The sequence below is a fragment of the Ruegeria sp. K5 genome, from assembly GCF_056531805.1.
The window spans coordinates 1-112,476 of the sequence record NZ_JBQFML010000001.1 but is presented as its reverse complement, the minus strand read 5'-3'; the positions used below and the strand labels follow the sequence as shown (position 1 = coordinate 112,476).

General features: G+C 59.9%; 109 protein-coding genes, 3 pseudogenes and 1 riboswitch (1 of these 113 only partly in view). Of the genes and pseudogenes, 64 read left to right on the top strand and 48 right to left on the bottom strand.

Translation table 11 applies throughout. From position 1 onward, the window contains the following. From ACR0MO_RS00560 to ACR0MO_RS00550, 3 genes and pseudogenes are all read left to right on the top strand, one after another. Positions 1-52 carry the end of a citryl-CoA lyase gene (locus ACR0MO_RS00560; RefSeq protein WP_170449515.1) on the top strand. 776 nt of this gene lie to the left of the window's left edge, so the window shows 52 of its 828 coding nt (coding positions 777-828); its start codon lies beyond the left edge, outside the window; the stop codon is at positions 50-52. 149 nt (positions 53-201) lie between these two features. Then, positions 202-462, top strand: a pseudogene (locus ACR0MO_RS00555) (hypothetical protein); the annotation flags it as partial. Positions 463-471: 9 nt separating this feature from the next. Further along, positions 472-1,539 carry an AbrB family transcriptional regulator gene (locus ACR0MO_RS00550; RefSeq protein WP_170449511.1) on the top strand — a complete coding sequence of 356 codons (1,068 nt, stop codon included), beginning with the start codon at positions 472-474 and terminating at the stop codon, positions 1,537-1,539. Here ACR0MO_RS00550 and ACR0MO_RS00545 read toward each other — a convergent pair. Next, positions 1,536-1,794 (bottom strand): annotated as a pseudogene (locus tag ACR0MO_RS00545) (integrase core domain-containing protein); the annotation flags it as partial. The gene ACR0MO_RS00550 and the pseudogene ACR0MO_RS00545 sit on opposite strands and share 4 nt — an antisense overlap. A 10-nt stretch (positions 1,795-1,804) precedes the next feature. Between ACR0MO_RS00545 and ACR0MO_RS00540 the strand changes: the two are divergent. Next, a pseudogene (locus tag ACR0MO_RS00540) lies at positions 1,805-1,900 on the top strand (IS630-like element ISSpo6 family transposase); the annotation flags it as partial. Positions 1,901-2,659: 759 nt separating this feature from the next. Here the strand turns inward: ACR0MO_RS00540 and ACR0MO_RS00535 are convergent. Next, positions 2,660-2,917, bottom strand: coding sequence for a hypothetical protein (locus ACR0MO_RS00535; protein ID WP_170449509.1), 258 nt, complete (start codon positions 2,915-2,917; stop codon positions 2,660-2,662). A gap of 193 nt (positions 2,918-3,110) precedes the next feature. On the opposite strand from ACR0MO_RS00535, the gene ACR0MO_RS00530 reads away from it, so the two are divergent. The 14 genes from ACR0MO_RS00530 to ACR0MO_RS00465 all read left to right on the top strand — a co-directional run bounded on the left by ACR0MO_RS00530 (position 3,111) and on the right by ACR0MO_RS00465 (position 16,179). Next, positions 3,111-3,437, top strand: a complete 327-nt coding sequence (locus tag ACR0MO_RS00530; protein ID WP_058243064.1) for a hypothetical protein — start codon at positions 3,111-3,113, stop codon at positions 3,435-3,437. A gap of 64 nt (positions 3,438-3,501) precedes the next feature. Continuing rightward, on the top strand, positions 3,502-4,080 hold the full coding sequence (locus ACR0MO_RS00525; RefSeq protein ID WP_170449507.1) for a lytic transglycosylase domain-containing protein: 579 nt from the start codon (positions 3,502-3,504) through the stop codon (positions 4,078-4,080). Then, positions 4,080-4,370 carry a TrbC/VirB2 family type IV secretion system protein gene (locus ACR0MO_RS00520; RefSeq protein ID WP_170449505.1) on the top strand — a complete coding sequence of 97 codons (291 nt, stop codon included), beginning with the start codon at positions 4,080-4,082 and terminating at the stop codon, positions 4,368-4,370. Before ACR0MO_RS00525 ends, ACR0MO_RS00520 begins: the two co-directional genes overlap by 1 nt. 7 nt (positions 4,371-4,377) lie before the next feature. Beyond that, a complete protein-coding gene (locus ACR0MO_RS00515) occupies positions 4,378-4,656 on the top strand; it encodes a VirB3 family type IV secretion system protein (protein WP_024096577.1) in 279 nt (92 codons plus the stop codon). Next, the gene (locus tag ACR0MO_RS00510; protein WP_170449503.1) at positions 4,646-7,012 is read left to right on the top strand and encodes a VirB4 family type IV secretion/conjugal transfer ATPase; all 2,367 of its coding nucleotides are present in this window, start codon (positions 4,646-4,648) and stop codon (positions 7,010-7,012) included. The genes ACR0MO_RS00515 and ACR0MO_RS00510 overlap by 11 nt, the downstream gene beginning before the upstream one ends. 143 nt (positions 7,013-7,155) lie before the next feature. Beyond that, entirely contained in the window at positions 7,156-8,304 is a 1,149-nt protein-coding gene (locus ACR0MO_RS00505; protein WP_170449501.1) for a lytic transglycosylase domain-containing protein, read from the top strand. Further along, positions 8,301-9,080 carry a type IV secretion system protein gene (locus tag ACR0MO_RS00500; protein WP_170449499.1) on the top strand — a complete coding sequence of 260 codons (780 nt, stop codon included), beginning with the start codon at positions 8,301-8,303 and terminating at the stop codon, positions 9,078-9,080. The genes ACR0MO_RS00505 and ACR0MO_RS00500 overlap by 4 nt, the downstream gene beginning before the upstream one ends. Positions 9,081-9,083: 3 nt before the next feature. Beyond that, entirely contained in the window at positions 9,084-9,734 is a 651-nt protein-coding gene (locus ACR0MO_RS00495) for a VirB8 family type IV secretion system protein (protein WP_170449497.1), read from the top strand. A 3-nt stretch (positions 9,735-9,737) separates the two neighbouring features. Further along, positions 9,738-10,433 carry a TrbG/VirB9 family P-type conjugative transfer protein gene (locus ACR0MO_RS00490; RefSeq protein ID WP_170449495.1) on the top strand — a complete coding sequence of 232 codons (696 nt, stop codon included), beginning with the start codon at positions 9,738-9,740 and terminating at the stop codon, positions 10,431-10,433. Then, entirely contained in the window at positions 10,426-11,739 is a 1,314-nt protein-coding gene (locus tag ACR0MO_RS00485; protein WP_170449493.1) for a TrbI/VirB10 family protein, read from the top strand. The genes ACR0MO_RS00490 and ACR0MO_RS00485 overlap by 8 nt, the downstream gene beginning before the upstream one ends. Positions 11,740-11,741: 2 nt before the next feature. Continuing rightward, the gene (locus tag ACR0MO_RS00480; RefSeq protein WP_170449491.1) at positions 11,742-12,737 is read left to right on the top strand and encodes an ATPase, T2SS/T4P/T4SS family; all 996 of its coding nucleotides are present in this window, start codon (positions 11,742-11,744) and stop codon (positions 12,735-12,737) included. After that, entirely contained in the window at positions 12,730-12,906 is a 177-nt protein-coding gene (locus ACR0MO_RS00475) for a DUF4177 domain-containing protein (RefSeq protein ID WP_170449489.1), read from the top strand. The genes ACR0MO_RS00480 and ACR0MO_RS00475 overlap by 8 nt, the downstream gene beginning before the upstream one ends. A 20-nt stretch (positions 12,907-12,926) precedes the next feature. After that, positions 12,927-13,925, top strand: a complete 999-nt coding sequence (locus ACR0MO_RS00470) for a TrbL/VirB6 family protein (protein WP_170449488.1) — start codon at positions 12,927-12,929, stop codon at positions 13,923-13,925. 226 nt (positions 13,926-14,151) lie between these two features. Continuing rightward, entirely contained in the window at positions 14,152-16,179 is a 2,028-nt protein-coding gene (locus ACR0MO_RS00465) for an ATP-binding protein (RefSeq protein ID WP_170449486.1), read from the top strand. Between the two features lie 96 nt (positions 16,180-16,275). Here ACR0MO_RS00465 and ACR0MO_RS00460 read toward each other — a convergent pair whose 3' ends face one another. The 7 genes from ACR0MO_RS00460 to ACR0MO_RS00430 all read right to left on the bottom strand — a co-directional run bounded on the left by ACR0MO_RS00460 (position 16,276) and on the right by ACR0MO_RS00430 (position 22,289). Then, positions 16,276-18,168 (bottom strand): type IV secretory system conjugative DNA transfer family protein, encoded by a 1,893-nt coding sequence (locus ACR0MO_RS00460; RefSeq protein WP_170449484.1) that lies wholly within the window; start codon positions 18,166-18,168, stop codon positions 16,276-16,278. Next, complete coding sequence (locus tag ACR0MO_RS00455; protein WP_170449483.1) at positions 18,161-19,969, bottom strand: relaxase/mobilization nuclease domain-containing protein; 1,809 nt, start codon at positions 19,967-19,969, stop codon at positions 18,161-18,163. The genes ACR0MO_RS00460 and ACR0MO_RS00455 overlap by 8 nt, the downstream gene beginning before the upstream one ends. Beyond that, complete coding sequence (locus ACR0MO_RS00450; RefSeq protein WP_170449481.1) at positions 19,956-20,546, bottom strand: hypothetical protein; 591 nt, start codon at positions 20,544-20,546, stop codon at positions 19,956-19,958. The genes ACR0MO_RS00455 and ACR0MO_RS00450 overlap by 14 nt, the downstream gene beginning before the upstream one ends. 175 nt (positions 20,547-20,721) lie before the next feature. Further along, positions 20,722-21,003, bottom strand: coding sequence for a hypothetical protein (locus tag ACR0MO_RS00445; RefSeq protein ID WP_170449479.1), 282 nt, complete (start codon positions 21,001-21,003; stop codon positions 20,722-20,724). After that, positions 20,990-21,214 carry a hypothetical protein gene (locus ACR0MO_RS00440; RefSeq protein WP_170449477.1) on the bottom strand — a complete coding sequence of 75 codons (225 nt, stop codon included), beginning with the start codon at positions 21,212-21,214 and terminating at the stop codon, positions 20,990-20,992. Before ACR0MO_RS00440 ends, ACR0MO_RS00445 begins: the two co-directional genes overlap by 14 nt. Next, positions 21,211-21,414 carry a hypothetical protein gene (locus ACR0MO_RS00435; RefSeq protein ID WP_050673793.1) on the bottom strand — a complete coding sequence of 68 codons (204 nt, stop codon included), beginning with the start codon at positions 21,412-21,414 and terminating at the stop codon, positions 21,211-21,213. The genes ACR0MO_RS00440 and ACR0MO_RS00435 overlap by 4 nt, the downstream gene beginning before the upstream one ends. Then, positions 21,411-22,289, bottom strand: a complete 879-nt coding sequence (locus ACR0MO_RS00430; RefSeq protein WP_170449475.1) for a zincin-like metallopeptidase domain-containing protein — start codon at positions 22,287-22,289, stop codon at positions 21,411-21,413. Before ACR0MO_RS00430 ends, ACR0MO_RS00435 begins: the two co-directional genes overlap by 4 nt. A 1,130-nt stretch (positions 22,290-23,419) precedes the next feature. Here ACR0MO_RS00430 and ACR0MO_RS00425 point away from each other — a divergent pair. Next, on the top strand, positions 23,420-23,584 hold the full coding sequence (locus tag ACR0MO_RS00425; RefSeq protein WP_170449472.1) for a hypothetical protein: 165 nt from the start codon (positions 23,420-23,422) through the stop codon (positions 23,582-23,584). Here ACR0MO_RS00425 and eno read toward each other — a convergent pair whose 3' ends face one another. The 19 genes from eno to ACR0MO_RS00330 form a co-directional block, all read right to left on the bottom strand. Further along, positions 23,585-24,862 carry a phosphopyruvate hydratase gene (gene eno, locus ACR0MO_RS00420; RefSeq protein WP_170449470.1) on the bottom strand — a complete coding sequence of 426 codons (1,278 nt, stop codon included), beginning with the start codon at positions 24,860-24,862 and terminating at the stop codon, positions 23,585-23,587. Positions 24,863-24,872: 10 nt separating this feature from the next. Beyond that, the gene (pyk, locus tag ACR0MO_RS00415; protein ID WP_170449468.1) at positions 24,873-26,300 is read right to left on the bottom strand and encodes a pyruvate kinase; all 1,428 of its coding nucleotides are present in this window, start codon (positions 26,298-26,300) and stop codon (positions 24,873-24,875) included. Beyond that, the gene (locus ACR0MO_RS00410) at positions 26,297-27,445 is read right to left on the bottom strand and encodes a DUF4147 domain-containing protein (RefSeq protein WP_170756581.1); all 1,149 of its coding nucleotides are present in this window, start codon (positions 27,443-27,445) and stop codon (positions 26,297-26,299) included. The genes pyk and ACR0MO_RS00410 overlap by 4 nt, the downstream gene beginning before the upstream one ends. A 22-nt stretch (positions 27,446-27,467) precedes the next feature. Next, positions 27,468-27,983 carry a gamma carbonic anhydrase family protein gene (locus ACR0MO_RS00405; protein ID WP_170449463.1) on the bottom strand — a complete coding sequence of 172 codons (516 nt, stop codon included), beginning with the start codon at positions 27,981-27,983 and terminating at the stop codon, positions 27,468-27,470. Between the two features lie 76 nt (positions 27,984-28,059). Continuing rightward, positions 28,060-29,586, bottom strand: coding sequence for an altronate dehydratase family protein (locus tag ACR0MO_RS00400; protein WP_170449461.1), 1,527 nt, complete (start codon positions 29,584-29,586; stop codon positions 28,060-28,062). Between the two features lie 69 nt (positions 29,587-29,655). Further along, positions 29,656-30,648 carry a 3-hydroxyacyl-CoA dehydrogenase gene (locus tag ACR0MO_RS00395; RefSeq protein ID WP_480889231.1) on the bottom strand — a complete coding sequence of 331 codons (993 nt, stop codon included), beginning with the start codon at positions 30,646-30,648 and terminating at the stop codon, positions 29,656-29,658. A 57-nt stretch (positions 30,649-30,705) separates the two neighbouring features. Further along, complete coding sequence (locus ACR0MO_RS00390) at positions 30,706-31,383, bottom strand: 3-oxoacid CoA-transferase subunit B (protein ID WP_170449457.1); 678 nt, start codon at positions 31,381-31,383, stop codon at positions 30,706-30,708. Beyond that, entirely contained in the window at positions 31,384-32,037 is a 654-nt protein-coding gene (locus ACR0MO_RS00385) for a 3-oxoacid CoA-transferase subunit A (protein ID WP_170449455.1), read from the bottom strand. A 79-nt stretch (positions 32,038-32,116) separates the two neighbouring features. Further along, entirely contained in the window at positions 32,117-33,058 is a 942-nt protein-coding gene (gene kce / locus ACR0MO_RS00380) for a 3,5-dioxohexanoate:acetyl-CoA acetone transferase (RefSeq protein ID WP_170452987.1), read from the bottom strand. Between the two features lie 19 nt (positions 33,059-33,077). Then, positions 33,078-33,896, bottom strand: coding sequence for an SDR family oxidoreductase (locus ACR0MO_RS00375; RefSeq protein WP_480470252.1), 819 nt, complete (start codon positions 33,894-33,896; stop codon positions 33,078-33,080). Positions 33,897-33,906: 10 nt separating this feature from the next. After that, positions 33,907-35,250, bottom strand: coding sequence for a TRAP transporter large permease subunit (locus tag ACR0MO_RS00370; RefSeq protein WP_170449453.1), 1,344 nt, complete (start codon positions 35,248-35,250; stop codon positions 33,907-33,909). Further along, positions 35,243-35,830 carry a TRAP transporter small permease subunit gene (locus ACR0MO_RS00365; RefSeq protein ID WP_480470253.1) on the bottom strand — a complete coding sequence of 196 codons (588 nt, stop codon included), beginning with the start codon at positions 35,828-35,830 and terminating at the stop codon, positions 35,243-35,245. Before ACR0MO_RS00365 ends, ACR0MO_RS00370 begins: the two co-directional genes overlap by 8 nt. Before the next feature lie 18 nt (positions 35,831-35,848). Continuing rightward, positions 35,849-36,886 carry a TRAP transporter substrate-binding protein gene (locus ACR0MO_RS00360; protein WP_170449449.1) on the bottom strand — a complete coding sequence of 346 codons (1,038 nt, stop codon included), beginning with the start codon at positions 36,884-36,886 and terminating at the stop codon, positions 35,849-35,851. A 290-nt stretch (positions 36,887-37,176) separates the two neighbouring features. Beyond that, positions 37,177-37,851 carry a GntR family transcriptional regulator gene (locus tag ACR0MO_RS00355; RefSeq protein ID WP_170449447.1) on the bottom strand — a complete coding sequence of 225 codons (675 nt, stop codon included), beginning with the start codon at positions 37,849-37,851 and terminating at the stop codon, positions 37,177-37,179. 672 nt (positions 37,852-38,523) lie between these two features. Beyond that, a complete protein-coding gene (locus ACR0MO_RS00350) occupies positions 38,524-38,721 on the bottom strand; it encodes a hypothetical protein (protein ID WP_170449443.1) in 198 nt (65 codons plus the stop codon). A 321-nt stretch (positions 38,722-39,042) separates the two neighbouring features. Next, entirely contained in the window at positions 39,043-40,308 is a 1,266-nt protein-coding gene (locus ACR0MO_RS00345) for a type II toxin-antitoxin system HipA family toxin (RefSeq protein WP_480890865.1), read from the bottom strand. Between the two features lie 26 nt (positions 40,309-40,334). Continuing rightward, on the bottom strand, positions 40,335-40,580 hold the full coding sequence (locus ACR0MO_RS00340) for a helix-turn-helix domain-containing protein (RefSeq protein ID WP_170449439.1): 246 nt from the start codon (positions 40,578-40,580) through the stop codon (positions 40,335-40,337). Positions 40,581-40,677: 97 nt separating this feature from the next. Further along, positions 40,678-41,541, bottom strand: a complete 864-nt coding sequence (locus tag ACR0MO_RS00335; protein ID WP_170449437.1) for a hypothetical protein — start codon at positions 41,539-41,541, stop codon at positions 40,678-40,680. Between the two features lie 347 nt (positions 41,542-41,888). Then, complete coding sequence (locus ACR0MO_RS00330; protein WP_480889224.1) at positions 41,889-42,881, bottom strand: NAD(P)-dependent oxidoreductase; 993 nt, start codon at positions 42,879-42,881, stop codon at positions 41,889-41,891. Between the two features lie 103 nt (positions 42,882-42,984). Beyond that, a riboswitch (cobalamin riboswitch) is annotated at positions 42,985-43,203 on the top strand. 93 nt (positions 43,204-43,296) lie between these two features. Here ACR0MO_RS00330 and ACR0MO_RS00325 point away from each other — a divergent pair. The 7 genes from ACR0MO_RS00325 to cobJ are packed head-to-tail and all read left to right on the top strand — an operon-like array spanning position 43,297 to position 51,259. Next, on the top strand, positions 43,297-43,677 hold the full coding sequence (locus tag ACR0MO_RS00325; protein ID WP_170735228.1) for a DUF1636 domain-containing protein: 381 nt from the start codon (positions 43,297-43,299) through the stop codon (positions 43,675-43,677). Next, on the top strand, positions 43,674-44,729 hold the full coding sequence (gene cobW / locus ACR0MO_RS00320) for a cobalamin biosynthesis protein CobW (protein ID WP_480580539.1): 1,056 nt from the start codon (positions 43,674-43,676) through the stop codon (positions 44,727-44,729). Before ACR0MO_RS00325 ends, cobW begins: the two co-directional genes overlap by 4 nt. A gap of 3 nt (positions 44,730-44,732) precedes the next feature. Beyond that, complete coding sequence (gene cobN / locus ACR0MO_RS00315; RefSeq protein WP_480889221.1) at positions 44,733-48,026, top strand: cobaltochelatase subunit CobN; 3,294 nt, start codon at positions 44,733-44,735, stop codon at positions 48,024-48,026. After that, positions 48,023-49,144 (top strand): cobalamin biosynthesis protein CobG, encoded by a 1,122-nt coding sequence (locus tag ACR0MO_RS00310; RefSeq protein ID WP_480889218.1) that lies wholly within the window; start codon positions 48,023-48,025, stop codon positions 49,142-49,144. Before cobN ends, ACR0MO_RS00310 begins: the two co-directional genes overlap by 4 nt. After that, positions 49,144-49,773 carry a precorrin-8X methylmutase gene (locus ACR0MO_RS00305; RefSeq protein ID WP_170449426.1) on the top strand — a complete coding sequence of 210 codons (630 nt, stop codon included), beginning with the start codon at positions 49,144-49,146 and terminating at the stop codon, positions 49,771-49,773. Before ACR0MO_RS00310 ends, ACR0MO_RS00305 begins: the two co-directional genes overlap by 1 nt. After that, the gene (locus ACR0MO_RS00300) at positions 49,770-50,498 is read left to right on the top strand and encodes a precorrin-2 C(20)-methyltransferase (RefSeq protein WP_170449424.1); all 729 of its coding nucleotides are present in this window, start codon (positions 49,770-49,772) and stop codon (positions 50,496-50,498) included. The genes ACR0MO_RS00305 and ACR0MO_RS00300 overlap by 4 nt, the downstream gene beginning before the upstream one ends. Continuing rightward, on the top strand, positions 50,495-51,259 hold the full coding sequence (gene cobJ / locus ACR0MO_RS00295; RefSeq protein ID WP_170449422.1) for a precorrin-3B C(17)-methyltransferase: 765 nt from the start codon (positions 50,495-50,497) through the stop codon (positions 51,257-51,259). Before ACR0MO_RS00300 ends, cobJ begins: the two co-directional genes overlap by 4 nt. On the opposite strand, the gene ACR0MO_RS00290 is transcribed toward cobJ, so the two are convergent. Next, entirely contained in the window at positions 51,250-51,981 is a 732-nt protein-coding gene (locus tag ACR0MO_RS00290; RefSeq protein WP_170449420.1) for a cobalt-precorrin-6A reductase, read from the bottom strand. The genes cobJ and ACR0MO_RS00290 overlap by 10 nt on opposite strands. On the opposite strand from ACR0MO_RS00290, the gene cbiE reads away from it, so the two are divergent. The 13 genes from cbiE to mdoH all read left to right on the top strand — a co-directional run bounded on the left by cbiE (position 51,980) and on the right by mdoH (position 66,673). Continuing rightward, complete coding sequence (gene cbiE / locus ACR0MO_RS00285; protein WP_480781112.1) at positions 51,980-53,179, top strand: precorrin-6y C5,15-methyltransferase (decarboxylating) subunit CbiE; 1,200 nt, start codon at positions 51,980-51,982, stop codon at positions 53,177-53,179. The two genes, ACR0MO_RS00290 and cbiE, sit on opposite strands and share 2 nt — an antisense overlap. Further along, the gene (locus ACR0MO_RS00280; protein ID WP_170452982.1) at positions 53,176-53,544 is read left to right on the top strand and encodes a cobalamin biosynthesis protein; all 369 of its coding nucleotides are present in this window, start codon (positions 53,176-53,178) and stop codon (positions 53,542-53,544) included. The genes cbiE and ACR0MO_RS00280 overlap by 4 nt, the downstream gene beginning before the upstream one ends. After that, a complete protein-coding gene (gene cobM / locus ACR0MO_RS00275) occupies positions 53,541-54,335 on the top strand; it encodes a precorrin-4 C(11)-methyltransferase (protein WP_480708380.1) in 795 nt (264 codons plus the stop codon). Before ACR0MO_RS00280 ends, cobM begins: the two co-directional genes overlap by 4 nt. Further along, the gene (locus ACR0MO_RS00270; protein WP_480889215.1) at positions 54,328-55,644 is read left to right on the top strand and encodes a cobyrinic acid a,c-diamide synthase CobB; all 1,317 of its coding nucleotides are present in this window, start codon (positions 54,328-54,330) and stop codon (positions 55,642-55,644) included. Before cobM ends, ACR0MO_RS00270 begins: the two co-directional genes overlap by 8 nt. Further along, the gene (cobA, locus tag ACR0MO_RS00265; RefSeq protein ID WP_170524781.1) at positions 55,641-56,369 is read left to right on the top strand and encodes a uroporphyrinogen-III C-methyltransferase; all 729 of its coding nucleotides are present in this window, start codon (positions 55,641-55,643) and stop codon (positions 56,367-56,369) included. The genes ACR0MO_RS00270 and cobA overlap by 4 nt, the downstream gene beginning before the upstream one ends. Continuing rightward, positions 56,362-57,105, top strand: a complete 744-nt coding sequence (gene cobF / locus ACR0MO_RS00260) for a precorrin-6A synthase (deacetylating) (RefSeq protein WP_480889212.1) — start codon at positions 56,362-56,364, stop codon at positions 57,103-57,105. The genes cobA and cobF overlap by 8 nt, the downstream gene beginning before the upstream one ends. Before the next feature lie 82 nt (positions 57,106-57,187). Further along, entirely contained in the window at positions 57,188-57,646 is a 459-nt protein-coding gene (locus ACR0MO_RS00255; RefSeq protein WP_480889210.1) for a DUF302 domain-containing protein, read from the top strand. A 79-nt stretch (positions 57,647-57,725) separates the two neighbouring features. Continuing rightward, positions 57,726-59,345 (top strand): thiamine pyrophosphate-binding protein, encoded by a 1,620-nt coding sequence (locus tag ACR0MO_RS00250; protein ID WP_170449405.1) that lies wholly within the window; start codon positions 57,726-57,728, stop codon positions 59,343-59,345. Beyond that, positions 59,332-60,516, top strand: a complete 1,185-nt coding sequence (locus ACR0MO_RS00245) for a CaiB/BaiF CoA transferase family protein (protein ID WP_480889207.1) — start codon at positions 59,332-59,334, stop codon at positions 60,514-60,516. Before ACR0MO_RS00250 ends, ACR0MO_RS00245 begins: the two co-directional genes overlap by 14 nt. A gap of 179 nt (positions 60,517-60,695) precedes the next feature. Further along, positions 60,696-62,066 carry a tetratricopeptide repeat protein gene (locus tag ACR0MO_RS00240; RefSeq protein ID WP_170524795.1) on the top strand — a complete coding sequence of 457 codons (1,371 nt, stop codon included), beginning with the start codon at positions 60,696-60,698 and terminating at the stop codon, positions 62,064-62,066. Between the two features lie 28 nt (positions 62,067-62,094). Next, the gene (locus ACR0MO_RS00235) at positions 62,095-63,312 is read left to right on the top strand and encodes an OpgC family protein (RefSeq protein ID WP_480889205.1); all 1,218 of its coding nucleotides are present in this window, start codon (positions 62,095-62,097) and stop codon (positions 63,310-63,312) included. Then, positions 63,309-64,808 (top strand): OpgD/OpgG family glucan biosynthesis protein, encoded by a 1,500-nt coding sequence (locus ACR0MO_RS00230; RefSeq protein ID WP_480889202.1) that lies wholly within the window; start codon positions 63,309-63,311, stop codon positions 64,806-64,808. The genes ACR0MO_RS00235 and ACR0MO_RS00230 overlap by 4 nt, the downstream gene beginning before the upstream one ends. Further along, a complete protein-coding gene (gene mdoH, locus ACR0MO_RS00225; RefSeq protein ID WP_480889199.1) occupies positions 64,805-66,673 on the top strand; it encodes a glucans biosynthesis glucosyltransferase MdoH in 1,869 nt (622 codons plus the stop codon). The genes ACR0MO_RS00230 and mdoH overlap by 4 nt, the downstream gene beginning before the upstream one ends. On the opposite strand, the gene ACR0MO_RS00220 is transcribed toward mdoH, so the two are convergent. Both ACR0MO_RS00220 and ACR0MO_RS00215 read right to left on the bottom strand, forming a co-directional pair. Then, a complete protein-coding gene (locus ACR0MO_RS00220; protein WP_480889197.1) occupies positions 66,674-67,498 on the bottom strand; it encodes a CE1 family esterase in 825 nt (274 codons plus the stop codon). Continuing rightward, the gene (locus ACR0MO_RS00215; protein WP_480889194.1) at positions 67,498-67,968 is read right to left on the bottom strand and encodes a rhodanese-like domain-containing protein; all 471 of its coding nucleotides are present in this window, start codon (positions 67,966-67,968) and stop codon (positions 67,498-67,500) included. Before ACR0MO_RS00215 ends, ACR0MO_RS00220 begins: the two co-directional genes overlap by 1 nt. A 220-nt stretch (positions 67,969-68,188) precedes the next feature. On the opposite strand from ACR0MO_RS00215, the gene ACR0MO_RS00210 reads away from it, so the two are divergent. The 7 genes from ACR0MO_RS00210 to selD are packed head-to-tail and all read left to right on the top strand — an operon-like array spanning position 68,189 to position 76,260. Beyond that, positions 68,189-71,059, top strand: a complete 2,871-nt coding sequence (locus ACR0MO_RS00210; protein ID WP_480889191.1) for a monovalent cation/H+ antiporter subunit A — start codon at positions 68,189-68,191, stop codon at positions 71,057-71,059. Continuing rightward, complete coding sequence (locus tag ACR0MO_RS00205) at positions 71,059-71,418, top strand: Na+/H+ antiporter subunit C (RefSeq protein WP_170449386.1); 360 nt, start codon at positions 71,059-71,061, stop codon at positions 71,416-71,418. The genes ACR0MO_RS00210 and ACR0MO_RS00205 overlap by 1 nt, the downstream gene beginning before the upstream one ends. Beyond that, positions 71,415-72,938: a monovalent cation/H+ antiporter subunit D gene (locus ACR0MO_RS00200; RefSeq protein ID WP_170449384.1), complete on the top strand. Its 1,524-nt coding sequence runs from the start codon at positions 71,415-71,417 to the stop codon at positions 72,936-72,938. The genes ACR0MO_RS00205 and ACR0MO_RS00200 overlap by 4 nt, the downstream gene beginning before the upstream one ends. Then, positions 72,938-73,435 (top strand): Na+/H+ antiporter subunit E, encoded by a 498-nt coding sequence (locus tag ACR0MO_RS00195; RefSeq protein ID WP_170452980.1) that lies wholly within the window; start codon positions 72,938-72,940, stop codon positions 73,433-73,435. The genes ACR0MO_RS00200 and ACR0MO_RS00195 overlap by 1 nt, the downstream gene beginning before the upstream one ends. Then, positions 73,432-73,701, top strand: coding sequence for a K+/H+ antiporter subunit F (locus ACR0MO_RS00190; protein WP_170524812.1), 270 nt, complete (start codon positions 73,432-73,434; stop codon positions 73,699-73,701). The genes ACR0MO_RS00195 and ACR0MO_RS00190 overlap by 4 nt, the downstream gene beginning before the upstream one ends. A gap of 7 nt (positions 73,702-73,708) precedes the next feature. Then, positions 73,709-74,095 (top strand): Na+/H+ antiporter subunit G, encoded by a 387-nt coding sequence (locus ACR0MO_RS00185; RefSeq protein WP_170449380.1) that lies wholly within the window; start codon positions 73,709-73,711, stop codon positions 74,093-74,095. Positions 74,096-74,100: 5 nt separating this feature from the next. Next, positions 74,101-76,260 carry a selenide, water dikinase SelD gene (gene selD / locus ACR0MO_RS00180; RefSeq protein WP_170449378.1) on the top strand — a complete coding sequence of 720 codons (2,160 nt, stop codon included), beginning with the start codon at positions 74,101-74,103 and terminating at the stop codon, positions 76,258-76,260. On the opposite strand, the gene mnmH is transcribed toward selD, so the two are convergent. Next, positions 76,251-77,303 (bottom strand): tRNA 2-selenouridine(34) synthase MnmH, encoded by a 1,053-nt coding sequence (mnmH, locus tag ACR0MO_RS00175; protein WP_480781124.1) that lies wholly within the window; start codon positions 77,301-77,303, stop codon positions 76,251-76,253. The genes selD and mnmH overlap by 10 nt on opposite strands. 47 nt (positions 77,304-77,350) lie before the next feature. Next, on the bottom strand, positions 77,351-78,016 hold the full coding sequence (locus ACR0MO_RS00170; protein ID WP_170622073.1) for an SOS response-associated peptidase: 666 nt from the start codon (positions 78,014-78,016) through the stop codon (positions 77,351-77,353). A gap of 54 nt (positions 78,017-78,070) precedes the next feature. On the opposite strand from ACR0MO_RS00170, the gene ACR0MO_RS00165 reads away from it, so the two are divergent. Continuing rightward, complete coding sequence (locus tag ACR0MO_RS00165; RefSeq protein WP_480889188.1) at positions 78,071-79,723, top strand: tetratricopeptide repeat-containing sulfotransferase family protein; 1,653 nt, start codon at positions 78,071-78,073, stop codon at positions 79,721-79,723. Between the two features lie 56 nt (positions 79,724-79,779). On the opposite strand, the gene ACR0MO_RS00160 is transcribed toward ACR0MO_RS00165, so the two are convergent. Next, entirely contained in the window at positions 79,780-81,363 is a 1,584-nt protein-coding gene (locus ACR0MO_RS00160; protein WP_480626246.1) for a bifunctional metallophosphatase/5'-nucleotidase, read from the bottom strand. Positions 81,364-81,472: 109 nt separating this feature from the next. On the opposite strand from ACR0MO_RS00160, the gene ACR0MO_RS00155 reads away from it, so the two are divergent. From ACR0MO_RS00155 to arsC, 4 genes are read left to right on the top strand one after another with little or no spacing between them, the layout of a single operon-like run. Then, positions 81,473-81,811 carry a DUF952 domain-containing protein gene (locus ACR0MO_RS00155; protein WP_480626247.1) on the top strand — a complete coding sequence of 113 codons (339 nt, stop codon included), beginning with the start codon at positions 81,473-81,475 and terminating at the stop codon, positions 81,809-81,811. Further along, positions 81,808-82,239: a DUF1330 domain-containing protein gene (locus ACR0MO_RS00150; RefSeq protein WP_480889185.1), complete on the top strand. Its 432-nt coding sequence runs from the start codon at positions 81,808-81,810 to the stop codon at positions 82,237-82,239. The genes ACR0MO_RS00155 and ACR0MO_RS00150 overlap by 4 nt, the downstream gene beginning before the upstream one ends. After that, positions 82,236-83,294 carry a quinone-dependent dihydroorotate dehydrogenase gene (locus ACR0MO_RS00145; RefSeq protein WP_480889184.1) on the top strand — a complete coding sequence of 353 codons (1,059 nt, stop codon included), beginning with the start codon at positions 82,236-82,238 and terminating at the stop codon, positions 83,292-83,294. The genes ACR0MO_RS00150 and ACR0MO_RS00145 overlap by 4 nt, the downstream gene beginning before the upstream one ends. Further along, positions 83,291-83,632 (top strand): arsenate reductase (glutaredoxin), encoded by a 342-nt coding sequence (arsC, locus tag ACR0MO_RS00140; RefSeq protein ID WP_170449363.1) that lies wholly within the window; start codon positions 83,291-83,293, stop codon positions 83,630-83,632. The genes ACR0MO_RS00145 and arsC overlap by 4 nt, the downstream gene beginning before the upstream one ends. Here the strand turns inward: arsC and ACR0MO_RS00135 are convergent. The 3 genes from ACR0MO_RS00135 to ACR0MO_RS00125 are packed head-to-tail and all read right to left on the bottom strand — an operon-like array spanning position 83,629 to position 85,887. Next, positions 83,629-84,945 (bottom strand): MATE family efflux transporter, encoded by a 1,317-nt coding sequence (locus tag ACR0MO_RS00135; protein WP_480889181.1) that lies wholly within the window; start codon positions 84,943-84,945, stop codon positions 83,629-83,631. The two genes, arsC and ACR0MO_RS00135, sit on opposite strands and share 4 nt — an antisense overlap. Positions 84,946-84,948: 3 nt before the next feature. Further along, the gene (locus tag ACR0MO_RS00130) at positions 84,949-85,467 is read right to left on the bottom strand and encodes a PaaI family thioesterase (protein ID WP_170449359.1); all 519 of its coding nucleotides are present in this window, start codon (positions 85,465-85,467) and stop codon (positions 84,949-84,951) included. Next, positions 85,468-85,887: a PaaI family thioesterase gene (locus ACR0MO_RS00125; protein WP_480872246.1), complete on the bottom strand. Its 420-nt coding sequence runs from the start codon at positions 85,885-85,887 to the stop codon at positions 85,468-85,470. It abuts the gene before it with no gap. A gap of 116 nt (positions 85,888-86,003) precedes the next feature. On the opposite strand from ACR0MO_RS00125, the gene ACR0MO_RS00120 reads away from it, so the two are divergent. The 8 genes from ACR0MO_RS00120 (at position 86,004) to ACR0MO_RS00085 (ending at position 93,933) form a co-directional block, all read left to right on the top strand. Continuing rightward, positions 86,004-86,372, top strand: a complete 369-nt coding sequence (locus ACR0MO_RS00120; RefSeq protein WP_170449355.1) for a MerR family transcriptional regulator — start codon at positions 86,004-86,006, stop codon at positions 86,370-86,372. 247 nt (positions 86,373-86,619) lie between these two features. After that, complete coding sequence (locus ACR0MO_RS00115) at positions 86,620-87,021, top strand: MerR family transcriptional regulator (protein WP_170449353.1); 402 nt, start codon at positions 86,620-86,622, stop codon at positions 87,019-87,021. 42 nt (positions 87,022-87,063) lie between these two features. Next, positions 87,064-88,845 carry an acyl-CoA dehydrogenase C-terminal domain-containing protein gene (locus ACR0MO_RS00110; RefSeq protein ID WP_170449351.1) on the top strand — a complete coding sequence of 594 codons (1,782 nt, stop codon included), beginning with the start codon at positions 87,064-87,066 and terminating at the stop codon, positions 88,843-88,845. Between the two features lie 55 nt (positions 88,846-88,900). Further along, positions 88,901-89,113 (top strand): hypothetical protein, encoded by a 213-nt coding sequence (locus ACR0MO_RS00105; protein WP_005981899.1) that lies wholly within the window; start codon positions 88,901-88,903, stop codon positions 89,111-89,113. Between the two features lie 276 nt (positions 89,114-89,389). Next, on the top strand, positions 89,390-90,028 hold the full coding sequence (locus ACR0MO_RS00100; protein ID WP_170449349.1) for a glutathione S-transferase: 639 nt from the start codon (positions 89,390-89,392) through the stop codon (positions 90,026-90,028). A gap of 11 nt (positions 90,029-90,039) precedes the next feature. Continuing rightward, positions 90,040-91,251 carry an acetyl-CoA C-acetyltransferase gene (locus tag ACR0MO_RS00095; RefSeq protein ID WP_170449347.1) on the top strand — a complete coding sequence of 404 codons (1,212 nt, stop codon included), beginning with the start codon at positions 90,040-90,042 and terminating at the stop codon, positions 91,249-91,251. Further along, on the top strand, positions 91,251-91,739 hold the full coding sequence (locus ACR0MO_RS00090; protein WP_170449345.1) for a cupin domain-containing protein: 489 nt from the start codon (positions 91,251-91,253) through the stop codon (positions 91,737-91,739). Before ACR0MO_RS00095 ends, ACR0MO_RS00090 begins: the two co-directional genes overlap by 1 nt. Next, positions 91,732-93,933 carry a 3-hydroxyacyl-CoA dehydrogenase NAD-binding domain-containing protein gene (locus ACR0MO_RS00085; protein WP_170449343.1) on the top strand — a complete coding sequence of 734 codons (2,202 nt, stop codon included), beginning with the start codon at positions 91,732-91,734 and terminating at the stop codon, positions 93,931-93,933. The genes ACR0MO_RS00090 and ACR0MO_RS00085 overlap by 8 nt, the downstream gene beginning before the upstream one ends. Before the next feature lie 55 nt (positions 93,934-93,988). Here the strand turns inward: ACR0MO_RS00085 and ACR0MO_RS00080 are convergent, their stop codons facing one another. The 3 genes from ACR0MO_RS00080 to ACR0MO_RS00070 all read right to left on the bottom strand — a co-directional run bounded on the left by ACR0MO_RS00080 (position 93,989) and on the right by ACR0MO_RS00070 (position 96,529). Beyond that, positions 93,989-94,762, bottom strand: a complete 774-nt coding sequence (locus ACR0MO_RS00080; protein ID WP_480781131.1) for a Hint domain-containing protein — start codon at positions 94,760-94,762, stop codon at positions 93,989-93,991. Between the two features lie 175 nt (positions 94,763-94,937). Continuing rightward, positions 94,938-95,597 carry a sulfotransferase family 2 domain-containing protein gene (locus ACR0MO_RS00075; RefSeq protein ID WP_480582188.1) on the bottom strand — a complete coding sequence of 220 codons (660 nt, stop codon included), beginning with the start codon at positions 95,595-95,597 and terminating at the stop codon, positions 94,938-94,940. Then, entirely contained in the window at positions 95,594-96,529 is a 936-nt protein-coding gene (locus ACR0MO_RS00070; protein ID WP_170622083.1) for a DMT family transporter, read from the bottom strand. Before ACR0MO_RS00070 ends, ACR0MO_RS00075 begins: the two co-directional genes overlap by 4 nt. Before the next feature lie 126 nt (positions 96,530-96,655). Here ACR0MO_RS00070 and ACR0MO_RS00065 point away from each other — a divergent pair, with 126 nt between their 5' ends. Next, a complete protein-coding gene (locus ACR0MO_RS00065) occupies positions 96,656-97,669 on the top strand; it encodes a hypothetical protein (protein WP_170449339.1) in 1,014 nt (337 codons plus the stop codon). A gap of 6 nt (positions 97,670-97,675) precedes the next feature. Here the strand turns inward: ACR0MO_RS00065 and upp are convergent, their stop codons facing one another. The 7 genes from upp to ACR0MO_RS00030 all read right to left on the bottom strand — a co-directional run bounded on the left by upp (position 97,676) and on the right by ACR0MO_RS00030 (position 104,063). Further along, entirely contained in the window at positions 97,676-98,308 is a 633-nt protein-coding gene (gene upp / locus ACR0MO_RS00060; RefSeq protein WP_170449337.1) for a uracil phosphoribosyltransferase, read from the bottom strand. Continuing rightward, complete coding sequence (locus ACR0MO_RS00055) at positions 98,305-99,291, bottom strand: adenosine deaminase (protein ID WP_480889177.1); 987 nt, start codon at positions 99,289-99,291, stop codon at positions 98,305-98,307. The genes upp and ACR0MO_RS00055 overlap by 4 nt, the downstream gene beginning before the upstream one ends. After that, entirely contained in the window at positions 99,288-100,499 is a 1,212-nt protein-coding gene (locus ACR0MO_RS00050; protein WP_170449333.1) for a phosphopentomutase, read from the bottom strand. The genes ACR0MO_RS00055 and ACR0MO_RS00050 overlap by 4 nt, the downstream gene beginning before the upstream one ends. Continuing rightward, positions 100,496-101,803, bottom strand: a complete 1,308-nt coding sequence (locus tag ACR0MO_RS00045; protein WP_170449330.1) for a thymidine phosphorylase — start codon at positions 101,801-101,803, stop codon at positions 100,496-100,498. Before ACR0MO_RS00045 ends, ACR0MO_RS00050 begins: the two co-directional genes overlap by 4 nt. A 4-nt stretch (positions 101,804-101,807) precedes the next feature. Further along, positions 101,808-102,200 carry a cytidine deaminase gene (locus ACR0MO_RS00040; RefSeq protein WP_170449329.1) on the bottom strand — a complete coding sequence of 131 codons (393 nt, stop codon included), beginning with the start codon at positions 102,198-102,200 and terminating at the stop codon, positions 101,808-101,810. Between the two features lie 92 nt (positions 102,201-102,292). Further along, positions 102,293-103,393, bottom strand: a complete 1,101-nt coding sequence (locus ACR0MO_RS00035) for a cupin domain-containing protein (protein WP_170622087.1) — start codon at positions 103,391-103,393, stop codon at positions 102,293-102,295. Continuing rightward, positions 103,338-104,063 carry a hypothetical protein gene (locus ACR0MO_RS00030; RefSeq protein WP_170449325.1) on the bottom strand — a complete coding sequence of 242 codons (726 nt, stop codon included), beginning with the start codon at positions 104,061-104,063 and terminating at the stop codon, positions 103,338-103,340. The genes ACR0MO_RS00035 and ACR0MO_RS00030 overlap by 56 nt, the downstream gene beginning before the upstream one ends. Before the next feature lie 186 nt (positions 104,064-104,249). Here ACR0MO_RS00030 and ACR0MO_RS00025 point away from each other — a divergent pair, with 186 nt between their 5' ends. The 3 genes from ACR0MO_RS00025 to ACR0MO_RS00015 all read left to right on the top strand — a co-directional run bounded on the left by ACR0MO_RS00025 (position 104,250) and on the right by ACR0MO_RS00015 (position 110,189). Continuing rightward, a complete protein-coding gene (locus ACR0MO_RS00025; protein WP_170449323.1) occupies positions 104,250-106,523 on the top strand; it encodes an NADP-dependent malic enzyme in 2,274 nt (757 codons plus the stop codon). A 263-nt stretch (positions 106,524-106,786) separates the two neighbouring features. After that, on the top strand, positions 106,787-108,676 hold the full coding sequence (prpE, locus tag ACR0MO_RS00020) for a propionate-CoA ligase PrpE (protein ID WP_170449321.1): 1,890 nt from the start codon (positions 106,787-106,789) through the stop codon (positions 108,674-108,676). A gap of 76 nt (positions 108,677-108,752) precedes the next feature. Continuing rightward, positions 108,753-110,189, top strand: coding sequence for an amidase family protein (locus ACR0MO_RS00015; protein ID WP_480889174.1), 1,437 nt, complete (start codon positions 108,753-108,755; stop codon positions 110,187-110,189). A 257-nt stretch (positions 110,190-110,446) separates the two neighbouring features. Here ACR0MO_RS00015 and ACR0MO_RS00010 read toward each other — a convergent pair whose 3' ends face one another. Beyond that, positions 110,447-111,208 (bottom strand): NAD kinase, encoded by a 762-nt coding sequence (locus ACR0MO_RS00010; RefSeq protein ID WP_480889172.1) that lies wholly within the window; start codon positions 111,206-111,208, stop codon positions 110,447-110,449. Between the two features lie 167 nt (positions 111,209-111,375). On the opposite strand from ACR0MO_RS00010, the gene glyA reads away from it, so the two are divergent. Continuing rightward, positions 111,376-112,476, top strand: a 1,101-nt coding sequence (gene glyA / locus ACR0MO_RS00005; RefSeq protein ID WP_480889169.1) for a serine hydroxymethyltransferase, incomplete at its 3' end; no start/stop codon positions are given.

Here is a 112,476-nt window from a genome sequence, read left to right as displayed (position 1 = left end):
AATGCCCCCGCGGTATCTGCCGGAATACATTGGTGTCAAATCGGAGAGCTAAACCGATGAAACCTCTGAAGACCGCAGTTATCGTTTGCGGTCGGATCAGCGACATCTATTTTAAAACACTGGCAAAATATGACGCGGTTGAAGTTGTGGCCTGTGCCAGGCTGCGCACCGCAGATCGAGGGGCACCTGTCAGGTATCAAAGGTCGCGTAATCGCTATGAACATCGATGGCGCGACCGCCGCAATTTACGCCGAGCTTGGCTTTAAAGCCCAACTCGCGCGTGGGCTGTTCTGCCAGTCTCGGTCAGTGGGCATCCTGGTACACGCCTGGGAGAAGACCCAGCAAGGCAGTCGGAACAAAGGCCCGTTGCCCACGGGGACCCTTGGACCTACTTCAAACCCGACATGCGCCGACGCAGCTGGCAGGCTTTCCACTTTCCAAAAGAAGTGGAAAAATAGATAGGGACACGCCATGCTAACACTGCCAACATTGCCAGCCCTCGGGCTCTCGGTTCTATCGCTTGCGGTTGGTGCTGCCGGAGCTTTGGTTGGCTACTTGGTTAATCTCCCGCTCTATATGCTGACGGGACCAGCGGTGCTGGTCTCGGTCCTGTCGCTGTTCGGGATGCGCCTTGGTATTGCGCCGCTGCTGCGCGACATCGCATTCCTGTTTATAGGAATTGGTATTGGGGCCGGCGTGAATGCAGAGGCGGCAGCTGCGATGCTGAGTTGGCCGCTTGCCTTTGTGGCATTGGCAATCATGCTGGTTCTGGCCATGATCTTGTGCCGCACCTTGTTGGTGAATGGATTCGGATTTGATCAGCGCAGTGCGGTTTTGGCGTCTGCACCGGGCCACCTAAGTTTCGTGATAGCCTTGGGCGAGACTCACGGCGTAAATCTGACGCAGGTAACTGTTGTACAATCAGTACGGGTACTGCTGCTAACACTAGCAGTTCCGGCGCTCGCAGCGCTGATGGGGTTGGACCTGTCTCAGGGCATGACCCCGGATGGGGATACTCTGAGCGCAGGCTATATCGCGGCGTTGGTCGTTCTGTCTCTAATCGCAGGTTGGGTGCTGGAGCGATTCCGCGTCCCTGCGCCGCTCCTCATCGGCGCAATGCTAGTTTCCTCTGTGGGGCATTTGTCAGATCTCTCTCCCGGTATTCTTGAGCCAAGAATTACTATGGCTTGTTTGGTGCTGATGGGCACACTAATTGGCTGCCGCTTTGGCGGCACAAGACCTGTGATGCTGTTTCGATATGCGGGCGGCGGGGTGGCGATCACGGTGTTGACCACGGCGCTTTCTGTCGGGTTCGCGGTCCCAGTGTCGATGTTTTTGAATATGCCCTTGCCCCATGTTTTGGTCGCTTTTGCACCCGGGGGGCTCGAGACCATGATAGTCATGGGGGCGGTGCTTGGCGCCAACCCGGGCTTTGTCGCAGCCTGCCATGTGGGCCGACTGCTGGTTCTGAGCGTGCTCATCCCGTTCATGGCCGCGCGGGTGCGGGATGAGCCTGCCCCCGTTTCACCGAACACCTAAGCGGTTTCGGTTTTGGCCCTGAAGAACTCGTGAGGCGATTTCCATTTCAGGCCGCTGTGTGGATGGTTTTCGTTATAGTCTTCGATCCAGTCTCCTATCAATTTCTAAGTGGTTTCTGCATCAGGCAAGGGTTCACACGGACGTAGTCGCGCTTGAGCGTCTTCACAAGCCGTTGGACTGCGGACTGGCCACCGGCGTGAAGCAGGGCTTCAACCCTAGCTGGCGGGCAAAGATGCGGGTGTCCTTGGCCGTGAACCCGATCTAGATGGCCTTCTCAAAGCTCAAAGCACACCTGCGTAGGATCGGGGCGCGGACCTTCACCGTGATGTTCGACGCAGTCGCTGAAATTTGCGACCTCTACGGCACACATTCGATGCGCCGTACAAAAAGCTGCGGAGATCTACCGCAAAACGGGGAACCTCCGCGCAGTCCAGCTTTTGCTTGGTCATACGAGGGTCGACAGCACAGTTCTATACTTGGGCGTCGAGCACGAAGATGCCCTTAGCATCGCGGAGAAGATTGACATCAAACCAATCGGCGAACGGCCTTTGCCGTTCGCCTCGGGGCGGAGACGACAACCAGGAAAATGCGATCCGGTTCGGGTTGGCAATCTTCTCCATCGTCCATGTCGGTCTGAATGAACTTCTTCGGCGTCATCCAGCCTATGGGTTTAATAATCAGAGCCCATGGGGTTTGATCTTGCTGACAGGTGTCCTCTGCGTGGCAAATCTTCTCGCCTTTACGGACTTATGAAATGGGCGATTGTTTGCAACATTTCATCCTAATCCCATGCACCAGATATCGGAACTAACCACCAAAGAAGCCCTCGATTGGATTCCGCAAAAACAGCCATCGCAAAGACAGCAACGAAAATCTAGTTTGTCCACGCCTCGCTGATTCCGGCTCCGTGCTGCGAAGGGGTTTTTCTTGATTTGGCGTCTCAAGACGAGATTGAGCGGCTGCTTTGGTGAAACGGGCTGCATCGCAGCGACGTGTACGTCGCATGCGCGAAGCAATGCTGCAACAGCGAAGGCCGAAAACGGAATGTCGGCAAAGTCCGCGTTGGCGACCTTCGCGGCAGCCTTATTGAACGGCAGCTTTCTCTACGTGAGGACGGGTATCATTTCCTCAGGTCGTCCAGGAACTCCAGAACGCGCGCATAGTCTCCACTGACCTCGCGCGCTTGTTCGAAGACCTCACGCCGCTGCTGATCTAGGCATCGGAAGTACTGCTCAACATCGGTGAAATACGTCTCCGCATCCCGCCTCAAAAGGTCCGCAAAGGCCCTAACATGATCGGCATTGGTCGGCATCCAGGGCGGCGCAGGCGGCAGGCAACTGCCCGCGATCGCGGCAGACCCCCAGCTCAGAACGGCCATAACCGCCCATGTTTGTTTCAAAAGCCCCATATTATCTTGGCTAAGCCACTCCGTTGCAGTAAATTTGTTTCAACGCATGAAGGGCGCAATAACTCAAATTGCACCTATTGATTGCAAGATTATAATATTGTATCGGTTCGGTAGTCCATGAGGGACTGCCGGGCTAATGCACAATTCTGCAAGGCTCGATCCTATGAATTTGATGCAAGACGCCCCTAATGTTGTCAGTGAAGACGGGCTGCGCACACTACTTGCCGAGGGTCATTCGGCGGATGTTGTGTGCCGGGTTACGCCCAAACGTACAGGTGCTCAGTGGTCCGGAGTTTGGACCGTGCATTGCGTCTCGCCAGATGGCGAGACGCGTCGCCTGCTCGTCACCGCGCGTAACAACATGGCGGCCCGAGAGTTTAAGACAATCAACGGCTTATCCAGCTTCCTCGCCGGGCTTGGTGTTTCGATCGTCTCGATCCCCATGTTCGAAGGCAAGATCGCCTCTCACAAGTTGGACGACGCGGGCTAAGCCACTTGCCGTCTTCGCAGCATTCCTAGCTGCCCCGGCCTATTCCGAAGGCTTCGTGCTTTCCATGCGAGCCGATGGCCAGCTGGAGACCAAATCCCCCCAATCAGGTTTTGCGCAAAGCTATGTCGACGGGATTGGAGCAAACCCATCAGAGCTGATCGTGTTCGCAGCGCCTCAGCCTGAAGATCCGCCTCCTGCATCCACCCGCGCGGTTCCCCGCCCCGAGATCCTCACAGCCCTTGAAAGCACCGCGCAACGCTATGGCGGACACCCCGCACTACGCCGCGCTGGCCTGTCCGTGACGGAGTGGCAGGTGCTCTTCCAAGCCAATATTGAGATTGAAAGCGCCTATCGCCCGAATGCGCGCAGCTCCGCAGGTGCTATCGGCCTCGGACAGCTGATGCCAGCGACGGCCGCGCAGCTCGGCGTCGATCCGCATGACTGGCAGGCCAATCTGGATGGCTCCGCCCGTTACCTTCTGATGATGCTGGCGCAGTTCGGCACGCCCGAACTCGCGCTCGCTGCCTATAACGCCGGACCAGACGCGGTCGCGCGCTATGGCGGCATCCCTCCTTACCGAGAAACCCAAAACCACGTGCGCCGGGTCATGGCTGTGCGTGACCGACTGACTGGAGCCTCCTGATGCACATTCAATTCCGCACGATCCTGTCGCTGGCTCTGGTCAGCTTGATGTTTGCCAACCCCGCCTTTGCGCAAAGCATCGACCTCTCCCCGGTGCAAAACCTGCTGCAAGGCATTGTCGACACGATCACCGGCCCCTTGGGCATAGTCATCGGCACCTTGGCCCTGATCGGTGTGTTCCTCTCCTGGCTCTTCGGCATTCTGGATTTCCGCCAGGCTCTTTGGGTGCTGGTCGCCATTGCGGGGATCGCGGCTGCACCGACCATCGTGACCGCGATCTGGGGCGCGTAAATCTGACATGGCAACGCAAACCCGCCTCTTCCTGGGCCTGATCCGGCCGCCAAAGCTCATCGGCTTGCCGATCATGTATGCCATGGTTTGGCTCTTCGGGTTTGTGTTGCTGTTTCTTTGGGTTCAGAGCTGGCCGGTGATCATCATCGCCGCTCTGGCCTATCCCGCGCTTTGGAAAGCGGCGGATTGGGATCCGGCCTTTCTTGAGGTGATGGTCACTGCCCTGCAAGAAACGCCCCCGACGCCAAATCGAAAGATCCATTCGGGGGACAGCTATGCTCCGTGATCCTTCGGATGATCTTGCAACGCTGCCAGACTGGGCGCGCAAAGAGCGCCCGATGGCCAGCATGCTGCCCTATGTCAGCCTGGTGAATGACGTGACGATCCGCACGCGCGGCAATGCTTTGTTCCAATGCCTCCGCCTCGATGGGGTCAACAGCATGACCAGCGATGACGCGCATCTGGAGAAGATCCGCGCGCTTTTCGCGGCGATCATCGCGCAGATCGGACCAGAGTACAGTTTCTACATTCACAAGGTCTCAAAAGCGATCGAGACCGCCTTGCCACCGGTTCGCGAGGAAGGGTTTGCGCAAGCGCTGGATACCCGCTGGCAAACGGCGATGGCGCGGGCGGGTCTGCGGGACAAGACCCTCACGCTCACGGTGCTGAAACGTCCTCCCCTCGGTGCACGGCTGCGCCTGAAGCGATCAGACTCAATCACACAAATTAAAGACCGGACAGCCAAGCAGATGCGTAAGCTCGAGGAGGTCGTCGGGTTTCTGCTGTCGTCTTTTGCAGAAATGAACCCGCATCTGCTTGGGGCCGAAAGCGGCGAGCTACTCGGGTTCCTTGGGGCGCTCAATATTGGCCAGGAACGACCGCTCTTCGCAAAATCCCGCTTTGGCATCATCGCTGAGGATGTGGCCAACACCCGCGTCACGTTTCAGGGGCGAGGCTTCACGTTGGACGATGGGACGGCAGGTAAGCGGTTCGGCACCAGCTTTGCCATCAAGACCTACCCGGCCAAAACCAGCTGCACGATGTTCGATGAGCTGAACCTGCCTGTCGACATGGTGGTTTCGCATTCTTTCACACCTATCAACAGCAACATCATGGCCAGCCGGATCAAGCGCCAACAGCGCCTAATGAAGGCCAGCGATGACGGCGCGATTTCCCTCGCCGAAGAACTGGTCGACGCGCTGGACGACTTGGAATCCAGGCGCCTCAGCTTTGGCGATCATCACATGACAGTGACGGTTTTCGCCGAGACCGAGGAAAAACTGGAAGCCATTGCAGCCGAGGTGCGCAACATCGCGGCCAGTGAAGGCGTCAATCTGGTGAATGAGAGCTTTGCGGCTCGGACGCATTATTTCGCGCAGCATCCGGGCAATGGGCAGATGCGAAGCCGTAAGGCCGCCATCACCAACACGAACTTTGCCGACCTCGCGGCACTACATCGCGGTCAACTGGGCAAGCCGGGTGATAGAGTGCCTTGGGGTAAGCCGATTACCCTGTTTCCAACACCTGAACGCTCGGGCTTCCTGTTCAACTACCATGAGATGGGTCAGCCAGACAAAGAGCCGACGGGCGGGCACACCTTGATCCTCGGCCGTCCTGGCTCAGGCAAGTCAGTGCTGTCGGCCTTCCTCATGACCCAAGCCCGTCGCTGCGACGCACGCGTCTTTGTCTTTGACTATCGCGCGGGCATGGAAATGGCCGTGCGGGCCAATGGCGGGCGCTACAGCGCCATCAAGGCGGGTGAAGCGACCGGCCTCAACCCACTGCGCACTGAAATCGACGGGCGCGGGCAAGCCTGGCTGTCCGATTGGCTCGCCACGCTGATGCATCGCGCCGACAAGCCCTTGAGCCCGGTTCAGATCAACCGCGTCCAAGAGGTAGTGCGCCAGAACGCCGGGGCGAGCGATGCCGCCCTTCGTAACTGGCAGGATTTGGCGTCGCTATTTGTAGCGGGAGCTGACGAAGGGGATCTGTTCGAGCGGATACAGGAATGGACCGCAGATGGTCGCTATGGCTGGATCTTCGGTCAAAGCGCTGAGGATACCTTCTCGCTCGACGGAGATGTCGTGGGGTTCGACCTGACCGGCATTCTCGACAGCGAAAGCGAGAAGGAACGCATGGCGGTCCTCTCTTACCTGTTTCGGCGGGTCGAACGAGTGATCGAGGACCGCAAGCCGACACTGATCATCATTGATGAAGCCTGGAAAGCGCTCGACAACCCGTATTTTGCCGACCGGCTGAGCAACTGGCTGGTCACGGCACGGAAACAGAATGCCGTCGTCGTGATGATGACCCAATACGCAAGCCAGCTTGAGAAAACCCGCACCGGCAAAACGATCGTCGAGGCTGTGCCGACGCAGCTTCTGCTACCCAACATTCGGGCCTCGGCCAGCGATTACACCATGCTGGGACTTTCTGAGAAAGAGCTCAGCGTTTTGCTTGGCACGGGCAGCAACTCACGCTTGGCTCTGGTGCGCGATGACCTGGGCTCGGTGGTGATCGACGCTGATCTCAGCGCCCTTGGCCCCTACCTCACGATCCTTGGCGGCATGGAAAAAGGCGAAGCGCTGGTCGGCGCGGATTACCGCCAAAACCCCGATTTTTGGAGACAGATTGATGCGTAGACTGTGCGTTCTAACCCTCACCCTTTTGACCCTGACAGCCTGCGCGGAATACCGGCCGTCAGAAGCTGAATGCTTCAACTCCTTTGCCGAGGTCAGCCGCAGTAACTGCAATTTCGAGTTGCTCGGGCCGATTGGTTCGCTGCATGAATAGCCTCCGCCCGCATATCCTTGCGGGTTTGGTGTGGCTCAACGCGCCAATGGCCTGTGCCCAAGGTGTGCCCACCTTTGATGCAGGCATGTTCTTTCAGCGCGAGCGCGTGTTGCAGCAGGGCGAACAAGATCTGGCACTGCAGCGGGATCGTTTGACCAAAGAGGAAGAGCTTGAAGAGCTCGAGCAGGAACAACTCCAGGTGCTGGAAGACATCCTTGATGCCACGACGTTGGCCAGCGGGAACTCAGGCGCACTGGTCGCAAGCCTAGAAGCTGGTTCAACACCTGAAAGCGCCGCAGGCACGCTCTATGGTTCGGTCGATCCGAACCCCGGCGCAGCCCAGATGTTCGGCGATGCCTCCGGTTCGATTGAGCAGCTGATCATTCGTGCCGCCCAAGAAACGCACCATATGTCCGGCGTGCGCGCTGCCGGTCTGTCGCCCAAGCAATGGCGCTGTCTGTTGCAGGCGCTGATCTGGCAAGAAAGCCGCTTCACCATCGGCGCGCGCTCGCCTGTTGGTGCATTTGGCCTGACCCAGATCATGCCCGGTACGGCGCAGGATCTCGGGATTTACCCGGCCTACTACGAAAACCCGTACATCCAGGTCACCGGCGGCGCGCGCTATCTGGCGCAGATGCTGGCCATGTTTGATGGCAACATCATTCACGGGCTGGCCGCCTACAATGCCGGTCCCGGCAATGTGCAGCGCTACGGCGGTGTTCCGCCCTTCGCTGAAACCCAACACTACGTTCAGGTGATCCCCGAGCGTTTTAATCTCTACCTTGCCCGCGTGGGCGGCGTCGACGCGCTTGGCACCATTGATCCAGTTTTGCTCGCCAACTCCACAATGAACCTGACCTCATTCGGCGCAGGGGTCTATGGCGATTACTCCTTGGTCTCCGTGCAAGCGGCCGCGTTGCGCGTGCAGGACATCATCAGGCGCATTGGCGAGACAGATGACATTCACGCGGCGATGTCGCTCAACACCTACGCGCGGGCCGAACTCGCCCGCCTGATCGCCATCCGCACGCGCCTCAAGGCCGCCCACACCCGCCCGCTCAGCGCAGCAGGGCTGGCCATGGCGGCCGCGCAGGCCCGCGAACAAGACTTCATGCAATTCGATCTGGAGGTACTCCGATGATCCGCTTTCTTTCTGCCGTAGCCACCTGCGCGTTGCTGGTTGCCTCACCCCTATTTGCCCAAGGTGTCCCCACGGTCGACACGCGCAACATCGCGCAGGAAATTCGTCAACTGCAGCAGATGCTGGAGGATTTCGGGATCCAGACCGACCAGCTCGACACGCTTCTCGAGCAGCTCGATCTGGTGCAGCAGCAACTCGACACGCTTAACGAGACCTACGCAGCCCTGACCGGCGCGACGGATATCATCGAGATGGCCATGGGCGGTGATCTGGATGGTCTCTTAGACCAAGAATTCGGCGATCTTCTTGGCACCATACGGCAAATCCAGAGCGGCGATTTCAGCGGCCTCATCGGCAACGCGGCCCCTCAGATGGAAGGCCGCATGACGCAAGCCCTGGAAGACGCAGGCTTTGACCAAGACAGCCTGTCTGACATGGCCAGCAGCGGCAATCCGGGCGCGGAACGCATTGCCAGCCAGGCGGGCACCGGGGCAGTGATGTCCGCAGCCGCTGAGAACAGCTATGACGAGGCCGCGCAATCCCTTGAACGGGTCGAGCAACTGGTCTCACTGATCCCCGACATGGAAACGCTCAAGGAAGCGGTCGACCACAACACCCGCGTCACCGCTGAGCTGGCCATCGCCATGACCCGCATGTGGGAACTTGAAGCCATACAGACCGTTGGCGCGGGACAATCCGGGGTGGTGGATGCCGCCACCCTGGCCGAAGAGCGGCGCTATATGGACTTCACCCTGCCAGATCTGCGCGCGGACTGATCCATGAGCAGCGAGGCAGAAATCATCGAAGAAGAGCTCGTCTACGGCGCCCGAAGACGCGAGCTCTTGTGGCAGAAGCTGGGGCTGACAGGCATGGCGTTTGGCATGGCAGGTTGCCTCTCCGCTGCTCTTGTCGCCCTGCTCGACGTGGACCCGCCGCCCATGATCGTGCCCTTTGATAGCGAAACCGGCATGGCCCTCCCCAATGCCGTGGTTGAAGCGGTCTCACTCACGGAACGCCCCGCTATCATCGAGGCGCAGGTCTACCGCTATGTCATCGATCGAGAGACATACAATCAGCTCGACAATGACGTACGCGTGCGGCGGGTCCTGGACCAGTCGGACGGCGCGGCCGTTGCAGGGCTGCGCGCTCTTTGGACCAGCGGCCATGAGGCCTATCCACCGGACAGCTACGGCACAGATGCGCGGCTTGATGTTGAGGTTCTGTCGATCACTCATATCAGCGCCAACCGTGCCCAGGTGCGTCTGCGTAAGCGGCTAAATTCACCGCGCGGCAGTCAAAACGGGCTCTTCACCGCAACCCTGATGTTTGAGTTTCGGCCTGAGAACAGCCGGTCGATCGACGATGTCTGGCAGAATCCTTTCGGCTTCACTGTCACTGAATATGCGATCCGCTCGGATCGATTGGAGTAGCCAATGCGCCGCCTGTTCCTGACCCTCGCCTTCCTAATTTCACTTGCTGGCACCGCCTATGCAGAAATCCAGCCTCGCCAAGGCCCCTATGATGCCCGCGTCAGGCTGGCTACCTATCAGGATGGGCAGGTCTATCGCATCCGCACCAGCCTGACCCATGTCACCAGCATCGAATTTGGCCAAGGCGAAACAATCCGCTCAATCATTGCAGGTGACACAGAAGGGTTCCTTCTCGACGGCGTGCCCGGAGGCCAGGCCTTTGCAATCAAGCCCGTTACACGCGGCGCACATACCAACATCACCGTCTATACCAACCGACGCAGCTACTACTTCAATGTCACTGAGGCGAGTTCACCGACGTTCTATGTCATCCGCTTCACCTATCCCGAAGCGGCTCCTCGGCAAACGCGTGTGGCTGCCACTGCGCCAGCAAACCATGCCTACGGCGTCAGCGCACGATCCGAGATCACCCCGCGCGAAATCTGGGACGACGGAACCTTCACCTACTTCCGCTTTGCTGCGAACGCGCCGTTGCCCGCAATCTTTCGCTGGTCCGGCGGCAATGAGCGCAGCGTGAATGCGCTCGCGCGGCCGGACGGCGTGATCCGCGTGTCAGGTGTCAGCGATCGATGGGTTTTAAGACTTGGTGAGATCGAGATCTGCGTCCAAGAGATGAGCGAGGCAGATCACAATGAGTGAAACAGCTGAGCTTAAGAAACGCCTCGAAGCGCTTGAAGGAAAACCACAAAACCGAAAATCGTGGCCGTCCGCTGTCACTATTGCCCTTGGCATTGGGGCGATCGTGGCCCTTGGCGGCCTCTTGATTTTGTTCTCTGGCGGCGCTGAACCCGACAGCCTCGAGACCGCCTCACCAGATGAATTTCAGGCGGCTGGACCGGGTTTTGGCGCGCTAGATCCCACGCCAGCACCGAACGACACATCCCCACCCCCGGAGCCGGAACCAGACAGCGAAACAGTAGAGTTGCGCGCGCAAATGGACGCCATGCGGTCCGAGCTTGAAGCCCTACGCAACGCACCAGCACCTGAAGCCCCAACCATCGACACTGAAGCGCTGAATAACTTGGGCGCAGAGATTGACGCTCTGCGCAGCGAGGCAGCCGCAACGCAAGCCGCGTTGCGCGAGGAGTTGGAGGAACGCGCACGGCAAATCCAGCGGCTACAGAACGATCTAGAGCTTGCACGCCTGGAAACCCCGCGCACGCCCGCACCAACCGGCCCCACGGCCGATAAACTGCGTCTTCAGGAGCTCGAGCGGCGGCGGCAAGCCGAACTTGAGGAACTGCAAGCCCGTATTGCTAGCCCAATTATCGCCTTTGGCGGTTCGGGCACCGGCAATGCAGAGACCGCCGCCCAGCAGCGGCGGCTTGATGGCGACACAGACTTTGTCCGCAATGGCGCTGAACCCGCTGAGGTGACGCAGGCCCAGTTGATCGTGAACCCGTCAAACACAGTTGTTCAGGGCACGATGATCCAGGCCGTGCTTGAGACCGCAATCGACAGCTCGCTCGCCGGTCAGGTCCGTGCGATGGTATCGGAAGATGTCCACGCTTATGACGGCTCAAGGATCCTTATCCCACGCGGCGCGCGTCTGATCGGGAGGTATCATTCTGGCCTCGATATTGCGCAGCAACGCGTGACCATCGCTTGGGACCGGATCATTCTGCCCAGCAACCAGACCGTTGAAATCAGCGCTTTCGGTGGTGATGAACTGGGGCGGTCTGGCACGACCGGCTTTGTCGACAGCCGCTTTGGCACGCGGTTTGGGTCAGCCGCCCTGATATCTCTGATCGGAGCATTGCCCGCCGTGGCAGCCCAGAACACCGAAGATGAGATCACTTCTGATGTTCTGGAAGGCATTGGCGAAGACCTTCAGGACAGCGCGCAAAGCGTGATTGGCGAATACCTCTCCGTCTCGCCTGTGATCTATGTCGACCAAGGAGCCCGCGTCACAGTGATGGTCGACCGCGATCTGGAGATCTTCTGATCATGGCGGCCAGCTATCTACAAAGTTCAATGGACAAGATTGCCGAGGCGCGTGATGCAAAGCTGATCGAGCTTTGCATCAACCCCGACGGCTCGCTGTGGGCTGAGTTTCAAGGGGATCACTTCATGCGGCGCGTCAATCGACGACTCTCGCCCAATGAGATCAAAGACTTGGGCAATCAGATTGCCTCCGCCGCGAACACCACGCTCAGCCGAACGAAGCCCATCGTCTCGGTCAGCATTACCTACCGAGACCGCCCAATCCGGGCGCAAGTCATCCAGCCCCCCGCCGTTGATGGCGGTTACGCGATTTCCCTGCGGTTCTTCGCCGACCTGCCATTGGAGCGGATCAAGCTGTCCTTTCTCTTCGGCAAAGAGCGCAGCAACGAAGGTGCAAGACGCAAGCGCAATGCCGAGCTGCGGGATGTCGTGACCACCGGTGACATCGATGCCGCAATCAAGTTTTGCGTCACGCACAAGCTCAACATGATCGTGTCTGGCGGGACTTCGACCGGCAAGACCGTTACGGCGCGCAAGATTCTCTCCTTCGTGCCCGCCGACGAGCGCATCATTACCATCGAAGAGGCCGCCGAGTTGCGTCCGATGCAGCCCAATGTCGTCACGTTGATGTCTGACCGCGATGAGGCCACGCGCAGCGCTGATGTCTTGCTAACCTCTACGCTCCGCATGCGACCGGACCGTATCGTCCTGGGCGAAGTGCGCGGCAAAGAGGCCATGACCTTCCTTGAGGCTATCAACACCGGCCATGGTGGCTCACTCACCACCCTGCACGCCGAAACACCTCAGCTGGCGGTTCAGCGTCTCGCCATCGCCGCCCTAAAAACCGATGTGCCCATGACTTACCAGGACATTAACGATTACATCACCCGCTCGATCGATGTGATCATCCAGGCCGGTCGTCATGAAGGCGCGCGCGGCATCACCGAATTCTACCTGCCGGTTAATCCGGCCCATTCAAAGGAAACAACCCATGTTTGAATACAAAATTGAACAGATCAACACCGCCAAGACAAAGCCACCGAAGATCGAAGCGCAGCTGACCGCTCTTGGCCAAGACGGCTGGGAGCTGGTCTCAGTCGTGCCGGATTTCGACGGCGAGCACATCTTGAAGGCATTCCTGAAACGTCGCACTGGTGACAGCGCCTAAATCCAACCGAGGAGGAACTGATGGGCGTTGTCACCTGGATGGTTGAGACAACCGACAACTTTTTGGACGACGCGGCCCAAACCACTTTTGGCAACGTCGCCGGGCAGCTCGGGGGTGTCATCGCTGTGGCCTCGACGCTCGCGGTGATCGGCATCTTCCTCAACATAGTGTTTCAGTACAAATCCATGGATGGGCGGACCGCCTTCTGGTTCGCCCTCAAGCTCATGCTGATCTCCCTCTTTGCAATGAATTGGGTCCAATTCAACGCAGTAGCCAGCGCTCTCATAGACGGGCTCGACCAACTCGCGGGCGGCATGGTGGCGGGGCTTGGCGGTGGCGGTGCAGGCGCATCTTACTTTGCTGAGGCCTTCGACGATCTCATCGAGGAATTTGGCGACTACCTGAACGCGGCCGGTGACAACATGCATTGGATGGCCGGAGCCCTGATCGGCGCGATTGGTGCATTCCTTCTGGGTGTCATCGGCGCGCTCTGCGGCCTTGTCTTGATCTTCGCGAAGATCATGCTGGCCTTCATGATTGGCATCGCCCCAATCATGATCGCGCTTTCCCTGTTTGATGTCAGCAAGGACTATTTCCACCGCTGGCTGTCCAGCACGGTATCCTATGCGCTCTATCCCCTCGTGATCGCCGGGGTGTTTTCCACCGTCGTCGGGATGTCGCGCTCGCTGATGACCGAACTCGGAGATCCGTCCGGAGCAAGCAACATCGGTGCACTTGTGCCCTTCTTTATGATGATGTTCCTCGCAGGCGGCATGATCATCGCCACCCCGCTGATCGTGCGCTCCATCTCGGGCAATTTCATGATGGCCGGACCGCCAAGCATTCCGGGTCCCGGCGGTTTCGCCAAAGGCTTAATCGGCACCAAGGGGTCACGAGCGCGGGCGCGGTTTGGGACCAGGTCAAATGCTGAGATCGCAGGTGCTGGAATACGGCAGGCAGGCGGTGCGACTGTTTCTATGGTTCAGCGGGTGGCAGAACGAGCGAAGCGGTTGGAGTAAAAAATTGGCCCAAAACCACTTTGCGTCGAGAAGGTCGGAGACCTCAACACGGCCTTTCGAAGCAGACAACCTTTGCAACTGCAGCCCATGAAAGCAGCCTCGAAATCCGTGGAGGTGATATCTGGTCTTAGCTTCAACTCGGGGTTGCTTGAAAAGTTGTGCTATCCGCAAAGGACAGGTTAGGATAATCGAGATTTAAGAAAGAACTATGAGGCCAGATAATTTCATGGCGGACGCCCATTTCAGAGTGCAGGTCGAAAAGGACCACCTTAAAAAGCTGGCAAGCGCAGACGCCGTCAAGGCTTTGTCGGAATTGATATGGAACTCAGTCGATGCTGACGCCTCTCGCGTGGACATTGAAATTGAGAATGATGATATCAGCATGCGCTCAATCACTGTCCGGGACAACGGCCACGGCATTCCACACGAGGAAATCAAACAACTCTTCGGTAGCATCGGCGGGTCTTGGAAGCGCCACGGAAGCCGCTCTAGGGGTAAGAAGCGAATCCTGCATGGCAAGGAAGGTAAAGGTCGCTTGAAGGCTTTGGCGCTCGGGCGATCGGCTGAGTGGATTGTGCGCTACAGGGACGAAGGCGGCAAAGGCAAACTGCTCGGATACAAGGTTTCCCTTCTAAGGGATGATCTTGTCGATGTTCGTGTGACTGAACCGGAGGAAGCCGATCCTGCCCTTGGCACCGGTGTGGAAGTCAAAGTGGCAGAGCTCGATAAGAACTATCGGTCCCTCGAACCGGAAAGATCGGTACAGTCGCTGTCCGAGGTCTTTGCACTTTATTTGACGGACTATAAGGATGTGTCGATCTATGTCGAGACAGACAAGCTGGACCCGAACAAGGCCATCAAAGAGAAGGTCAACATCGACCTAGATCCTATCATCGACGGTGAAGGCGACAACGCCAAGGCCTACCCAGTTTCCCTTGATCTTATTGAGTGGAAGGCAGCGACCGAACGCTGGTTCTTCCTTTGTGGGCAGCACGGTTTTCCGTTTCAACGTGTCAAGCCACGCTTCCACGCGCCAGGACACCAGTTTTCAGCTTACTTAAAATCCAGCTTTATCGATGAGCTTCAGGAACGCGGTGAACTGGAACTAGCCGAGATGATCGCACCGGCACTATCAGAAGCGCAGGATGCCGCCGCCGAAGTTATTAAAAGGCACTTTGAAAACAAGGACGCGGAGGCGGCGCAAACAGAGATTCAGCAGTGGAAAGAAGAAGAGGTCTACCCCTATAGGCTCGAGCCGCAATCCCCCGTCGAAGTGGCTGAGCGCAAGGTCTTCGATATTGTGGCGCTGAACGTCAACAAACACCTTCCGGATTTCAAGGTTCAAAGTTCCAAGAGTAGGGCGTTCCAGATGCGTATGCTCAGACAGGCCATCGAGAAAGGCCCCGACGAGCTACAGCATATTTTGACTGAAGTCCTGGAGCTTCCGCCAAAAACCCAGAAGGAAATGTCCAAGCTGCTTGAAGAAGCTGATCTAGCCAACGTTATCAGCGCCGCGAGGTTGGTATCTGATCGGCTCAGGTTCGCTACTGGGTTGGAAGCACTGATATTTCACCCTGATACGAAAAAACACCTTAAAGAGCGCAGCCAACTGCACCGCTTAATCGCCGAAAACAACACATGGATATTCGGAGAAGAGTTCAACCTGACTGTCGATGACCAGTCGCTGACTGAGGTGCTACGGAAGCACCAAAAGATAATCGGAAAGGATACCGTCATCGATCGCCCCGTTACTCGGGTGGATGGAAAGGTGGGCATCGTCGACTTGATGTTATCCAGAGCGCTTCCACAGCGTCGGGAAGGCGAATGTGAGCATCTCATTGTGGAACTAAAAAGACCTAGTTGCAAAATTGGTTCAGCAGAGATCAACCAGATCGAAGACTATGCGTTCGCTGTGATCGAGGATGAGCGTTTTCGGCATTTGAATACGCGATGGAGCTTCTGGGTAGTTTCCAATGAACTGGACGCCAGCGCCAAGAGGAAGACCCGTCAGCTAAACTGTCCACCCGGTCGCATCTATGCATCGGATGATGGCATGGTGGAAGTGTGGGTGAAAAGCTGGGCGGAGGTTCTGGATGCATGCAAATCGCGAATGAAGTTTGTGCAGGATAAACTGAACGCCAACGTCGATACGGACAGTGCCTTAAAATACCTCAAGAAGACTTACGAGAAGCATCTTGTTGGAGTCGCAGAAGAGCACGCGGAAGCGCTGGAGCCGGAAGTGGCTGAAAATTGAAGGGCGGCCTATCGAATTGAAGCCGTTATTCCCGGTTTCCTTTCTCACGCCCTTCTTTTTTCGTGCGGCCGCGGGAGAGTGTTTGCTCGCCCCATCTCATCCCCGAGCTGCCTCCTCCAAAAATCTCTCCACCCGATCTGTTCCGGCCTGATATTCGCCCCAACTAGGCTTGTTTTCTGACGTCAATTCTCGCTCTTCGCTGGCCAAGTCATCAATCTCTTCACGTCGCTTCCCGCTACTTTCAGATCCCTCAAAGGGCACCACCTTCGGCATCTCAAGCGCCCCGATCTTCGCCTCCAACGCCTTGATTTGCCCTTGCAGGCCACGCATCTGGTCACCGGCTGAGGGATATGGCAGATTGCCGGTCTGCTTGTCGAAGATCTGTTTAAAAAACCGATCCTCATAGTATTTGATCCGCTTGGCTCGCACAGGCATTTGCGCGTCGACCACCAGTACGATGTCATCAAGATCCATGCGCCGCGCCTCGTCCTCAGGTAACAACGCGGTTTCTTCGGTTCGTTCAGACATGCTGCGCCCGGCAAATGGGTTGCGGCCGATCGGCCGCGAACGGGTCACGACGCGCTTGGTTGTTTTGCCGACGGCTTTGCTAAGCTCTTCGATGGTCTTCTCATCCGAGGGCGTCAGATAGAGCTTGATACCCGCGTTGCCCTGCAAGGCGCGGCGGGCGTTTTCACCGTAGATTTCGTCCAGCGCCGGGATCGTCTGTGTGACGATCGCGAGGTTCGCCCGGTAAGATCGCAGTGTTTCAATGCTGTCCAGAACGATGGGCATTTTGCCCAAGCGGTTAAACTCATCGAGCATAATCATCACCGGCCAAGGCTCGTCCTTGCCGGGTTCATGGTCTTGCAGAGATGCCAGCAAATCCGAGAAGAACAGACGGATCAAGGGCGCGAGAGGTTTCACCATGAGCGGTTCAACCACAAGATAGACCGAAAACGGAGTCTTGCGGATATCGCGGAAATCGAAGTCTGAGGTCGCGGTTGCGCGATCGATGGCAGGGTTCGACCATTGTTTGAGGCCAGATGTCATCAACAGTGACAGGTAGGAGGTCAGCGTGTCGTTGTTGGTCGAGGCCATGCGCATGAAAATCAGCTTGGCGGCTGGATTGAACACTTCATCGGCGCGGCGGCGATATTCCTTCTGCTTGTCCCCGCCAGACGCAGTGATGCGGTAGATCTCGCCCAGGGTCGGCCGCTTGCGCTCGAACGCCAAAAGTCCTGCCGCCACGAATAAGTCAATGCCGCCATCAAGAAGCCCCTGAACCCGATCATTATCAGCTTGCAGGAACAGCGAAGCCAGGAGTTGCAGCTCCATCTGCTGGCGGTCGACGTTTTCCAGCGCCGAGATGCGCAGCAATGGATTGTATCGGTGCGATCGGCCGTCCTTCCAATCGGTGGGCGCGAACCGGAACACCTTGTCGCCCTGCGCCGCCCGGTGGCGCGCCGTCGCCTCAAAATTCTCGCCCTTCACGTCAAGCACCACCGCACTGCCCTGATAGGTCAGAAGGTTCGGGATGACGAAGCCCGTGGTCTTGCCACGTCCAGTCGGGGCGACGATCAGGGCATGGGGGAATACCTTAGACATCACGAATGGTTTGCGGCTCCTGGGCTTACCCATTTTGCCGAGGACAAAGCCGTGGCCAGGCTTGCCGAAGAAACCGTTGCGCTTCATCTCGGACATTTGCTGCCAATGGGTTTCCCCAAATTTGGTCAGCGCATCGTTCATCAAGACCGCACTGAGCAAAACACCGGCACCAGTGCTGATCCCCACGATCAAGTGAACAATCTGCACATCGGCCGGATGGGTCGTGCGGAGCCCCCCATAGCTACGTGCCAGCATCAAGAAATCGATATCCGCCCCGACCCCGAACCAGCGGAACGTCAGAAAGGCCGACACCAGAACATACCCCAGCACCGCGCCGAGAAGAGCAAAACTCATGACGCCAAGTGCGATCCGCGCCTTACCCATGCGTCACGCCCTTTTCGCCGTCGGCATCGACATGCCGCTCGCGTTGGAGGTCTATTTCCTCATTGGCGATCTCGTCGAGGACATGCTCCATCGCCACGCTGTTCGCCTGAGCGGCATCGCTCTGCAGATAGGCCTTGGCCGCATGGAGCCGGTCCAGCCGATCGCTCACGTGTTCCTCGAGCGCGGTTTCATCGCCGATTGCCAAGTCGGGGGCCTGCTCCTCACCGACCAGTTCCTCCAGCTCGGCACGCAAGGTCTCGCGTTCCAGATCGCTGCGGAAAGGATCTGCGGTTGGGTCGTCCCGCATACGGCTCAGGATATCAGAAGTGGTCGGCGGCAGCCTGTCGACCAAGGCTTCCTGCCGGTCGGTTTCCACCGCCCCACTGTCTTTGAGCACCTCAGCATCTGCCAACACACGGCCCAGATCACCATGCACCTGGTCAAGGCGGTCAATCGCTTTCTCAAGCTCATCGGCGCGTGACAGGTCAAAACCGTCCTTCTCGGCAATCGCCTTCAAATCCTGTCCAAGCCACTGCCGCTCGAGCGCGGCATTGCCCGCACCGATTTCAACGCGGCGCGTCACCTCTTGCGCGTCAATTCCTGTACCTTTCAAAGCATGCTGAAGACGTTCTGCCAGAGCTGGATCCTGTAACGCTTCTTGAGCTTCGGCCTGGATATTTGCGGCAGAATAAATCCCACTCTTGGACGCATCCTCGAGCAATGTGTGGGACTGCGTTCCCATTGGGCTGAGATGCGACAGAGAGCGATAGATGTCGTTCAGCTCATGCTCGAGCGCCGCCCGCCGTTCAACCGGAGCGCCTGCCACAATGCGTTCGGCTTGGTTGATCTTGTCGTGAAAGGCATCCACGACCTCATCAAACGAATGCTGTTCTTCGGCCACACCATATACCTTTCCATCTGCTTCAATTGGTTTGCCCTGCCGCAAAAGCGTCGCCGCCTTGTCCAAGGCCGCCGCGATGTCATGCTGGTTCTCGCGCGAGGCTTCGGCCGCAAGGCCGCGATAGAGCCGCGCGTTCAGGGCGACTTCAGCCAATGCGCGTTCGAGCTCTGGCCCTGCGCGCTCACGCTCGGTCAGCTTCTGGCCCGTGGCTTCCGCGCGGCGCTCATCTACATCGTTTGGCGTCTTTGTCGTCACACCACGTTCGAGCTTTCGCGTCGCCTCAAGCCGCAGCCCATAGTGGTCCGACACCTCCACCATCGCCTCGCGAAAACTGTCGTAGTTAAAGTGGTGCCCTTCTTTCAGAAAGAAGAACTCACCATCCTTGCTGCGTCGGTTCAAAACGATATGCGCGTGCGGGTGATCCCGGTCCTCATGCACGGCTGCGATGTAATCAAAATGGCTGCCTTCGCCCTGAAAGAACCTCTCGCAAATCTCGCGCGTGATCTCGGCAACATCCTCGCCGCGCGTGCCAATTGGGAAGGCCATCAAGAGGTGCGAAGTATGCCCCAGCTTGGGATGGAACCCTTCATTCCACTGCGCTGAAAACCGGCGTGCGACCTGCTCGATCTCTTTAGCTGACAGAACGCTTTGGCCGTCATAGGTGCCACGGCTGTCGATAATGAAGCTCGACTTGGTGGTCAGGTATTCCAACTGGTTGCGCAGCTGCGCTTTGTTGTGAGTGCCGCCGTCGCGAATGGCTTTGAAGATCGCTGGGGAATGCCCCATGGCGGCGCGGGCCATTTGCTTGGCACGGGTACGCGGCACGCTTCCGCGAATGCGGCTCCAGTCGCGATCGAAGAAGGCCTCTTGCGCGGCGGCAACGGCACTATTCCGGGCCATCGGCAAAGCCTCCCAGTACGCGAGCAACCTCGCCGGACAGCGCGCTTCGGCGGCGCTGCGCCATGTCCTGAACCTGGTCCGCGATGTCGAAAATCAGCCCTGCCAAAGCACGAACCTGGCCATGGGCAGAGTTGCCATAGGGCGGCATTTTTCCCTGGCGCTTTGCCTCGTTCAGGCGCTGCGCGATCTGGTTGATATTGTTGCCGGTGCGATTGAGCGAAGCCGATAACCCCTGCATCTGGTTGGCCAGCTCATCTTCAGGAACGAAGAGATCGTTCGACGCATAGATCAGCCGCCGCAACCCGTCGGCGCGGCTGTTGATATCATGCCGCGTCAGCACCGCATCAAAGCTCGCAAGCTCTCTTGGCGTGAGACGGACATTCACCAGTTCTGAACGCACGCGTGCATCCAACTTGCGGCTTTGATCGGCCTTCAACGTGTAGAAGATGCTGCGGGTCGTGACGCCGAATTCATGGGCCAGATCCTCGATTGGCACACCTTCGGCACGCTTGCGCACGATGGCAAAACGCTGGTTCTGCGTCAGTCGCTTGTGCCGTGGTGCGCGCGGTCGGCCCATGTGAAGTAATCACCCCTATTTCTTGCCAGCATCATACAGGCAGCCCTGTTATGGTACTTCGCCATAATTGATGCAATATTATAATATTGCATCAACTGCCTGTATTCCGTTTGGAGCAGCCATAGGCTGCGACCGCCGGGCAAAGCCCCGGCCACATGCGCAAGGCATGGCACCACTAATCGTGGTTCCATGCCTCAGCATCGCCAAGCAATTGCAGCGCTATTGCGCGGGCCGCGCCTTGGGCGCTGGTATAGGTTTGATGATCGGGCAGCTCGTGCAAATCAAAGGGCTGTTGCGGGTCGTCCGGGGTCTCAACTCGGACATAGATCGCCCAGCCATCGATCAGTGCTGGATCATCACAATACTCCTGCCCGCCATCGGGCAGATTGCAGAACCCATGCAGATGCACGCTGGCGCGGCCCTCTCGGGCCGCCTGCCTGATGTCAGAATACTTCATGGCGAACCTCTGCACTTTCCTCGATGAAAAATTCGTCAGGCTCGCCGTTCAGACGGGTGCCATCCCAACTGGTCAAACCGATAGCCGAACCGTTCCGCGTGAATGTGATGAGGTATTGCCCGAGGTCATCACGCGTAACGACATACCCCCTGTTGACCCAATGAACGCGGTTACCCGCGGCCACTGCTGCTTTGATGTCTTCCACGGTCATCGCAACGCCTCCTCAAGGATTGCGAGAGCCCCAAGACAATCGTCGATGTAGGGCTGTTCTTCGCCTTCCAGATCGTTCAGCTCCAGCCGGTTCAACACCGCGTAAAGCGTGGCGCGCGCCTCACGGGCGGCGCTTCGCAAACTGACGGTATCTTCCAGACGTGCCGTCGAAAAATCATCGCTGTGATAGTCGGGGATCATGCTGCCACCTCCTTGCTCTGACCTGCCGCTGCAAGGACAAAATCGGCTGCCTTCTGCGCCTCGGACGCCGCGCGGAAAATCGCACGTTTGTCCTCCTTGAGCGCTTTTAACCACTCTTCAACATAGGCGGCGCTTTGGTCGAATTCCGGCGTGACCCCAATCTGAGCACCGAGGAAACAAGCACCGATTTCCGCCACCAACTCTTCAAAGGCATAGGCTTCACGGTTCGCAAATTTCTTGATCCGCTCAAGCCGCTTTTCGCTACCGGTCCAGTGAATTGATTCATGAGCAAGGGTCGCAAAATACCCTTTCGCACTAAGGAAGGTCGCCACGGGCGGCATATGGATGTGATCCTTGGACGGGCTGTAGTAGGCTCGCGGCTCATCGGTGGTCACGATCTCCGCACCCGTGCGAGCAAAAAACGCCTCAAGCTCGGGATCAGCTTCAGTGCCAAGATCGCGCGGGGCCTCGGGACGGATGTAGTACTCCTCCGGCAAACCTTCGATCTGATCCGCGTTGAAGACGCGGTATGCGCGCGCATAGGGCAGCTCTTCCTCAACGCCCAATTCGTTCTCTCGGGTGAACGTCCCGTATTTGACCACGGTCGACGACGTTTCGCCTTTGCGGACTTGGCCGCCCAGTTCCTGCGCCTGCTTGTAGGTCATCCAGCGGCTCGAAACATAGCCATGCTTGGCCGCCATGACCCAGAGCATCAGGACATTAATCCCGCGATACTCCTCGCCGCTGTGTCGGTTCGGCAGGGCAATGCCGGACGCACTCCCGGTCCATGGCTTGCGCCATGGCGGCGTGCCTGCCTCGATCTCGGCAATAATGGTGTCGGTGACATGGGCATAAACATCAAACTTCGGTGCCATTTGTGGCCTCCTCGATCAAAGTGACGCGGGTGAGGCCTCGTGCCCCCTTCCGCCGATGGGCTGCGCCTCGGCCACCTGATCTGACCGAATACGCATGTATTCGGCGGAACAGAGTGGGAGAGGGCAAAGCCCGACCCACGGCCCTGAGCGGGGCTGTCAATCGGCCACATTTGCGAAGAAAATGTCTGCGCCAAAATCAGACACCAATTTGCCGCGCGAGGAATGGCTCGCCCGCGAGACAGGGGAAATTGGTGGCTGATTTTGGGGATGGACTAAGGTTGACCGCCACGGTCAGGGATGTTGGGCGGACCAAACAAATAGAAAGATGCCTGGATTGGGGTGAGCGGGCCCTAGCCCGTTGAGCCGCAATCTAGTCTATGGGATTATTTCGCCCGCGCACCAAAGCGCAGGCTCGTTTCCAAACTCGGGTAGATGATTTTTTCAGACCGTCGGAAAGAATGAAACTCGGCAGGTGGGAGCCTTTCATGCTGAACCACCTGAAGCCGACATTGAAACTTCTTCGAAATCGAATATTTCGTTGCGCTGCCGCATGTCCGCTTGGAGCCCATCTTGTGAATTTGAAATTCTCGCTGCGAGCGCACGCGGCACGATTTTTGCTGCAACTGCGTGATTAACCGTGCTGCGCCGCGATGTGAAAAGGCGTCGTTCATGCAAGTTGCAGCAAGCCGAGGGGGATCAATTCACAGATCGCGGACTTTCTGGACGCTTGCAAGTGCGGCCAGTGCGACCGCGAGAAACTTGCCACCGACCTTCGCGATTGCAGCAATGCGAGTTCGCCGGCATGGCGAACTTCCCCAGACCGGTCATTGGCCGGCACCACCGACCTGCCGAATCCTTTACCGTTATTCGTTGCGCCGAGATTGCACTGGCAAGAAGCGGACTTGCAGGACCGTTTCTTACGTAACTGATGCTCCCGCAGAACGCATTTGCTCATGTGGTGTGGAACTTTCGCTGGCGTAGCAGGTTATACCGATCCGAGCAGGTCGACCAGTCCGGCGAAGACCTCGACGCGAGACGGCGAGCTGCCTTGGCAGGCTCGTGGGGCGCCCGGAATTGCGCTGGAGCATGGTCGCCCTTGCATCGCGCCCCGTGTCGGCCGACGGTCTGCCATGCGTTGGGCTGCCGGGCCCGAAGGGCTCTACCTGGCGGTCATGCATTCCGGTGTAACGCTTGCCGCAGGCATTGCAGAGGCGCTGGCCGCCGAGATACTGGAGGGCAAGGCGGCAGAGTTGCTGGACCCCTTCCGCCCTGCGCGTTTTCAAACCGTGGGCTGATCAGCCGCGCAGGACAGAGCGACCGGCGAACTCAGCCGATGCGCCCAGCATTTCCTCGATGCGGATCAGCTGGTTGTATTTTGCTAGCCGGTCCGAGCGTGCCAGCGATCCGGTTTTGATCTGGCCGCAGTTGGTGGCCACAGCCAGGTCGGCGATGGTGGCGTCTTCGGTCTCGCCCGAGCGGTGCGACATCACGTTCGTGTAGCGCGCGCGGTGGGCCATATCGACGGCTTTCAGGGTCTCGGTGAGCGAGCCGATCTGGTTCACTTTGACCAGCATCGAGTTGGCAACGCCCTGGGCGATGCCATCGGCCAGACGGGCGGGGTTGGTCACGAAGAGGTCGTCACCGACCAGCTGAACCTTGTCGCCGATCTTGTCGGTCAGGAGCTTCCAGCCTTCCCAGTCGTCTTCGTCCATGCCGTCTTCGATCGAGATGATCGGATAGTCGGCGCAAAGGTCGGCCAGATACTGAGCATTCTCTTCCGAGGTCAGCGATTTGCCTTCGCCTTTCAGCTCGTATTTGCCGTCCTTGTAGTATTCCGACGAGGCGCAATCGAGGGCGAGGTAGATATCGTCACCCAGCTTGTAGCCGGCTTTCTCGACGGCGTTCTTGATGAAGTCCAGTGCGTCGCGGGTCGAGCCGATGTTGGGGGCAAAGCCGCCTTCGTCACCGATGCCGGTCGAGAGGCCCGCTGCGGAAAGCTCCTTTTTCAGGGTGTGGAAGACTTCGGCGCCCATGCGCACGGCTTCGCGGATGTTCGCGGCTGACACCGGCATGATCATGAATTCCTGGATGTCGATCGGGTTGTCTGAGTGTTCACCGCCGTTGATGATGTTCATCATCGGCACCGGCAACACGCGGGCCGAGGTGCCGCCCACGTAGCGAAACAGGGGCTGAGCGGTGAAGTCGGCTGCAGCCTTGGCAACGGCGAGCGACACGCCAAGGATGGCGTTGGCGCCGAGGCGGCCTTTGTTCGGGGTGCCGTCAAGTTCGATCATAGCAGCGTCAATCGCTACCTGCTCGGTCACGTCCATGCCGACCAGCGCTTCGGCAATCTCGCCGTTGACGGCGGCACAGGCTTCCAGAACGCCTTTGCCCAGGTAACGGTCCTTGTCACCGTCGCGCTTTTCCACCGCCTCGTGGGCACCGGTCGACGCGCCCGAAGGTACGGCAGCGCGGCCCATGGTGCCGTCTTCAAGGATCACGTCGACTTCGACGGTCGGGTTGCCGCGGCTGTCGAGAATTTCGCGGGCGTGGATGTCGATAATGGTGCTCATTGGTGTATCCTTATCTGCCGAGATAGGCGATCTTTAGCGAGTCTGTGCCGCCAGCTTGGCCATGCACCGATCCGGATGTCACAATAACCGGGCGACCAGGCCGAACCAGGTATTCGGGGGCAAGATGCGACGGGATACGGCCTTCGCGGCTGGAAGAGAACTCTTCCACGCTGGTACTGACGATAGGCGTTACCCCCCAGACAAGGCAAAGGCTTCGCGCGACTTTCTCCGAGTGACAGATTGCAAGAATTGGGATGGCGCTACGATTCTTCGACACCCGCAGCGTCGTGGCCCCGGTTGTCGTAAACGTGGCAATGCAGCTCGCATTCCTCAAATCTGCAAGGGTGCTGGCCGCACTTGCGATTGAGCTTGAATCGTCCGGGGCATCAATCAGAGCGGTGTTGACGTTCGAATTCAATGAACGAGAGGCAGATTCGGTCGCTTGGGCAATTTCGGCCATCGCCGTAACGGCTTCAACCGGATATTCCCCCGCTGCGCTTTCTGCTGACAACATGACCGCGTCTGCGGACTGGGACACCGCATTGGCAACATCCGATGTTTCCGCCCGAGTGGGCAGAGGTGCTGAGATCATGCTTTCAAGCATCTGGGTGGCCACAATAACTGGTTTGCCGTGTGACCGGGCCGTTGCCACCAGTGATGCCTGGATGGCCGGCAAAACGTGCCAATCGCACTCAACGCCTAAGTCTCCACGCGCAACCATTATAGCGTCAGTGGCGTGGAGAATTGCGTCGATATCTTGAACAGCAACGGGTTTCTCGATCTTGGCAACGATCTTTGCCAAGCCTCCGGTCAACCGGCGAAGCCCCTTAATGTCCTCTGCGGTCTGCACAAAGGACATTGCCACCCAATCAACCCCCAGTTCGAGCGCAAACCGCAAGTCGTTCCGGTCTTTTGGCGTGATCGGGTCCAGCTTCAGCGTGGTGTCCGGAAAGTTGATCCCCTTTCGGTCTCGCAAGGTCGCTTTGTTGAGAACTTCGGCAGTGATAGCGTCGTCATGGCTCTCAACAACGCGCAACCTGATGCGGCCATCGTCGATGAGAATCATATGGCCAACCCCAACAGTGCCGAAAATCTCAGGATGAGGCAGAGGTACGTCGTTTTCCCGGGCGGGATCACAGACCAACCGGATACGGTCGCCGATGGCTAGCGGTCTTTCCCCGCCTGGCACCACACCGATGCGAAGCTTCGGCCCCTGCAGATCCGCGAGAATGGCGATGGATCGACCGAGGTCACTCTCTGTTTTGCGAATGGCTGCATGAACCCTAGCATGGTCTTCGTGGGTTCCGTGGCTGAAATTCATTCGAAAGACGTTCGCGCCCGCCTCGGCGAGTGCCTTGATCTTGTCGTATGAATTGGACGCGGGGCCCAACGTGGCTACGATCTTCGTTTGCCGGGGCAGTTGATTATGAGTGGTCATGATGTGCGCCTTCTGCTTTGTTTGAGAAAAATCGCGAGGTCCATCACATTCGTGCCGGTTGGCCCGGTGATAATCTGATTGCCCGTGCGGGCCAGAAAAGAGGCAGAATCAGCGCTGCGTAGCGCATCTTCTGCACCAGGTTCCGAAGAAAAGGCATCGCCATCCAAGAACGCACCCGCTGCATTCGTCGGACCATCGGTGCCGTCCGTCCCTGCGACGAGGCCGGTTATTTCGGATCGGTTTTGAACGTGCCTTGCAATTTCCAGTGCAAGGGCTTGGTTGCGACCGCCTTTGCCGGGGTTTTCGGGAAGAACAACCGTTGGCTCTCCGCCATAGACATATAAGCCGTCGGGGCCTTCCGTGATCTCATGCGCGATCTGAGCGGCAATCTCATTCACATCCGCATACATGCTCTCTTGGTTGGTGATGGTCTTGATCCCAATCGATTTTGCGCTTCGCACGACGGCTTCCCGCGCAACAGCGTTTGAGGCGACAACGCTGCAGTTGTAGCCAAGACCGGCACTCTCGGGCGCCGCGCCAATCCCGGAACCGATGACCGAGATGCTGTCTCCCGCTACGTCCGAAATGGCAAGGACATCGACTTGTTGGCCTTTGAACGACGCCAACAGCCCGCCTCCCTTGACTGCGGAGACGGCTTGTCGACGCTTGTTAATTTCTCCGATATCCGCACCTTCGGCCAGAGCGGCTTTCGTCAGAGCCACAAGATCAGCGCTGCTGACACCTGGTTTCAGATGCTCGACAAGCGACGATGCGCCTCCTGAAACAAGCATCATCAAACGACTGCCAGTCGGGCATCCGGCCACAAAGTCTAGCAGGCCTTTACCCGCCTTCAACGAAGACTGATCCGGTATCGGGTGGCTGGTTTCGAATGCCTCGACGTTGCTGCCGAACTCCCCGTTGCCCAGATGGTCAGTCTTTGTGACAAGATAGGTGGGTATCGTGTTGCGCCAGTCGTCTGGCAGGCCCTCGAACATGGCGGTGGCGGCTTTTCCGACGGCAACAATATGCGTTGGAGGTTTGACATCGTGGTGCGACACCCAATTGCGCACGCTGATGTCACCCTTCACTGAAGAAACCGCTGCGCGGAAAAGGTTCAAAAGTGTATTTCTGTGGGCAATGGTCATGTCGAATTCCAACGTGGACAATCTAGCTGGAAAGCTCTTGGGCAAACCGCTTTGAATTAGCTTGATATTGCAGTGCGCTTTGGTGAAGACCCTCGATCTGCTCCTTGCCTAATTCCCGTTTGACACGCGCAGGAGACCCAACAACCAGAGAATTATCGGGAATATTCGTATTCTCAGTGACCAGCGCGCCGGCTCCGATCAGGCAGTTTTGGCCAATAACTGCTCCGTTCAATACAGTGGCGCCCATGCCAATCAGCGACCCGTCTCCGATCGTACACCCATGAACAATCGCGCTGTGCCCGATTGTGCAATTGCGCCCGATCGACAGTGGAAACCCGGGATCGGAATGGAGAACGCAATTGTCCTGAATATTGCTGCCCTCTCCGATAATCATTGGTTCATTGTCTCCGCGAATTACGACCCCGAACCAGACACTTGCACCGGATGCGATCTCAACATTCCCGACAACAAATGATCCTGGGGCGATGAACACGTCTTTGGCGATTTTCGGCGTGATCGATCCCAAACTGTAAATCACTGGATTTCCTTCTCAATTTTCTGGTGGTTCTGTTCGCGCCCGGTTTTCCGCCCGGGCGCTGCTGTGAATTCCTAGTCTACATCTGAGCGTAGGTCTGCCAGGGCGCGAACTCCGCGTCGCCGATATCCAGCTCTTCGGACAGCGTTTTATGCCCCGAGGCTGACTTCAGGATTGCGTTGAATATCCGCTCCCCGGCTTCGGCCACAGTTTCGCTGCCGTCTGCAATCGTGCCGCAGTTGATATCCATGTCGCCCTGCATCCGATCGAACATCGCGCTGTTCGAGGCGATTTTGATCGACGGAACCGGTTTGTTGCCATAGCAGGAGCCGCGCCCGGTGGTGAAGCAGATCATGTTGCAACCCGAGGCGACCTCTCCGGTGAGAGAAACCGGATCGTAACCGGGGCTGTCAACGAAGACCAAGCCCTTCTCGGTGATCTTCTCGCCATACCTATAGACCCCGTTCAAATTCGTGCTGCCCGCCTTGGCCACCGCGCCGAGGGATTTTTCGAGGATCGTAGTCAGGCCGCCTGCCTTGTTGCCCGGCGTCGGATTGTTGTTCATTTCCGAGCCATGCTTGGCGGCGTAGTCTTCCCACCACTCCAGCAAATCCACCAGCTTCTGACCGACTTCGGGTGACGCCGCGCGATCTGTCAAAAGGTGCTCTGCGCCATAGATCTCGGGGGTTTCCGCCAGCGCCGCCGTCCCGCCGTTTTTGACCAGAAGATCCACGGCATAGCCGAGCGCGGGATTGGCCGTGATCCCGGAATATCCGTCCGAGCCGCCGCACTGCAACGCGACACTCAGATGAGACGCATCCACAGTTTCCCGCTTCGCTTTTGAAGCCGCTTCCAGTGCCGTTTCAAGCCACTGCAAGCCTTTTTCAATCGATTTGCGCGTCCCGCCCGCATCTTGCAGCGTGTAGTATTGGAAGCTTTCGTCTTGAGGACGGCCATAGGCTTCCAGCATCAGCGGGATCTGGTTGGCTTCGCAGCCCAGACCAAGCATCAACACCGACGCGAAATTCGGATGCGTGGCATAGCCCCAGATCGCCCGCTGAAGCTTGCGGAAGGCTTCATCATCGGTCCCGATGCAGCACCCCGCGCCGTGAACAATTGGCACAATCCCGTCAACGCCGGGGTATTTTTCCAACAAACCCGCGCGCTCGGCTTCTCGCGCTAGTAGCTTTGCCGCCGAAGCCGAGCAATTCACAGAGGTAACAATACCCACATAGTTGCGAGTTCCGATTTCGCCGTTTGCCCGACGGTATCCCTGAAATGTCGCCCGTTCAGACAGGGCCAAAATGTTGGTATCCTGGGCGCTCTGCCCGTAGTTCTCATCACGTCGAAAACTCGTCATTGCGACATTGTGGACGTGAACATGCTCACCGCGCCCAATGTCTTGCGTGGCGACACCGATGACGCGGCCGTATTTGATGACTTTCTGACCGGAAGCGATGGGGCTCACGGCGATCTTGTGGCCTGACGGGGTCAGGTCCCGGGCAATCAGGTCGGATTGAGACAGCTCTGCGCCCGGTTCGATCCGCTGCAGCGCCACTGCTATGTTGTCATCGTCACTGAGCGAGAGAATTTTTCGAGAAGTCATTATGTTACCGTCCTTTTTGGCCGATTGTTGAGGCAGGCCTGCGTGTCAGATCTAACAGCTTCAATTCGTCTAGGTGCCTGATTGGGACTGAGCTTTGTGACGTAACAGAGCCATCAGTTTTCTGTCCCGCTCGATCTGCGCTTCAGGAATTTTGGCGACGGGCATTCTTTCGGCCATTTCGGGTGCGATTTTTTCCTTTGCAACACTGGCCCAGTCGATGCCCTCGTAAGAGCCAAGACCAAAATCCCGATACATTTTTCCGTATCGCGCAACGTAGTCAGTCACGCCTCCGGGAGCGTTCAGATGAATGGTTTGCATCGGGCCCATAATGGACCAGCGCAACCCGAGGCCATCACAAATAGCCTTGTCCAGATCTTCGGCCGACACGATGCCGCTGCCCACAAGCTTGAATGCCTCTTCCAGAAGCGCGCCTTGCAGACGGTTCACAACAAACCCGTCGATCTCTTCGCTCAACACGATGGTTTCGCGCCCGCATTTGATCATCACCTCATTCACCTTTGAGACAATGCTATGATCCGTCCATGGCGATGGAACGATTTCGACCGCGGGATGAAGATGGGGCGGGTTTATGGGATGCACCACAAGGCACCGATGGCGTCCCTCAATATCCTTGCAGTAGCGCGATGCAGAAATGCCTGATGTAGAGCTTCCGATAGGCACGTCGCTGGCCGCGATTGCATCCAGCGTTTCAGTGATTTGTTTCTTTATTTCAACGTCTTCCGGACCGTTTTCCTGAACATATATGGCTGTGTCCAGCGCCTCTTCGAGGCTGGCCGCTAACTTGATGCGCTGCAGGATCTGGGGTGCATCGGACGGAGCGACCAGATTGAACTCGGTGAGATCGGAAATCCGTTTCTCCATGGCTTTCAACCCGCGCTGTGCGGCCTCTGCCGAGATGTCGTACATCGCAACCTCAAAACCGGCCTGGGCGAATACCGCCACCCAGCCCTGTCCAATTAGTCCGCAGCCAATTACGGCAATCTTTTCCATGTTTTTCATCTCTCTTTGTCCGGAAATCGGCTCAGTAAATCCGGCGGCCAAAATAAAACTCGTCGACTCTGGATGGATTTATCGACGCAACATTCACGGCATGTTGCTTCATCGGGCCCTTGCCTTGGCGGGTCGGGTTTCGTCCATGCGCTTAAGGTCACCGCAAATCTCAAACCGTGCCTCGGTCGAGGCCTGGACCTCCTCAACGGTTACCTCAGGCGCAATTTCCGTCAACATCAGGCCGGACCCGGCAACTTTGAAAACCGCAAGGTCCGTAACCAGCAGGTCAATCGCACGCGAGGATGTCAGCGGCAGATCGCATGTGCGGACGATCTTGCTTTTTCCGCCCGCCATGTGCTGCATCGCCACGATGACCCTGCGGGCTCCGGTGGCGAGGTCCATCGCCCCGCCCATGCCCGGCACCATGGCGCCGGGGATCATCCAATTTGCCAGAAACCCGCGTTCGTCGACCTGCAGGCCACCCAGCACCGTCACATCAATATGTCCGCCCCGGATCAGGCCAAAACTCATCGAACTATCGATGGCTGCCGCGCCGGGAACGGCGGTCACGAAACCGCCGCCGGCATCGGTCAAGTCGGGCTCTTCCATGCCTTCGGGTGGACGCGCACCGAGACCGATCACACCGTTTTCAGATTGAAAGAAAACGCCCGCATCCGAAGGGACGAAACCCGCCACGAGACTGGGCAACCCGATCCCAAGATTGACCAGCGTTCCGGGCGCGATCTCGCGGGCGACGCGGCGGGCGATGCGTTCTTTGCGCTGCATTTATGTCGACCTTTCGATCAGGTGGTCGACCAGACTGGCTGGGGTGCGCACTGCGTCCGGGGGGATCACGCCCACGGGCACGATATGCTCCGGTTCCGCGACGACAGTGTCGGCGGCCATCGCCATGGTCGGGTTGAAGTTCTGCGCGGTCAGCGAATATTCCAGGTTGCCGAGGTAGTCGGACTGCCGCGCCGCGATGAAGGCAAAATCGGCGCGGATGGGTTCCTCAACAAGGAATTTTTTCCCCTTGATTTCCAGAACTTGCTTTCCCTCCTCAACAGGAGTTCCAAGACCGGTCGGTGTGACAACCGCGCCAAGCCCCACGCCTCCGGCACGAATGCACTCAATCAGCGTGCCCTGCGGAACAAGCTCCACTTCAAGGATGCCAGCATTCATTTGGCGCTGGGTTTCCGGGTTCAGGCCGATGTGAGACACGACAACGCGCCTGAGGGCGCCGGCCGCGACAAGCTTTCCGATGCCACGCCCCGGAAGTGCCGTATCATTGGCGATCAGCGTCAGGTCCTTTTTCCCGGCGGCAACAAGCGCATCAATGATCTTGGCAGGAGTGCCAACCCCCATGAACCCACCGATCATGATGCGCGCGCCATCCGGCACGAGATCAGCGACGGCCTTGGGTGAGAGCGCTTTTTTCATGCGGCGGCCTCATAGGTGCAGGCCCGACCGTCCGCACATGCCGAAACTAGCCCATTATGATCGATGTCGCAGCGCATTCTCAGAAAGCCACCTGATCGCCGCCCTTGAGGCCGAGAATGTCGCGGGCATCATCCGGGGTCGCGATCTGCATGCCCAGGTTTTCGACAATAGCGCGCACCTTCTTGACTTGAACGGCGCTGGATTTTGCCAGTTCACCGCGACCGGCCCAAAGGCTGTCTTCCAGCCCGACCCGCACGTTTCCACCGAGCGCCGCCGCCTGCGCCGCAATCCGAAACTGGTTGGATCCCGCACCAAGGACGGACCAACGGAAATCGTCACCGAACAGCCGGTCCGCCGTGCGCTTCATGTGCAACACGTCTTCGGGGTGCGGTCCAATGCCGCCGAGCAGGCCGAAAACCGATTGTACGAAGAATGGGGCCTTTACCAAGCCGCGATCGGCAAAATGCGCCAGATTGTAGAGATGTGATGTGTCGTAGCACTCAAACTCAAACCGCGTCCCGTTGCCGTAACACGTCTCCAGCACATACTCGATGTCTTTAAACGAATTGCGGAAGACAAGATCTTTGGACCCTTCGAGGTGCTCCCGCTCCCAGTCATGCTTGAATTCCTTGAACCGGTTGAGCATCGGGTAGAGTCCGAAATTCATTGACCCCATGTTGAGCGAGGCAAGTTCCGGCTGATAGGTCGCCGCTGGCGCCGCGCGTTCTTCAACACTCATGTAAGGGCTACCGCCCGTGGTAATGTTGACCACGGCATTTGTGCTCTGCTTGATCTGCGGCAAAAACGCAGCAAACCCTTCAGGACTTTGGTCCGGCCGGCCGTCAGGATGGCGGGCGTGCAGGTGAAGGATCGCTGCACCCGCCTCGGCGGCTGCAAGGGAATCGCTGATGATCTCTTCCGGTGTTACCGGTAGGTGTGGCGACATCGAAGGCGTGTGAATGGCGCCGGTTACCGCGCAGGTGATGATCACCTTGCCTGCATTGTTGTTGTCTTTACTCATCTTAATTTTCCAATTGAGTTCAAAGCGTTTCCACGTTTCCATCGACGGCAAGGGATTGCCCCGACAAATTGGCGCCAGCATCCGAGATCAGGAATGCAACGGTCGCAGCGACGTCTTCAGGGGTCACCATCCGACGCATGGAAATATTCTTGAGGTAGTCGTTCTTCATTTCGGCGTAGCTAGTACCGGCGGTGTCTGCACGATCGCGGATCACCTTTTCCATTCTGGGTCCTTCAACAATTCCGGGCAGAACGGCATTGACCCGGATATTGTTAGGACCCAGCTCCTTGGCGAGGCTTTGTGTCAGTCCGATTACGCCGAATTTGGCCGCCGAGTAGGGAGTGCGATAGGCGTATCCATGTTTGCCAGCTGACGAGGACATATTAACCACAGCGCCGCCGCCGCCCGCCTTAATCATCGGTATGGCCCGACGTGCCGACAGAAACTGCCCTGTCAGGCAAATGTCGATACACCGCCGCCAGTCATCGGGAGATAGGTCTTCGAGATTGCCGGTTGGCCCAGCAATCCCTGCGTTGTTTACCAGAGCATCCAACCCTCCAAAGGTGTCCTGCACCGTGTCAAAGAATGTATCCACCGCTGTTTCGTCAGACACATCAGCCTCGACGGCGACACAGCCTTCAAGCTCAACGCAGGCCCTGCGCAAGGCGTCTGCATCGACGTCGCAGATCGCGATCTGAACACCTTGTGCGTGCAGCAAGCGGGCAATACTTAATCCAATCCCGCTTGCGCCGGCAGTAATCACAACTTTTTTGCCTTTAAGACCTGGCAAATTAAATCCAGCCAGCGGTGAGGGCATTTTGGGAGATAGGTCCGTCATATTTCCCCCACTAGTTTCCGAACACGGCGGACGGAGCCCAAAGCACGAGGCTCGGCCAGACGATCAGCAATGCAAGACCAAGCAGTTGCAGCGCGACAAACGGAATGATCCCGCGATAAATGGTTCGGATCGATATTTCGGGTGGAGCCACACCTTTGACGTAGAACAGGGAATATCCAAAAGGTGGCGTTAGAAAACTGGTCTGCAAGTTAACCGCCACAAGCATGGCAAACCACAGCAGTTGCTGTTCACGCGAAATCCCAAGTCCGAAGTCCAATCCTGCAACGATAGGTGCAAAGAGTGGCAAAACGATAAAGCTGATCTCGACCCACTCCAGGAAGAAGCCCATGATGAAAATCAGCAGTAGCAAGATGCCCAGCGTACCGTAAGCGCCCAGATCGAAGAACAGGATGGCGTTCTCGATCATCTTGTCGCCCTTGAGACCCTTGAACACCATTCCAAAGACCGTAGCACCAACCAAAACACCCAAGATCATAGCGGAGGTATAGCCAGTTTCACGAACACAGCTGGACATAGTCTTCATGGTCAATTTGCGGTTGATCGCCGCCAAGATCATGGCGCAGATCGCACCTAGTCCTGCCGCCTCAGTTGGTGTTGCCGTGCCTGTCGCAATGGAACCAAGTACAGTCAGAATAAGAACAAGCGGAGCAAAGAGATCACGCACGAGCGCCAGTGCCAGCGACCCTTCTGCCGGCACTTGGGTCGAAACAGGGGCATCACCTGGTTTCGTTAGCGCGACGAAGACGATGTAGGCAATATATAGACCACCCAGAAGCAGGCCGGGGATCATCGCCCCAACAAACAATTCGCCAACAGAGATCTGCAGAATGTCGCCAACGAGCACGAGCATAATCGAAGGCGGGATCAAAATACCTAGTGTACCCGAAGCAGCGATTGTACCAACTGCCAGCTCTGGTTTGTATTTTTCGCGCAGCATGATGGGCAGAGCCAAAGTACTCAGCATAACCACCGATGCGCCAACGATACCTGTGCTGGCCGCCATGACGATGCCCAGCAATGCAACGGAAATGGCCAGTCCACCGCGCCTGCGTCCTAAGGCGCGCTCAAGCGAATAAAGCAAATTCTGCGCCAAACCGGATTTATCAAGCATGGCGCCCATAAAGACGAACAAGGGCACCGCGAGCAGAAGCCAGTTCTCGATAACGCCAGCGTAAATCCGCGAGACGCCGATTTTGAGGAATGCAAAAGGCAATCCACCGATGAAGGCAAACGCAATGCCGATGCCGCCAAGAACAAAAGCAACCGGGTAGCCGCTGAAAATACCTAAGAGCAGGCAAACGACCATCGATAGGGGAATGATGTGTTCAATCATGGGTTTTCTGCTTCCCGAACAAAATACGAAGTTTTTGGATTGTCAGACCGAGGCCAGCGATCAGCATCAGACCAAACCCAATTGGAACGAATGCTTTCAGGACAAACCGGTCATACATTCCGTCGTAGTCCGACCCTTCGCCCATAGTGAATGATCGCATGGTGAAGTCGTAACCATGGAGAACGACAATGTAGCAAAGGGGCGCCAGCAGAACAAAAAAACCAATGATTTCAATGATATTTTTTGTCTTTTCACGAAAGCGCTGTCGCAGAAAATCGACACGCACATGCCTGTCTTTAACGATCGCTGCGGGCATTGTGAGCATTAGCATGATCCCAAACAGATGCCATTGCAGATCGCCAATGCTTGCAAGAGTCAGCTTCGATCCAAATAAGAAAACGTCGTTTTCCCACCGAACGATCGTGCCAATCTTGGCGGCTGACAACGTGACACCGATCATTACAAGAACGAGGATGGGAACGATGAGCCAAGCCGCGGCCTGGCCTATCCATACGATCCCGCGAAGAACCGTATGGACAGGGCCGGTGCCACGATTTGGATCACTCGGCGGAGTGTCCATATCGTGTACCATGTTGGCTTACTCGGCAGGGAGAGTTTGAAGATTGGTCCAACGTCCTGACGATGCCACGAAAGCCTTCATCGAGTGGTACGCTTCCCCATAAAGCGCATCTTTCTCGGCTTCAGCATTCAGAACACGTTCCGTCGCAACCCGCAATTCTGCCAGAACTTCATCTGGGAAAGATTTGACGATTGTGCCGCCCTCTTCGAATACTTCGATCTGTGGTGTTTGAGCTGCCGGAGCGTATTGCAGTGTCCAGGCCAGGCTGGTCTGACACGCCGCCTCATACATGGCCTGTTCGCCTGTATCCATGCCATTCCAAACGTCCATATTGATCATCAATACATCGACGCTGCCAGGCTGGTGCCAACCCGGATAGTACTGGAATTTTGCGATCTGGTTGAAACCAAAGTCTTTGTCGATGATTGGCAACGAAAACTCAGTTGCATCGATACGGCCTCGTTCCAGGGCGAGGTAGATTTCGCTTGCAGGCAAGTACTGCGCCGAGGCGCCGAATTCGTTCAGCACGCGCGCGCCGACACCGGCCATGCGCATCTTGAGACCGTTGAAATCTTCAATCGAAGTGATTTCCTTGTTGAACCAACCACCAGGTTCTGGCGCAGTAATGTGGCAAGCAAGAACTTTGACATTCAAGTCGTCAAAACCACGCTGAACAATTTCAAGTCCGCCACCGACGTGCAACCAAGCTGCCAGGGCTTCAGGTCCCGCACCGAATGGCGTTGCACCGATCTGGGCAACGGGTACTTTGCCGCCCCACTGTCCAAGAAAACTCCACCCAGCCGGAATGGCACCAGAGCTTACATTTTCCAGGATTTCACCTGCAGGGACCAACTCTCCGGAACCATAGAGTTGAAGGCCAATGTCGCCGCCGCTCATGTTCCGCAGGGACTCATCCATCAATTTTGCACTGTCCGCCAAAAAAGTCAGATCCTTGGGGATGCTCATGTGGACATCCAGGATATCGGCCGAAGCAGAAGACGCACCAAAGGCTAGAGAACCAGCAACCAAGGTCGCGGCAATTTTCGAATATTTCACTGTATTCCTCCCGTGACTGTGCCCGTCACGAACGACCATAGCGGTCGGTTTGTGGGGCAAGTTCAATAAGAGTTGATAATTGATCAAAAATCAATAGGCTTTTTTGTTCTCCATTTTTCGATAAATTTCAGTTGGTTGCGTGAGTTTTGATAGCTTGGGAGAATCCGAATCAGCCAAGAAATCTCAGATTTCACGGCGTTGAGGGACGTTCAAAGGACTGGAATACAGCCAGCCCGGTATTCGGACATATTAGAATACGGTCTCGGCCGGGTATTCGCTTGCTGTTACTTTCAGCGAGAAGGGTTGTTCGAAAACAAGGTTCTAACAAGAACGCTGTAGGCCTCGGAAATATCCAGAACAAGCTCCTGTTTGGCAGTTGCTTCGTCGCCTTCCCGGACAGCTCGTACTATTTTCCGGTGATGAATGTTGGAAACCTTGTACTGATTTTCCCGTTCCAGCTGATACAGGTGCGGACTGACACGCAGCCATAGCGTGTTGATGATATCGATCAGAACCGGAGAGTTCGACTGCTGGTAGATCCGCAGATGAAACTCATAGTTGGCTTTGATATAGCCCTGCACATCGCCGGATAGCTCGGTCGTTTCCAGACGCTTCAGCAGCTTCTCGAGGTCCGCGACAAAAGCGTCATCCCGATTCACCACAGCCCATTTGACAGCCAGCGCCTCTACTTCCAGACGCACATTGCGCAGGTCCGTCAGTTCTTCGTATCCTAGGCTCGGCACCCCGAGTGAGCGGCCCGAAACATTCGCCACGACCCCTATCGCTTGGAGCCGCGTCAGCGCTTCACGCACAGGCATAGCGCTCACGCCGAAGGCTTCGGCAACACGCGCAACATGAACCGCCTGGCCTGGTGTGAACTCACCTTCGCGTAGAAGCGTGCACAGCTGGTCATACACCTGGTCGTGTAACTTATCTTTCTGAATCGGTTTGGCGTTCTTAAGCATGTTTCACCTAATCGCATAAACTCGGCGTGGAAATCTACCTAACTTTTGCAGTTGCCAGTTGCTATCAGGCGGGCAATCACCTCGCACAAGGGCATTGGGTAAACACCGAAGGTCTGGGTGATAGTGGCGGCTGTGATCTCTTCACCTTTTGCCAGCTTGACCCCAAAGTTAGTTGGCAAAGCTATTGTTCCACTTCCTTCTGAAGCGTCTTGCATTGCACGGGTTTGACGGCGTTCAAAGATGTTTTCATTTTTGTTTCCCTAAGATGCTTTCCATTATTACGCAAAGTCTTCCATCATTCAAAGATAATTGACCTTTGATTAAAAATCAGTGATCTATATTTCACAAGAAACCTGATACCGTAGCGGACCTTTGGCCACCCGACCCTCAGAGTGGCTTTCAATGACTGCTTTTGCGAGATCGGCTGCAACGCAGCGATGAGCGCGCCGCGCCTGCGATTATATGCTGCGTCAGCAAACACCCGGAAGGGCAACGGCGGAAAAGTCCCGCTTAGCACCAGTTCCCCCAACTGCCGGTTCTGCACTTGCAGCGAAAGTCCGGTCCGAAGAGTTGCACTGAAGCGACATCGGGTGCTTGTGGAAGTCCAATTGACAGCGATCCACACCTAACTTCGGGGTCACCCGGGGCGGGCTACCCGCCCCGGCACCGCAGTCATTCGGTGACTGGGTCGTCATCGCGGCGCGGGAAGGCGACCATTTCGACGTCGGGGAACATGCTGTGTTTGACGTTGATCGACGTGATGTTGCCGCGGTCGTCGGTGTTGACGAAGAGGATGCCGCAGCGGGCCCAGAAGTTCTTGCCGTCTTTTTCGCCGGATTTGACGTTCAGTTTCAGAGTTTGAGTAGCCATTTTTTGATCCTCACTTTGAGTGTTTCGATGAACATGACCAAGGCTGGCACCAAGGGGCTGTCAGCGAGAAACTTGCTTCGCGAGGAATGCGCTGGCGCAGGGGAATTTTCTTGTTGAAGTGGGGTTTGTCCCGCGTCTGACACGGCTGCCCGCTTATGTTCAGCAATCAGAAACACGGCGTTGAGGATCTGAGTTTGGCCATCATTCTCTGGGCTGGCCCGTCAAAGCTGGCCTGAAACGCTGCAACTACTGTGCTGGGCCTGCAGATTGCGCGCAGTAAATATGATCTACCGACCATAAAACGGAAATATGATCTGCGGATCATACGGCATGAAAGGCTGCCGCCCGACGCCGTATGCCAGCAGCGATGGCTTCCGCCAAAGGCTGTGGAAACCCATCCGGCAGGTCTGCTAGTGTCTTGTCCAAGGCGGGTTCAAGCTCAGACGCGACGCCCGACAAGATCTCTTCCGCTAGCGCCACACCAAAACCTGCCGCCTTCGCAGCCTGCAGGAAATGACGCGGCACCACCTCGTTGATCCGGTAGTGTCCGTCGACGGCCATCGCGAGGCGCATCCGGTTCTGGCGGATTTGACTGTCATCCACGGCTTTCTGAGCGCTCAGCACATCGTAGAGCGGGGTCATGCGGAACCCGCCAGGGCGCAATGCGATGCTGAAATTCTTAGCGTGCCCGTCTGTCGCGCCCAAGAGCCAAAACAGCACCTGCGCACGGAAGAACGCGCGCTGATCTGTTTCAGGGTCATCACTACCATTCAGCAACCCGATCCCTTCGGTGATACCTGGCCCGCCATCCATTTGGTATTTTTGACTTGGGGGCACTGAGAGCACCTGACAAAAGTCTTCCTGGGGGAGTCGGATCAACCGACCATCCTTGGTCCAGCGCCGATCAAACCGTGTCACAACAAGGCTCCGCACATCTTCGAAGTCGGCAATTTCGACCTCCGCCACGTCCATGCCCATGGCGCGGCAAAAGCTCATGCAGAAAAATTCGTTCTCGACGCTGTCCGACAAATCTATCCCTGCGGGCAGAACACCAAGCTGGGTCTTGAGGATATGGGTTGTAGGGGTGAGCCCCGATGGACGGATCCACGAGCCCTCGTGGCGTAGCAGAGCCGTTTTCTCCTGCGCCCCGGCGATGGAAATGCGGAAGTAGTCTTCCTCATCCAAGCCTAGCGGAGCGCTTGTGAGGTTGCGTAACATATCCGCAATCTGTGCCTCAGATACGGGCTCTCCCTCGAGCGCGGCAAACTCTGGAATCTCACCTGAGACGAATTGCAGGGCCCCCACGCAATCGCGCCCGATTTTCTCCAGCATGTGCCACGCGTCCGTGCCGCCCGCACGCACCCGTGCAGCAACGCGCTCTCGTATCGCCTGATTGTCCGGCAGCAGGTTTTCCAAGTAGGCGATAACAGGGCCGCCCTGGTGTGCCTCTTCACGCAAAGGCAGCGAAAGCGAGATGGGCATGGCATGTTCCCATGCCAACCATTCCGGGTCATAGGTAAAGCTGATCGCGCCTGAACCAGCGAGACGCAAAGCCCCCACCGACCGCCCGTTCAGAAGCACTTGCATCGTTCCGCTACGCCCGTGTTTGGCCATCAGAAGATATCCTCAATCTCAAGCGAGCCACCGCGCTCCACCAATCGGAACTCAAGCCCAAGTGCCGCCATGACAGCGAGCACTGTGGCGAGCTTCGCTCCCGTGTCGCCATTCTCGAGCGACGAAATTGTCGCGACGCGCAAATTCGTACGCGCGCTGATATCGCTTTGGGTCCAGCCGCGCGCTTTGCGCGTCCGGCGGAGTGCCTCGCCGATCTGCTCGGCCGTTCGTGCTGTGAGGTCCATGACGTGGCTCCTTTTACGGCACAGCGTAAATCAAAATAAATTACGCTGCAACGTAAATATTCAATTTTTACGCCATAGCGTAACAATCGAGCCGCACTCATGCCTGCAGCCCCGCAGCTCGAACCTGCTCAGGCGTCACCAGCTTCGTTGCAACCAAATCCTCGATCTGCCGGTTTGTGATGTGGCGGCACAGGGGATGGCGCTCGTGGATCCACTCGGCGAGGCTGGCGCGACCTTTGGCTTCGGCCTCTCGCGCCTTCTCGCGGTCGGCTTGCAACTGGGCAAGCCCCTTCTCCCATCGGCGCATCTTGAACCAATTGTCCGAAAAACAGACCTTGCTGCGCGTGTATCCCTCGCTTTCCTTGGCATAGGCTTTGATCGCTTGCTTCAGATCATCGGGCTCTACCCCGGCTTTCACAGCCGCTGCGATCAGGCGCAGACTGGTTCGCCGGTCTCGGATCCTGTCTTCGGGATAGGCCGCCAAGATCTTCTCAGCTTCAAGATCTTCAACCTCCTCCGCCGCCTCGCGCCTGCGCGTAGGTGGTTTATGGATGGTTTTAGGATGGTTTGGGGTCCACCGTGAACCCCGTACCCCGTTCACGGTGGACCCCGTACCGGGTTCAGGCTGGACGGGGTTCACAGTGACCCCCGTCTCAATATCGGGTTCAGCCGTGGGTTCGAGCGCGGCCACGCGCTCCAGAACGATGCGGTAAATGACGGTGTAGCCATTCTTGCAGTGCCGCCGCCCCGTCTCAATCAGAATGCCTTCTCGCAGGAAATCGATAATGGTGCGCTTGACCGTGCTCTCGCTAAGCTCTGTGTGGCGCTGGATCGTCCCCTTGGAACACCAGATGCCGGAGCCGTCATCGCTCGCTTTGTCGGCCAGGAACATGATAATCTGCTTGCGGGCGGCGCTGCCAAAGCGGCGCTCGGCGCATTCATTCGCTATGCGCCAGCTCATTGGATCACCTCACCGGTCAGAGGCCAGGAAAAAGCCGACTGAGCGTTTGCGGAGCGGTAGTGGCCCGTGCTAATGTCTTTCGAAAGCTGACAGGCTTTTTCTATTTGGCCCCGGTTCACAGTTGCCGCTGTGACGGGGCCTTTTTCGTTTTGAACCGGCGAACTTGGCTTTGAAACTTTCGCTTTTTGTTCACTTTTTGTCAGGGGGCATTTTGCACCCCTAAGTCGTTGTTTTTGCTTTATCTCTTTCTGGATTGCAAATCCGTGTACACCGGTTCGATTCCGGTACTCGCCTCCACTTCCTTCAATACCTTCACCTCGCGACGCAAAGACGAAAGCGCGCCCCTCTTAGGAATCGCGCCCCGCCGGGATAACCTCATAACCCGGTTCTTCAGGTTCATCGTCCTGCATTTCAGGTGGAAAGCCGGGCGCGCGGATGTCGAGGCCGGTGGCGTCTTCCAGGCGTTTGATGATGTTGGGCGACAGTTCGCGTTCGCCGTAGCGTGCGATGCCGTCCTCGAAGATCTTGATCATGATCGGGTTGATCTCAAGCGGGACACCCGCGCGGTCGGCGACGTCCTGAAACAGGCCGATATCCTTTTTGACAAGGTCCATTGTGAAGGAAATATCGCGCGAGCCGTTCAGGATGACCTGGCTTTCGGTCTCATGCACAAACGACGTACCGGACGAGATCTTGATCGCCTCATAGGTCGTGTTCAGGTCCATCCCGGCGGCTTTGGCGGTCACCAGCGCTTCGGCGCAGGTGATCAGGTTGGCGGTTGCCAGATAGTTGGTTAGAACTTTCAGAACCGAGGCCGAGCCCAGATCGCCCGTATGCAGCACCCGACGGCCCATCGTTGTCAGGAAAGGCAGGATTCGCTCAAAGGTATCGCGGTCACAGCCCGCGAAGATCGAGATATTACCGGTTGCCGCCCGGTGGCATCCGCCGGAAACCGGGCAATCAACTGCCGCCCCGCCCCGCTCGATGACCATGGCACCCAGCCGCTTGGCCTCGGCCTCGTCGGTGGTGGACATCTCCATCCAGATTTTGCCGGGGCCGACCTCGGGCAACATCTCTTGCATCACCGCGTCCGAGGCGGCAGGCGATGGCAGGCAGGTGATCACCGCGTCGCAATCGCGCATCAGCTGGGCCGGGCTTTCGGCGGCCTTTGCGCCTTTTTCGACGAACTCTGCCACCAGGTCTGCATTCAGGTCATGGACCGTCAGGTCGATCCCGTTGCGCAGCAACGAGCCCGAGAGTTTTCCGCCCACATTTCCAAGTCCGATGAACCCAACTTTCATTATTCGCGTCTCCCTGCGTGTTTTCCGGTATGCGACCATGTCGCGTGCACCGCGTCATGCCGCCCAGCGACGCTGGCAGGTCGCTTTTCATCCTAGCCACGCGATGGTGGTCGCATCGCGCTTGACAACCTGCCCGCACGTACCGCATGTCCCTGTCGTTGGTGTCGGCGACAGCCGATGAAAAGGGAATGCGTCAACGGATTATCCGCCAAACGCAGCCGCCCCCGCGACCGTGACCGGAGAGGGTGCCCAATGCCACTGGCTGCAAAGCCGGGAAGGCGGGACATCCGACAGAGGAGCCAGACGAACCGGGCCTCTGACATCCGCAAGCCGGGAGACCTGCCAGCACCCGAAGTTGAAACCGGGCGGGGTGTTCCGGTGTCGGGTCCATGTGCATCGCGTGGCCCGCATGAAACCCCGTCCCCCGCGAAGAGGATTTGGGGGGATGAGAGACATGACCGAGACTGCGCCGGTCGAGCTGCTGGTCTGCACCACGTGCCGCCGTGGTCTGCCCATCGAGGATGATGACCAGCGCCCCGGCACATTGCTGCACAAAGCGCTGGAACAGGCGGATCTGCCCGAGGGCGTCACGCTGAAAGCCGTCGAATGCCTGTCGAACTGCGATCAGGGCTGCTCCATCGTGCTGCGCGGCGGGCCGGATCGCTGGACTTTTGTCTATGAGAACCTCAACGAAACCGATCACGTTGACGTCATCGTCGACGGTGCGACTAAGTATCTGGCCACCGAGGACGGCTTGGTCAAATGGCGCGAGCGCCCCGAACATTTTCGCAAAAACTGCGCCTCGCGCATTCCCCCGATTGGAGCCCTGAAATGAGCAACCTCGAAAAACTCCCCGTCACCGTCATCACCGGCTTTCTGGGCTCGGGCAAAACGACGCTGGTCAAGCATCTGATGCAGAACCCGCAAGGCAAACGTCTGGCCGTGGTGGTCAACGAGTTCGGCGATGTGGGCGTTGATGGCGACATCCTGAAATCCTGCGCGATCCCGGATTGCCCGGCGGAAAACATCATGGAACTGGCCAATGGCTGCATCTGCTGCACCGTGGCCGATGACTTCATCCCCACCATCGAGGCGCTGATGGCGCTGGAGCCGCGCCCGGATCATATCCTGATCGAAACTTCAGGCCTCGCCCTGCCGAAACCGCTGCTGAAGGCGTTCGACTGGCCCGATATCCGGTCGAAGATCACCGTGGACGGCGTGATCGCCTTGGCAGATGCCGAGGCTGTCGCCGCCGGTCGCTTCGCCCCGAATGTCGAGGCGGTGGATGCCCAGCGCTTGGCCGATGACTCGATCGACCACGAAACACCTTTGTCGGAGGTGTTCGAGGACCAGATCTCCTGCGCCGACATCATCCTGCTGACCAAACCCGATCTGGCCGGTCCCGAAGGTGTGGCGAAAGCCAAAGAAATCATCGCGGCCGAAGCCCCGCGCCCTCTGCCCGTGGTTGAAGTGGCCGAAGGTGCCGTGGACGTGCGCGTCGTGCTGGGCCTTGAGGCCGCCGCCGAGGATGACATGGACGCTCGACCGTCGCATCACGACGGCCACCACGACCACGAGCATGACGATTTCGAAAGCATCATCGTCGAACTGCCGGAACAGACCGAACCCGCCGATCTGGTCGCCAAGATCGAACGTCTGGCGAATGAGCTGAACATCCTGCGCGTCAAGGGCTATGCCGCCGTTCAGGGCAAACCCATGCGTCTGCTGGTGCAGGCCGTCGGTGCCCGCGTCCGGCACCAATATGACCGCCCCTGGGAGCCCGGTGAGGAGCGCCGCTCGCGCCTTGTGGTCATTGCCGAGCATGACGACATCAAAGAAGCCGCGATCCGCAATATCCTCGTAGGTGTGACCGAGGCTGCCGAGTAAGCCATGCACGTCGTCTTCCGCGAAAGCCACGGGTTAGAGGAAACCGAGACCCCGACCGATCTGGGCCAGAGCCCGGCGGATCTGGTGGTGCTGTCGTTCTCGGACAGTGACCTTGGCGCTTTTGCGGCGGGCTGGCATCGCGGTGGGGGCCCCGAGGGGCGGATGCCGACGATGCGGCTGGCGAACCTAACGGCGCTCAAGCACCCTCTGTCGGTCGATACCTATGTGGAACAGACGCTGGAGGGCGCAAAGGGTATACTGATCCGCCTGATCGGCGGTGTGCCCTACTGGTCCTACGGGTTGCAACAGGTTCTGGCACTGGCGCAGGCCAAGGGCATCGCGCTGGCGGTCCTGCCTGCGGACGGGCGCGAGGATACGCGGCTGGATGACTATTCCACCCTGCCCATCTCGACCCTGCGGCGATTGGCGCATCTGTGCGACACCGGCGGAGAGGTCGCGGCGCAGGCCGCCCTGGCGCAAATGGCGCTGGCGGCGGGGCTTTATGCCGGGCCGGTGATGGGGGCCAAGACGTTGCCCGAATGCGGCGCGTGGTGCCCGGATCGCGGCGTGATCCCGGTGGATGCCGCCTTCACGGGCGATGCAAAACGCATCCTTGTGACCTTCTACCGGGCCTATCTGACCTCAGCCGACACCGCTCCTGTCGCGGCTCTGATCCGCAGCCTCCGCGCGCGGGGTTTTGAGGCGGTGGGCCTGTTCGCTCCGTCTCTGAAAGCGCCCGCAGCAGCCGATTGGCTGCGTGAGCAGGTCGTGGCGCTGGCCCCGTCGGCCATCATCAACGCCACCTCATTCTCGGGCAAAGGCGCGTCGGGCACCTCGCCTCTGGACGCCGCCAACGTGCCGGTATTTCAGGTCGCGCTGGCCACCTCGCGCCGCAAGGCATGGGCCGAGGCGGAACGCGGGCTATCCCCCGCCGACCTCGCCATGCATGTGGTACTGCCCGAAGTGGACGGGCGGATTTCAGCGGGCATCGCCTCGTTCAAGGAACCGGGCAAGCGCGACCCGCATCTGGAATATTCCCGTTTCGCCCACCGGGCCGAGCCCGAGCGGATCGAAGCGATCATCGACCGCGTGTCAGGCTGGCTTAACCTGCACGACAAACCCAAAGCCGATCAGACGCCTGCGCTGGTGCTGTCCACCTATCCCGGCAAGGACTGGCAGATGGCCCATGCGGTAGGCCTCGACGCGCTGACCTCGGCCGAGGCGATGCTGTCCGATCTGCAAGGCGCAGGCTATGACACCACCCCTGCCGAGCCGATTGCCGATGCGCTGCCGGATGCCCGGATTTCATGGCCGCTGCAGGACTACCTGACCGCATTGGCCGAATTGCCCGAAACCCTGCGCAGTGATCTGCAATCCGTCTGGGGCAAGCCCGAAGATGACCCGGCCTGCGCCGATGGAGCCTTCCATTTCACCGCCCTGCGACGCGGCAAGGCCCTGATCGCACTGCAACCCGAACGCGGCACGCCCGAATTGCGCGATGACGATTACCACGACCTCTCGCGCACCCCGCGCCACGGCTATGTTGCGTTTTACCTGTGGCTGCGCCAAGGGCTGGGCGCGGATGCGCTGATCCATATCGGCGCGCATGGCACGCTGGAATGGCTGCCCGGCAAATCGGTCGCCCTGTCCGCCGCCTGCTGGCCCGAGGCGCTGATCCGCGATCTGCCGGTGATCTACCCGTTCATCGTCAACGACCCCGGCGAGGCCGCACAGGCCAAGCGCCGGATCGGAGCCGTCACGCTGGGCCATATCCCGCCCGCGCTCAAGGAAAGCGGCACGCCGGATCGGATGGTGCGGCTGGAATCGCTGCTGGACGAGTTCTCGAACGCTGACGGTCTGGACCCCAAGCGCCGCGACCGACTGCAAGAGGATATCCGGGACGAGGCGCAGGCGATTGGGCTCGAAAGCGACCTCGGCCTGGATCAGGCCACCTGCACCGCCGAGGCGATCACCCGCATCGACCGCTTTGTCTGCGACATCAAGGAAAGCCAGTTCGGCGACGGGTTGCATATCTTTGGCCGGGTGCCCGACGTGAGCGGCAATTTCGACCCGGCACCCTCGGCCCATGCCGAACGTGCGGCCCTGCTGGACGCGCTGGCGGGCAAACGGATCGAGGCTGGCCCTTCGGGTTCCCCTTATCGCGGTCGGTCGGATGTGCTGCCAACGGGGCGGAACCTCTACACCACCGATCCACGGTCTGTGCCCACCCGCGCCGCCTATACCCAAGGGGTCAAACTGGCCGAGGAACTGGTGCGGAGGCATTTGCAGGAAGAGGGCGATTATCCCAAGGGGCTGATCGTCGACCTCTGGGGCTCGGCCACCATGCGCACCGCCGGGGAAGAATTCGCCATGGCGCTGCACCTGCTGGGCGTCAAGCCGGTCTGGGACAAGGGGTCCGAGCGCGTCTCAGGCATCGAAGTTCTGCCGATCACCGACCTCAGCCGCCCGCGTCTGGATGTCACCCTGCGCGTCTCGGGACTTTTCCGCGACGTGTTCCCGACGCTCTCTGCGCTTTACGGTCAAGCGGTGCGGGCCTTATCCGAACGGGATGAGGCACCGGACTGGAACCCCTATGCCGGGCAGGCCCCGGCTGCGCGCGTGTTCGGCCCCGCGCCGGGCAGCTATGGCGTGAACATGACGCAACTGTCTGAAATTTATACGGATGAGGCCCGCACGCAGGCGGGTGAAGCATGGTTGCAGGCCAGTTCCTATGCGCTGGAAGGCGAGCATATCGCGCAGGACGTCGATGGGATCACGCAGCGCGTCGCCAATGCCGACAGCTTTGTCCACCTGCAGGACCTGACCGAGACCGACCTGCTGCTGGCCAACGATTACGCCACGCACGAGGCCGGGTTTGCAGCGGCCAAAAAGGTGACCGGCGGCGAGGCGCAGCTGTACCATCTGGACAATACCAACCCGGACAATCCCCGCGCGCGCACCCTGCCCGAAGAGATCAGCCGCGTTGTCCATGCCCGCGCCGCCAACCCTGCTTGGATCGCCGGAATGCAGCGGCACGGGTTCCGGGGCGCTGCCGAGATCGCGGCGACATTGGATCACATGGCGTCCTTCGCGCATCTGTCGGGCACGGTCGCGCCGCATCTGTTCGATCTGTATCACGACGCAACGCTGGGCGATCCGCAGGTCGATGCCTTTCTGGCCGAGGCCAACCCGCAGGCCCATGAGGCCATGCAGGACCGGTTCCGCGCGCTGTTGGAGACCGGGCTGTGGAACACCCGCCGGAACTCGATCCGCGCCGATCTGGAGGGGCTGGGATGAGCGCCCCCGTCATACAGGGCTGGTGCCCCGGCGCACACCGCCCGATGATGTCGGGCGACGGTCTGGTGGTGCGGGTACGACCCCGACTGGCGCGTCTGACGGTCGATCAGGCGCTGGGTCTGTGCGACCTTGCAGATCGGTTTGGAAATGGCACCATCGACCTGACCAACCGCGCCAATCTGCAACTGCGGGGGGTGGAGGATTATGACCACCAGCCGCTGCTCAAGGAACTTGCGGCGCTGGACCTGCTGGATGCCGAACCTGGCATCGAGGTGCGGCGCAACATTCTGGTCACGCCGCTGTACCAGGCGGGCGATTTGACCGCGCGCCTGACGCAGGAACTGATTGACCGGCTGGCGGAACTGCCTGCCCTGCCCGCAAAGTTCGGCTTTGCCATCGACACCGGGCCCGCGCGCCTGCTGAGCGCGGATTCAGCGGATATTCGTCTGGAAACCGGCGTTGACGATCTGATCCTGCGCGCCGACGGCTGCGAGACCGGGCGGCCTGTGGCCGAGGCCGACGCCATTGACCATGTCATCGCTTTGGCACGGTGGTTTGCAGGAACATATACGCCCGAGACGCGCCGCATGGCACGGGTCACCGACGCTTTGCCGCAGGAATGGCAGGGACATGCACCCGGCCCGGTCGGTAAAAAACTGCACCCCGGCCCTTGTGAACTTGGTGCGTTGTATGGTGCCGCTTTTGGGTCGCTGCCTGCCCGCAAGCTTTATGATCTGATTGACGACAGCGGCGCAACCGCCCTGCGTGTCACCCCGTGGCGGCTGATCCTGCTGGAAGGCGGGGCGGCGATACCTGCCCCGGACTTTGTCACGGATGGCGCCGACCCGCTGATGAGCACCGACGCCTGCCCCGGCGCGCCATTCTGCCCGCAGGCGCAAGTGGAAACCCGCGACATCGCCCGCGCCCTGGCCGCGCGCGTTCCCGGCAGCCTGCATGTCTCGGGCTGCGCCAAGGGATGTGCCCGCATGGGCCCCGCCGACGTCACTTTGGTCGGCAACAACGGACGATTTGATCTTGTCAAACGGGGCCGCGCAGGGGATGAGCCCTGTCAGCGCGGGCTCAGCCCCGAAACACTTTTGACCATGGACCTGACCTGATGCCCTATGAATACGAAACCGACGGCGCAGCGATCTACAAAGAGAGCTTTGCCACCATCCGGTCCGAGGCCGATCTGGCCCGGTTCGACGCCGACGAGGAGCAGGTCGCCGTCCGCATGATCCACGCCGCAGGCATGGTCGGACTGGAAGAGTTCGTGCATTTCTCACCCGGTTTCGTGACCGCCGCCCGCACCGCGCTGGAAAATGGCGCGCCGATCCTGTGCGACGCGCGGATGGTCAGCGAAGGTGTGACCCGCTTTCGCCTGCCCGCCGACAATGAGGTGATCTGCACCCTGCATGACGACCGCGTGCGCCCGCTGGCGGCTGAGATGAGCAACACACGCTCCGCCGCCGCGCTGGAACTGTGGCGGCCGCATCTGGAGGGTTCTCTGGTCGCCATCGGCAACGCGCCCACGGCGCTGTTCCACCTGCTGAACATGCTGGAAGACCCCGACTGCCCGCGCCCCGCCGCCATCATCGGCTGCCCGGTGGGTTTTGTCGGCGCAATGGAATCCAAGGACGCGCTGTGGGAGGCGCAGCCGGTGCCGTCCTGCATAGTAAAGGGCCGTCTGGGCGGCAGCGCGATCACTGTGGCCGCTATCAACGCCATCGCGAGCCGCGCCGAATGAGCGCGGGTAAAATCTATGGCGTGGGCCTCGGCCCTGGCGACCCGGATCTGATGAGCGTCCGGGCCGACCGGCTGCTGCGCAATGCCCGCCACGTGGCGTTTTTCCGCAAGCCGGGCCGCAGCGGTCAGGCGCGCAAGATCGTCAACGGCATGATCCCCGGAGACGCGGTGGAATTCCCGATGGAATACCCCGTCACCACGGAAATTCCCGTGACAGACCCGCGCTACAACGAATTGCTCGCCGCTTTCTACGAAGACTGCGCACGACATCTGAAAACGCTGGCCGACAAAGGCGAGGACGTTGTTGTTCTGTGTGAGGGTGATCCGTTCTTCTACGGGTCATTCATGCATCTTTACAGCCGCTTACGCGATGAAGCTGATGTAGATGTGGTGCCTGCAATTACTGGCATGTCCGGCGCGTGGACGGCAACGGGCGACCCGATCACATGGGGCGATGATGTGCTGACCGTGCTGGTCGGAACCCTGCCCGAGGATGATCTGGCGCGACGTATGGCGCAAACCGATGCGTTGGTTGTGATGAAGATCGGGCGCAATATCGACAAGGTCAAACGGGCGCTGAAGACTGCCGGTCTTTTTGACCGGGCCTGGATCGTCGAGTTTGCGCAGATGCCCAATCAACGCGTGCGGAAACTGTCCGAGGACGGGGACGGCATTACCCCTTATTTCTCGATTATCATCGTGCATGGCCAAGGACGCAGACCATGAGCGGGTGGGTCAAGATCGCCGGCCTGGGCCCCGGTGATGAACAACTGGTGACGCCCGAAGTATCCGCAGCGCTGGCCGAGGCTACTGATGTTGTCGGCTACATTCCGTATGTTGCCCGTGTGGCTGACCGTGAGGGATTAACCCTGCATGCCAGCGACAACCGGGTCGAAATCGACCGGTCCCAACATGCGTTGCAAATGGCGGCTGAGGGGAAGCGCGTGGTCGTGGTGTCGTCGGGTGATCCGGGCGTGTTTGCCATGGCGGCGGCAGTGTTCGAGGCGATGGAAAACGGGCCGCGTGAATGGCGTGATATTCCGGTGGACGTACTGCCGGGCATCACCGCGATGCTGGCCGCCTCGGCCCGTGTCGGTGCGCCTTTGGGCCATGACTTTTGCGCCATTAACCTGAGCGACAACCTCAAGCCATGGTCCCTGATCGAAAAGCGCCTGCGCCTTGCGGCACAGGGCGATTTCGCCATGGCGTTCTATAATCCGCGCTCAAAGTCCCGCCCGGAAGGTTTTGTAAAAACGCTGGAAATCCTGCGGGAAGAATGTGAGCCAGAACGCTTGATCCTGTTCGCACGGGCCGTGACTCGGGTGGATGAAGCGATCCGAATCTCAACGCTGGCCGAGGCGACACCGGATATGGCCGACATGCAGACGGTTGTGATTGTCGGATCCTCTCTGACGCGCGTGATCGAACGCGACGGCGCGCCGATTGTCTACACGCCAAGGTTCACTCTGGCCGAGGGTCAGGGATGAGCCAGCCAGTCCAGAACTTGCGCGACCGAGGACAGTTCCTGCCGGGGCGGCAGGCTGGGCCGGTCGATCATCAGGACTGGCACGCCCAGCGCCCGCGCGGCGTCCAGCTTGGCGCGCGCGCCGGTGCCGCCGGCGTTTTTCGAAATCACCAGTTCGGTGGCGTGGCGTTTCATCAGCGCAAGATCGCCCTCAACCGTGAACGGCCCGCGCGAGACGACAATATCGGCGTTTGGCAGCGGCACATTGTCAGGTTCGTCAACCAGCCGCAGCAAATAGTCATGCTGGGGTTGCGCGGCAAAATCCTGCAGGTGCATCCGGCCCACAGCCAGAAAGACGCGCCGAGCGGGGCCTGCCAGTGCTGCAACGGCCGCCGGAATGTCCGGAACATGCTGCCAGCGGTCGTCGTGCTGCGGAATCCAGGCCGGTCGGGTCAACGCAACCAGCGGAACACCTGCGGCTTCGCAGGCGGCGATGGCATTCCGGCTCATCTGCGCGGCAAAGGGATGCGTTGCGTCCACGACATGCGTGATCGCGTTGTCGCGGATATAGCTGTGCAGTCCGTCGGCCCCTCCGAACCCGCCGACGCGCACCGGCAAAGGTTGCGGGCGAGGATTGTCCACACGCCCGGCGTAAGAGTAGATTGCGCGCACCCCCCTTTCGGCAAGGCTGCGGGCCAGTGCATTGGCTTCGGTCGTGCCGCCAAGAAGCAGGAGGTTGGGCATGATTAAGGCTCCGTGGCTGACCATTCTGGGGCTGGGCGAAGATGGACTGGATGGCCTGCCGCCCGCAAGTCGTCAAGTGCTGGATCGGGTCGAGGTCGTCATGGGCCCGCCCCGTCATCTGTCGCTGATCCCCGAAACACAGGCTGAACGGATCGAATGGCCCGTGCCGTTTGCCGATGGCATCCCGATACTGACGGGTCTGCGCGGGCGGCCAACGGTTGTGCTGGCCTCGGGCGATCCGTTCTGGTTCGGTGCGGGATCGGTCATTGCCAGAACCTTTGACGCGGGTGAATGGACTGCCCTGCCCGGTCAATCCACCTTTTCGCTGGCCGCTGCCCGGTTGGGTTGGCCGCTGGAAAGTACGCTGACCTTTGGGCTGCACGCCGCGCCGCTGACCCGGCTGAGACCGCATCTGGCGGCGGGGTTGCGTGCCATTTTGCTGCTGCGCGATGGCAAGGCGGTGGCTGAATTGGCCACCTATCTGACCGAGACCGGTTTCGCCGACAGCGCGCTGCATGTGATGCAAGCCCTGGGCGGGCCACGCGAAAACACGCAGACCGTGACACTGACCGAAGCCTTGCTGGGCACGTTCGATCACCCGGTCTGTGTTGGGCTTGAGGTCACCGGCCCCGGACTGGCTTTCCCCAAAGCAAGCGGAAAACCGGACGACATCTTTGAAACGGATGGTCAGATCACCAAGCGGCCCATCCGGGCGCTGACCCTGTCCGCGATGGCACCGCAACGGGGCGAGCATCTGTGGGACATCGGTGGCGGTACCGGTTCGATCAGCATCGAGTGGCTGATGTGCGACCCGACCCTGACCGCAACCTCGATCGAGCCGCTGGCCGAGCGTGCAGACCGAATTAGGCGCAACGCGGACACGTTGGGGCAGGATCGGCTGGAGGTCGTTCATGGCACCGCGCCCGATGCTCTGCCGGGCTTGGCCATGCCTGATGTGGTTTTTATTGGCGGCGGGCTGTCCGAGGCTTTGCTGGTCTGGCTGCGCGACAACCTGAAACCGGGCACGCGGCTGGTCGCCAATGCCGTGACGCTGGAAAGCGAGGCTTTGCTCGCCCAATGGCACGAGGCCCTTGGCGGCGACTTGCTGCGGATTGAATTGGCGCAGGCGGGCGCTCTGGGCCCCCGCCGCGGATGGAAATCCGCCTATCCGGTGGTGCAGTGGAGCGTGACCCTATGATCGTCGCCGGTCTTGGTTTTTCCAGCTCCGCCACGGTGGACAGCCTGAAGGCGGCCTATGATCAGGCGTCCTCGGGCCATGCCGTGGATGCGCTGGCGACGGTCGCGGACAAGGACGGCCACGCCGCGTTGGACGCCTTTGCGGCAATCGTCGACCTGCCCTTGCACCTTGTTGCACCCGCTGACCTGGCCGGACAGCGCACCCTGACATGCTCAGCCCGCAGCGGCGCCAGCTATGGCACCGGCAGCGTGGCCGAAGCATCCGCTTTGGCTGCCGCCGGGTTCGGCGCGCGGCTGCTTACACCCAGACACATCTCAGACGACCGGCTGGCCACGTGTGCCATTGCCATCGGAGGACAGACATGACCGTTCATTTCATTGGTGCCGGGCCGGGTGCCGCCGACCTGCTGACCCTGCGCGGGCGCGATATCATCGCCTCTTGCCCGGTGTGCCTTTATGCGGGCTCGCTGGTGCCGGAGGAGATCCTGAGCCATTGCCCCGAAGGCGCGAAGATCGTGAACACCGCGCCGATGGATCTGGACCAGATCATGGCCGAGATTGAAGCGGCCCATAAAGCGGGGCAAGACGTGGCCCGGCTGCATTCAGGCGATCTGTCGGTCTGGTCGGCAATGGGGGAACAGATCCGTCGTTTGAAAGAGATGGGCATTCCGGTCAGCGTCACGCCCGGTGTGCCGTCTTTTGCCGCGGCGGCGGCGGCTCTGGGCACTGAACTGACCTTGCCCGGACTCGCGCAATCGGTGGTGCTGACCCGCACGCCGGGACGTGCATCTTCCATGCCCGAAGGTGAGACGTTGGAGAACTTCGCCCGCACCGGGGCCACGCTGGCCATTCACCTTTCGATTGGCAATCTGGACAAGGTTATCGCTGACCTGACCCCGGCCTACGGCGCGGATTGCCCGGTGGCCGTTGTCTATCGCGCCAGTTGGCCGGATGAGCGGATCATCCGCGCGACCTTGGAAACGTTGAAAGATGCACTGGATGAGGGCATCTCGCGCACTGCACTGATCATGGTCGGACCAGCGCTGGCGGGCGAAGGGTTCGACGAAAGCTGCCTGTATTCCAAGTCCTATGACCGCCGGTATCGCCCGCAAAGCGCGGACAGCCCGTGGTCAAGCTGGAGCCACGGTGATGACTAATCCTCCGGGCATTCTGATCTCGGCCCCGTCTTCGGGAACCGGGAAGACCACCGTAATGCTGGGTCTGCTGCGTGCACTGACCGAGGACGGCCTGACCGTGCAACCGTTCAAAAGTGGCCCCGACTATATCGACCCGGCCTTTCACCGGGCGGCGGCAGGACGGGCCTCGTTCAACCTCGACAGTTGGGCGATGGGCGATCCGCTGTTGAACGCGATCTCTGCGCAGGCGGACGGGGCGGATATTGTGGTCGCCGAAGGCTCGATGGGGTTGTTTGATGGCGTCGCGAAGCCCGGAGAACTGGGGCATGGCTCCAGCGCCGAGACAGCGCAGCGGATGGGCTGGCCGGTGGTGCTGGTGCTGGATGTGGGCGGACAGGCGCAATCGGCGGCGGCGACGGCGCTGGGGTTCAAGATGTACAACCCCGATCTGCCCTTTGCCGGCGTGATCCTGAACCGCTGTGCCAGCCCGCGCCACGAGCGTCTGACCCGCCTGGGCATGGAGCGCGCAGGCCTGCCGGTTCTGGGCGTGCTACCAAGACGCGGTGATCTGACCCTGCCCGAGCGGCATCTGGGCCTGATCCAGGCCGTTGAGCACCCCGATCTGGAAAGCGCCATCGCCGGATATGCGGCCTTCCTGCGTGAGCATGTAGATCTGGAAGCGATCAAGCGGGCGGCCTCCTCAGGCCCGGCTGGGCCATCGTCAGCCGCGCTGCCGCGCCCCCCGGCCCAGCGAATTGCATTGGCGCGGGATGCGGCATTTTCCTTTACCTACCCACATTTGCTGGAAGGCTGGCGCAGGGCTGGGGCCGAGGTGTTGCCCTTCTCGCCTTTGGCGGATGAAGCTCCGGCGACGGATGCCGATCTGGTCTGGTTGCCGGGTGGATACCCTGAGTTACATGCGGGCACTCTGGCCGCTGCTGATACCTTCCTGACCGGAGTGCGTCGCCACGCCGAAACCAAACCGGTTCACGGCGAATGCGGCGGGTACATGGCGTTGGGCGAAGGGTTGATCGACAAGGACGGCACGCGGCATAAGATGGCTGGACTGCTTGGGCTGGTCACATCCTACGAAAAGCGCAAATTCAATCTGGGCTATCGCCGGGCTGAACTGCTCACCCCGATGCCGGGACTTGCGGCAGGGACAGCCCTGCGGGGGCATGAGTTCCACTATTCCTCGATTATCGAACAGCCCGATGCCCCCTTGGCGCGGGTGTTTGATGCCGAGGGAACCGAAGGTCCCCAAACTGGATCAGTGCGCGGCAACGTCACCGGCACGTTCTTTCACCTGATTGCCGAGGCCTCGGCATGAGCGGTTTTGTCTCTTTCGTAGGCTCAGGCCCCGGCGACCCGGAGCTGTTGACGCTCAAGGCCGTGGACCGGATGCAAAAGGCCGACGCGGTGCTGTTCGATGACCTGAGCAGTGGGCCGATTCTGACGCATGCGCGCGAGGATGCGGATCTGGTCGGCGTCGGTAAACGTGCCGGACGCCCCTCGCCCAAGCAAGACCATGTGAGCCGCCTGCTGGTCGAATATGCGCAGACCGGTCAGCGCGTCGTGCGGTTGAAATCCGGCGATGGCGGGCTGTTCGGGCGGCTGGAGGAGGAAATGGTGGCATTGCGCGAGGCCGGGATCGAGTACGAGGTCATTCCGGGCATCCCCTCGGCTGTCGCAGCAGCCGCCGCTGCTGGTATCCCGCTGACACGTCGCCTGACGGCGCGGCGGGTGCAATTTGTCACCGGCCATGATGTCAGCGGGCAGTTACCGGACGATCTGAACCTGCCCGCTTTGGCCGATGGAATGGCCACGACGGTTGTGTTCATGGGCAAGCGCACCTTTCCCCTGTTGGTCGAGGCGCTGCATGCACATGGCCTGCCGTTGGACACGCCCGCGCTTATGGCGGAATCCGTGTCGACCCCCGAACAGGTGCTGCATCGATCCACCATCGGTGCGCTTGCGGACACGCTGAAATCCGAAATCGGCACGGCCCCTGCCCTGATCCTTTATGGTCCATTGGCGGAGTTGGATGATGTATGACCTGACCCTGATCGGGATCGGTACCGGCAACCCCGATCATGTGACCCGGCAAGGCGTTCAGGCAATCCGCGAGGCCGATCTGATCCTGATCCCGCGCAAGGGTGAGAACAAGGCCGATCTGGCCGGGCTGCGCGAAGAGATCATCGCCACGGTCACTGACAGCCCGCCGCAGATCGCCTATTTCGACATTCCCAAACGGCGGTCCGAGGACGGTTATCTGCAAGGCGTGGATGAGTGGCACGACGCAATTGCGCTGCGCTGGCAAAAGGCGATCTCGGCCCATCCGACAGCCAGCAAGGTTGCCCTGCTGATCTGGGGCGACCCGTCGCTTTATGACAGTTCCTTGCGCATCGCGGCCCGGCTGAATCCGCAGCCGAACAAGCGGGTGATCCCGGGCATCACCGCGTTGCAAGCGCTGACGGCGGCCCATGCGATCCCTATCAACGAGATCGGCGCGCCTTATGTCGTCACGACAGGGCGGCGCTTGCGGGACGAGGGCTGGCCCCTTGGCGCGTCGAATGTCGCCGTCATGCTGGATGGAGAGTGTTCGTTCCAGTCACTGGACATGGCCGAGTATGACATCTGGTGGGGCGCCTATGTCGGAATGAAGGAAGAGATCCTGATCCACGGACCGCTGGCCGACGTTGCAGAAGAGATTCTGGCCAATCGCGCCAGACATCGGGCCGCACATGGATGGATCATGGATATCTATCTGTTGAAGCGACGCGCTGACTAACAGGTAACGGCACAAGAATGTGAGTGCGCCGACACGCGAATTCTGGCATCAAGCAGGCAGCCAAGTTGACGGAGGGCCTGCGATGAAACCTGTCGTTGCGTTTGCGTGTTTGCTGGCTCTGCCCGCCTTTGCGGATGAGCCTTTGCCCGGATGGGCCGTGTTTGACAGCAAAAAATCCTATGAGGCGCTGGTCGCTGACACGAAAGCGGCAGTGAAAGCCAATGGGCTGATCGTGGTCACGCAGGCCGGTCCGACCAAGGCCGCTGCGGCGCGTGGGATTACCATCCCCGGCAACCGCGTGATCGGCGTGTTCAACAACGATTTTGCCGTGCGCGTTCTGGAAACCTCGACCGCTGCGATGATCGAAGCGCCGATCCGGTTTTACGTCACCGAAAATGACGATGGCACGGCGACCTTGTCCTACAAAACACCCAGCTTTGTCTTCCAGCCTTACGCTGACGAAGGCGGCACGGCGCTGTCTGCGATTGCCGAAGAATTGGACGCAAAGTTTCAATCCATCGCGGATTCCGCAGTCAAATAGTCACACTGGCGTGATCCGGCTTGCCTCTGTTAGGGATGTCAGACATTTGCTTCCCATTGGCTAATTCGGAGCATGACTGATGCAGGACCTGTCCCCCCGCGCTGCGGATCTTCTGGCCCAACGGCTGTACGAGGCGGGGTGCCGCCACGCATTCGGGATGCCGGGCGGCGAGGTTCTGACGCTGGTTGATGCGCTGGAAAAGGCGGGTATCACCTTCCATCTGACCAAACACGAAAACGCCGCGGGCTTCATGGCCGAGGCCGTGCATCACCGCGACGGCGCGCCCGCCATTCTGGTTGCGACCATCGGGCCGGGTGCGATGAACGGGATCAACGTGGTGGCCAATGCGTTTCAGGACCGGGTGCCGATGATCGTGCTGACCGGCTGTGTGGATGCAGACGAGGCGCTGACCTATACCCATCAGGTCATGGACCATTCACAGGTCTACCGCTCGATCACCAAGGCCACCTATGTGATGACCGCCGAAGGCGCGGATATCATTGCGGATAAGGCAGTCTCTCTGGCCAATCAGCCCCGCCCCGGCCCGGTCCATATCGACGTGCCAATCTCGGTTGCGGATGCGCGTATGTCTTCGCCCAAACGCCGCCGCCTGGCCAAGGTGGCGGCTGTAGCCCCGGAAGGCGACTGCCTGTCCAAGGCCCGCCGCTGGGTGGCCGAGGCCGAACGTCCCGTCGCGATCATCGGGCTGGATGTGCTGTATGACGACTCGCGCAGTGTGGTTCAGGCGTTTCTAGAACATTTCAGCATTCCTTTTGTCACCACTTACAAGGCAAAGGGCGTGATCCCCGAGGATCACCCTTTGTGTCTGGGCGGCGCGGGGCTGTCGCCTCTGGCCGACAAACATCTGGTGCCGCTGATCGAACAGTCCGATCTGGTTCTGTGCCTTGGCTATGACCCCATCGAAATGCGCCCCGGCTGGCGCGAGATCTGGGATCCGGACGAAAAGCGCGTCATCGACATCTCGGCCGTGGTGAACGATCACTACATGCATCAGGCCGGCCTGAATCTGGTGGCCGATACCGGCCAGACGCTGGAGGCGATTGCCAAAGGCAACCCGGCCCGCGCCACGTGGCCCGGTGGAGAGCCCGCTCAGGTCAAGGCCGCGCTGGCGCAAGCCTTCCCGCAGGACGACGATTGGGGGCCTGCGGGTGTGATCGCCGAAACCCGCGCCGTGCTGCCCGGCAACACGCTGGCCTCGGCCGATAGCGGCGCACACCGCATCCTGCTGAGCCAGATGTGGGAGTGCCAAGAGCCGCGCGGGCTGATCCAATCTTCTGCTTTGTGCACAATGGGTTGCGCCCTTCCGATGGCGATGGGCCTGAGCTTGGCCGAACCCGACCGCCCGGTGATCAGCTTTTCGGGCGATGCAGGGTTCTTGATGATCGCCGGAGAGCTGTCGACCGCTGCCGAAATGGGCGGAAATCCGATCTTTCTCGTGTTCGTCGACGCCTCGCTGGCGCTGATCGAATTGAAGCAACGCCAGCGCCAGATGGGCAACCGGGGCGTCGATTTCGACCGTCACGACTTTGCCGCCATGGGCCGCGCCTTTGGCGGCTATGGACATACCGTGCGCAACCGCGCAGAACTGCGCGCAGCATTGAACGAGGCGATGAAGGCCGACCGCTTTACTGTGATCGCCGCCGAGATTGATCGTGGAGGGTATGATGGCCGCATCTGAAGGACCGCTGAAGGGCGTCAAGGTTCTGGACCTGTCGCGCATTCTGGCCGGACCGACCTGCACGCAATTGCTGGGCGATCTGGGCGCAACCGTCATCAAGATCGAAAACCCCGCAACCGGCGGGGACGATACGCGGCAATGGGGCCCTCCTTACGTTGCGGATGGGGATGGCAACCGCTCGGACCTGAGCGCCTATTTCATGTCCGCCAACCGCAACAAGAAATCCGTCGCCATCGACATTGCAACGCCCGAGGGACAGGCTGAAATCAAACGCCTTGCCTCGCATGCGGATATTCTGATCGAGAACTTCAAGCCCGGCGGGTTGGCGAAATACGGGCTGGATTACAACAGCTTGTCTCAGGATCTTCCAGGGCTTGTCTATTGCTCGATCTCCGGATACGGGCAGACCGGACCCAATTCCAGCAAGCCCGGTTATGACCTGATGGCGCAAGGCTATGGTGGGATCATGTCGCTGACCGGCGATACCGACGGCGCGCCGATGAAAGTGGGCGTTGGCATCGCCGATGTCATGTGCGGCATGTACGCGACGGTCGGCATTCTGGCGGCGCTGCGTCACCGCGATCTGACCGGCGAAGGCCAGCAGATCGATCTGGCGCTGGTGGATTCGCAGGTGGCCTGGCTGATCAATGAAGGCGTGAACTATCTGACCTCGGGCGATGTGCCCCAGCGGCGTGGTAACGGGCATCCCAATATCGTGCCCTACGAGGTTTATGAAACCTCCGATGGCCACGTGATTCTGGCAGTTGGCAATGACAGCCAGTTCCGCCGCTTCTGCGATTTCATCGGGCATCCCGAACTGGCCGACGATCCGCGTTTTGCAACCAACCCCGCGCGGCTTGAACATCGCGATGCCCTGAACGCGGTGCTGCGTCCGGCAATGAAATCCCAGGCAACGGCCACGGTGATTTCCGAGCTTGAAACCCGCAAAGTGCCGGTTGGCCCGGTGCGGACACTGGATCAGGTTTTTGCCTCGGATCAGGTGGCAGCCCGTGGCATGCAGATCGCCATGCAGGCCGATCCGGCCGAGGTGAAACTGATCGGGAATCCCCTGAACCTGTCACGCACGCCTGTAACATATCGGCATGCCCCGCCGGTGTTCGGTGCGGATACTGATGCAGTTTTAGGCGCTGAAAACCCCTTCGAAGACTGAAACACTTGCCCATTTCGGCGGCAAGTTGCTGAAACATGCCCTTGAATCGGCGGTTTTTTTCAATTTTTGCACACACGGCTTTTCACCAATTCGAGAGCAGGGTCGATACTGTTACGACGCGCCCGCACACTCTGATAAATCGAACAGTGTCAAATATCGCAATCAGATTGGACCCAAGTATGAAACAAGACGTTTTTGGACAAATGAACACCCTCAGCCACCCGGCAGCCGTCGAAGCGTGGGATGGTGTTCTGCTTGGGTTCATGGCGCACGCGGCAATCACCCCTCAGCATCTGGGCAAAGTGCTCGAGCTTGAGCCGGATTTCGCATTGGGTCATGCGATCAAGGGTCTGTTCATGGTTCTGCTGGGTCGGCGCGAGATGTTGCCCGTCGCGACCGAGGCTTTGGCCGCAGCCAACACGGCAATGACACGCCAGACCGTGTCGGCGCGTGAGAAGCTGTATGTCGACGCTTTGTCGCTCTATCTGGCCGACCTGCCCTCGCAAGCTGTGCAGAAATTCGAAGAGGTTCTGTGCGCCCATCCTACCGACACGCTGGCGATGAAACTCAGCCATGCAACGCGGTTTGTATTGGGCGACTCGGCGGGAATGCGCCGGTCGATTGAACGGGTTCTGCCCGCTTATGAGCCGGATCATGCCGGACGCGGCTATCTGCTGGGCTGCCATTCCTTCGCGCTGGAAGAAACTGGCGCCTATGAAAAGGCCGAGATTGCCGGTCGTCAGGCACTGTGGATGGTGTCAGACGATGCCTGGGGTCTGCATGCTGTCGCTCACGTCCACGAGATGACGGGCAACGCGCAACTGGGTCTGGATTGGCTTGCCGGGCGCGAGGACGCCTGGGCGCATTGCAACAACTTCCGCTATCACGTCTGGTGGCACAAGGCGTTGATGCATCTGGATCTGGGTCAGGTCGATCAGGTGATGGCGCTGTATGATCAGCATATCCGCAAGGACAAGACGGACGATTACCGAGATATCTCGAACGCGACCTCTTTGCTGTCCCGGCTGGAGCTTGAGGGCATCGATGTTGGCAACCGCTGGGAAGAACTCGCCGATCTCAGCGCCGCGCGGACCGAGGATGGCTGCCTGATCTTCGCCGACCTGCACTACCTGCTGGCGTTGACCGGTGACAACCGCGCGGACGCGACGGGCAAAATGTTGCAGCGCATTCAGAAGGATGCGCAGCGCAATCAGGGGGACACCCCGATCCGCATGTCCGATCCGGGCATTGCTGCCGCCAAGGGCCTTGAGGCCTTCGGCGACGGGCTTTATGGCGCGGCCTTCGATTTCCTGTCGACCGCGCGCGCTGGCATGCAAATGGCAGGTGGCAGCCACGCACAACGTGATGTATTCGAGCGCATCACAATCGATTCCGGCCTGCGCGCCGGGCGTCTGGACGCGGTGGAGCGCATCCTGGACGACCGGCGCGCCAAACGTGCCGGGGGCGAGGACAATTACGCACTTGCGCGCCGCGCCCTGATCGACGCGGCCCGCGACAGCGGAGACGCTCAAAGCGTCCCGGCCGAATAACAAAAAGACCAAGAAGGACAGAAAACGTATGGCGACTGCATCGCCCGCTTCTGATTTTGCGCCTGTGGCGGCCCCGGTGGCCGCTCAGGCAACCGTGCGCGACCCGCGACTGGATTTCTATCGCGGCATCGCGATGTTCATCATTCTGGTTGCCCATATCCCCGGCAACCCCTGGACAAGCTGGATTCCTGCGCGCTTCGGGTTTTCCGACGCTACCGAGATCTTTGTGTTCTGTTCCGGCATGGCCTCGGCCATCGCCTTTGGCGGCGCGTTTCTGCGCAAGGGCTGGTGGATGGGCACCGCCCGCGTGGCGTTCCGCATCTGGCAGGTCTATTGGGCGCATATCTGTCTGTTCTTCTTTGTCGCCATGACAATGGCCGCGCTTGATAATTCCGGCCTGTTTACAAAGAATTACGTCTCGTCCCTGAACCTGCAGCATTTCTTCAACGATCCGCTGCCGCAGATGGTCGGGATTTTCACCCTGACCTATGTGCCGAACTACTTCGACATACTGCCGATGTATCTGGTTGTGCTGGCGATGATGCCGCTGTTCATGGCGTTGTCGCGCATCGGGTTCTGGGCCGTCGCGCTGGCTTCGGTGTCGATCTGGCTGGTGGCTCAGACCGGCGCGCTTGCCCTTCCGGCCGAGCCTTGGTCTGACCGGCAATGGTTCTTCAACCCGTTCGGCTGGCAGCTGCTGTTCTTCACCGGCTTTGCTTTCATGCGCGGCTGGATCCCTGCCCCGCGGGTGTCAAAAACACTGATCTGGGCGGCGATTGCGTTTCTGGTTCTGTCCGCGCCTATTGGGTCGTGGAAAGTGTTCCTGTGGGTGCAATCCGCAGCCCCCGGCCTGGCCGAAGAAATCCGCGAGATCTGGCCCCTGACCAAGGAACTGCGCGGCAAGACCGAGTTCGGCCTGTTCCGCTATATCCACTTCCTGTCGCTGGCCTATCTGGGCTGGGTCGTCGCGGGTGAACATGGCCACCGCCTGATCGCCTCGGGCCACAGTGTCGGCGCACGGGTTTGGCAAGTGGTGCTTAAGCTGGTGACCAAAGTCGGCCAGCAATCCCTTGCCGTATTCGTCTTCTCGATGGCGGCAGCCCGTCTGATCGGCGTTGCGCTGGATCAGGCCGGGCGGGATGCCGCCACCGTTTTCGCCGCCAACATGATTGGCTTTGCCATGATCATCGCAGTGGCCTATCTGGCCGGCTGGTTCAAATCTCATCCGTGGAAATCTAAGAAATGACTTTGACGCGCCGCGCATTTCTGGCCTCAACCTCCGCGCTGTTTCTGGCGCCCGCCACCTTTGCCTCGGGCGGAGACGTGCCATTTGACCGCGATCATGTGATCGAGTTGGCCCGTGAACTGGCCAGCCGCCCCTTTGCCGAGCGTGAGATGGTGCCGCAGGAATGGCAGGACCTGACGTACCAGCAATACCGCTCGATCCGGTTCCGTCTGGATCGCGCCCTTTGGTACGAGACCGAGACCCCCTTCAACGTCGATTTCTTCACGCCGGGCCTGTACTTCCCGCGCACGGTCAAAGTGTCGACGGTGGAGAATGGCATGACCAAACCGGTGGCCTTCGATCTTGCGATGTTCGACAAGTCGGATGAGGTTCCGACCCTGCCTATCGACGACACGCTGGGCTTCTCGGGCCTGCGCCTGCGCACCGAAATGCACCGCCCCGGCAAAACAGATGAGTTCTGCGTCTGGCAGGGGGCCAGCTATTTCCGCGCCATCGGCCTGCACGAGGTTTACGGTCTGTCCGCCCGCGGTCTGGCGCTGAAAACCGGCGATCCGGATGGTGAGGAATTCCCGGAATTTATCCGCTTCTGGCTGGAACGCCCGGAACCGGGCCAGCGCAACATGGTGGTCCACGCGTTGATGGACAGCCCCAGCGTGACCGGGGCCTATCGTTTCAACGTTACCGCCGGTGCCGACTGCATCATGGATGTCGAAGCCACCCTGTTCCCGCGCACCGAGCTGGATCACGTCGGCATCGCGCCTGGAACCTCGATGTTCCTGTTTGATCAGACCAACCACAGCCGGTTCGACGATTTCCGCCCCGCCGTGCACGACAGCGACGGGCTGCTGATCCGCAATGGCGCGGGTGAGGTTATCTGGCGGCCTCTGGCCAACCCGACGCGCCTGCAAATCTCATCTTTCGTGGACACCAACCCCAAAGGGTTTGGTCTTATGCAGCGCAAGCGCGAATTCTCGGACTATGCGGATCTTGAGGCGAATTATCACAAGCGCCCCAGCCTGTGGGTCGAACCGGGGGATGACTGGGGCAAGGGCACCGTCACACTGGTCGAGATTCCGGCCGATCAGGAAATCTATGACAACATCGTTGCCTATTGGCGTCCGGCGGAACCCTATGCTGCAGGCAGTCAGGTGGACCACAGCTATCGCCTGATCTGGGGTGAAGAGCCGCAGCGCACCTCGATGCCGCGTGTCATCAACACGGCGATGGGTGAGAATACCTTTGGCGAAGGCCGTCTGGCCGTGATCGATTTCGAACCCAGCGAGTTGTTCGACGATCTGGACGCCATTCGCATTTTTGCCAATTCGCCCCATGCCGAAACCTCGGACGGCGTGTTGCAACGCAACCCGGACACAGGCGGTGTGCGTCTGGCCTTCTCGTTCCAGCCCGGCGACCGCGATTATGTTGAACTGCGCGCGCAGCTGCTGGTGGGCAAGCAACCGGCCTCCGAAGTCTGGCTGTACCGTTGGACCACATGAGCCGCGATCTGCATATCATGCCGCCCGAGGCGCCCTTGGCCATGCCCGCGCAGGATTTCCGCGCGGGGTTCCGCGATGCCGGGGTGCCGTCGGGCAAACGCCGATCCGCCGGGTTCTGGCGCGCGCTGGCCTTTTCGCCCGCCATGGCGGCAACGCTGGGCCTGCTCTGGGTCATGAGCGACTGGTTCGGGGCCGAGGGGATCAATCTGGTCGAAGGCATTCTGCTGGCACTGATCTCGTTCAACTTCTTCTGGATTTCCTTCACCGTCTGCACGGTGCTTCTGGGCATGATTTCCCTGTCCCGGCAGGACCGTCCGGTCAGACGCGAACGCGCGCAACCGTTGCGCGTGGCCCTGTTGATGCCGACCTATAATGAGGTCCCGTGGTTCGTACTGGGCAATGCCCGCACCATGCTGGAAGAACTGCGCGCGCGCGGTGGTCAGCATGAATACGCGATGTTCATCCTGTCGGACACGCGCGACCCGGATATCGCCGCGCAAGAGCAAGCCAGTATCGAAGCGCTGCGCACGACCTTGGCCCCGGACCTGAAGCTCTACTACCGCCGCCGTCCGCAAAACACGGACCGCAAGGTTGGCAATATCGCCGATTGGGTCAGCCGCTGGGGCGCGGATTGGGACGCGATGCTGGTTCTGGACGCCGACAGCCTGATGACCGGCCGCGCCATTGCCCGCCTGACGGATTCGCTGGCGCGCGACCCCGGCGCGGGGCTGATCCAAAGTTACCCGCAACTGATCGGCGCGCAGTCCGTTTTTGCCCGGATGCAGCAGTTTGCCAATGGCGTTTACGGCATCGCCTTTGCCGAAGGTCTGGCCCGCTGGTGCGGGCAAGAGGGCAATTATTGGGGCCACAACGCCATCATTCGCACCAAGGCCTTCGCCACTTGTGCCGGTCTGCCCAAGCTGCGGTCCTTGACCGGGCAGGAAAAGCTGATCATGAGCCACGATTTCGTCGAGGCCGGTCTTCTGCGCCGCGCCGGATGGGCTGTGCGGCTCCTGCCGCGCATCCGGGGGTCTTACGAAGAAACCCCGCCCACCCTCATCGACCACGCCATGCGGGATCGCCGCTGGTGTCAGGGCAACCTGCAGCATCTGAAACTTCTGGGCTCGCGCGGGTTCCGCTCGGTCTCGCGGTTTCACATGTTCCATGGGGCGGTTGGATATCTGATGTCGCCACTGTGGTTTGCGCTGCTGCTGATGTGGGCGCTGATCGGTCAGGGCGAAGAGGCCTCGGTTCTGCATTACTTCAGCCCCGATAATCCGCTGTTCCCGCAATGGCCCGAAATGACCGAGACGCGCCACGTGCTGATCATTCTGGTCATGTACGCCATGCTGCTGGCCCCCAAGGTTCTGGGCGTCGCCGCCCTGCCCCTCAGCGGTGTGCGCTATTCGGATTTCGGCGGCTGGCGGCGGTTCTTCACCTCGTTCCTGTTCGAGGTCATCTTGTCGATCCTCTACGCACCGATCCTGATGGTGCAGCAGATGATCGCCGTGTTCCGCACCGCCTTGGGCATTCAAAGGGGCTGGTCGCCACAGGCACGCGATGGCGGCAGCTATTCCTTGCGCACCCTGATCCTGTGCCACACGCTGGAAACCATCAGCGGCATCGCGCTGAGCGTTGGTATTCTGGCCGGTCTGGTCTCGGTCTGGCTGGCCCCGATTGCGATCAGCCTAGCACTGGCGATCCCGCTGTCTGCGCTCAGCGGCGTGTCCGCCGGTACCGCCCGCCGCATGGTTGGCATGCGCGAGGATTTTGCCGAACCGGCCATCACCCGCTCGGCCCGTCGTCACCGGGATGAATTGAAGCGGCTGATCGAAGGCAAAGGCACAATGACCCCGGCGGAGTAATCAGCCGCCGGGCAACCCCTCGTACCAGTCCAGCATCATGTCAGCCCAGCCACTTGGCACGTTGTGACCGCCGGGAAACAGCGCAAATTCCAGCGCACTGCCTTCGGCGCATCCCATCCAGTTGCGCCGCATGAATTGCCCGGTGGTCGAAAACCCGCTGGGCTTCGTATCCTCGCATTCGTTGGCGATGCGCCAGATTTCGAGGCCCGCAAAGATATCGCCCTGATGAAAGCGCCCGCCGCCCAGCAGACGCCCTTCTAACGGGACCACATTGTCGGTCCAACCATGGGTGTGGAACATCCGAACCGGCCCTTCGCAGGCTTCGGGATGCGGACGCCAGAACCCGCCCGAGACGGGCACATAGGCCGAGAATGTATCGGGTGCCGCGCAGGCCAGGTAATTCACCATGAAGCCACCAGCCGAGAACCCGCCAAGTATCGCGCGTTCACTGTCGATGCCAAAGCGCGCGGCCGCATCTTCGACCGTTTCGCTAAGAAACACGGTTTCATCGCGATCCCCGAAACCCGGATAGAAGTTCCAGCTTTTGGTGCCGCCCCTGTCCGGTCGTTCAAGCGCTTCGGGGGCCATGACGGCATAGCCACGCTCTAGCAATGGGTCCACCATAGCGCGGTTTCTCATGGTTCCGGCACCGCTGCCCCCATAGCCATGCAGGAAAACCACCAATGGCGGATTTTCGGCGTTTGGCAATTCGATATGATACTCGCCCGACGGCGTCTGGCAGGTCCCTTGATCCGGACCACAATCGGCAAGGGCCGAGCTTCCTGCAAAAGCCAAACAAAAAGACAGCCAGTATTTCGTTTCCATTACGTCCCCTCGGTATAAGCTTCGACCGGCAATCCGGCGCGCACCCAGCCGGGCCCAGCAGCAGACCCAAGCATGCCTTCGGGCACATCGATGATATTGGTGAACCCCGCCTCGGTCAGTCGGTTGCTCAGCCGGGCCGAGCGGACGCCGCGGGCGCAGATCAGGGCAACGGGGGCAGATTGATCTCCGCCCGTCAACGTCGTCAAAGCCTGAACAAAATCGTCCCGCCGCATATCCAGCGGCTGCGCCCCCTGCCCGATGCCCGTGGAACGCCACTCGCGCGGTGTACGAATATCCACCAGCAGAACATCGCCGGACACGGCCTGCCTATGTGCCTGAGATACGTCCAGCTGTCCACCAGAATAGTCCTGCGGGATCAGACGATATTCCCGTATCGCAAACCCGGCTGCGATGGCAGCCCCACCACCCAGCAAAACCCACCTTCGGGTCCGGTTTGTCCTGTCTGCCATGCGGGGCCCTCCTGCGTTGACGGGAGTTTTCTAACACAGCAGCGGGGCCGGTGCTGCGCGGAAAACCGGCTACCCGTTCAAGTTCGCGTCATTATTACGCAGGTTAATCACATCCAGAATACATCTTTTGAGGCCGTTCGAAACCTTGCAATTTTTGGACAGTCAATAAATTATCCTTACCAATTCAATCATATTGACCGCTCAGACCGGAGTATCGCACTTGTCCCTATTCCTCATCGCGGCCCTTCCCTTTATCGGAGCTGTGTTTCCAGCCCTCCTGATCCGGGCGGGACGAAACGCAGCCGCCTCGGCCGCTGGGTTGACCACCTTCCTGGCCCTGATGGGGTTGTTGATCCACATCCCCTCGGTCATGCGAGGTGAGGTCGTAACCGCCCGGTTCGACTGGATACCGGGCCTGGGGCTGAACGCGAACTTCATGCTGGACGGGCTTGGCTTTCTGTTTGCCCTGCTGATTCTGGGCATCGGTCTGCTGATCATTCTATATGCACGGTTCTACCTGTCGCGCGAAGATCCGATGGGGCAGTTCTATACCTATCTGCTGCTGTTTCAGGGCGCGATGGTCGGGATCGTTCTGTCCGACAACATCCTGCTTTTGTTGATCTTCTGGGAGTTGACCTCGTTAAGTTCCTTCCTGCTGATCGGCTATTGGAAACACCTGCCCGAAGGCCGCCAGGGCGCGCGAATGGCACTGGCCGTCACCGGTGGCGGCGGGTTGGCGATGATCGCCGGGATGCTGATCCTGGGCAATATCGTGGGGTCCTACGATCTGAGTGTGATTCTGCAGAACAAGGAACTGATACAGGCCTCGCCCTACTACATGCCCGCGCTGATCCTGATCCTGCTGGGCTGTTTCACCAAGTCGGCGCAGTTCCCGTTCCATTTCTGGCTGCCGCACGCAATGGCCGCACCGACGCCGGTTTCGGCCTATCTGCACTCGGCCACGATGGTAAAAGCGGGCCTGTTTCTGATGGCGCGGATGTGGCCGGTTTTGTCGGGCACCGATGCGTGGTTCTATATCGTTGCGACCACCGGTTTGGTGACCATGCTGCTGGGGGCGGTGATCGCGCTGTTCAAGGATGATCTGAAGGCGCTGCTGGCGTTTTCAACTGTCTCGCATCTGGGTTTGATCACCATGCTGCTGGGCTTTGGCACCAAGTTTGCCGCCGTGGCCGCCGTGTTCCACATCATCAACCACGCGACGTTCAAAGCCGCCTTGTTCATGACCGCCGGGATCGTCGATCACGAGACGGGAACGCGCGACGTCAAACGGCTGGGCGGTCTGCGCCACCTGATGCCGATCACCTTCACAATCGGCACCATCGCTGCACTTTCGATGGCAGGCCTGCCGCCGCTGAACGGGTTCCTTTCGAAAGAGATGATGTTGGAGGAAACCGTACACACCACGTGGCTGAACTCGCATTATCTGGTGCCGGGTCTGGCCCTGCTGGCGGCGTTGTTCTCTGCCGCCTATTCCTTCCGCTTTGTCAGCCATGTGTTCCTTGGACCGCAGCGCGACGACTACCCCGCGCATCCGCATGATCCGCCCGTCGGGCTGTGGATTGCGCCGGCGTTCCTTGTGGTTCTGGTTGTGCTGATCGGCTTCTATTCCGCCGCTATCGTCGGCCCATTGGTGGCCGTTGTGTCCAGCGCTGTGATCGGGGGCGAGAAACTGCCCTATTACTCACTGAAACTGTGGCACGGCTTTACTCCGGCGCTGTTTATGTCGGTCGTGGCCACGCTGGGCGGTCTGTTCCTGTTGGCGCTGCACAAACGGGGCGAGTATGTGTGGAACGCTCTGCCCCGCCCCGAGGCCAAGGTGATTTTCGAGGCCGTCGTCAACGCCTTCACGCGGCTCAGCCAGTGGATCACGGATGAGCTGCACAATGGGGTCCTGAGCCGTTACGCCATCATTTTCGTCGCCTTCACCGTGGGGCTTGGCTATTACGCCTATTCGACGGGAACCATTGGTGTCGAAACCCGTGTTCCGATTCCCGCGCAGATCATTCCCATCATTGGCTGGATCTGTCTGGTCGGCGCGACGCTGGGCATCATGTGGTTCCACCGCAACCGTCTGCTCTCGCTGGTGTTGATCGGCGTTGTTGGCCTGATCGTTTCGGTTGCCTTCAACTATCTGTCGGCACCGGATCTGGCACTGACCCAGATCTCGGTCGAAGTGGTGACGATGATCCTGCTGCTTTTGTCGCTGAACTTCCTGCCGACAGAGACGCCATGGGACAGTTCTGCCGCGCGGCGCTGGCGGGATGCGGCGATTTCCGTGGTTGCTGGCGTGGGAACCGGGGCGCTGATCTATGCGATCATGCTGCGCGACTTCGCCTTCCCGACGATTTCCGAGTTCCATCTGGAGAACTCGTACAAAGGCGGTGGCGGCACCAATGTGGTGAACGTCATTCTGGTCGACTTCCGGGGCTTTGATACCTTTGGTGAGATCATTGTTCTGGGCATTGCCGCGCTGATCATCTTTGCCTTGACCGAGGCGGTTCTGGGCACCAATGTGCGCGGCTACCTGCTGAATCGCAAACCGCACTGGCCGCAATCGGGGGATTCACACCCGCTGATGATGGTGGTCGTCACCCGCGTGATGATGCCCATCGCGCTTATGGTCGGGGCCTATATCTTCTTCCGGGGGCACAACCAGCCCGGCGGCGGCTTCATCGCCGGTCTGATCGTCGCGATTGCGTTCCTGATGCAATACATGGCCAGCGGCTATACCTGGGCGATTGAACGACAAAGGTTCTACTATCACGGCACCATCGGCTGGGGCGTGCTGATCGCCGCCGCCACAGGTCTGGGGGCGTGGTTCAACGAGCGTCCCTTCCTGACCAGCGACTTCGGCTACATCAACTGGCCCCCGCTGGAAGAGTTCGAATGGGCCACCGCCATGCTGTTTGACGTAGGCGTGTTCCTCGCCGTTCTGGGGGCGGTGATGCTGGCGCTCGACAGCCTGTCGCGCTTTGCGTGGCGACCGGGCATGGCGCAGGAATTCCCGATGGATATCAACCCGCTGCGGGATGCCCCACAGGACGAAGTAGAAGAGAAGGAGCAGGCCTGATGGAAGCGCTGGTTGCCTCTGCCGTAGGCATTCTGACCGCCGCCGGGATCTTCCTGATCCTGCGCCGACGGACATTCCCGGTCATTCTTGGCCTGTCGCTGATCACCTATGCGGTGAACGTGTTTCTGTTTGCCACCGGACGTCTGGCCCTGAATGCGCCTGCGGTTCTGAACAAATACGAAGACGTCCCCTATACCGACCCGCTGCCGCAGGCGCTGGTGCTGACGGCCATCGTGATCTCGTTCGGAATGACGGCGGTGATCGTGATGATCGCCCTGTCCGCCTATCTGTCCTCGAAAGACGACCATATCGACATGAGCGCAAGCGACAGCGTGGACGCGCCGGAGGAAGACGCATGAACCACTGGATCGTTGCGCCGATCGTCCTTCCCGCGATCCTGGCCCCGTTCATTATCATGGTCCTGCGCTATCATCTGGACCTGCAACGCATCTTCTCGGTCTCGGGCGTCGTTGCCTTGCTGGGCATTGCCCTGACCGTCACCGCCCAGGCAGCGGGAGGGGAGATTCAGGTCTATGAGCTTGGCAACTGGCCCGCGCCGTTCGGCATCGTCATGGTGCTGGACCGGCTTTCGGCGATGATGGTTCTGCTGACCGCTTTGCTGGCGTTGCCCATTGTGCTCTACGCTATCGCCTCGGGCTGGGATGAACGGGGGAAACACTTCCACGCCTTGTTCCATTTCCAGCTTATGGGCGTTTGCGGCGCCTTCCTGACCGGTGACGCCTTCAACCTGTTTGTGTTCTTCGAGGTTCTGCTGATCGCCTCATACGGTCTGATGACCCATGGCGGCGGGTCCGTGCGGCTGAAATCCGGCGTTCAATATGTGGCCTACAACTTGCTGGGCTCGACCCTGTTCCTGTTTGCTCTGGGCACGCTTTACGGTGTGACCGGCACACTAAACATGGCCGATATCGCCCTGCGCGTGGCCGAGATCCCGCCCGAAGACACCGCTCTGCTGCGCGTCGGTGCGGTGCTGCTGCTGCTGGTCTTCTGCATCAAGGCTGCCGTTCTGCCGCTGCATTTCTGGCTTCCAGCCAGCTATGCCAACGCGCCGCTGCCGGTGGCCGCGCTGTTTGCGATCATGACCAAGGTCGGCGCGTACTCGATCATCCGGATGTATACGCTGGCCTTTGGACCCGAGGTCGAGGCGACCCAAGGGCTGGTCGGCGACTGGCTGCAACCCGCCGCACTGGTGACGCTTGCGGTCGGGGCCATTGGCATTCTGGGGTCGCAGCATATCGCGCGGATGGTGGCCTTCTGCGCCATCGCCTCGATGGGGACGCTGCTGATCGCGATCTCGCTGTTCACACCTCAGGCCAGCGCCGCCGCACTGTATTACGTGTTCCATTCGACGCTCGCCACGGCGCTGTTGTTCCTTGTCGCCGATCTGGTGATGGAACGACGGGGCGGAGCGATTATGCCCAAAGCGCCGATGGCGCAAACCGGGCTGATCTCGGCCCTGTTCTTTGTCGGAGCCATCGCCATGGCCGGTATGCCGCCGCTGTCGGGCTTTGTCGGCAAGCTGCTGGTGCTGGATGCCTCGCGCGGGGCGCCGGATGCGAGATGGGTCTGGGCCGTGATCCTGATCGGGTCCTTTGTCACCATCGTCGGACTGGCGCGCGCAGGATCGTTGATCTTCTGGAAGAGCCACGATGCATCGACACCGGAAGATGAGGACACCCCCAAAACCGCGCCCGAGCCGCAACCCGGCTTGGCCTTTACATCCGTCTGCGGTCTGGTCGCCGGCCTGATCCTGCTGACTATATTTGCCGGGCCTGCACTGACCTACACCAGTAAAACCGCTGAACAACTGTTCACGCCCGAGCACTACATCTCGGCCGTGTTGGGAGGGGAAGAATGATCAAGCTGCTGCGCCGCGTATTCCCGCACCCGCACCTGACCTTCCTGCTGACGGTGGTCTGGATGCTGCTGGCCAACAAACCGTCGCTGAACTCGTTGGTCTTCGGGCTGATCCTGGGGATCATCATCCCCTTCATCACTCAACCCTACTGGCCCGACCGCCCCAAGCTGCGCAACTGGCCGATGGTCGTTGAGTACATGCTGGTCGTTCTGTGGGACATCGTGATGGCCAACATCACCGTTGCCCGGATTATTTTGTTCAAGCGCGACTCGGACCGTCAGCCCAACTGGGTCTGCATCCCGCTGGAGCTGCGCACGCCCGAGGCGATCACCGTTCTGGCAGGCACCATCACCATGACCCCCGGCACCGTCAGTTGTGACCTGTCGGCGCAGGGGCATAACCTGCTGGTGCACTGCCTCGACGCCCCCGACCCCGATGCGGTCCGCGACCAGATCAAGCAGCGGTATGAACGCCGACTGAAGGAGATTTTCGAATGATTGACTATGCGATCTGGTTTGCCTTCGCCTGTTTCGGAGCCGCAATAATGATGTGCCTGTGGCGGATCATCACTGCGGACGGCGTTGGCACTCGCGTTCTGGCGCTGGATACGATGGTGATCAACACCATCGCCCTGATGATCCTTTACGGTCTGGATCAGGGCACCGAGATCTTTTTCGAGGCCGCCATGATCATCGCCATGCTGGGCTTTGTTTCAACCGTGGCCTACGCGCGCTTTATGCTGCGCGGCAATATTATCGAGTGAGGGCGGCATGACTTTTTTCGTCGAACTTCTGATTGCAGCCTTCCTGATTATGTCTGGCATCTTCGGCTTTGTGGGCTCTTTCGGGATGATCAAACTGAAGGACCCGATGTCGCGTCTACACGCACCCACCAAGGCAACGACGCTGGGGGTTGGCGGCGTGCTGCTGGCCTCGATCGCGCATTCTGTCTTGTTGGAAGGCAAACTTTCCCTGCACGAGTTGCTGATCACCCTGTTTCTGTTCCTGACCGCCCCGATCACGGCCCTGTTCATTGCCAAATGGCACATACATCGCCATGAAAAGCCCGAGGATCTGCCCGACGCGGGCGAGGATGAGCTTTGGGCCACCCACGCGGTAGAGCAGGTCGAAGACGTCCCTGACCACAGTACGAACTGATCCTGATGAATAGACCTCCGCTGCCCCTGACCCGTGATCTGGTTCTGATTGGCGGAGGACACACCCACGCGCTGTTGCTGCGCAAATGGGGGATGAACCCGCTGCCCGGTGCACGGGTGACGGTGATCAATCCCGGCCCGACCGCGCCTTATTCCGGGATGCTGCCCGGCTATGTCGCGGGGCATTATGCCCGGTGGGAACTGGATATCGACTTGGTAAAGCTGGCCAGATTTGCCGGTGCGCGGGTCATTCTGGGGGCGGTCGATGGCATCGATACCGATCAGCGCTGCGTTCATGTACCGGGGCGTCCGCCGGTGGCGTTCGACGTGGCCTCGGTCAATGTCGGGATCACCTCGGACATGCCCGCCCTGCCCGGCTTTGCCGAACACGCGGTGCCTGCCAAACCCTTGGGCCCTTTCGCCGCCCGTTGGGCTGCATATCTGGATGGCAGCGGCCCCGCATCGGTTGCCGTGATTGGCGGAGGTGTCGCGGGTGTCGAACTGGCCATGGCCATGGCCCATGCCTTGAAATCCCGCCAACGCACGGCGCAGGTGACGCTGATCGACAATGCCTCGGCCCTGACAGCGACCGGGCTCAAAGCCGCCGCGACGATCCGCCGGGCAATGGCCGGGCTGGGCGTCGAGGTGCTGGAACAGACCGCGATCAAGGAAATCGCCGCCGATCATGTGGCGTTGCAGGATGGTCGCCAGATCGAGACCCAGTTCGTAACCGGAGCGGCAGGGGCCCGCCCCTATGACTGGATCACCCGCACCGGGCTGGACCTGCAGGACGGGTTCATACGGGTGAACGGCCACCTTCAATCCAGCGATCCGGCCGTTTTCGCCGCCGGGGACTGCGCCCATCTGACGGAAAACCCACGCCCCAAGGCGGGCGTTTATGCGGTGCGCGAAGCTCCGGTTCTGTTCCATAACCTGCGGGCGGCGTTGGGCGCGGGTCGGATGCGGCGCTATGTGCCGCAGAAGGATTACCTGAAGCTGATCTCGCTAGGCGGCAAATCCGCGCTGGGGGAGCGGCTGGGCACCTCGTTCAGCGGCGCATTGATGTGGCGGTGGAAAAACCACATCGACCAGACCTTCATGAGCAAATTCCGCGACCTTCCAACGATGCCAACCCCGGCGCTGCCGCGCGATCACGCGGCGGGCCTAACCGAGGTGCTGGGCGACAAACCCATGTGCGGCGGCTGCGGGGCCAAGGTTGGGCGCGGTGCCCTGCAACAGGCGCTGGCGGCTTTGCCTGAGCCAACCCGGACCGACGTGACGCCCCTGCCCGGAGACGACGCTGCGCTTTTGACAACGGGTGGGGTACGGCAGGTCATGACCTCGGACCATTTGCGCAGCGTGACCAATGACCCGGTTTTGATGACGCGTATCGCGGCGGTGCATGCTTTGGGCGACATTTGGGCCATGGGGGCCGAACCGCAGGCTGCAACGGCGACTCTGATCCTGCCCCGCATGTCCGCAGCACTACAGGAACGCACCCTGAGCGAGATCATGACCACCGCCAACGAGGTCATGCGAGAGGCCGGGGCCGAGATCGTCGGCGGTCACTCTTCGATGGGCGATGAGATGACGATTGGGTTCACCCTGACGGGTTTGTGCCGGGATACGCCGATCACTCTGGCCGGTGGCCGACCAGGGGATGCGCTGATCCTGACCAAGCCTATTGGCAGCGGCGTCGTGATGGCTGCGGAAATGGCCGGGCGCGGAGATGGTGCAAGCGTGGCAAGAGCTTATGAAATCATGACCCAACCGCAGGGTGCTGCGTCGCGTATTCTGGTCGATGCGCATGCCATGACCGACGTCACCGGCTTCGGTCTGGCGGGTCACCTGAAGGGCATGTGCGACGCCTCGGGCGGTGGCGCGGTTCTGGATCTGGAGGCTGTTCCCGCAATGCCCGGGGCCTTGGACCTGAACGACAGCGGCATGCATTCCACCTTGTTCGCGGATAACAGATCAATCGCGCCCGAACTTCCCTCGGACGGCAAGGCGGCGCTGTTGTTCGACCCTCAAACCGCAGGCGGGTTGCTAGCAGCCATTGCGCCCGACGATGCCGACGCGGTGTTGGAAGACCTGCAAAACGCCGGGTATCCGGCGGTGCGCATCGGTTCCCTGACCGAAGCACCGGGCCTGCGGCTTCAATGCTGATCCAGAGCCCGTTCGATCCGGGCGGCTGCCTCATTCAAGCCCGGCTCATCCAAGCGCACGACTTCGATCTGCGCCAGTGTGTCGGTCGCAAAAGACCGTCGGGATTTGGTGTAGGCGGGATCGTAATGCTGCTCCATCAGGGCGCGGGTCAAGGCCGGTTTGTCACCGGCATCGATCAGTTGCAACCACCCATCAACAACCTCGTGCCCACGATGGAGGCGCAGCGGTGACAGCCGGTCGCGCAGACGTTCGGTGTCCGACAGGATGTCGTCATATGCGCGAGCGAGATAGGCGGCGCGAGCTTCAATCGGTGCGCTGATGTGAATGCGCGGCGCGTTGCACATCGCGGTCCAGACGCTGGGCGGCAATATGCGCTCTCCGATTTTGGACGACTCCGCCTCGACCACAACCGGGCGTGCCGGGTCCAGAGCGCATAAGGCGGCAGAGAGAGCGGATTCAAAAGCCTTCTGGCTGGGCTGCCCGCCCGGCCTTTCCCCCAGCAAAGACCCGCGATGATTGGCCAGACCTTCCAGATCGACGACCTGAACGCCTCGTTGGTTCAGATAATGCAACAGGTCGGTTTTGGCGGTCCCGGTATACCCATCCAACGCCACCAGCCGGAACGGTAACGGTTGGTCATACAGGTAGGCATTCACCAAACGGCGATAGGTGCGATACCCGCCCTCAACCACTTCGGCCCGCCACCCGATCTGTTGCAATGTCCAGGTGAATGAGCCCGAGCGCTGACCGCCGCGCCAGCAATAGACCAGTGGACGCCAGTTGCCCTCATGATGGCTGAGCCTGTGTTCGATGTGGTTGGCCGCGTTCCGAAACACCAACGCGGCCCCAAGCTTGCGGGCCAGAAACGGGCTTTGCTGTTTGTAGATCGTTCCCACCCGCGCGCGTTCTTCATTGTCCAAAACAGGCAGGTTGATCGCACCAGGCAGGTGATCTTCGGCAAACTCTGCCGGGCTGCGCACGTCGATCACGGTGTCGAACCCATGCGAATAAAGCTGTGTGAGATCAGAGAATTTCAGAGCCATGGCAACGATCTAGCTGTCCGCGCGACCTATGGAAAGCCTGTCAGCGATCATTCTTCGATTGCCTCGATCAATTCGGGGCCCGACGCGCGGTTGGAATTGACCGTCGGGTCGACCCGGTGAAACTCCAACACATCCTCGGCCCCGGGTTTCATCAGCCGCGCGGCACCTTTGCCTGCCTCACCCAACCACAAGGACCAGTCGTCCGGCTCAAGGATCAAGGGCATCCGGTGGTGAATGGCAGACAGGTTTTGGTTCGCTTGCGTGGTGACGATGGCGCAGGTGGATTGCCGGGCGTCATCAGGGCCCCAATCCTGCCAGACCCCTGCAAACGCGATGTGAGCCCCATCTTTGCGATGAATATACCAGGGCAGACGGGTGCCCTGTTCCGTCTTGGTCCATTCGTAGAAACCGGTGGCTACGATCAGGCACCGTCGCGCGCGGCAGGCATCGCGAAAAGCGGGTTTTTCAGCCAGTGTTTCAGCCCGGGCGTTGATCAACAAGGGCCCTGCGGTTTCGGTCTTGTACCAACGGGGCAGAAATCCCCACCGCAGCGCGTCCAACTGCCGACCGCCCTCACCCAACCGCACGGCGTGGACCTGATTTGTCGGGCAAATGTTGTAGTTCGGGACGGCGGGCAAGGCGTTGGCAGGCCTGGCGGCAAAAAGCTGCGCCATGGCATCATTGGGAAGAGTTATTGCAAACCGTCCGCACATGGGTAATGAACCCTCGAAAGTGTTTCATTCAGGCACAAGGTCTCATGGGGTGACATGAAAAATCAAACGGCGAAATCCCTGAAAGACAAGGCAATCGAGCTTTTGGAGGCAGGAAAACTGCCACAGGCGTTGAAAAAGGCCGAGCTGGGGATCAAGAAATTCCCGAAGGACTGCGATTATCGCGCCATAGCCGGGTTCGTCCTGACCGAGATGAAGCAATACAAACGCTCGATCCCGCATTTCGTCGAAGCCTCGCGTATGAAGCCGGAAGACCCGCAATTTGTCGAGAACCTTGCAAATGCGTTGATGCAGACCGGCCAGATCGAGCGCGCGCTGACCTATGCGGAACAAAAATCCGAGAAGTTTCCGAACAACAGGGAACTTGCGCGGGTCATCGAAGAGATTTCGCTGAAGGGCAGCAACTGGCGGTCGATCATCGACTATGCGACGCAGAAACTGGCCAATGATCCCGATAATGCTGATCTGCTGATCAAAAGGGCGCGTGCTTTCGCAAGGATCGGCTTTGTGGAGGAAAATACGCGCGATGTCTCACGCGCATTCGAGTTGGACGCCGAGAATCCGGCAGTCGCCTTTGCCAAAGCAGTTACCTTGCACCAAAGCGGCGACAAAGAGAGCTCTGGCACGCTTTATCGTGCGATTGTGGACAAGGACCCGAACCACAAGAACGCGTTGCTGCAATTGTCGACCATTGCCGACAAGGGTAATGCCTCTGCCCTTTTGAACAAGGTTGAAGCGGCGATAGATGCCAGTGATCACGACTTGCAAGAGCTTCAATTCGCAAAGGCCCACCTGACCTCGAAGATTGAAGGGCTGGGTGCGGCGATGCCGCATTTCGCGCAAGCCAACGCGACGCAGCACGGCACCAATCCCTACCATTTTGCGGCGGAAGATAAGAAGTTTAACGCGATTACGAACCTGTTTCCGGTTGGCGGGCCTGCAGTCAGTTCTGATCTGGTCGAGACCCCAGCCCCGATTTTCGTGATCGGGCAGCCCCGCTCTGGCACAACGTTGATGGAAATGATGCTCAGCGCCGCGCCCGGTATCGCGGGTTGTGGCGAACTGACTTTGGCGGCGGATTTGTCTGTCGAGTTCCAATCGGGCGAACAGGCGTTCGACGCGGATGCAGCACGCGAGTTCGCGCAGCAGTTTCGCGAGCTAATGCCGCCGATCCCCGAGGATTCGACAGCCTTTGTCGATAAGATGCCCCATAACTTCCAGCGCGTCGGCTTCGTCCTTGGGGCGTTCCCGAACGCGAAAGTCATCAACATGTTGCGCGATCCTCGGGATGTTGGCCTGTCAAAATGGATTCGGCGTTTCCCGGCGGGCGGTATGAACTATGCCTCGAACCTGGAATCGATTGCGCATACGGCCAACCTGTACCGTCGGTACATGGCGCATTGGGATGCCGCGTTTGCCGGTCGCATCCTGACCGTGCCTTATGAAAAACTGGTTGCCGACCCGGAAACCTACAGCAGAGACATCGCTGCGTTCTGCGAGATTGAATGGCACCCCGCGATGGTGCGCCCCGAGGACAATACGAAACAAGTGCGAACAGCCAGTATCGATCAGGTGCGCAACAAGATCTCGACCAAGTCGATCGGTGGCTGGCGCGCCGTCGCCGAGCATATTCAGCCCATGCTGGACGGGTTCGATCCCGATCTATGGCCTGAGTACGATTTCAGCTGATCCAAACGAAAAAAGCCGCATCGAAATGATGCGGCTTTCTTTGATATACCAGCGCCTTACTTCTGCTTGATACGCCCATCGACATAAGGCGTATACGGCGCGTTTGCGGCCAGATATTCCGCTGTCACATCCGCCAGATCAGGACCAAAATCATAAGCGTTCTTGTCGTCGCCTTCGAACATGCTGTACCCGTCTCCGCCATTGCGCACATAGTTGTTGGTCACGACCAGATAGGTCGCTGCCGGATCGATCGGCACAAAGCCGTCACCCTCGGCAACCATGACTTCAGTGATACGGCCCTTGTTCGGCGCGACCGAAGGATCCCAGGTGAAGGTCATACCGGCAACCTGCGGGAAACGGCCTTTGACTTCTTCCACCTGGCTGACACCGTTTTCCAGCGCGTCAATGACGCCCTGACCGCTGATCTCAAAGGTCGACAGCGTGTTCTGGAACGGCAGAACCGTCAGGACCTCGCCCATGGTCACTTCGCCTTCGTCAATCGAGGCGCGCAGCCCGCCCGAGTTTGCGATGGCGATCCGGGCCCCCTGATCCGCAACCCGCGCCAGCATCGCATCGGCGACAAGGTTGCCCATCTCGCATTCCTGCACCCGGCAAATATCGCGCGACCCTTCGACCGCGGCACCGGTTTCAGCAACCACGCGCTGCTTCATCTCTTCAATCGGTGCGCCCATTTCGGCGACACGCGCTGCGACGTCCGGGTCAGGGGCGACCGAGGCGTCCAGCAGGATCGGCTCACCTTCTGCGGAAATCAGATTGCCGTCATCGTCGAAGGTCAGAACCACTTCGCCCAGATATTTCGAATAGGCATAGGCCTGCACCACCGGCACATCGCCCACCATCGTCGGATAGGCACCCGCAGCACCTTCGTCCGTGTTCGACAACAGCGTGTGCGAATGGCCGCCAACGACAAGATCCAAGCCGGGAACCTGTTCGGCGATCTCCAGATCTTTGGCCAGACCCACATGGTTCAGCGCGATGATGATGTTCACCCCGTCTTCCTGCAGCGCCGCGACGTCGGCCTTCAGGCTTTCGATTTCGTCCTTAAACACCACGTCCTTGCCGGGGCTTGAGGTATCGACCGTATCCGTTGCCAGCGCCGAGATGATGCCGATCTTCTGGCCACCAACCTCAAGAACCACGTGGTTTTGCACCTTGTCCTTCAACTCGGCCGAATTCGACAGATCCAGATTGCCCGAGATCACCGGGAAGCTGACCGCGTCGATGAAGGCTGCAAGACCTTCGGGGCCATCGTCGAACTCGTGGTTGCCGACGGCCATGACATCATAGCCGATACCTTCCATGAACTCGGCCTCGGCCGCGCCCTTGTAGGTGGTGTAGAACAGCGAGCCCTGGAACGGGTCACCCGCATCCAGAAGCAGCACGTTTTCATCCGCCAGCTCGGCCCGCTTGGCGTCCACGGCTGTTTTCAGCCGGGCCACGCCGCCGAAACACTTGCCCTCGGCCTCGTCTTCGGCGTCGCAGGTGGAATCGTATTTGTTGATCGACTCGATGCGGCTGTGAATGTCGTTTGTGTGCAAAATCGTCAGCTTATACTCAGCCGCCGCAACACCTGCGGTCAGGGCCAACACGGCTGCGGAGGTCAGGAAACGGGTCAACATTTGAATACTCCCTATCTTTGATTGCGCAGATCGTGCGCTGTGGACGGGAAAGAGTCAAAGGGGCAAATCCGACTTGATTCCCCTCGCAGCGCGAGGCATCACCCAAGACATGCTGATCTACAAAATTTTCCGGGCCGATGAATGGGCCGAGTTGCAGGCCAATGGGGCATCGGACGGGGCTCCGATCGATCTGTCCGACGGGTTCGTGCATTTTTCCACCGCTGAACAGGCGGCTGAAACCGCAGCCAAGCATTTCGCCGGTATCGAGGGGCTGACCCTGTTGGCCTGCGACGCGGATGCCATGGGCGATGACCTGAAATGGGAGGTGTCGCGCGGCGGGGCCCTGTTCCCACATCTCTACCGCCAGATCCGTATATCTGACGTGGTCTGGTCGCGCGCGCTGCCCTTTGATGGCCAAACCCACCACTTCCCGAAGGAGATGGCATGACCGCCTATATCGATCCCGAACGCGAGCAATTCGAAACCTTCAAGACGCTGGATCGCGATCACCCCATCGAGATGTTGAATCTGGTCAAGTTTCGCGCCAAGGCCGCCTATCCGGCGGGTCACGAACTGGCCGGGGCCGACCTGACCGGGGCGGATGCCTATGGCAAATACGGGGCAGAGACGGCCCCTATCATTGCCCGGTTGGGCGCGTCGATCCTGTGGCGCGGCGTGTTTCAGGCAACTTTGATCGGACCGACGGATGAAGCGTGGGATGCAGTGTTCATCGCCCGTTATCCCAGCGCTCATGTGTTTTTGGAAATGGTCACCGATCCTGACTATCAGAAAGCCGTTGTGCATCGTCAGGCGGCGGTCGAAACCTCGCGCCTGATCCGCTGCGGTTCGACCGAGGGCGGGGCGTCCTTCGGATGAAATTGACTGAAAAACTTGGGCTGGCCGCCCTGCACCGGATGGATCCGGAAATCGCCCATGGGCTGTCGATCAAGGCGCTGAAGGCTGGGCTGGCCCCTGCGCCCGGGCCGATCACCTCGGCCCGGCTGAGCACCGAACTTGCGGGGCTGCGCCTGCCCAACCCGGTGGGGCTGGCCGCTGGATTTGACAAGAACGGAGAGGTCCTGACCCCTCTGTCCCGCGCAGGCTTTGGGTTTATCGAGGTCGGGGCCGTGACCCCGCGCCCACAGCCCGGCAATCCCAAGCCCCGCCTGTTCCGCCTGACCGAGGACAAGGCCGCCATCAACCGTTTTGGGTTCAACAATGACGGAATGGAGGTCATGGCCGAACGGTTGGCGAACCGTCCCAAGGATGCTGTGATCGGCCTGAACCTTGGCGCAAACAAAGACAGCGACGACCGGCCCGGAGACTTCGCCAAAGTGCTGGCCCATTGCGCCTCGCATCTGGATTTTGCCACCGTCAACGTCTCATCCCCCAACACCGAAAAACTGCGCGATCTTCAGGGCAAAGCCGCGCTCGCCGCACTGCTGAGCGGCGTCATCGAGACGCGCAACGCCCTGCCCCGCCCCCTGCCCATCTTCCTGAAAATCGCGCCCGATCTGACCGAGGCCGAATTGCAGGACATCGCCGAGGTCGCCGCCGAGACCGGCGTGGATGCGGTGATCGCAACCAACACCACCCTGTCCCGAGACGGTCTGCGCAGTGCGCACAAGGACGAAAAAGGCGGCCTGTCGGGTGCGCCCTTGTTCGAGAAATCGACACGCGTGCTGGCCCGGTTGAGTCACCTCACCGGCGGCAACATCCCTCTGATCGGCGTCGGCGGCGTCAGCACGGCGGAACAAGCTTATGCCAAGATTTGCGCCGGGGCGTCTGCGGTGCAGTTCTATACCGCAATGGTCTATGGCGGTCTGTCACTGGCAGCGGAGATCGCGCAGGGGCTGGATGCCCTGCTGGCGCGTGACGGGTTCGACTCGGTGGCGCAGGCCGTGGGTAGCAAACGAGAGGATTGGCTGTGATCGAATATTGGCACAACCCGCGCTGTTCAAAATCCCGCACGGGTCTCGCCCTGCTGGAAGAGCGCGGTGCGGAGGTTCAGGTTCGTAAATATCTTGAAGATGCACCCTCGGACGAGGAGTTGCGCGCAGCTCAGGCCCTTCTGGGCGTATCCGCCGTTCAGATGATGCGCACGGGCGAGAAGCGGTTCAAGGAATTGGGCCTGTCAAAAGATGCACCAGACGCGGAACTGATCAAAGCCATGGCCGAGAACCCGATCCTGATCGAACGCCCCCTTGCCATCGCGGGCGATAAGGCTGCCATCGGGCGCCCTCCGGAAAACCTGCTGGACCTGCTTTAAGCGACCTGAGCCTCAAGCCGGGGATAGCGCCAGCCCATGGTCACACCGCGCGCAAGGTTCAGGACCATAAGCGCGGCCCACAGCCCGTGGTTGCCGAAGCTGGGCACCAGCAGGAACAGGGCCACGATATAGACCGCCACCGATTGCAGCATCGCATCGCGCATCTCGCGGGTCCAGGTGGCGCCGATATAGATGCCGTCAAACATCCAGCTTGCCACGCCAATGACCGGGGCAATCGCCGCCCAGAACAGGAACGCGCGCCCGGCCTCGCGTACCTCGGGCGAGGTGGACATCAGATCGATCAGCGCAGGTCCGGCGAAATAGAAAACCGCGCCCAGCAGAAAGGCCCCGCCGACACCCCATTGCGACGACAAGACAGAGGCGCGCCGGACCTGAAACCGGTCCCGCGCGCCAACTGCGCCACCGACCAGCGCCTCGGCAGAAAACGCAAACCCGTCCAGCGCAAAGGCGGTGATTTCCAGAAATTGCAGCAACACCTGATTGGCTGCCAGATTGACGTCTCCCAGATCGGCCCCAACAAACAGGAACGTTGTGAAGGAACCGGTCAACAGGACCGAACGGATCATGATATCGCTGTTAACCTGCAGCATCCGCCGTAGACGGGCCGCATCGAAGATACGCGACCAATCGCGCCAGATCCGGTTCTGAAACCCGTCGCGGCACAACCACAGCCCCAGCGCCAGCCCCGTCCACTCGGCGATCAGGGTTGCAATGGCGACGCCTTCAACGCCCCAACCGAGGCCCAGAACAAACCACAGGTCCAGAGCGATATTCAGCCCGTTCATCCAGATTTGCAGCAGGAACACGCCCCGCGTCCGCTCGACCGCGATCAGCCATCCGGTCACCGCGTAAAGCGCGATGGTGGCTGGCGCGCCCCAGATCCGAATTTCAAGATAGGCCCGGGACAGCGCCTCGACCTCTGGGCTGGCCGGAGACAGCAGAAACGCGCCGCTGAAAATCGCGACCTGCGTGACGATAAAGACCAGCCCGGCCGCCGCACCCAGCATCAGCCCCCGGATCAGCAGGGCGCGCATCTCGGCCAAATCCCCTGCCCCGCGCGCCTGCGCGGCAAGACCGGTGGTGCCCATGCGCAGAAAACCGAAAATCCAGTAGACCGCAGACAGGATCACAGCGCCGATCCCCACTGCCCCTATCGGCGCGGCCTGACCCATCTGCCCGACAACGCCCGTGTCCACCGCACCCAGAATCGGCACCGTCACGTTGGACAGCACAATCGGAACCGCGATCTTCAGCACCCGCCCGTGCGTTATGGGTGCCGGGGCATCGTGCATTCCTTAGCTCTTGTCAGAGCGGCTTTGGGGGATCAGGAAATGCCCTGTGCCCTGCGCGAACAACTTGTCGTGATTGTCCTGCCAGGCCTCGACCCGAACCGAGGCATAACGCCGACCGGATCGGTTGATAAAGGCGCGGGCATAGGCGTCGCGCGGCAGGCCTGAGCGCAGGAAATCCACCGTGAAATCGATCGTCTTGGGAAAGCGCGTCTCTTCTGATTTCAGAATATCCGCAACATCCAGTTCACCGCTTTCGATCCGGGGGAACAAACGTTCCCAGCTTAGGGTGATAAGGGCTGTGACCTCAAGAAACGCCGCCGTCACGCCACCGTGCAGGGCGGGCAATAGCGGGTTTCCGATCAACTTTTCGTCAAAATTCAGAACGCCGGTCAGCTCATCTCCGCGCCGGTCGAAGCTGATATTGAGAAAGCGGATATACGGAACACCTTCGACCAAAGCGGTCAGCGCGGCATCCCGGCGCTGTTTGACAACCTGCATGGGTTCGGGACGTGCACGCGCCATTTACTTGACCTCCACGGTGAAGGCACCCGATGCGGTGGCGACCGGATTGTCCTGATCTTCATCGGTTGCCGTGGCCCGTACAAAGGCCACGTTCCGCGTGATATGATAGCATTTGGCGCGTGTCGTGATGGTCTGGCCCGGCTTTGCGGCGCGCATGTAATCTATCCTCAGATCGATGGTTGCGGTGCTTGTCGGCTTCACCGGATTGCTCATCACAGCTGCGCCGCAGCACGTGTCCAGCATTGTCGATACGGCACCACCGTGAATGACACCGGTCCGGGGATCGCCAACCAGCGCCTCGTTGTAAGGCATGGTGATTTCCGCTTCACCATTGTTAATATGCGTCAGCTCTAACCCAAGTGCCTGTGCGTGAGGAATGGCCTGGATGAACTGGCGCGCAAATTTTGAGATATCCGCCATACATTTGGCTCCTGTCGTCAAGTTGCCCCTTTATGAGCCGCGGACGATGCAAAGGGCAAGCCCGCCTGTTGCGCTCGTCCTCATGACACCCTACGGTGCTGCCAAGGAGACCAGGAATGTCCGACAACCGTTTGTCATTCAAAGAGATGTGCGCTGAGTACGATGTGACTCCGCGTACCCTGCGTTACTACGAGTATATCGAGTTGTTGCAGCCCGATCGGGAAGGCCGGTCGCGGTTTTACGGCCCCCGCGAATGCGCGCGCATGACGCTGATCATGCGCGGGCGCAAATTCGGCTTTCCGCTGGAAGAGATTCGTCAGTGGCTGCTGATCTATGAAGATCAGGGCAACGAGGCGCAAATGGCTGCCTTTGTCGAAATGGCCGACCGCCAGATGGACGAACTGAACCAGCAGCGCCAGCAACTGGACGAGGCGATGGGCGAGCTCAAGCGCCTGCGCGACCAGACAGCAAAATCTCTGAACTGACAGGCTCAATGCCTGCCGGGTGCCGCAAGCGCCCATAAATCTGCCAGTCGTTTTGGCGGCGTCCGTCCCGATTCCCGGTTGACGCAGGGGAAACAAAATTGCCCCTGAGTCTGTTTACGCGTTCGGAAGTTACGTCAACTTGGAAATGACGCAGCGTTTGGATTACGTAAACGTCACTCTCATGTTGTAAAGCGACCAGCAACTGCGCAAGTCATGTCCAGTGACGCCAGTGACGAGAGTATGACGAATGACCGAAGATCTGATGACCATCCGTGAGATGTGCGAGACCTATGATGTCACGCCCCGTACCTTGCGGTTCTACGAGGCGAAGGAACTGCTGTTTCCGATCCGCGAGGGTCAGAAACGCCTGTTCACCAAACGCGACCGCGCGCGGCTGAAGCTGATTCTGCGCGGCAAGCGGTTCGGGTTCAGCCTGGAGGAAATTCGCCAGCTTCTGGATCTGTACCATGTGGGCGATCAGCAACTGACCCAGATGACCCGCACCTATGAGATCGCGTGCGACCGTCTGGCAGACATGGAATCGCGCCGCGAAGAACTGACGCAGGCAATCGACGATCTGAAAGAACAGTTGCGTTGGGGCGAAAAAGTCATCGCCTCGATGAAACAGGAAAAAAAGGCAGCCGAGTAACCTCGGCCTGCCGGCTGGAAATATGAATTAAGGGAGCTTTCCATGCCCGTGTATAACGCGCCTACCAAAGACACGCAGTTCATCCTGCATGACGTTCTGAAAGTCTCGCAGTCGGATATTCCCGGCTATGATGAACTGGAAGCCGAATTTACCGGCGCAGTTCTGGAAGAAGCAGGCAAAGTTGCCGCGAATGTGCTGCATCCGCTGAACACCGTGGGCGACACCGAAGGGTGTCGGCTGGAAAACGGCATCGTTTACACGCCGACCGGGTTCAAGGACGCTTTCGAGCAGGTGAAAGAAGGTGGCTGGACTGGCCTCGACATGCCGGAAGAGTATGGCGGCCAGAACATGCCCTATGTCATCGGGACTGCTGTGGGCGAGATGTTCTCGGCCGCGAACCAGGCCTTCACCATGTATCAGGGCCTGACCCACGGCGCGGCCTCGGCCATTCTGGCGCACGGCTCGGACGAGCAGAAGAACAAATACCTGCCCAACATGGTCAGCTGCGAATGGACCGGCACCATGAACCTGACCGAACCGCATTGCGGCACCGATCTGGGCCTGATGCGCACCAAGGCGGAACCGCAGGAAGACGGCAGCTATAAGGTCTCGGGTCAGAAGATCTTTATCTCGGCTGGCGATCACGACATGTCCAACAACATCATCCATCTGGTGCTGGCCAAGATCCCCGGCGGCCCCGAAGGCATCAAAGGCGTGTCGCTGTTCATCGTGCCCAAATTCATCGTGAACGAAGACGGCACCCCGGGCGAGCGCAACGGTGTTTCGGTCGGCAAGATCGAAGAGAAAATGGGCATCCACGGCAACTCGACCTGTGTGATGAACTATGACGAGGCGACCGGCTGGCTGCTGGGCGACCAACACAAAGGCATGCGCGCCATGTTCACCATGATGAACGAAGCGCGTCTGGGTGTGGGCATGCAGGGTCTGGCGCAGGCCGAGGCCGCCTATCAGAACGCCGTCGAATACGCCAAGGACCGCCTACAGGGCCGCGACGTGACCGGCGTGAAAAACCCGGACGGCCCCGCCGATCCGCTGATCGTGCACCCCGACATCCGCCGCAACCTGATGGATCAGAAAAGCTTTACCGAAGGCGCGCGCGCGTTCATCCTGTGGGGCGCGACGATGATCGACAAGGCGCATCGCTCGGGTGACAAGGACGCGGACGGTCTGATTTCGCTGCTGACACCGGTGATCAAGGGCTTCCTGACCGATCAGGGTTACGACATGACGGTTCAGGCGCAGCAGGTCTATGGCGGCCACGGCTACATCGAGGAATGGGGCATGTCGCAATACACCCGCGACGCCCGTATCGCCCAGATCTACGAAGGCGCCAACGGCGTTCAGGCGCTGGATCTGGTGGGCCGCAAACTGGCACAGGATGGCGGCAAGCACGTGATGGCCTTCTTCGAAATGGTCAAGGGGTTCTGCAAAGAGAACACGGGCCAGGACGAAGCTTATGACAAGGCGTTCATCGAACCGCTGAAGGCTGCGTCGAAGGATCTGCAGGCCGCTGGCATGTATTTCATGCAGCAGGGCATGAAGAACCCCAACAACGCGCTGTCGGGATCCTATGACTTCATGCATATGTTCGGCCATGTCTGCCTGGGCCTGATGTGGGCGCAGATGGCCAAGGCCGCGCAGGGTGCGCTGGACAATGGTGCGTCGGACAAAGAGTTCTACGAGACCAAGATCAATACCGGTCGCTTCTACATGGCCCGCCGCCTGCCCGCCACGACGCTGCATCTGGCCCGTATCCAGACCGGTGCGGACACTGTGATGGCTCTGGACGCGGCGAGCTTCTGATCTCAGTCTGGGTCCGGGCGCTCATGCCCGGGCCCAGCTATTGAGAGGATACAAGATGCCAAAACGTTTTCGCCTGACCCGCCGTTTTCCGGTCGCCATGACTGAAGACGGGTATCGCAAACTCAAGGGTTTCGCCCGTGAGGCCGGTCTGGATGAAGGTGAGGCGCTGTCCTTTCTGTTCGAGAACTTCAACAGCGTGATTGACGAGGAGAATCTGACCCACCGTCTGCGCATCTTCAACTCTGAGCTGGAAGCGCGAAAACGGTGAGGGCACGCACCAACCAACTGCCTGCTACGGCCTTAGGGCCGGACGCCTCCGGCGGGAGTATTTCTGAAAAGATGAAGACGTGATGCGCCCCTGCCACCGGGCGCACTCGCCATCAGGACAGGGACGACTTCACCTTTTGCGGTCATCGGCTCTCCAGCCTGTACCGCAAGCCGAGTGAAACAGATCCGGTTTGATAAATGGTAAACGTCCTCACTTCATCTTTTTACAAATACTCAATTCCAACCTGACCACATGCGCCTTGGGAGGGGCAATCGCATGACGATCAAACTGCACTGCTTCGGAGAAAGCGGAAACAGCTACAAGGCGGCGCTGGCGTTGGAGATGTCCGGGCTGCAGTGGGAGCCGGTCTTTGTCGACTTCTTCAACGGTGAGACCCGCACGCCAGAGTTCCGCAAGGACGCCAACGAGATGGGCGAAGCCCCGTTTCTTGTCGATGGCGATTTTCGCACCAGCCAGTCCGGCGCCATTCAGGCTTACGTGACCGAAAAATCCGGCAAGTTCGGCGGCAAGGACCGGGACGAGAACTACGAGATCCTTCGCTGGGTGCTGTGGGACAACCACAAGCTCAGCTCGATGGCCGGGTTGACGCGGTTTCTGGTCAATTTCCTGCCGGAAAAACACCGTAACCCGGATGTGATTGCGTTTAATCAGGGGCGATTGAAAGCGGCTTACGAAGTCCTTAATGCCCATTTGGAAGGCCGTGACTGGATTGTTGGTGATGGCGTCACCAACGCGGATCTCAGTTGCTGCGGCTATCTGTATTACCCCGAACCATTCGGCTTTGACCGTGCCGACTGGCCCCATATCGATGCCTGGCTGACCCGTCTCAGCGCACAGCCCGGCTGGAAACACCCCTATGACCTGATGCCCGGCAACCCGTCGGATCGAGCTTAAGGAGAAGTCTCATGACCGAAGCTTACATATATGATGCCCTGCGCACCCCGCGCGGCAAGGGCCGCAAGGATGGCAGCCTGCACGAGGTGACCTCGGTGCGCCTGTCCGCCCTGACCCTGAACGCGATGAAAGAGCGTAACAATCTGGAAGGCCACGCTGTCGAGGACGTGATCTGGGGCAACGTCACGCAGGTGATGGAGCAAGGCGGCTGTCTGGCGCGCTCGGCTGTTCTGGCCTCGGATCTGGATGAATCGATCCCCGGTCTGGCCATCAACCGTTTCTGCGCCTCGGGCATGGAAGCGGTGAACCTGGCGGCGAACCAGGTCAAAGGCGGCGCAGGCGAGGCCTATATCGCCGGCGGTGTCGAGATGATGGGCCGCGTAGCCATGGGCAGCGACGGTGCGGCGATTGCCGTGGACCCGTCGCTGGCGATGGGCACCTATTTCGTGCCGCAGGGCATTTCGGCTGACATTATTGCCACCGAATATGGTTTTACTCGCGATGACGCGGACGCGCTGGCGGTTGAATCGCAGCGCCGTGCCGCAGAGGCCTGGGCGGACAACCGGTTCGAGAAATCGGTCATCACCGTCAAGGATCAGAACGGGCTGACCATTCTGGACCGCGACGAGTACATGCGCCCCGGCACCGACATGCAAAGCCTTGGTTCGCTGAACCCGTCCTTCCAGATGATGGGCGAGCAGATGCCGGGCTTTGACAAGGTTGCGATGCTGAAATACCCGCATCTGGAAAAGATCAACCACGTCCACCACGCGGGCAACAGCTCGGGCATCGTGGATGGGGCCGCTGCTGTGCTGATCGGCAACAAGGAGTTTGGCGAGAAATACGGCCTGAAACCGCGCGCGCGTATCAAGGCGACCGCCAAGATCGGCACCGATCCGACCATCATGCTGACCGGCCCGGTTCCGGTGACCGAGAAGATTCTGGCCGACAACGGCATGAAGATCAGCGATCTGGACCTGTTCGAAGTAAACGAAGCCTTCGCCTCGGTCGTGCTGCGGTTCCAGCAGGCGTTTGACGTCGATCCGGCGCTGGTCAACCCCAATGGCGGCTCGATCGCGATGGGCCACCCGCTGGGCGCGACCGGCGCGATGATCATCGGCACGCTGCTGGACGAGCTTGAGCGTCAGGACAAGGAAATGGGTCTGGCAACGCTTTGCATCGCGTCCGGCATGGGTGCGGCAACCATCATCGAGCGGGTCTGATGCCCAAGCTGGATCTCTCTCAGATCCCGTTCAGGGGCGGCTCGGGCTATCCCGGCAAGCTGGCAAAGGCAGGCGATGGCCGCTTTGTTCAGCCTGTGGGTGATGCCGGCGGGCTGACCCAGTACGGGGTCAACATCGTGCGGCTGGAACCGCAGGGGCTGTCCTCGCTGCGCCATTATCACATGGAACAGGACGAGTTCGCCATTGTCCTCAGCGGCACCTGCACCCTGATCGACGATGATGGTGAGCATGAGATGCAGCCCGGTGATTGCGCCGCCTTTCCCGCAGGTGAGGCCAACGGCCACCACCTTGTGAACAAAACCGATGCGCCCGCGACCTTTCTGGTGGTGGGCACACGGACCCCGACCGAGACCGGCTATTACAGCGACTTAGACATGATGGTGAAGTTCGATGCCGACGGCTTTCGCTTTACCCGCAAAGACGGCAGCCCGCTGACGGCTGACCAGATTGGAGATGACAATGACTGAATTCACTCTGACAAAAGACTCTGATGGCGTGGGCGTCATCACCTGGGATGTGCCCGGGAAAACCATGAACGTGATGTCCTTTGACGGGCTGGCGCAACTGAGCAGCTGCATCGATGATGCGCTGGCAGATGACGCGGTCAAAGGCATCGTCATCACCTCGGGCAAGGAAGGGTCGTTTGCCGGTGGCATGGACCTGAACCTGCTGGCGGTGATGAAGGAACAGGCGGGCGACGATCCGGCCAAGGGTCTGTTCGAGGGCACGATGCAGATGCATGCCCTGCTGCGCAAGATCGAGCTTGCGGGCATGGACCCCAAGACCAAGAAGGGCGGCAAGCCGATTGCCACCGTTCTGCCCGGCACCGCCGCGGGCATCGGTATGGAACTGCCGCTGTCCACGCACCGCATCTTTGCCGCCGAAAACCCCAAGGCAAAGTTCGGCCTGCCCGAGATTATGGTCGGCATCTTCCCCGGCGCGGGCGGCACCACGCGGATGGTGCGCAAGGTTGGCGCGATTGCGGCGGCTCCGCTGTTGCTGGAAGGCAAGATGCTGGACGTCAAGAAAGCCAAGGGCGCAGGCTATATCGATGAGATCGCCGAAGACCCGATGGCTGCGGCCAAGGAATGGGTGCTGAACGCCAAGGACGGCGACATCGTCAAGCCTTGGGATGCCAAAGGCTACAAGATGCCCGGCGGCGCGCCCTACCATCCTGCGGGCTTCATGAACTTCGTCGGAGCCTCGGCGATGGTGCATGGCAAGACCCAAGGCGCCTTCCCGGCTGCCAAGGCGCTGCTGAGCGCGGTTTACGAAGGTGCTCTGGTCGATTTCGACACCGCGCTGAAGATCGAGGCGCGCTGGTTTACCTCCGTGCTGATGAACCCGTCCTCGGGTGCCATGATCCGCTCGCTGTTCCTGAACAAGGAAGCGCTGGAAAAAGGCGCTGTGCGTCCCGCTGGTGTTCCCGATCAGTCGGTCAAGAAGATCGGCGTTCTGGGCGCGGGCATGATGGGTGCGGGCATCGCGCTGGTGTCGGCGCAGGCCGGTATGGAAGTGGTTCTGGTCGACCGTGATCAAGCAGCCGCCGACAAGGGCAAGGCCTATACCGAGACCTATCTGGACAAGGGCATGAAGCGCGGCAAGGTCACCGCTGAAAAGAAAGAGGCCATGCTGGGCCGCATCACCGCGACCCCGGATCTGGACAACCTGAAAGGCTGTGACCTGATCATCGAAGCTGTCTTCGAAGATATGGGCGTCAAGGCCGAGATGACCAAGAAGGTCGAGGCGATCATCCCCGAGGATTGCATCTTTGCCTCGAACACCTCGACCCTGCCGATCACCGATCTGGCCAAAGCCTCGGCGCGTCCGGATCAGTTCATCGGCATCCACTTCTTCTCGCCGGTCGAGAAGATGTTCCTGGTCGAGATCATCAAGGGCAAGGAAACCGGGGATCGCGCGGTCGCCAAGGCGCTGGACTATGTGCGCCAGATCAAGAAGACGCCCATCGTGGTCAACGATGCACGCTTCTTCTACTGCAACCGCTGCATCATCCCCTACATCAACGAAGGTGCGCGCATGATCACCGAGGGCGTCAGCCCCGTGCTGATCGACAACGCCGCGCGTCAGTTGGGTTTCCCTGTCGGTCCGGTTCAGCTGACCGATGAGACCTCGATCGATCTAGGGGCCAAGATTGCCCGTGCCACCAAGGCGGCAATGGGCGATGCCTATCCCGAAAGCCCCTCGGACGATCTGATCTTCTGGATGGAAGAACAGGGCCGTCTGGGCCGCAAATCGAACGCGGGCTTCTTTGACTATGACGAAAAGGGCAAGCGCGTCGGGTACTGGAATGGTCTGCAGGACAAGTATCCGCTGGTCGAGGATCAACCCGACCTGATCGAAGTGCAGGAACGTCTGATGTTCGCGCAGGTTCTGGAAGCGGTGCGCGCGCTGGAAGAGGGTGTACTGGAAGACATCCGCGAAGGCGATGTGGGCGCCATTCTGGCCTGGGGCTTTGCGCCGTGGTCCGGTGGTCCGCTGAGCTGGCTTGACATCATCGGCGCGCCTTACGCCGCCGAGCGTTGCGACCAACTGGCCGCAGCCTATGGCGAGCGTTTTGCCTGCCCGCCGCTGCTGCGTGAGATGGCCGAGAAAGGTCAGACCTTCTATGGCCGCTTCGACCCCGAAGCCAAAGCCGCTTAATCAATTGATGCAGGCGCGTGACACCACGCGCCTGCATCGTTCTTTTCGTGTTTGGTTAGGTCTGCCATTCAGGCCGCAGAAACAGGACAGGCGCATTTGGCCTGCCCGGACGCCCCGGTCTGCGCATGCCGGATGGCGGGCGGATCGGAAAAATCGGTTCCTGCGGGATGGGTGCAGGCAGTGCACCCAACGGGTTTGCAAGGGCTGAAACGTCGCCCCTGATTGCAATCGAATTGACCAAAGCCGTCGCGGTCTGTTCATCCGCCACCCTATAGGGCGCGTGATCCTGTGCCGAACGGGCACTGAACCGACCAGCCGGGCAAAAGGCCTGCAGCCCACCCTCGACAAAGATCACCTCATCGGTGTCAAAAAACAAAGTCGTCACCTGGAACGATGACCCCGGCACCTGCGCCGACATCCGGCACGCGCCGTTCAACATCCGGGCCGGAATAACCGAGACACCCGCCGCGTCGGGATCGAGTTTCCCAAGATCCAGCGCCATGCCCTGCTCGGGCATCAACCAGACAGGCCGCCCGTTATAGGTCGCCCGTGCGGGTACAAATATCGGCATGTAATCGGCGCGGGTTTCATCGGCCGGAATAACGACGCAACAGGTCGAAATCCGGCGCACCTCGCGAAACCCGTTATCCAAAGTTCGCACCAGATCGCCCACGGCAACCCGTTCGATCAACTTCCAGCCACTTGTGGTAGCAACTTTGGTGCCGTGCAACAAACCACCACGGCGTGCGTTTACCGCTTTATTCGGGTCGGCGAAATCAACGTCACCAGATTGATCCGAAAACCCCGAAACACTCACTACTTCAAACACGTGCCTCACCCCCTTGTGGCACAAACTAACGATGCAAAACGGATAGCATGAATTTTAAGAGGTGACTTATTTCTGACATATTTGCGCCCAATTTGGGCCTTTTGAGACCCCTTTTGCGCACATTTTACAGACAAATGCGGGGTAAATACTTCTTTTGATCCGCGTTCGGAAACGATTACTGGGCCGATCCGTCGAACTGATATCCGAATCTCCGAATATCTTCCGCGCAGGCTTGGGCAACCGCATCCACTGTTTGCGTCGTATAGTACCGACGGTAATCGCGATCCCGCTTCGACCGGTTCAGATGCGGCAGCTCCACGTCAAACCCGAGATGTTCGATCAGAGGCCGCGCGTCCTGTGCGAAATGCTCAAGGCGAATATATGCGTCACATCTTTCGGCCCCGTTGGCCATGGTCACATAGGCGCGCGCGGGGTGGTGCCGAAAGGATCGCAGCGTGGACGGATGCAGGACAAACGACCCAAAATCCAGATCTTTGGCGCGCCCGACATCCGGGTGATCAAAGCTCTGTACCCGCAGCCAATGATAATAGCTCACCATCCGGTCCCACGGATTGCGCACCATCGTAAACACGAACATCGACGTCAAAGCCTTGGCAGACAGAACCCCGTCGATATCGGACAGCGTTGAATGCTTCCACAAGCGCCCGCGCGCGTTCAGGGATTTGGCGCGGCGTCGACGTTTCAGCGCCTTGGGCGTATCCCCCAACAGAATGTCATCCTTCATCGCCCGCTGTTCCAGCGCCAACACCAGCGACGTGCCCCCGGTCTTGGGGATATGCACGAACACATAACGGCGTCCGGTCGAGATGATCACGCCACGCCCTGCTCTGCCGTTGCGCGACTGGCGCGCCATCCCAGCACGGCCCCCGCCGTTGCAATCAGTCCGATGCCAAAGACCTGCATCACGCCGATGGACTGCCCCAACGCCACCCAGGCAAAAAGCGGGCCGAAGATCATCACCGAATATTCGAACACGGCAACAAAGGACGGCTCGCCCACTTGATACGCCTTGATCAGCATGAAGACCGCGATGGTCGACCCCACGGCTTGCACGACGATCCACGGGATGGCCGGTTGGAAGTCCCAGACCAGCCCTCGGGTCACAAACCCATCCGGCCCCTCGGGCGTATCCACCGGAAAGGCGGTGAAAAAGGCCAACCCGATTGCGCCTGCCAGTCCCAGGGTCATCACCATATTCGCCAGCAGAGCCACCGTGCTTTCGTCCGAGCAATGACTGCGGGTGACAATGGCGCTGAGCGCATAGAAAAACCCGCCCGCCACCGGCAACAGGGTTCGGGCGTCGAAATCGGTTGGGTTGGGTTGCAAAACGCACAGGATGCCGATGAACCCGATCATCACTGCCCCGATACGCCACGGACCGATAGGTTGTTTCAGCCCCAGTGCCGAGATCAGAAGCACAAAGATCGGTGAGGTAAACAGCCCGGCCAGCGCCTGCGCAATCGGCATCAAAGCCAGCGAGGCGAAATAGAACAGCATGGCCGTGGTGATCAGCAGGCTGCGCACCACGACAGGCCCTAACCGTTTGGGGCGCAGCGTGCCAAAGCCCAGCAGCGACAGCCCTGCGATCAAGGGCAACATCAAAGCGGCCCGACTCAGGTGGAATTGCCACAGCCCTATTGTCTCGGCCAGCAGAATCACGACATTGTCCACAACCCCGATGATGGCCATGGAACTGACCATCAGGGCCGCGGCCAAAATCGGTGAGGTCGGTTTAGCTGCCTGCATCTGCCATTGTTCCTGTTCTGCGTCCCGCCATCCAGCACAATTGCCAATCCCGACGCAACAAGTTTGCGCCACGCGATTTGGGCGTGCTAAGCTGCGGCAAAAGAAATACGAGCAGAACCCATCCAGATGACCGCCCTGAAACAGTACCAGCGGATCGAAGCCACCGGTCTGTGGCGCCCCTCGCCCGATGAACAACGGCGCGAGGTTGTCGTCTCGATTGGTGAGGCCACGCTCACCATCTCGGATTTCAATGACCGGGCGTTGACGCATTGGTCACTGGCGGCGCTGGAACGGCAAAATCCGGGCGTCTTCCCGGCGATCTTCAACCCCGATGGCGACCCGGATGAGACGCTGGAGCTGGCCGAAAGCGAAAAGACCATGCTAGAAGCCATCGACCGGCTGCAACGCGCCATCGACAAGGCACGTCCGCATCCCGGGCGTCTGCGGTGGCTCAGCGTTGGGGGCGTTGTTGCCGCTGTTCTGGCGGTCATGCTGTTGTGGCTGCCCGGAGCGCTGCAAAGCCATGTGGTGTCCGTCGTGCCCGAGGTGAAGCGGCAGGAAATCGGCGGCGCGATTCTGAAACGGATCGAGCGTGTGTCGGGGCGTGCCTGTACCTCACGCGATGCGCAGGCGTCATTGGATCGGTTGGCGAAACGGACCGGCGTGCGGCAGATCATCATCCTGCCTGCAGGGGTGCAGGACAGCCTCAGCCTGCCGGGCGGTACCGTGCTACTCAGCCGGTCATTGGTCGAGGATCATGAGGATCCAGCCGTCGCCGCCGGATATGTTATTGCAGAACGGGCGCGGTCCGAACAGCAGGACCCGCTGGATGATTTGCTGGACCGGACGGGCGCGTCCTCGGCGTTTCGATTGCTGACAACCGGAGGGCTGACGCCTCAGATCGTCGACAGCTATACCGAACAGGTCTTGTCCGAACCCCGCCCCTCGGTCACGGATGAGGCGTTGCTGGCGATGTTCGCGCAGGCCGCCCTGCCCTCGACCCCTTATGCCTATGCACGTGACATCACCGGGGAAACCGTGCTGGGCCTGATCGAGGCCGACCCGATGGCCGGGCGCACGTTGGAACAGGTGTTGCCGGACCGCGATTGGGTCCGGCTACAGAATATCTGCGGCGAGTGATCCGCCTTACTTGGTGCCGAACATCCGGTCCCCGGCATCACCGAGACCGGGCATGATATAGCCTTTCGAGTTCAACTCGCGATCCAGCGCGGCGGTGACGATATGCACATCTGGATGCGCCTCTTTCATGCGTTCGACACCTTCGGGTGCGGCCAGCAGGCAGAGAAAGCGAATATCGGTCGCGCCCTGCTCTTTCAGCAGATCAATCGCGGCGGCAGAGCTGTTGCCGGTGGCCAGCATCGGGTCCACGGCGATGACCAGACGGTCTTTCAGCCCCTCGGGGGCCTTGAAGTAGTACTGAACGGGTTTCAGCGTTTCTTCATCGCGATATAGGCCGACAAATCCCACCCGTGCCGAGGGGATCAATTCCAGAACCCCATCCAGCATCCCGTTGCCCGCCCGCAGGATCGAGACTAGCGCCAGCTTCTTGCCGGCCAGAATGGGGGCGTCCATCTCCTCCATCGGGGTTTCGATATGCCGCGTCGTCAGCGGCATTTCCCGCGTGATCTCATAAGCCAACAGCAGCGTGATCTCGCGCAGCAACTGCCGGAACACGGCGGTCGAGGTGCCCTTGCCCCGCATGAGCGTCAGCTTGTGTTGCACCAGCGGGTGGTCGACGACGGTCAGGTGATCGCTCATGAGTTCTCCAGTCTTTTCTTGACCCGCGCGCGGGTGTCTTCGTCACAAAAAGCCGCGTTCAGGGCTGTTTCATTCAGCGCAGCAAAGTCTTCGGCGTCCCAGCCGAAGGCTGCGTGCAGCATCTCATATTCGCGCCGCATGGTGGTATGAAAAAAGGGCGGATCGTCGGTGGAAACGGTTACGTTGACGCCTGCATCGCGCAGCCTTGCAATCGGGTGGTCTGCGAAATCGGGAAACAGGCCAAGGACCACGTTTGATCCCGGACAGACCTCTAGCGTGATACCACGGTCGGTAATTTCGTGCACAAGGTCAGGATCTTCAATCGCGCGCACCCCGTGGCCGACGCGTTCCACACCAAGGTCGCGGATCGCATTGCGGACACTTTCCGGGCCGCCAAACTCGCCCGCATGGGTGGTGAGACGCAAACCCGCCTCGCGGGCGCAGTCGAAGGCCCATTTGAAATCCCCCTGGGTGCCCACGGATTCGTTGCCGCCCATGCCAAACCCGGTGATCCAGTCGCCTGCGGTTTCCGCCGCGCAATGGGCGCTGCGTTTGGCCTGTTCTGGTCCGAAATGACGGACACAGGTGACGACGCCGCGCAGGGTGATGCCAAACTTGCGCTCAGCCTCGTCAGCGGCGTCCTGAATGGCCGTCAGATAGTCACGCCAGGCATGAAGATCCCCGCCGCCGCAGAAATCCGGGCTGAGAAAGGTTTCTGAATAAACAATACCATTTGCGGCGCTTTCTTCAAGTATCGCCAGCGTCAGACGGCGGAAATCCTCGGGCGTTTTGAGAACCTCACAAGCGGCCTCATACACGCTGAGGAAATGGGCGAAATCACGAAAGTAATAGCTGCCGTCAGGTTTGAAAATCCCGCTCAGGTCAACGCGCTTTTCATGGGCGAGTTGGCGGATAAAGGCGGGCGGGGCCGCGCCTTCGTGGTGCAGGTGCAATTCGATTTTGGGCAGATCCGCAACGGTCATAGAAAGCTTCTCCCCGGCCCTTGCGCCGGTACGTTCAGGTGATGGGCAATGCTGGTGGCGACGTCGGCGAATGCGATTTGCCCGATCTGGCCGCTGCCTTTTCCAGCGACCATAACAGGCACCTGTTCGCGCGTGTGGTCGGTTCCGGTCCAGCTGGGATCGTTGCCGTGATCGGCGGTCAGCAGCAGCAGGTCGTCCGGGCGCAGCTTTTGCAGGATCACGCCGATTTCCCGGTCGAACCATTCCAGAGCCCGCGCATAGCCGCTAATGTCGCGGCGGTGACCATAGAGGCTGTCGAATTCGACGAAATTGGCGAAGGTCAGGCTGCCCTCTTCGGCGTGGTCCACCAGATCGGACAGGTGCCTCATCAACTCGGCGTCCGAACCTTTGCGCAGCGTGTCGATCCCTTGCATCGAAAAGATGTCGCCGATCTTGCCTACCGCATGCACCTTGCGCCCGGCATCCTGCACCCAATTGGTCAGCACCGGAGCAGGCGGCAGGATCGCGAAATCCTTCCGGTTAGTGGTGCGGGTGAAACCGTCCTCAGGCGATCCGACAAAGGGCCGTGCAATCACCCGACCCACTTTCATCTGGTGCAAACGCGGCGCGAGCGTCCGGCACATCTCAAGCAGACGGTCGAGGCCAAAGCTGCCTTCATGCGCGGCGATCTGGAACACGCTGTCGGCAGAGGTGTAGCAAATCGGCCAGCCGGTGCGCATATGTTCGGCCCCCAGTTCCGCGATGATCGCGGTACCCGAGGCGTGGCAGTCGCCCAAAATGCCATCGGCGCCCGCCGCCTCGGCTGCGGCGCGGCTCAGATCAGCGGGAAAGGCCGGGGTGGTGTCGGGGAAATAGTGCCAATCCCACGGTACGGGCAGCCCGGCCAGTTCCCAATGGCCCGAGGGCGTGTCCTTGCCCGGCGAACGTTCGCGCGCGCATCCCCAGAGGCCCGAAGGATCAGCATCAAGCCCCGGCGTATCCTCCCCCGACGCCAGACGCGCCGCAGCACCAAGGCCCAACGCGTCCAGATTGGGCAGGTCTAGCGGGCCAGAGCGCCCGTCCTCGGCGCGACCCTCGGCACAGGCCTGCGCGATATGTGCGACCGTGTTGGCCCCAGTGTCCGGCACGTCGCCATTGAAATACTGGCCCGCATCCGGCGCGCCGCCGATGCCGACCGAGTCCATGACGACCAGAAAAGCCCGGCTCATGCGGTGATCCTTTCATGAACCAGCGTCGGGGTCATCGGTGCATCATCGCCGATCGAGATGGCTTGCAGGATCGTTTCTGCGGCCTGCCGCGCGGCGTCTTCACGCGCTGCATACACCACGGCCAAGGGCGCGCCTTTGTCGACTTTGTCGCCCAGCCGGACAATGCCGGACATACCGACCGCCGGGTCGATCACGTCACTTTCGACCTGCCGACCACCGCCCAAGGCAACCACGGCAAGGCCCAATGCCTCGCCATTTATCGCGTTGATATACCCACCGCGCGGGGCTTGAACCTCGAGGATCACGCTGGCTTCGGGCAGGAAGCGTGACCAGTTTTCGACGAACTGCAGCGGCCCGCCGACAGCGGCCATCATGCGGCCAAACCGCTCAGCTGCCCGCCCGTCGCGGATGACGTCGGTGATCTTGTCGCGCCCCTCATCAGCCGTGGCGACCATGCCCGCATCGGCCAGCAATACGCCACCCAACTCGGCCGAAATTTCGGCCAGCGGCGCGTAATGCGCATTTGTCAGAACATTCATCACCTCGGCCACTTCCAGCGCATTGCCCAGCGCCGGGGCCAAGGGTTGATGCATATCGGTGATCACGGCCGAAGTCCGGCACCCAGCCGCATTCGCGGTCTCGGTCAGGGCCTGTGCCAGCTTGCGCGCCTCGTCCAGCGTTTTCATGAACGCGCCGCTGCCGACTTTGACATCGAGCACCAATGCCTCGGGGCTGGCCGCCAGTTTCTTGGACAGGATTGACGCGGTGATCAGATCGAGGCTTTCGACCGTCGCCGTGACATCCCGGATCGCATACAGCCGCTTGTCGGCCGGTGCGATCTGACCGGTTGCGCCAACAATCGCGGCCCCGGTTTCGCTTAGTATCTGGGCCAGGCGGTCCTGCCCGATCTGCGTGGTGACACCGGGAATTGCTTCAAGCTTGTCCAGCGTGCCACCTGTATGACCAAGGCCCCGCCCGGAAATCATCGGAACATAGGCCCCGCATTCCGCCAGCGCCGGGGCCAGTATCAGGCTGACGCAATCCCCCACCCCGCCAGTCGAGTGTTTGTCGATCACCGGCCCATCCACATCCCAACTCAGGACATCGCCGCTGTCGCGCATGGCTAGGGTCAGGTCGGCACGTCCCTGCGCGCCCAGCCCGCCCATGCAAACCGCCATCGCAAAGGCCCCGGCCTGCGCGTCGCTGACCCCGCCATCGGCCAGACCTTGCGCGAACCATGTCAATTCTTCGCCGGTCGGCACCTCATGCCGGCGCAGTTTTGCGATGATCGAGCGGGCATCCATTGGCTCAGGCGTCCTGCATATGGGACGCGTCGAACGCGCCCGGCAGAAGATCACCAATGGTGGTTTCCAGTTCCATCCCCCCGGTCGTCGCCAGCGTGACCTTCACGTCGCGCGCGCCAAACTCGGCCAGTTTCTGGCGGCACCCCCCGCAGGGCGGCACCGGTTGCGGGCTTTGGGCCACGACGTAGACCTCGGCCAGTTCGGTCTCACCTGCGGCAACCATGGCGGCTATCGCCCCTGCTTCGGCACAGGTGCCTTCGGGATAAGCCACGTTTTCGACGTTGCAGCCGACGTAAAGCGTACCGGACCCCGACAGGATCGCCGCGCCCACCTTGAAGTTCGAATAAGGCGCATGGGCGTTTTCGCGAACCTTCAGGGCAGCATCTTTGAGCGACATGGCGATTCCCCAATTTTTGATCAGTTGGTCAGAAAAACGTACCCTAATAGCAAGCGCCGGGGAAGTTGAAGCCCCCAGCATGTGTTTTTCGCCTATTCCAGCATTGTGTTGAAGGTTCCCGGTAATGTCACTTCCAGCAATTCGATATCCTCGGACGGGTCCGCCAGCCGCGTGCGCATTCCCGGCGGAATAACAAAGGCATCCCCCTGTTCCAGCCGGTATGGCTCGCGCCCTTCGCCTTCCAACGTAACCTCTCCGGTCATGACGAAGGTAAAGTGAATGTCGGTATCATGGCTGGCCCAAACCGGGTCCCCCTGCCCACGGCGGATGACCTGTACCCCGGCCACGCCTTTGGTGTTTTCGGCAATCGTCGTGTCGCGGCAAACATAGCCCGGCAGCCGGAAGGGTATCCACTCGGCATCCTTGGCCTGATTGTAGACAAAGCGTTGGCCCTGCCATTCCCGGTCCGGACGCAAATGAGGCGTCGGCAACTCCATCTCATGATCAATCTCGGTGACATGCTCGGCCGGAACGCCGATCTCGATCACCTGCACGTTGTCCGAGGCTTCCAGCACACGGTGGCGGATTTCCGGGGGCTGGATAAAGCAATCCCCGGCGGTCAGGCGCATCTTGTCACCCTGATCTTCGTAGACAACATCGACCCAGCCATGGATGCAGAAGATCAGCTGAAAACCCACCTTGTGGAAATGCACCATATCCGGCACCGGCCCGCCATCGGGGATGCGGATATGGCTGGCGATGATCGAGCCGCCCAAACGATCCGGAACGAGGTCGCGATAGTGCATCCCGGCTCGCCCGATGATCCAAGGGGCCTGATCTTTAAGGCGACGGACGACAAAGGAATGGACCGTTTCGGGCATGACCAGCGGCGGGTCGCGGTCTTCAATCTCGATTCGGGTTCCGTTTGGCGCGATCAAAACCCTTTCGCCGCCGGCAAATGCATCGGGGTCTTCGGTCAGGATGCGAAGCGTTCCGGCACCTTCAGGCGCATCTTTTTCGATGCGCAGACGCAACCCATGACCTGAGAACACGGCAGTCCGCGGATCGTCTGCGGGATAGATCATATCCATCCGCATCCCCAGAACCTTGGTGTAAAATGGGATGTCGTCCCTTAGCTCATTCGTTGGTAAGCGGAACTCGGCTATCGTCTGGTTCGAACGCAAAGGGCGCATCGGGCAGTGTCTCGTGCTGTTGGTGTTTACGCCATCCGATCAGAACCGAAGCGAAAATGCCAATCGAAAACAATAGCTCGAGCGTTTCTTCCACAACAAAAAGCCGCATCAGCGTCAGTTGGGAAAAGTCCGTATATTTGGGCCGTGCGACCTGATCCACAACTTGCGCCACGACGACAGCCAACACTGCCAAAGCAAAAACGGTAAGGAATGGCGCACGGGCCTTGCGGGCTTTCCAGATCGTTGGGATCCCGTGCCAGACCACTCCGAACAGCAAGACCAGACCCAGAACCACCCGCACCCAAGTGGGATCGAGCATGTTGTCAATCGCGTTGAATACAGCCGCAAGCGAGCTGTCTGCGGCGAAGATCTCGGTGTCGATCTCTCGCTCTGCCAGAAGGAAACAGCCCAGCGAAATATACACTCGCGGCAACCCCTTCAAAGTTACCAACGCCGCCACAGCCGCGCCGAACAGCATCACAGCCGATGCAATCTCGACAATCCCGCCTTCATTAACATGCGTGATCGCCCAGGTTGGCCACAGTATCCCAACCACGCAAAACAGCAGCGTCGCCAACATGACACAATGGGTCACCGCAACGCCGGTTGCGGGTGCAAATCGAACGGGCAGAGTCAAACGCTCTGCTTTGGTTTCAGTGCTGAAAGTCATGCCTATCTTGGTTCTGCTGGTTCGGCAGTTTGAGTGAGTGGATTTGGCCGAATGTAAATATTTTACAACGGAAATCAACCAAGCCCGGATTAAGAGACATCAAGCTGTGATAGGTGACGCAACGTAGCCAAGCCGCAAAAACTCGGTTACCACACGGTTAGATACCAGAAGGGAGCCGTATCGCTGATGTCTGACTCACGCAGCCAAAGACAAGCCGCGCTTGACTATCACGCCCATCCAAAACCCGGAAAGCTTGAGATCAAGGCCACAAAGCCAATGGCCAATGGTCGCGATCTGGCCCGCGCCTATTCGCCCGGCGTGGCCGAGGCGAGCCTTGAGATCAAGGCCGATGCGTCGAACGCGGAGCTTTATACCTCGCGCGGGAATCTGGTGGCTGTGGTGTCGAACGGAACGGCTGTTCTGGGGTTGGGCAATATCGGCGCGCTGGCCTCGAAGCCGGTGATGGAGGGCAAGGCGGTCCTGTTCAAGAAATTCGCCGGAATCGACTGTTTCGACATCGAAGTCGATCAGCCCGACCCGGAAAAGCTGGCCGATATCGTCTGCGCGCTTGAACCCACGTTCGGCGCAATCAATCTGGAAGACATCAAGGCCCCGGATTGCTTTGTCGTCGAAAAGCTGTGCCGCGAGCGCATGAACATCCCCGTCTTTCACGACGACCAGCATGGCACGGCCATTGTGGTCGGAGCAGCCGCCAAAAACGCGCTGCACGTCGCCGGCAAGTCCTTCGAGGACATCAAGATCGTCTCGACCGGCGGTGGCGCGGCGGGCATCGCGTGTCTGAGCATGTTGGTCAAGCTTGGCGTGAAGCGCGAAAACATCTGGCTGTGCGACATTCACGGGCTGGTCTATGAGGGCCGCGAAGAGGATATGAACCCGCACAAGGATCAGTTCGCGCAGAAATCCGACCTGCGCACGCTGGACGACGTGATCGATGGGGCCGATCTGTTTCTGGGTCTCAGCGGCCCGAACGTTCTGAAGCCCGAAATGGTCAGCCGAATGGCCGATCAGCCGATCATCTTCGCGTTGGCCAACCCGACCCCGGAAATTCTGCCCCAAGCCGCGCGCGAGGTCGCGCCGGATGCGATCATCGCCACAGGGCGCAGCGATTTTCCCAATCAGGTGAACAACGTCCTGTGCTTTCCGTTCATCTTCCGCGGCGCGCTGGACGTTGGCGCGACCGAGATCAATGACGAGATGCAAATCGCCTGCGTCGATGGTATCGCCGAAATGGCCCGCGCCACCACCAGCGCCGAGGCTGCCGCTGCTTATAAGGGCGAGCAGCTGAATTTCGGCCCGGACTATCTGATCCCCAAACCCTTTGATCCGCGTCTGGTGGGCGTTGTGTCCTCGGCTGTGGCGCGCGCAGCGATGGACAGCGGCGTTGCCAAACGTCCGATCAAGGATCTGGATGCCTACAGGGAAAAGCTGAACCAGACCGTCTTCAAATCCGCCCTGCTGATGCGGCCTGTGTTCGAAGCCGCCGCTGCAGCCTCGCGCCGGATCGTGTTTGCCGAAGGCGAGGATGAACGGGTCCTGCGTGCCGCGCAGGCCGTTCTGGAAGAAACCACCGAAACACCGATCCTGATCGGACGGCCCGAGGTGATCGATGCCCGCTGCGACCGGCTGGGCCTGACCATCCGCCCCGGCAAGGACTGTCAGATCGTGAACCCGGAGAACGACCCGCGCTATTACGACTATTGGAGCTCGTACCACAAGATCATGCAACGCCGGGGCGTGACGCCGGATCTGGCCAAGGCCATCATGCGCACCAATACAACCGCCATTGGGGCGATCATGGTGCACCGGGGGGAAGCGGACAGCATGATCTGCGGCACGTTCGGCGAATATCGCTGGCACCTGAACTATGTCGAGCAGGTGCTGAACAAGGGCGACCTGCGTCCGCATGGCGCGCTGTCGCTGATGATTCTGGAAGACGGCCCCCTGTTCATTGCCGACACCCATGTCCGGCAATTGCCAACGCCCGAGGAACTGGCCGAATCCACCATAGGCGCGGCCCGCCATGTGCGGCGTTTCGGGCTGGAGCCCAAAATCGCCTTCTGTTCGCAATCTCAGTTCGGCAATCAGGCCGAAGGCTCGGGCAAACGCCTGCGTGCTGCCATCGAAATACTCGATCAGCGACCAAGAGATTTCATCTACGAAGGCGAGATGAACCTTGATGCCGCGCTGGACCCGGAGCTCAGGGCCCGGATCTTCCCGGCCTCGCGTTTGGAAGGGGCGGCAAATGTGTTGGTCTTTGCCCATGCCGATGCGGCAAGCGGAGTGCGGAACATTCTGAAGATGAAAGCCGACGGGATCGAGGTTGGTCCGATTCTGATGGGTATGGGAAACAAAGCCCATATCGTGACACCGTCGATCACAGCGCGCGGGTTGCTGAACATGGCGGCCATCGCCGGCACCCCAGTCGCACATTACGGCTGATGCGATGCGCGATTATGAAGCCGAACGCCTGCTTTGGCGTTCGGCGAGTCGTCGCCTTTGCACAGAAAAGTTAACAAATTTGCAATTTCCGCAAGGTTATTCAACTAAGCCCAAAAAACCAAACGGGTTTGCAATAATTTGCAGATCATTCCGAACCGAACTGCAAAGATTTTGCGATAAACTGACGCGGCGTCACAAGCGCCGCTTGTTTGATACGCGGCGGATACCTAACAACGTGCTCAGTGCTTTGGGAGGAAGACAAAATGGCATATCAGGACGTTTACGATAGCTGGAAAAACGACCCCGAGGCGTTCTGGATGGACGCTGCAAAAGGGATCGATTGGGACAAACCTCCGAGCAAAGCGCTGTTTGACGATAACGCCCCGCTTTATGAATGGTTCAGTGACGCGCAGGTCAATACCTGCTGGAACGCCGTCGACCGCCACGTCGAAAACGGGCGCGGCGAGCAGACCGCCATTATCTATGACAGCCCGATCACCCATACCAAGCGCGAGATCTCATATGTCGAGCTGCGCAACCGCGTCGCCACCCTGGCCGGGGCGTTGCGGGCCAAGGGCATCGAAAAGGGCGACCGGGTCATCATCTATATGCCGATGATCCCCGAAGCGCTTGAGGCGATGCTGGCCTGCGCCCGACTGGGTGCCGTGCATTCGGTGGTGTTCGGCGGTTTTGCCAGCAACGAACTGGCCGTCCGCATCGATGACGCACAGCCCAAGGCGATCATCGCCGCCTCATGCGGGATGGAGCCGGGCCGCGTGGTGCACTACAAACCCCTGCTGGACGGCGCCATCGACATGGCAAAGCACAAGCCCGAGTTCTGCGTGATTTTCCAGCGTGAACAAGAGGTTGCGCAACTGATTGAAGGACGCGACTTCAATTGGCACGGCTTCCAATACGGCGTTGAACCGGCGGAATGCGTGCCGGTTGCGGGCAATGATCCGGCCTATATCCTCTATACCTCGGGTACCACGGGTGCGCCGAAAGGGGTTGTGCGACCAACCGCCGGGCATCTGGTTGCGCTGAACTGGTCGATGAAGAACATCTACAATGTCGATCCGGGCGATGTGTTCTGGGCGGCCTCGGATGTGGGCTGGGTCGTGGGGCATTCCTACATCTGCTATGCCCCGCTGATCCACGGCAACACCACCATCGTGTTCGAAGGCAAACCTGTCGGCACCCCCGACGCGGGCACCTTCTGGCGGGTGATCTCGGAACACAATGTCCGTAGCTTTTTCACCGCCCCCACCGCCATCCGCGCCGTCAAGCGCGAGGACCCCAAAGGCGAGATGCTGGCCAAATATGACCTGTCCGGCTTGCGCGCGCTGTATCTGGCGGGCGAACGCGCTGACCCCGATACGATCATCTGGGCCCAGGACGCGCTGAAGGTTCCGGTGATCGACCACTGGTGGCAGACCGAAACCGGATGGACCATTGCTGGCAACCCATTGGGGATCGAGGAATTGCCGACCAAACTTGGCTCGCCCGCCAAACCGATGCCCGGCTATGATGTGCAAATCCTGGACGAGGGCGGCCACCCGATGAAACCGGGTGAGTTGGGCGCGATTGCCGTGAAACTCCCCCTCCCCCCCGGCACGTTGCCAACGCTGTGGAATGCCGAGGACCGTTTCCGGAAATCCTATCTGGAACACTTCCCCGGATACTACGAAACCGGCGACGCAGGCATGATCGACGAGGATGGATACCTCTATATCATGGCGCGCACCGACGATGTGATCAACGTGGCGGGCCACCGCTTGTCGACCGGCGGGATGGAGGAGGTACTGGCCGCCCATCCCGACGTCGCAGAATGCGCAGTGATTGGCGTCTCGGATCAGCTGAAAGGCCAGATGCCGGTCGGCTTCCTGTGTCTGAACGCGGGTGCCGCACGCGATCATGGCGACGTGGTTCAGGAGGTCGTCAAGATGGTCCGCGACAAGATCGGGCCGGTCGCGGCCTTCAAGCTGGCTGTCGTGGTGGATCGTTTGCCCAAAACCCGCTCGGGCAAGATCCTGCGCGGCACCATGGTGTCGATTGCCGACGGGCAGGACTACAAGATGCCTGCAACCATTGATGATCCGGCCATTCTGGACGAGATCAAAGCGGCCCTGCAAACCATCGGATACGCGCAATAAGTCCGGGGCGGCCTGCACCGCCCCCCTTGCAACCGGATACAGGCCCCCTACTGTCACGATCAGACAGTGAGGGCCCATGACACAAAGCGATATCTGGCGTCTCAGCGCCACCGAGTTGACACAGCTGATCCGCAGCGGCGACTTGAGCGCCAAAACCGCAACACAAGCCGCGATTGATCGGATGCATGCGGTCAATCCCAGCCTCAATGCAGTGGTCGAAGACCTGAGCGATCAGGCGCTTGACCGTGCCCGAGATCTGGATCAGGCGCGTGCAAAGGGCGAAGATCCCGGCCCGTTGTTCGGCGTCCCGGTCACGATCAAAGTGAATGTCGATCAAAAGGGCCACGCCACCACAAACGGCGTGGTCGCGTTGAAAGACGTGATCGCGCCGGATGACGCCCCGGTTGTGTCGAACCTGCAAAAGGCCGGGGCCATTGTGATCGGCCGCACGAACACGCCAGAGTTTTCCTTCCGCGCCGATACGGACAACCCGCTATACGGGCGCACCCATAACCCCTGGGGTCAGCATATCTCGCCCGGGGGATCGTCTGGTGGGGCCGGTGCTGCCGTGATGGCGGGTATCGGCGCGCTGGCTCACGGCAATGACATCGGTGGCAGCCTCAGGTTTCCCGCCGCCGCCAATGGCGCGGTTACGGTCAAGCCCGGCCTGGGTCGCGTGCCCGCCTGGAACCCCAGCCAAAAGGCCGAGCGCGGATCGCTGGCCCAATCCATGTCGGTGCAAGGGCTGTTGACCCGGTCCGCTGCGGATCTGCACCTGTCGATGCCCAGCCTGATCGCGCCCGACGCACGGGACCCTTTCCACGTGCCGATGCCTTGGCGCGGGGACGATCTGGAAGGGCCGATCAAAGTTGCCTTTACCAAAAACACCTTTGGCTACGCCCTTCTCCCCGAGGTCGAAAAGGCGCTGGACACCGCGCGCGATGCGCTGGCGGATGCCGGGTATCTGGTGGAAGAAATCGATCCGCCCGATGTCTTTGAATGCGGGCGGATCGGCTATCGCTCGTTGATGGGCGAAGTGCTGACGCTGATGAAGTCGGATGTCGAGGCTGCGGGCTCTCAGACCATTCAGGACATCTTCGACGTCTATTTTCAGGAATTCCCGCCTATCGTCGAAACCGAGTTGCTTAGGATGCTGGCCAAACGCAGCCATTATGCGCGCGAATGGTCGCTGTTTCTACAGGATTACCCGCTGGTCCTGTCGCCCTTCCTGCCGCAACCCTTCTTCAAGCCGGACCGCGACACCGAAGGGGCCGAAGGCGTGCATGAGGTTCTGGGCTGCGCCGTTTATTCCTACGCGATGAACTTTCTGGGCCTGCCCGCCGCCTGCGTCCCTGCCCGTCTGGCTCAGTTGCCGAAAGGTCCGCAGCCCATCAATGTCCAGATTGCCGCGCGGCGCTGGCGCGAAGATCTGGCCGTGGACGCTGCCGCCGCCATCGAAGAACGTGTCGGGCAGATGTGTCTGCCACTATGGGACAGGCTTTCAGACGGGTAACCGCCCCAAACAAAATAGACCCCGGGTTATTGGGCCCGGGGTCCAGCTGCTTAAATATGCCCGGATTTCTGATGACGAGCGTAGCACCACCCACCCTCGCCAGCGCGAAATTTACGCAACCATTCGAAAACGCCGTACAGGTGGCCACTCACTCCCACCATAGCGTGATCTCCGAGCACGGTCAGATTAGCCAATCCGTAACGAATGCCGTGTGAACTTCTTCACACAAGAGAAAATAAATCTAAAAAAATCGCAGTTTAGGTGAATTGCTCAGAGATTAAGCGCTCTTCCAGACCATGGCCCGGGTCAAACAGGATGCGATGGGTGATTGCAGGCTCTGACCGAATCTCAACCCAGTCGATATCCGGGATTGAAATGGAATCAGCGTCGGCCATGACGGGGCGTTTGTCTGCGTCCAGAACGTCGAATCGAACCTTGGCAATCTTCGGCAGCAAAGCCCCCCGCCAGCGGCGCGGCCGGAATGCGGCAATTGCGGTCAAGGCAAGGACGTCCGCCCCGATTGGCAGAATCGGACCATGGGCCGAGTAGTTATACGCCGTCGAACCGGCAGGCGTGGACAGAAGCGCACCGTCGCAGACCAGTTCCGCCATCCGCTCGCGCCCATCGACGCTGATTTTCAACCGTGCGGCTTGCGGGCCTGCGCGCAGCAGTGAGACCTCGTTGATCGCCAATGCCTCGTGCAGCTTTCCCGATTGGTCCATGGCCCGCATGGCCAGCGGGTTGATGACCTCTTCCTGCGCATCGGCAAGACGGGCCATCAGGTCCTCTTCGTGGAAATTGTTCATCAGGAACCCGATTGTGCCACGATTCATACCGTATACCGGCGCGTCGAGATGCTGCATGTTCTTCAATGTGCGCAACATGAAACCGTCACCGCCCAGGGCAACCACAACCTCGGCGTCGCGCGGGGCGGCATTGCCATATTGTTCAATCAGGCGATCGCGGGCGTCCTGCGCCATCTCGGCCTCACTGGCGAGGAAGGCGATTCTTTTTTTCATTGGGTCTGGTTTCCGGTGCTACACATTTGGTTCCGAAACAAACATACCTTTCCTCAATAGGCCAGACTTGACGCCGCAGCGGGCCAAATCGTCGCTTTATGCCTTTTGCCGATGGTGGGTTTCCGATAGGAAATCCGCAAGTTTTTACCCCAGTCTATGGAGCGCAAATGAACGCCAACCTTCGTGATACGGGCTTTTTCACCCAATCCCTGTCCGACCGCGACCCGGAACTTTTCGGCTCGATCACATCCGAGCTGGGCCGCCAGCGCGATGAGATCGAGCTGATCGCGTCCGAGAACATCGTCTCTGCCGCCGTGATGGAGGCGCAGGGCTCGGTGATGACCAACAAATACGCCGAGGGCTATCCCGGTCGCCGCTATTATGGCGGCTGCCAGTTCGTCGATATCGCCGAGAATCTGGCCATTGACCGCGCCAAGGAACTGTTTGGCTGCGGCTTTGCCAATGTGCAGCCGAACTCTGGCTCTCAGGCCAACCAGGGCGTGTTTCAGGCCCTGATCCAGCCCGGCGACACCATTCTGGGCATGAGCCTGGATGCCGGTGGTCACCTGACCCACGGCGCCCGCCCGAACCAGTCGGGCAAGTGGTTCAACGCGGTGCAATATGGCGTCCGCAAAGAAGACAACATGCTGGACTATGATCAGGTCGAGGCGCTGGCGAAGGAACACCAGCCCAAGCTGATCATCGCCGGAGGCTCGGCCATCCCGCGTCAGATCGACTTTGCCCGCATGCGGGAAATCGCCGACATGGTCGGCGCGTATCTGCACGTGGACATGGCGCACTTTGCCGGTCTGGTGGCAGCGGGCGAACACCCCTCTCCTTTCCCGCATGCGCATGTGGCGACCACGACGACTCACAAAACCCTGCGTGGTCCGCGTGGGGGTATGATCCTGACCAATGATGAAGATATCGCTAAGAAAGTGAACTCGGCGATTTTCCCCGGCATTCAGGGCGGCCCGCTGATGCATGTGATCGCGGCCAAGGCCGTGGCCTTTGGCGAGGCGCTGCGGCCCGAGTTCAAAAGCTACATCCAGCAGGTCGTGACCAACGCGCAGGCGCTGTCGGACCAGCTGATCAAGGGCGGTCTGGACACGGTGACCCACGGCACCGACACCCATGTGGTGCTGGTCGATCTGCGGCCCAAGGGCGTCAAGGGCAACGCCACCGAAAAGGCTCTGGGCCGGGCGCATATCACCTGCAACAAGAACGGCGTGCCGTTTGACCCCGAAAAGCCGACCATCACGTCGGGC

What these genes read in the sequence shown, in the direction of transcription:
- ACR0MO_RS00550 (WP_170449511.1), top strand. Translation starts at nt 472, where the DNA reads ATGCTAACACTGCCAACATTGCCAGCCCTCGGGCTCTCGGTTCTATCG.
- ACR0MO_RS00535 (WP_170449509.1), bottom strand. Translation starts at nt 2,917, where the DNA reads ATGGCCGTTCTGAGCTGGGGGTCTGCCGCGATCGCGGGCAGTTGCCTG.
- ACR0MO_RS00530 (WP_058243064.1), top strand. Translation starts at nt 3,111, where the DNA reads ATGAATTTGATGCAAGACGCCCCTAATGTTGTCAGTGAAGACGGGCTG.
- ACR0MO_RS00525 (WP_170449507.1), top strand. Translation starts at nt 3,502, where the DNA reads ATGCGAGCCGATGGCCAGCTGGAGACCAAATCCCCCCAATCAGGTTTT.
- ACR0MO_RS00520 (WP_170449505.1), top strand. Translation starts at nt 4,080, where the DNA reads ATGCACATTCAATTCCGCACGATCCTGTCGCTGGCTCTGGTCAGCTTG.
- ACR0MO_RS00515 (WP_024096577.1), top strand. Translation starts at nt 4,378, where the DNA reads ATGGCAACGCAAACCCGCCTCTTCCTGGGCCTGATCCGGCCGCCAAAG.
- ACR0MO_RS00510 (WP_170449503.1), top strand. Translation starts at nt 4,646, where the DNA reads ATGCTCCGTGATCCTTCGGATGATCTTGCAACGCTGCCAGACTGGGCG.
- ACR0MO_RS00505 (WP_170449501.1), top strand. Translation starts at nt 7,156, where the DNA reads ATGAATAGCCTCCGCCCGCATATCCTTGCGGGTTTGGTGTGGCTCAAC.
- ACR0MO_RS00500 (WP_170449499.1), top strand. Translation starts at nt 8,301, where the DNA reads ATGATCCGCTTTCTTTCTGCCGTAGCCACCTGCGCGTTGCTGGTTGCC.
- ACR0MO_RS00495 (WP_170449497.1), top strand. Translation starts at nt 9,084, where the DNA reads ATGAGCAGCGAGGCAGAAATCATCGAAGAAGAGCTCGTCTACGGCGCC.
- ACR0MO_RS00490 (WP_170449495.1), top strand. Translation starts at nt 9,738, where the DNA reads ATGCGCCGCCTGTTCCTGACCCTCGCCTTCCTAATTTCACTTGCTGGC.
- ACR0MO_RS00485 (WP_170449493.1), top strand. Translation starts at nt 10,426, where the DNA reads ATGAGTGAAACAGCTGAGCTTAAGAAACGCCTCGAAGCGCTTGAAGGA.
- ACR0MO_RS00480 (WP_170449491.1), top strand. Translation starts at nt 11,742, where the DNA reads ATGGCGGCCAGCTATCTACAAAGTTCAATGGACAAGATTGCCGAGGCG.
- ACR0MO_RS00475 (WP_170449489.1), top strand. Translation starts at nt 12,730, where the DNA reads ATGTTTGAATACAAAATTGAACAGATCAACACCGCCAAGACAAAGCCA.
- ACR0MO_RS00470 (WP_170449488.1), top strand. Translation starts at nt 12,927, where the DNA reads ATGGGCGTTGTCACCTGGATGGTTGAGACAACCGACAACTTTTTGGAC.
- ACR0MO_RS00465 (WP_170449486.1), top strand. Translation starts at nt 14,152, where the DNA reads ATGGCGGACGCCCATTTCAGAGTGCAGGTCGAAAAGGACCACCTTAAA.
- ACR0MO_RS00460 (WP_170449484.1), bottom strand. Translation starts at nt 18,168, where the DNA reads ATGGGTAAGGCGCGGATCGCACTTGGCGTCATGAGTTTTGCTCTTCTC.
- ACR0MO_RS00455 (WP_170449483.1), bottom strand. Translation starts at nt 19,969, where the DNA reads ATGGCCCGGAATAGTGCCGTTGCCGCCGCGCAAGAGGCCTTCTTCGAT.
- ACR0MO_RS00450 (WP_170449481.1), bottom strand. Translation starts at nt 20,546, where the DNA reads ATGGGCCGACCGCGCGCACCACGGCACAAGCGACTGACGCAGAACCAG.
- ACR0MO_RS00445 (WP_170449479.1), bottom strand. Translation starts at nt 21,003, where the DNA reads ATGAAGTATTCTGACATCAGGCAGGCGGCCCGAGAGGGCCGCGCCAGC.
- ACR0MO_RS00440 (WP_170449477.1), bottom strand. Translation starts at nt 21,214, where the DNA reads ATGACCGTGGAAGACATCAAAGCAGCAGTGGCCGCGGGTAACCGCGTT.
- ACR0MO_RS00435 (WP_050673793.1), bottom strand. Translation starts at nt 21,414, where the DNA reads ATGATCCCCGACTATCACAGCGATGATTTTTCGACGGCACGTCTGGAA.
- ACR0MO_RS00430 (WP_170449475.1), bottom strand. Translation starts at nt 22,289, where the DNA reads ATGGCACCGAAGTTTGATGTTTATGCCCATGTCACCGACACCATTATT.
- ACR0MO_RS00425 (WP_170449472.1), top strand. Translation starts at nt 23,420, where the DNA reads ATGCGTTGGGCTGCCGGGCCCGAAGGGCTCTACCTGGCGGTCATGCAT.
- eno (WP_170449470.1), bottom strand. Translation starts at nt 24,862, where the DNA reads ATGAGCACCATTATCGACATCCACGCCCGCGAAATTCTCGACAGCCGC.
- pyk (WP_170449468.1), bottom strand. Translation starts at nt 26,300, where the DNA reads ATGACCACTCATAATCAACTGCCCCGGCAAACGAAGATCGTAGCCACG.
- ACR0MO_RS00410 (WP_170756581.1), bottom strand. Translation starts at nt 27,445, where the DNA reads ATGACCATTGCCCACAGAAATACACTTTTGAACCTTTTCCGCGCAGCG.
- ACR0MO_RS00400 (WP_170449461.1), bottom strand. Translation starts at nt 29,586, where the DNA reads ATGACTTCTCGAAAAATTCTCTCGCTCAGTGACGATGACAACATAGCA.
- ACR0MO_RS00390 (WP_170449457.1), bottom strand. Translation starts at nt 31,383, where the DNA reads ATGCAGCGCAAAGAACGCATCGCCCGCCGCGTCGCCCGCGAGATCGCG.
- ACR0MO_RS00385 (WP_170449455.1), bottom strand. Translation starts at nt 32,037, where the DNA reads ATGAAAAAAGCGCTCTCACCCAAGGCCGTCGCTGATCTCGTGCCGGAT.
- kce (WP_170452987.1), bottom strand. Translation starts at nt 33,058, where the DNA reads ATGAGTAAAGACAACAACAATGCAGGCAAGGTGATCATCACCTGCGCG.
- ACR0MO_RS00375 (WP_480470252.1), bottom strand. Translation starts at nt 33,896, where the DNA reads ATGACGGACCTATCTCCCAAAATGCCCTCACCGCTGGCTGGATTTAAT.
- ACR0MO_RS00370 (WP_170449453.1), bottom strand. Translation starts at nt 35,250, where the DNA reads ATGATTGAACACATCATTCCCCTATCGATGGTCGTTTGCCTGCTCTTA.
- ACR0MO_RS00365 (WP_480470253.1), bottom strand. Translation starts at nt 35,830, where the DNA reads ATGGACACTCCGCCGAGTGATCCAAATCGTGGCACCGGCCCTGTCCAT.
- ACR0MO_RS00355 (WP_170449447.1), bottom strand. Translation starts at nt 37,851, where the DNA reads ATGCTTAAGAACGCCAAACCGATTCAGAAAGATAAGTTACACGACCAG.
- ACR0MO_RS00350 (WP_170449443.1), bottom strand. Translation starts at nt 38,721, where the DNA reads ATGGCTACTCAAACTCTGAAACTGAACGTCAAATCCGGCGAAAAAGAC.
- ACR0MO_RS00345 (WP_480890865.1), bottom strand. Translation starts at nt 40,308, where the DNA reads ATGCAAGTGCTTCTGAACGGGCGGTCGGTGGGGGCTTTGCGTCTCGCT.
- ACR0MO_RS00340 (WP_170449439.1), bottom strand. Translation starts at nt 40,580, where the DNA reads ATGGACCTCACAGCACGAACGGCCGAGCAGATCGGCGAGGCACTCCGC.
- ACR0MO_RS00335 (WP_170449437.1), bottom strand. Translation starts at nt 41,541, where the DNA reads ATGAGCTGGCGCATAGCGAATGAATGCGCCGAGCGCCGCTTTGGCAGC.
- ACR0MO_RS00330 (WP_480889224.1), bottom strand. Translation starts at nt 42,881, where the DNA reads ATGGTCGCATACCGGAAAACACGCAGGGAGACGCGAATAATGAAAGTT.
- ACR0MO_RS00325 (WP_170735228.1), top strand. Translation starts at nt 43,297, where the DNA reads ATGACCGAGACTGCGCCGGTCGAGCTGCTGGTCTGCACCACGTGCCGC.
- cobW (WP_480580539.1), top strand. Translation starts at nt 43,674, where the DNA reads ATGAGCAACCTCGAAAAACTCCCCGTCACCGTCATCACCGGCTTTCTG.
- cobN (WP_480889221.1), top strand. Translation starts at nt 44,733, where the DNA reads ATGCACGTCGTCTTCCGCGAAAGCCACGGGTTAGAGGAAACCGAGACC.
- ACR0MO_RS00310 (WP_480889218.1), top strand. Translation starts at nt 48,023, where the DNA reads ATGAGCGCCCCCGTCATACAGGGCTGGTGCCCCGGCGCACACCGCCCG.
- ACR0MO_RS00305 (WP_170449426.1), top strand. Translation starts at nt 49,144, where the DNA reads ATGCCCTATGAATACGAAACCGACGGCGCAGCGATCTACAAAGAGAGC.
- ACR0MO_RS00300 (WP_170449424.1), top strand. Translation starts at nt 49,770, where the DNA reads ATGAGCGCGGGTAAAATCTATGGCGTGGGCCTCGGCCCTGGCGACCCG.
- cobJ (WP_170449422.1), top strand. Translation starts at nt 50,495, where the DNA reads ATGAGCGGGTGGGTCAAGATCGCCGGCCTGGGCCCCGGTGATGAACAA.
- cbiE (WP_480781112.1), top strand. Translation starts at nt 51,980, where the DNA reads ATGATTAAGGCTCCGTGGCTGACCATTCTGGGGCTGGGCGAAGATGGA.
- ACR0MO_RS00290 (WP_170449420.1), bottom strand. Translation starts at nt 51,981, where the DNA reads ATGCCCAACCTCCTGCTTCTTGGCGGCACGACCGAAGCCAATGCACTG.
- ACR0MO_RS00280 (WP_170452982.1), top strand. Translation starts at nt 53,176, where the DNA reads ATGATCGTCGCCGGTCTTGGTTTTTCCAGCTCCGCCACGGTGGACAGC.
- cobM (WP_480708380.1), top strand. Translation starts at nt 53,541, where the DNA reads ATGACCGTTCATTTCATTGGTGCCGGGCCGGGTGCCGCCGACCTGCTG.
- ACR0MO_RS00270 (WP_480889215.1), top strand. Translation starts at nt 54,328, where the DNA reads ATGACTAATCCTCCGGGCATTCTGATCTCGGCCCCGTCTTCGGGAACC.
- cobA (WP_170524781.1), top strand. Translation starts at nt 55,641, where the DNA reads ATGAGCGGTTTTGTCTCTTTCGTAGGCTCAGGCCCCGGCGACCCGGAG.
- cobF (WP_480889212.1), top strand. Translation starts at nt 56,362, where the DNA reads ATGTATGACCTGACCCTGATCGGGATCGGTACCGGCAACCCCGATCAT.
- ACR0MO_RS00255 (WP_480889210.1), top strand. Translation starts at nt 57,188, where the DNA reads ATGAAACCTGTCGTTGCGTTTGCGTGTTTGCTGGCTCTGCCCGCCTTT.
- ACR0MO_RS00250 (WP_170449405.1), top strand. Translation starts at nt 57,726, where the DNA reads ATGCAGGACCTGTCCCCCCGCGCTGCGGATCTTCTGGCCCAACGGCTG.
- ACR0MO_RS00245 (WP_480889207.1), top strand. Translation starts at nt 59,332, where the DNA reads ATGGCCGCATCTGAAGGACCGCTGAAGGGCGTCAAGGTTCTGGACCTG.
- ACR0MO_RS00240 (WP_170524795.1), top strand. Translation starts at nt 60,696, where the DNA reads ATGAAACAAGACGTTTTTGGACAAATGAACACCCTCAGCCACCCGGCA.
- ACR0MO_RS00235 (WP_480889205.1), top strand. Translation starts at nt 62,095, where the DNA reads ATGGCGACTGCATCGCCCGCTTCTGATTTTGCGCCTGTGGCGGCCCCG.
- ACR0MO_RS00230 (WP_480889202.1), top strand. Translation starts at nt 63,309, where the DNA reads ATGACTTTGACGCGCCGCGCATTTCTGGCCTCAACCTCCGCGCTGTTT.
- mdoH (WP_480889199.1), top strand. Translation starts at nt 64,805, where the DNA reads ATGAGCCGCGATCTGCATATCATGCCGCCCGAGGCGCCCTTGGCCATG.
- ACR0MO_RS00220 (WP_480889197.1), bottom strand. Translation starts at nt 67,498, where the DNA reads ATGGAAACGAAATACTGGCTGTCTTTTTGTTTGGCTTTTGCAGGAAGC.
- ACR0MO_RS00215 (WP_480889194.1), bottom strand. Translation starts at nt 67,968, where the DNA reads ATGGCAGACAGGACAAACCGGACCCGAAGGTGGGTTTTGCTGGGTGGT.
- ACR0MO_RS00205 (WP_170449386.1), top strand. Translation starts at nt 71,059, where the DNA reads ATGGAAGCGCTGGTTGCCTCTGCCGTAGGCATTCTGACCGCCGCCGGG.
- ACR0MO_RS00200 (WP_170449384.1), top strand. Translation starts at nt 71,415, where the DNA reads ATGAACCACTGGATCGTTGCGCCGATCGTCCTTCCCGCGATCCTGGCC.
- ACR0MO_RS00190 (WP_170524812.1), top strand. Translation starts at nt 73,432, where the DNA reads ATGATTGACTATGCGATCTGGTTTGCCTTCGCCTGTTTCGGAGCCGCA.
- ACR0MO_RS00185 (WP_170449380.1), top strand. Translation starts at nt 73,709, where the DNA reads ATGACTTTTTTCGTCGAACTTCTGATTGCAGCCTTCCTGATTATGTCT.
- selD (WP_170449378.1), top strand. Translation starts at nt 74,101, where the DNA reads ATGAATAGACCTCCGCTGCCCCTGACCCGTGATCTGGTTCTGATTGGC.
- mnmH (WP_480781124.1), bottom strand. Translation starts at nt 77,303, where the DNA reads ATGGCTCTGAAATTCTCTGATCTCACACAGCTTTATTCGCATGGGTTC.
- ACR0MO_RS00170 (WP_170622073.1), bottom strand. Translation starts at nt 78,016, where the DNA reads ATGTGCGGACGGTTTGCAATAACTCTTCCCAATGATGCCATGGCGCAG.
- ACR0MO_RS00165 (WP_480889188.1), top strand. Translation starts at nt 78,071, where the DNA reads ATGAAAAATCAAACGGCGAAATCCCTGAAAGACAAGGCAATCGAGCTT.
- ACR0MO_RS00160 (WP_480626246.1), bottom strand. Translation starts at nt 81,363, where the DNA reads ATGTTGACCCGTTTCCTGACCTCCGCAGCCGTGTTGGCCCTGACCGCA.
- ACR0MO_RS00155 (WP_480626247.1), top strand. Translation starts at nt 81,473, where the DNA reads ATGCTGATCTACAAAATTTTCCGGGCCGATGAATGGGCCGAGTTGCAG.
- ACR0MO_RS00150 (WP_480889185.1), top strand. Translation starts at nt 81,808, where the DNA reads ATGACCGCCTATATCGATCCCGAACGCGAGCAATTCGAAACCTTCAAG.
- ACR0MO_RS00145 (WP_480889184.1), top strand. Translation starts at nt 82,236, where the DNA reads ATGAAATTGACTGAAAAACTTGGGCTGGCCGCCCTGCACCGGATGGAT.
- ACR0MO_RS00135 (WP_480889181.1), bottom strand. Translation starts at nt 84,945, where the DNA reads ATGCACGATGCCCCGGCACCCATAACGCACGGGCGGGTGCTGAAGATC.
- ACR0MO_RS00130 (WP_170449359.1), bottom strand. Translation starts at nt 85,467, where the DNA reads ATGGCGCGTGCACGTCCCGAACCCATGCAGGTTGTCAAACAGCGCCGG.
- ACR0MO_RS00125 (WP_480872246.1), bottom strand. Translation starts at nt 85,887, where the DNA reads ATGGCGGATATCTCAAAATTTGCGCGCCAGTTCATCCAGGCCATTCCT.
- ACR0MO_RS00120 (WP_170449355.1), top strand. Translation starts at nt 86,004, where the DNA reads ATGTCCGACAACCGTTTGTCATTCAAAGAGATGTGCGCTGAGTACGAT.
- ACR0MO_RS00115 (WP_170449353.1), top strand. Translation starts at nt 86,620, where the DNA reads ATGACCGAAGATCTGATGACCATCCGTGAGATGTGCGAGACCTATGAT.
- ACR0MO_RS00110 (WP_170449351.1), top strand. Translation starts at nt 87,064, where the DNA reads ATGCCCGTGTATAACGCGCCTACCAAAGACACGCAGTTCATCCTGCAT.
- ACR0MO_RS00105 (WP_005981899.1), top strand. Translation starts at nt 88,901, where the DNA reads ATGCCAAAACGTTTTCGCCTGACCCGCCGTTTTCCGGTCGCCATGACT.
- ACR0MO_RS00100 (WP_170449349.1), top strand. Translation starts at nt 89,390, where the DNA reads ATGACGATCAAACTGCACTGCTTCGGAGAAAGCGGAAACAGCTACAAG.
- ACR0MO_RS00095 (WP_170449347.1), top strand. Translation starts at nt 90,040, where the DNA reads ATGACCGAAGCTTACATATATGATGCCCTGCGCACCCCGCGCGGCAAG.
- ACR0MO_RS00090 (WP_170449345.1), top strand. Translation starts at nt 91,251, where the DNA reads ATGCCCAAGCTGGATCTCTCTCAGATCCCGTTCAGGGGCGGCTCGGGC.
- ACR0MO_RS00085 (WP_170449343.1), top strand. Translation starts at nt 91,732, where the DNA reads ATGACTGAATTCACTCTGACAAAAGACTCTGATGGCGTGGGCGTCATC.
- ACR0MO_RS00070 (WP_170622083.1), bottom strand. Translation starts at nt 96,529, where the DNA reads ATGCAGGCAGCTAAACCGACCTCACCGATTTTGGCCGCGGCCCTGATG.
- ACR0MO_RS00065 (WP_170449339.1), top strand. Translation starts at nt 96,656, where the DNA reads ATGACCGCCCTGAAACAGTACCAGCGGATCGAAGCCACCGGTCTGTGG.
- upp (WP_170449337.1), bottom strand. Translation starts at nt 98,308, where the DNA reads ATGAGCGATCACCTGACCGTCGTCGACCACCCGCTGGTGCAACACAAG.
- ACR0MO_RS00055 (WP_480889177.1), bottom strand. Translation starts at nt 99,291, where the DNA reads ATGACCGTTGCGGATCTGCCCAAAATCGAATTGCACCTGCACCACGAA.
- ACR0MO_RS00050 (WP_170449333.1), bottom strand. Translation starts at nt 100,499, where the DNA reads ATGAGCCGGGCTTTTCTGGTCGTCATGGACTCGGTCGGCATCGGCGGC.
- ACR0MO_RS00045 (WP_170449330.1), bottom strand. Translation starts at nt 101,803, where the DNA reads ATGGATGCCCGCTCGATCATCGCAAAACTGCGCCGGCATGAGGTGCCG.
- ACR0MO_RS00040 (WP_170449329.1), bottom strand. Translation starts at nt 102,200, where the DNA reads ATGTCGCTCAAAGATGCTGCCCTGAAGGTTCGCGAAAACGCCCATGCG.
- ACR0MO_RS00035 (WP_170622087.1), bottom strand. Translation starts at nt 103,393, where the DNA reads ATGCGCCCTTTGCGTTCGAACCAGACGATAGCCGAGTTCCGCTTACCA.
- ACR0MO_RS00030 (WP_170449325.1), bottom strand. Translation starts at nt 104,063, where the DNA reads ATGACTTTCAGCACTGAAACCAAAGCAGAGCGTTTGACTCTGCCCGTT.
- ACR0MO_RS00025 (WP_170449323.1), top strand. Translation starts at nt 104,250, where the DNA reads ATGTCTGACTCACGCAGCCAAAGACAAGCCGCGCTTGACTATCACGCC.
- prpE (WP_170449321.1), top strand. Translation starts at nt 106,787, where the DNA reads ATGGCATATCAGGACGTTTACGATAGCTGGAAAAACGACCCCGAGGCG.
- ACR0MO_RS00015 (WP_480889174.1), top strand. Translation starts at nt 108,753, where the DNA reads ATGACACAAAGCGATATCTGGCGTCTCAGCGCCACCGAGTTGACACAG.
- ACR0MO_RS00010 (WP_480889172.1), bottom strand. Translation starts at nt 111,208, where the DNA reads ATGAAAAAAAGAATCGCCTTCCTCGCCAGTGAGGCCGAGATGGCGCAG.